Genomic DNA, 115,343 nt, shown 5'->3' with positions numbered 1-115,343 from the left:
CTTGTTTAACCCAACGCTTTGCGATGGGAATAATTATAATTTTTTGTATTCCGGAGAGATTTTTATGTCTACTATTACTGGCAAGGTTAAATGGTTTGATGAGAAGAAAGGGTTTGGTTTTATTGAGCGCGAAGGCGGCAGCGATGTATTCGTTCACTTTCGCGCCATCGTCGGCGACGGATTTAAAACGCTAGCTGACGGCCAGACGGTTGAGTTTGAAGTTGAAGATGGGCAGAAAGGACCTCAAGCAGTCAACGTGAAACCGCTTTGATCAACAGCCATTCCGCTTAAACAGTATAAAGGGCTCCCCGCGGAGCCCTTTTTGAATATTCCCAAAACCGTTTTTATTACTCTACTTTTTCCAATATCCGGCGTTCTTCAATACTGGCATTCGCTACGGTTGGATAGAGTTGCTCAAGCGTCAGAGAACGGCAGGTCTCTGTGACCATACGAGAGTGCAATCGACGCAACTGCCTCGGTTCAGCAACACCACAGGAGTGGGCAATCATCTCCACATCCTTGGTAATGTTGGCAACATAGTTTGCTACCCTTTCGGACTTATTGGCAGGGTTCAACCCCCGTTGCAGTTTTTTGTCATGCGTTGTAATGCCTGTCGGGCAGGTATTTTTATTGCACTGCAGAGCCTGTATGCAACCGATCGAAAACATGAAGCCCCGCGCCGACACAACAAAATCGGCCCCTATAGACAAAGCCCAGGCAACACCTGATGGCACAATTAGCTTGCCAGAGCAGACAACCTTGATTCTGTCTCTCAGACCATACTGACAAAGTAAATCAACCAGAATAGGCAGACTTTCCTGCAAGGGTAACCCCATATAGTCCATTAATGGCTGGGGCGCGGCACCTGTTCCCCCATCAGCGCTATCCAGGGTGATAAAGTCCGGCGCTGAATCAACACCTCGCTGCAGCACCTTTTCAAAAAATTCCGCAAATCGTTCAGCGCCTCCCATAACCGCCTTAAACCCTGTTGGTTTCCCGGTGACACTCCTGACTCGCTCAATCATGTCCAGTAACTCATCAGCATTGCTGATATCTCTGTGGCGGTTTGGGCTTATAGCGGGTTCACCTTCAGGTATCCCTCTGATCCGAGCAACCTCTTCACTGACTTTAACCGCAGGAAGTATTCCACCTTTACCCGGCTTGGCTCCCTGACTGAGTTTAATTTCAAACATTTTGACGGCATCGTGGCTGGCCACCTCTCGAAGTTTTTCATCGCTGAGTCTACCCAGCGCATCGCGCACACCAAATTTCGCCGTACCAATTTGAAAGACGATATCGCAGCCCCCTTCCAGATGATAAGGCGACAGTCCACCCTCTCCAGTATTCATCCATACACCAGCCTTTGCCGCACCTCTTGAAAGAGCACGAATAGCCGGCTTTGACAAAGCACCATAACTCATACCCGAAATGTTAATCAGTGCTGAAGTGGTATAGGGCTGCTGACAGCCTGGGCCTATGGTAACGAGTGCAGGAGGCTCAACAGCATCTTCAAGGGTTGGATAGGCGCAATTAACAAAATAGATGGATCCGGGTGCCAGAATGTTACGCGTCGATCCAAAGGCAATTGTTCGATCCACGTTCTTTGCCGCCCGATACACCCAGGAACGTTCGGCACGGTTGAACGGCATCTCCTCCCGATCCATAGAGAAAAAGTATTGCCGAAAAAATTCGCCCATATGCTCGAACATATACCTGAACCGGCCCAGTACAGGGTAATTACGGCGAATGGTCTGCTTACTCTGGGTAACGTCCGTTATATACAAAATAATAACGGTAATAACGAGCAACCCTAAAAGTACTACCAACGAGGCAGCAAACAACTGTAAGACATCGAACATCCAGGTATCCGTTAAATCCATTGAGTCCCCCAAACAACGCAATTGAACAATATACAAACTGAACACCTAATTTACTGGATTTGATCCTAATCGGCTATAGACAATATTGTTGCCACTAACGCTAGTCGATACCACTAAAACTAGGCATAATTGGGCAGCCCCCATGAGCAGTATTAGAAATGCCCCGAAAGCTCTTCAGACGATTATTACCCGATCCGCACAAGATCACTCAATACAAGGCACTTCAGTGGCTGGGCCCCGCGATCAACGATCCCAATTTGTTCCACATTAACCGCAACTCTGTTTCCGAATCTTTTTTTATAGGTATTTTCTGCGCTTTCCTGCCACTCCCCGGACAAACTTTTATCGCCGGACTGCTGGCCCTCTGGTTCCGCACCAACCTGCCCCTTGCTGTAGCTCTGATATGGATCAGTAATCCGGTCACCATTCCACCCATGTTTTACCTAACCTACTTGCTGGGCACCTGGGTTCTTGGCGAACCGGGAGCCAGTCATGTTGCTGTAGAATTAAGCTGGGACTGGATGATGGCACAAGGTGCCGCTATATGGGCCCCATTATTGGTTGGCAGCCTTATCACCGGACTGGTTGGTGGCGCATGCGCCTACTTTCTTATTCTGGGACTCTGGCGCTGGAAAGTGATCAAAAACTGGGAATATCGAAAACAGATACGGAAACGAAAACTGGCGTTAAACAATTTGCCAAAGTAGACATCACTCAGAACGCAACACTTCTGCCGGCCCGGTTTTCGCGGCCCGCCATGCCGGGTAAATTGTCGCCAGAAAGTTCAATAACAGTGCTACCACAATCACAATCATCACATCCTGCCATAACAAATGTGCTGGCAAATAGTCGATAGGATAAATCTCCGAATTAATAAACCTTACGCCCAACAAGGATTCGAGCCATTGGGCTATATTGGTAACATTCAGAGACAACAGAACACCCAGCACGGCCCCCGACAATGAACCAAACACGCCAATACAAGCACCCTGAAAAAGAAATATTCTGACGATCATCGAATTGCTGGCTCCCAGCGTTTTCAGGATGGCAACGGCTCCGCGTTTTTCGACTACGGTCATAACCAGCATGGAAACGACATTAAAAACGGCAATACCTATAATCAGAAACACCAGTAGAGAAACCATGCTGCGAGACATTCTGATTGCCTGATACAGGTTGCCATGGGTTTGCAGCCAGTCGCTAAAACTATAACCCGAAGGCAACATTCGCAGAAGCTGATAGCCGGTCTCCCGTGCGTTAAACAAATCATGAACCTGAAGCTGCAAAGACTGGGGATAGTCTGCTGGCATACCCAGTATTGCATTGACACTGGATATACTGGTGACAACCAGTAATTGATCCAGTGTTGTCTGGGTGGCAAAAAAACCTTTTACTGAAAATACTTGAACCACAGGGGCTGACAACCTGCCCGGCTCCTTGTCAGCGTTAGGCATCATCAAAGTTACTCTGTCACCTTTCTCAAGGCCGATTTTTCCCGCCACGCTCTGACTCACCAACAACTCCCCGGAACCGAGAGACCGCAGTAGCTCCGGGCTGATAAAACGACTGATAACATGATCATCAGCCGGACTGATACCTCGTACTGTTATTGGCCGTACTCTGCCACGAAAATTGAGCATACCGTCCAGCTCGCTTATCGGACTGACGGAAACGATGTTCGGGTGCCGAGTCAGCTTCTGTTGGACAGATTGCCAATCTGGTATCCCCTCTTGAGCAATCAACCGAATATGGGGTACTGATGCGAGAATCCGGGTTTTCATTTCGTTATCGAACCCGTTCATGATTGAGAGAACAACGATAAGCAGGGTAATACCGAGTGTCAGGCCCGCAATAGCCAAAAGAGAAATAAAAGAACCGAGCCGGGAACGACTTCCCGCAGAGAAATAGCGCCAGCCAATAAAAACAGGTAACGACTTAACCAAGCCCGTTATTCTCTTTAAGCGTGCCATTTTCGAGCAGCAGGACCCGATCCATACGAGCCGCAATGTCATGATCGTGGGTCACTACGACAAAACTGATTTCCAGTGTCCGGTTAAGCTCAAGCAGCAATTGTAAAACTGTTTCCGCGGTAGCTGGATCCAGATTACCCGTCGGCTCATCCATCAAAACGCAATCCGGGCGGGTAACCAGTGCTCTGGCAATAGCCACTCGTTGCCGCTCACCACCTGAAAGCTCTGCAGGTTTATGTTGATATCGATGGGACAATGAAACCCGATCCAAAATCTCTGCCGCAATTTGCCTGGCCTGATTCGCCGGGTATCTGCCTATAAGCAGCGGCATGGCAACATTTTCAAGTGCGCTGAATTCGGCAAGAAGGTGGTGAAACTGATACACAAAACCAAGGTGTTGATTGCGCCAGGTCGCTCTTTGCGATTCATTCAGCAAGGCCATATCCTGGCCTTTAACACGAACCAGACCAGCTGTCGGGTCATCCAGACCACCAAGCAGGTTCAGCAAGGTGGTTTTACCGGAGCCGGAAGTGCCGACAATAGCAACGCGCTCCCCTTTGACGATATTCAATTGCAGGTTGTCCAAAACATGTACCTGATCCGACCCCTGATCATAAACCATTTTGAGGTTTTCGCATTCCAGCACGGAGTCACGCAAAACAACGGCATCAGGGTTCATATCGCAACGCCTCCGCCGGTAGAATCTTCCCAGCCCTGAATGATGGATACAAGGTAGCCATAACACTGAAAAGAATACCCAGCGTACTCACGACAACAACATCCTGCCACAACAAATGGGAAGGCAGTTTGCTAATAAAATAAACATTCGGATCAAACACATAAAAACCCATCAATTGTTCAAACCAGTGCAAAATGTCGCCAATAAAATATGCCGTCAGACAACCAGCAACCACGCCAACAAACACACCGGCAATACCGACAGCACAACCCTGCACCACAAATATTTTTGACACCAGAGAGGAGCTGGCCCCCAGCGTGCGTAACACTGCTATATCTGCCCGCTTTTCGCCGACCATCAGAACAAGACTCGCAATAATATTAAACGCCGCCACGGCAATAATAGCGGCCAGCAATGTACCAACCACTGCCTTTTCCATTTTGATGGCCTGAAACAGTTCCCCCATGCTCTGAGCCCAGCTGGTTAATTCAGCCTCATAGTGCTGAGGCAATTTATTCAGCAAGGCATGATCAATAGCAAAAGCATCAGCTGTCAGCAGGCGTACACCGTGAACCTTTTCACCCAGTCGATAAAGCTTTTGAGCATCCCGGTAATGAATCAAAGCCAGGCCATTATCGACCTGAGCGCCAACCTGAAAGATACCTTCAACATAAAACCGCTTGTAACGAGGGAAAGCCCCGGCAGGCGTGACAGATAATTCGGGCACCGACAAAATGACCGAATCACCTATAAAAACCCCCAGAGATCGAGCCAGTAAGCTGCCCAAGACTATACCAAAGCTGCCGGGTTCCAGTGATGAAATATTTCCCGCAACGGTAAAATCAGCTATTTCTGTCACTCGGCTCTCTGCTTTCGGCTCGATTCCCTGCACCAGTACGCCTTTGTTGATACCAGCAGCCGATAACATGCCGTAGCCTTCCACATAGGGAGCGTACGCCAAAACTGAATTGTGACCGCTCACCTGTTCACCAAGAACCCGCCAGTCCGAGACACCTTCCTTCACACGTACTACAGCATGAGGAACCACATTCAACACGCGAGTTTTAATTTCCCTGTCAAAACCGTTCATAACGGATAACACAACGATCAGCGCCATGACACCTAGCGCCATAGCGATAAACGAAAGCAGTGACACGAAGGACAAAAAGCCATTGCGATGCTTGCCACGCACATAGCGCAAACCGATAAACAGGGGGAGTACGGAATTCATGAAGAAGCATTAAATAGAAAACATTACCGTCAAACAAGCGCGAATTTATGTGAAAAGGCGCTGATTTTTCCCGTAAAGTCGCCATTTATGAGTTGCACTTATCGCTGTTGGGCATACTATATTCAGTATCAGAGAGTTTGGACCACACCGACTCAAAAGCTAAGGTCAAGGCAAGCACAAGGAAACACTTGATGTATAAAGCAAACTTTAAAATTATTTTTGTGACAATCACCTTCTTACTCGGTGCTGCAACATCGGCATTGGCCGAGCAAATTATCGTTCCTGTCGGACAGCAGGCTTCGGATAAGCAAGCCATGGACAGGCCTGCAAACGGCACTTTGAAAGATCAGGTGGAAGAAAAGTTCGGCACTCCCGAAGTGAAAAATGCAGCTGTTGGCGACCCCCCCATATCTTCCTGGGAATACCCGGACTTTGTTGTTTATTTTGAATACGAGCGGGTATTACACAGCGTGTTGAAAAGGGATACTGGCTCGTCGGATAGTCATGATTAACCATTCGGCCGTATTAATTGAAACCGAACTGTTTTGTTTAATGTTGTTTGCGCGTTAAGGCGCTGCGTTGTACCCAAGCGAAGCCGTAGACGTGGCGTTTTTTGTTTTAACCACTTTATTCGAATCACTATCTGATTCATCGCACTTGTTCGGGTCACCTCCACATATCTCACAGGTATAGTTTTCTTCACCCAATGCCGCCGCAACACCGCCGCAGGAACCCTTTAAAGGCTTGCGGCCCATCATCACCCCGATAGCCATACCAGCCATCACCAACGCCATCACAACAATCGCTGAAACCAGTAGCAACATCTGAATATTAACCTCAGTTCTTTATCTTTTCGTTCACATTATCCAACAGTACGTTAAAGGCGTTACTATGGCGTTCACTGAAACTCTTGTCATCTTTGACAATAAAGTATGCCGCAATATTCTCACTTTCAGCATATTGCATGGCCTTGGACTCTCCCATCACCATAAATGCAGTGGCCAGGGCATCTGCAGAAGCAGCATTCGGGTGAATCACCGTTACCGAGGCAAGTCTGTTTATTACCGGTTTCCCCGTAAGCGGATCGATGGTATGGGAATAACGAACCCCATCCCGGTCTATATAATTGCGATAATCGCCTGAAGTGGCAAGTCCAGTATCAGATAATGACATAATTTCCTGGGCCGCCCCCCGCTCCAGCGCTGGCCGTTCGATGCCAATACGCCAAGGCTCATTCTGCTGATTCAAGCCGGATAAGCGCAGCTCTCCGCCGATCTCGACGAGATAATCATGAAAATGCTTTGCTTCCAGCAATTCCGCCACCTGATCAACCGCATAGCCCTTAGCTACAGCAGACAAATCGATTTGCAGGGGTCTTTGCTTTATTGCGACTGATTCATTCTCGCCAATAACCAGTTGCGAGAAGTCGACCATGAGTAACCTCTCAGTTATCTGATCATCATCAGGTAACTGTTCGCCAGCAGGCATAGGGCCAAACCCCCATAAATCAACCAGTGGCCCAATAGCCGGGTTAAAAGCTTCGCTGGTCGCCTGATAAAGCTCCTGTGAAAGAGACAGCACGTCAAGCATCTCGGGGCTTAAAGAAAATGGCTGCCCCACTTCGGTACTATTCAGTCGACTCAACTCGGACTGAGGCTTATAAGTGGAAAATATATTGTCCAATTGATCAAGCCGTCGCTGAACCTGATCAGAAAGAGAAGAAACATTCACACCAGAGCCAGACACAACTGTAATGTGGTAGCTGGTGCCCATCGTTGAACCGCTGAAACTGTATTTCTCAGAATCAGAACTACAGCCCGAAAGCCCCATCAGAACCAAAAACAAAAGCGAGGCTACTAACCCCGCTTTTGATCGCTTTTGCCACGGCAAAATGATATTACCCACCAAAATCATCGAGGAATATGTGGTCTCTTTCAACGCCCAGGTCCAGTAGCATATTGACTACGGCAGCATTCATCATGGGCGGTCCGCACATGTAGTACTCACAGTCCTCTGGTGCAGGGTGGTCCTTCAGATACTGATCATAAAGCACTTGGTGAATAAAGCCTGTCAATCCATCCCAATTATCTTCAGGCTGAGGATCAGACAGCGCCAGATGCCAGTCAAAATTGTCGTTTTCCTCTGCCAGCAGATCATACTCTTCATTGTAGAAACACTCACGCAATGAGCGAGCACCATACCAGAAGGAAATCTTGCGCTTTGAATTCAATCGTTTCAACTGATCAAAAATATGCGAACGCATCGGGGCCATACCAGCACCACCACCGATAAAAATCATCTCGTTATCTGTGTCCTTGGCAAAAAACTCACCAAACGGACCATAAACAGTGACTTTGTCGCCAGGTTTCAGATTGAACACCCAGGAAGACATGATTCCCGGCGGGATACCCTGAGATCCTGGCGGCGGTGTTGCACAACGGATATTGAATTTCACAATACCCTTTTCTTCAGGGTAGTTCGCCATCGAGTAAGCACGAATAACTGGCTCAGTGACAATGGACTCGTATTTGAAGAAATCAAACCGCTCCCAATCGCCACGGTATTCCTTCTGAATATCAAAATCACTGTATTTGACATGATGAGGTGGGCACTCAAGCTGAACATATCCACCCGCACGGAAGTCAACATTTTCACCTTCTGGTAAACGCAACGTCAGCTCTTTGATGAAAGTTGCCACATTGGGATTTGACTCAACAGTACACTCCCATTGTTTAACTCCGAATACTTCTTCGGGTACTTCTACCTTCATATCCTGCTTGACGGGTGTCTGGCAGGAAAGGCGCCAACCTTCCTTCGCCTCACGCCGAGTAAAGTGGGGCTCTTCAGTGGGCAGCATAGCTCCACCACCTTCGGTCACAATACACTTGCACTGGGCGCAACTACCACCGCCGCCACAGGCGGAGGGCAAAAACAGACCACTTGCTGACAACGTCTGTAACAATTTGTCACCAGCAGGAACGGTGATTGTTTTTTCGCCATTAATTTCGATTACCACGTCACCGGAACTAACCAGTTTTGCACGGGCAGCGAGAATGACCACCACCAGAGCCAAAACCACTGCAGTGAACATGAAAACGCCGAGAATAATTTCCTGATTCATAACTGCCTCTTTGGCGCTTTAAAGATCAATACCGCCGAAGGACATGAAGCCCAACGACATCAAACCAACAGTGATAAAAGCAATGCCCAGGCCACGAAGCCCTTCCGGCACATCACTGTATTTCAACTTTTCACGGATACCGGCCAAAGCAGTAATCGCCAAAGCCCAGCCGACACCCGAACCGAGGCCAAATACAGCACTTTCCGCGAGATTGTAGTTCCTCTCAACCATAAATAGTGAAGCCCCCATAATGGCGCAGTTCACCGTAATCAAAGGCAGGAAAACACCAAGAGCGTTATAGAGGTTAGGCACATACCGATCGAGAAACATTTCCATGATCTGAACAATAGCTGCAATAACACCAATGTAACTCAGAAGGCCCAGGAAACTCAGGTCAACAGTTTCCATCCCCTCGATACCAGTCCAGGTTAGCGCACCCTCAGCCAGCAGGTTGGTATAGATAAAATTATTAGCCGGTACAGTAATTGCCAGCACCACGATAACAGCAATACCCAGCCCAACCGCTGCTTCAATTTTTTTCGAGATGGCCAGAAAAGTACACATCCCGAGAAAAAATGCCAGCGCCATATTCTCAATAAAGATCGACCGAATAAACAGACTTAAATAATGTTCCATCAGACAAGCTCCCCTTTAGGTGAATTGGGAGCCATCTTGTACTCGGGTGCTTCCACCTGCTTTTTCTTCCACGAGCGCAGTGCCCAAATAATCAGGCCGATCAGGAAGAAAGCACTGGGGGGCAACAACAGCATGCCGTTGGGCACATACCAGCCACCTGTACTCGCAAGAGGCAGTATTTCAAAGCCGAACAACTTGCCTGAGCCAAACAGTTCGCGAATGAACGCCAGTACCAGCAGAATCACACTATAACCAAGACCGTTACCCAAACCGTCAATAAAGCTGGGGATGGGCGGATTCTTCATGGCGTAGGCTTCCGCACGGCCCATCACGATGCAGTTGGTAATAATCAAACCAACAAATACCGAGAGCTGCTTACTGATGCTGTAAGCATAAGCCTTCAAAACCTGATCCACGACAATCACCAGCGAAGCAATAATAGTCATCTGTACAATAATACGGATGCTACCGGGGATATGGTGCCGAATCAGGGATACAAAAAAATTCGAAAATGCCGTTACCGCAGTCAATGCAATGCACATCACTACCGAAACCTGCAGGCTGGATGTCACAGCCAGTGCAGAACAGATTCCAAGAATCTGAAGCGCTATCGGATTGTTATCAAATACCGGATTTACCAGTACATCTTTCATCTTATCAGACACTGTCAGGCCTCCCCTGCACGCAAGTTAGCCAGGAAGGGGGCAAAACCCTGCTCACCCATCCAGAACTTCACAAGATTATCAACACCACGGCTTGTCAACGTTGCACCCGACAAACCATCTATTTGATGGACAGCTTCCGGGCGAGATGTGTCAACAGTGCCTTTAATTACGTGGATGGCGCTTTCACCCTCATCGGTATAAATCTTTTTACCTACCCACTTGGCCTTCCACAAAGGGTTATCAACTTCACCACCAAGCCCGGGTGTTTCTGCATGCTCATAGAAACCGATACCGGCTACGGTATTCAGATCCGCTTCAAGCGCAACAAAACCATAGAGTGTCGACCAGAGACCGTACCCCTTGATTGGCAGTATTACCTTATCAATACCCTGCTGGTTCTCAACGATGTAAACAAGCGCATAGTTTTCCTGACTGCCTATTTTGGCAAGATCATTTTCAGCACTGAGTTTCGTCGACAACGCTGGATCTTTTGCTGCCTTGCGCTGATCATAAACAGCGGGGTCTACTGCGTCGCTGAACTTTCCTGAATTTATATCAACAACACGAGTTGATACTGCTTCAAACTGCTCTTCAATAGAAACGTCTGTATTAAGCAGACCCGCAGCGGCAAGAATATTTGTCTTTTTATCCAGCGCCTTGTTCGCCTGCTGTGCGGGCCTTAGCATAACCGCCGCAGTTGCAACAAGAATGGAGCAGACCAGACAAAGTACCAGAGCAACCAGGATAGTTTTTTGAGTGCTATCGTTACCGGACACGTGCCATCCTCCGTTTAATATTTGCTTGTACCACAAAGTGGTCAATCAATGGCGCAAAAAGGTTTGCAAAGAGAATCGCCAACATCATGCCTTCCGGAAAGGCCGGGTTAACCACCCGGATAAGGATTACCATCACGCCTATCAGCGCGCCAAACCACCATTTACCGGTATTGGTCATGGAAGCTGAAACGGGATCTGTCGCCATGAAAATCATGCCGAAAGCAAAACCGCCCATCACCAGATGCCAGTACCAGGGCACTGCAAACATGGGATTGCTATCCGAGCCAATCAGATTCAGCACTGTGGACAACCCGATCATGCCAATCATGACGCCCAGCACAATCCGCCAGGCAGCAATACGGTTAATTAACAACAAAGCGCCACCGATAAAAATTGCCAATGTGGATGTCTCACCTACAGAACCGTGCATATTCCCCAGAAAAGCGTTCATCAGGCCGATTTTCTCGTTCAGCATATCAACGCCTTCACTGGCAGCTATCGAAAGTGCCGTAGCGCCGGTATAGCCATCAACCGCCGTCCAGACAGCATCGCCAGATAATTGTGCAGGGTAAGCAAAAAACAGAAAGGCACGCCCGGTCAAAGCAGGATTGAGAAAGTTTTTACCCGTTCCGCCAAAAACCTCTTTGCCAATCACCACGCCGAAGCTGATGCCCAGAGCCACCTGCCACAGTGGTATATCGGGCGGACAGATCAAGGCAAATAAAATGGAGGTTACAAAGAACCCCTCATTCACTTCATGGCCACGAATCATGGCAAACAGTACTTCCCAGAAGCCGCCAACCACAAATGTGACAACATAAATAGGCACAAAGTAGGTCGCACCAAAGATCATGCAATCCCAAATACTGTTAGGGTCAAACCCAGCCAGAGCCGCTATAAAAGCCCCATGGAAACCATCAATCTGGGTTACACCTGTAGCTTCCAGGATGGTGTTCGCCTGAAAACCCAGGTTATACATACCGTAAAACATGGCTGGAAATGCCGCCAGCCAGACAGTGATCATCACCCGCTTAAGGTCAACGCCATCACGTACGTGAGATCCGGTTTTAGTTACCGAACCCGGTGCATAAAAAATGGTATCTGCGGCTTCATACAGCGCATACCATTTTTCCCAGCGGCCACCTTTGTGAAAATGATGCTCAATATCATCAAGAAATTTACGCAACCCCATTAATCAGCCCTCCATTTCAATACGGGCAAGGTTATCGCGAAGAATCGGGCCGTATTCATATTTCCCGACACACACATAAGTACAAAGAGCAAGATCCTCTTCGTCCAGTTCAAGGCAGCCCAGTTTTTGAGCAGTTTCCGTATCACCGACTATCAAAGCCCGCAGCAACTGGGTAGGTAAAATATCCATGGGCATCACCTGTTCATACTGCCCCAGAGGCACCATAGCCCTCTCGCTGCCATTAGTATTAGTCGTCATATCAAACTGTTTGTCTCCGGACATGCTCGAGAGATAAATCGGCAATACCGAATGCTGAGAAGCACCCAGTGACATGTAACGCATGAACTGGCGATTGCGACCCTCCTGCAAAACTGAAACCTGAACATGGTAACGGCCCAGATAGGCAAGAGGACCAGCGGCACGCCGACCAGAAAGGATCGAACCGGAAACAATCCTGTTTTCAGCATCTTTTAGTTGGCCAGCGGTCAAATCATCCAGAGAGGCGCCAACAACTGTGCGAACTAACCTGGGTTTTTCAACTTGGGGGCCAGCGAGAGCGATCACTCGGCGGTTATCAATGCGTCCGGAGGTAAACAGTGCGCCAATGGCCAACACATCTTGATAACCAATGCTCCAGACTGTTTTTCCGGCGCTGACTGGATCAATAAAATGGATTTGTGTACCGACCAATCCTGCGGGGTGAACACCTTCTACAGCATGCCGTTGCACACCGCCAATTTCCGGCAGGTCGGCAGAGGAAGCCGCACTTAAGTGCACACTTCCTTCCGTTAATCGGGTTAACAACTTCAGACCACTGACGAAATCTTCGCGGCGCTCGTTAATGATCAGCATCGGATCAGCGGCGAGTGGGTTGGTATCCAGAGCAGACACAAAGATGGAACTGGGCACAGACTCTACTGCTGGAACCTTTGAATATGGCCTGGTGCGCAGAGTTGTCCAGAGACCGGAGTCAACCAGTTGGTTAACCACCTGCTCACGAGGCAGCGAAGCCAGATCAGAAGCACCGAAGGCCTGAAACGTTTCAGCCTCATCGCCATCTACGTCAATCACCAACGATTGAAAAACGCGGCGTTCACCACGATTAATCGCCTTAACAACCCCTGCAGCAGGTGCTGTGTATTTAACGCCCGGTGTTTTTTTATCAGTAAATAACAATTGCCCCTGTGCTACCCGGTCACCTTCCTGGACGGCCATGGTTGGCTTCATACCAACATAGTCGTAACCAACAATGGCAACAGAATTAACAGTGGGGCCATCGTGAATGACTTGCTCAGGCGCTCCTGAGATAGGCAAGTCCAATCCGCGACGGATTTTAATCATAATTATCGCCTGTTTTAAAGAGAGTTAGAGAGTGCTAAACGCCTAATGGCCAGCATTTGTTGCAAACATTCAAAACGCTGCGAATTATAGAGATCCAGCGCCATGATTACCAGATTTTAGGTGACTGGGCAGACATAAATCGACAAACTTCTTGATCTGAGTCCGGTATTTTTCTGCAACAGCCATGTATAAAAAAACCCCGAATTAACGAGGCTTTTTATACACACGTACCGGTGCAGACTCAGTTCCGAGGATACATAGGCCAGGAAACACCGGCCATTTGCTCAAGACAGCGAACTACCTGACAGCTATAGCCGAACTCATTGTCATACCAGCAGTACAAAACCACGTTATTGCCGCTGACAATAGTGGCTTCTGAATCGTATATGCAGGCGTGTCGTGAGCCAACAAAATCCGTTGAAACCGCTTCAGACGAAATGGTGTAGTCAATCTGCTGCTGCAACGGTGAGTGAAGAGACATTTTCCGCACGTACTCGTTCAACTCTTCAACATTGGTTTCACGGCCAAGGCGCAAATTCAGTATCGCCATTGAAACGTTCGGTGTTGGCACCCGGATAGCGTTACCCGTCAGCTTTCCAGCGAGTTCGGGCAGCGCTTTTGATACGGCCTTGGCAGCACCCGTCTCGGTTAACACCATATTCAATGGCGCACTTCGACCGCGGCGCGACCCTTTGTGATAGTTATCAATCAGATTTTGATCATTGGTATAGGCGTGAACAGTTTCCACATGCCCTGAATCAATTCCATATTCATCAAGCAGCGCTTTGAGTATCGGCACAATAGCATTGGTGGTACAGGAAGCCGCAGAGACGATCTTTTTGTCTGCCGTAATTTCCCTGTGATTAATACCATAAACAATATTGGGAATATCACCCTTGCCTGGGGCCGTCAACACAACTTTGGCTGCGCCTGGACATTTCAGGTGCTGACCGAGACCGTCCTCGTCGCGCCAAACCCCAGTATTGTCAACAACAATAGCGTTATCGATACCATATTTTGTATAGTCCACCTCTGCCGGTGAGCTGGCGTAGATAACCTTGACTTCATTACCGTTGCAGATCAGCGTATTGCTGTCTTTCAGCACACGAATCGTGCCATTAAACGGACCATGCACGGAATCGCGCCGCAACAGGCTGGCGCGCTTTTCAAGGTCATCCTCGGCACTGCCTTTACGAACCACAATGGCTCGCAGTCTCATCTGGTCGCCGCCGCCAGCCTTTTCCAGTAAAAGTCTCGCAATCAATCGCCCAATTCGACCAAACCCGTAAAGCACAACATCCTGAGGCTGAGGTAAAGGTTTGCGTTTGCTACCGATATCATCACCAACTTCTTTCTGCAGAAAAGCAGTCAGGTCGCCACCGTTACCATTTTGCTGATATTTGACTGACAGCTTGCCCACATCAATGTGTGCCGGACCAAGATCCATTTCCGAAAGCGCTTTCACCAAAGGGAACGTCTCATATTCGGAAAGCTCGTTCTTTTCAATCTGGCGCACAAAGCGGTGATCTTTCATTAATTCGATGACCGAGCGATTCACCATGCTCTTGCCATACATATAAAGAGACACGTTGTTCTCCCTGTACAGCTTTCCTATCAGAGGGATCATGCCCTCGGCAAGCGCTTCACGCTCTTTCCAGTCAGCAAAAAAATCAGCGGGTAAAGGACGGTTTTCTTCGATCATCGATGCACCTTTTATCGTGGTCTGGAATCAGGCCGCCATTATCCTGATTAACGGTTAGACAGGCAACCGCAGCGAATAATTACAGAGGAAAAAATGCCATAGTGGCGACATTCTGAGCCACTTTGTTAATAAACCGCTGATTCTTTTGTGCCATCACATCAGCCAGCAGGTCTTGCGTCGCAATCAGCTTCCCAAACAATCGTTCATAACTCAGATTTTGCAGTTTTCCCGAGATGCTGTTACTCAACAGTAATGGACGCCCATCATCACCCAACCCTTGAGACAGGCGCCAGGCTGCTATCTCCACATTCCGGGCACTGTAATATAGCTGCTGCTCATTGAGCTCGGTAAAGATATAAAATTGCGAATGAAACCCATAAGACTGCCTGATCATGTGATTCAGGCCGGCGATAAAGGCAAACACGCGATCACCGTCAAAACCGGGATCAAGGGCCAGCTCAATCGCTCCAGTACCACTGACGCCAGCCAGCTCAACGAATTGCAGCGGACCTGACTGGGCAAATAATTCCGCCACCCGTTTTTCCGGGCTCACACCACTTTTACGCCATTCCCGCGGGTTGCGCTTGTACAGTTTGAGAGCCAGCTCCCTCAGTAACCGCTGAGACTCCTGATAATGCGCCTCTACCACCATATCAGTATCTGTTTTGGCGAGATCACGAAATTTGAAATCGCTTCCTGCGCACGCAGACAACAAAAGCACCACCGCAAACAGCGATGCGAAACGAAAAAACCGTATTGCCTTCAGCATCCGTCAGTCTTCCTGTAAACAAACACGGCAAGTCCTCGTATCAATAGCGAACCAGTGCCGCTAAAATACCACACCTTTTGGGTAGTACGAATTCACCATGTCTATATTGCAATTCCCCTCGCCTCTCATCGTCGGCAACAAGGACTCTTGGAGCGGTTTACTTGATGCCGGTTTATCACTGGCCATTGCCGAGGCTGCACAACAGTTCGACGGACTCACAGTGTTACTCACTGATTCCGCCAAAAACGCTGCCCAGCTGGAAACCGAGCTGAGATTTTTCTGCAAAACAGGGTTGCCCGTACTTCACTTTGCTGACTGGGAAACACTGCCCTACGATTTATTCTCTCCCCACCAGGATATTATTTCAGAACGACTCGCCACTCTCTCAAGACTGCCTACAACCCGACAAGGCATTATTGTGGTTCCCGTTAACTGCCTGATGCAGCGTTTGCCACCGTTATCCTACATTGGCGGCAGATCCTTCAACTATCAGGTGGGCGACAAACTGGATGTCAAACAGTTACGTGACCAACTGGAACGCGCAGGATACCACTGTGTTGATACTGTGTTCGAACACGGTGAATTTGCTGTTCGTGGGGCTCTGATTGACATCTACCCAATGGGGGCAACAACCCCTTTCCGCATTGATCTGTTTGACGACGAAATTGAAACCCTGCGCAGCTTCGACCCGGAGAGTCAGCGTACGCTTGAAAAAACTGACGCCATATCACTACTGCCTGCACGTGAAATCCCACTGGACAAAGACGCCACCACCCTGTTTCAAAACAACTGGCACGAGCACTTTGATGTTGATCATCGCAATTGCCCTGCCTATCAGGATGTAAGTGCCGGTATCGCACCACAGGGAATCGAATATTACCTGCCCTTGTTTTTTGAACACACCACCTCGCTGCTTGAATATCTGCCGCAGCATTGCCAGGTATTCAGCTCAGGAGACATACAGAGTTCAGCCAGCCGCTTCTGGAGCGAAATCAGAGAGCGTTATCAGGAATACGGTGTTGACCCAACACGCCCCCTGTTACCGCCCACTGAAGTATTTATTCCTGTTGAGCGGCTGTTTTCCGAGCTCAAACGCTACCCGCACTGCACCCTTCAGACCAATCATACTGAGACAACCGGGCGACAGTTTGATTTTCTGGCCATACCTGATATTGCCATCGACGCGAAGGCTGCGGAACCTCTTACCGCATTGCAAAAATTTCTCGACAACAATGACCAGCGCGTGCTGTTTTGCGCCGAGACTGCGGGACGCAGGGAAACGCTGCTGGAACTGCTGGGGAGAATCAATCGTCAACCCCATGCTGTAAAAAACTGGCACGAATTTACCAACAGTTCTCATCCCTTATCGATCACAGTCTATCCGGTAGATCGTGGCCTGCTCTTGAAGAACCCGTCAATCTGCGTTATTTCCGAAGCCGATCTATTTGGCCGGCAAGTCATGCAAAAACGGCGGCGTGACAAACAGCAGCAGGATTCCGACTTCATTGTCAAGAATCTCACCGAGCTTCGAATAGGCGCACCGGTGGTGCATATTGATCACGGAGTGGGACGCTATCAAGGCCTGGAAATGATTACCGCTGGCGGAGAAACCCAGGAATTTCTTACGCTTCACTATGCCAACGATGCCAAACTCTACGTTCCTGTAGCATCACTGCATCTGATTAGTCGCTACAGTGGCGCCGAAGAGGAACTGGCGCCACTGCACAGGCTCGGCAGTGAACAGTGGCAAAGAGCCAAGGAAAAGGCACTAAAACAAATCCGCGACAGCGCTGCAGAGTTGCTGGATATTTATGCACAACGGGAAGCCAAACAAGGTTTTGCCTGCAAGCTATCGGAGGATGATTACCGCTCCTTCTGCGCCGATTTTCCCTTCGAGGAAACCCCTGATCAACTGGACACAATTACCGCAGTAAAACGTGACATGTTATCCATCAGACCCATGGACAGGTTAGTTTGCGGTGATGTCGGCTTTGGTAAAACAGAAGTCGCCATGCGCGCAGCATTTATCGCTGTGTCCAGTGGCAAGCAGGTTATCATGCTGGTTCCGACCACTCTTCTGGCCCACCAGCATGCTGAAAACTTTCGCGACCGGTTTGCCAACTGGCCGGTTCGCATCGAAGAGCTATCGCGTTTTCGCTCAGGAAAAGAACAAAACCAGATTCTTCAGGACGCCGCCAGCGGCAAGGTCGACATCCTGATAGGCACACACAAGCTCCTGCACAGCGATATTGATTATGAAAACCTTGGATTGCTCATCATTGATGAGGAACACCGCTTTGGCGTTCGTCAGAAAGACAAGGTAAAGGCGTTGCGCGCCGAAGTGGATATCCTGACGCTTACCGCAACACCCATCCCCAGGACACTGAATCTATCCATGTCCGGGGTTCGAGACCTGTCCATTATTGCCACTCCCCCCGCAAAGCGCCTGTCTGTCAAGACCTTCGTTCGTCAGCATGATGACAGAGTCGTACGCGAAGCCATCCTGCGGGAAATTCTGCGCGGCGGACAAGTATATTTCCTCCACAATGAAGTCAGCAATATCGAAAAAGTGGCCCGCGAACTGGCGGAACTGGTTCCTGAAGCCCGAATAGACATCGGCCACGGACAAATGAGAGAGCGCCAACTTGAAAAAGTGATGTCAGATTTCTATCACCAGCGCTTTAATACTTTGGTATGTACCACCATTATTGAAACCGGTATTGATATCCCCAGCGCCAATACCATCATTATCAATCGCGCAGACAAATTTGGTCTGGCGCAGCTGCATCAATTACGGGGAAGGGTTGGTCGCTCCCACCATCAGGCCTATGCCTATTTGCTGACACCCGATGCCAAAACCATGACGGCAGACGCTGTAAAACGCCTGGAAGCTATCAAAGCGGCCGATCATCTGGGTTCCGGTTTTACCCTTGCCACTCACGATATGGAAATCCGCGGAGCTGGTGAATTATTGGGGGAGAACCAAAGCGGCCACATTCAATCCATCGGCTTTACGCTTTATATGGAATTACTTGAAAAAGCGGTGGAAGCTATTCGAACTGGCAAATCCATCGACCTGAAAACTTCATTGCAGGAAGATATTGATATTAATCTGAATCTGCCAGCCCTGATACCGGAAGATTATCTACCCGACGTCAATATGCGCTTAATGATTTACAAGCGCATAGCCAACGCTGCCAGGCCCGATCAGCTTCGAGAACTACAAGTAGAAATGATCGATCGTTTTGGCTTGCTTCCGGAATATGTTAAAAATCTGTTCCGGATAACAGAGTTGAAATTGCACGCCCGCCGACTGGGGATCAAAAAACTGGAAGCGGGCCCTGTCGGGGGGCGCATTGAATTCAGCAATGAAACCATTGTCGAACCGATAACACTGATTGAGTTAATACAGAGACAGCCTGAGCACTATCGCTTGCAGGGTGCTTCCGGGCTAAGATTTACTGCCACAATGGATACCGTCGAAGAACGACTGCAAACAACGCAAGTATTACTGGAAACTTTATCGCCATGAGAATCATCACAGCAGCCTTATTCTGGTTATTTACATTCGTCTTTATGCCTGCAACTTCAATCGCCCAGTCTGAGTTTGATGAAACAACCTGGTATCAGGTTGAAGTGATTGTTTTTTCACAACAGGATCTGTTTAACGCCGAACAGCCCCGCCGCGATATTAAACTGTCCTTTCCCGATAACTCCCTCTACCTGTACGACCCTAATCAGCCTGTAGCAGGAACCACTAAATCAGGAGACGTCAGCAGTGCTGAAAGCAATAAACCCGTTGATATTTCAGGGCTTCTGGCGCACGCTGTACTCGACGCCACGGCTAGTCCGGATCGGCTACCTGACAATCCAACCGAAGCGCCCTTTGTTATTCTCAGTAAAGATCTGCAACAACTGGGTCCTGACCATTACACACTCAATCGGGCTGCAGGTTACAGGGTTTTGTATCATCAAGCCTGGCGACAACCGGGCACAGATTTTGAAGCTGCGCCCTGGGTTATTGTCCGAGGTGGCGAACAGTATGATGACCATTTTGAGTTGGAAGGCGCTATCCGGCTGGTAAAATCCCGTCATATCCATGTTCAAGCTGACATATGGAAAGTTGATTTTGAACCTCGGAACTTATCTCACTCGACGACAAGCCCGCTGCAATCCTTAATGTCTCAGGCCGAAGCCATTAGCACTCAGCCCCTCTGGCCAGCATTACCCAAACTACCTGAACAACACTCATCTACAAGCAACGAAGAAGAGACCTCTCACGAAGCAGAAGATTCGCTGCAGGCATCCAGCGCCGTTCGGTCAATTTCCGAAGGTAATGCCTCTCAGGAACACACAGCACAGACAGTTTCTCCAAGGGAAAATCTGTCGCTGTATCAGGTGGGCCGTATTGTGCAGCTAAAACAATCATTAAAGCTGTCTCTCGGGAAAATGGGCTATCTCGATCACCCGAACCTGGGATTATTAGTTGTTGTGAAAAAATATCAGCCGGGTGCTGACGCGATCTTTAATTCAGCTGTAGGCACGGCAAACTGAGCAGCAAGCGCCAATAGTAAACGACGAACATTATTCATGGATCCCATCAGCACCTGCTCTATCTCTTGCATGGATATTGTCTGTTCCACCACTCCTGCTGCGGGATTCACCACTAAAGCCAGACACGCATAAGGAATTTCCAGCTCCCTGGCAAGGCATGCTTCGGGCATGCCCGTCATACCCACAATATCGCAGCCATCGATGGCCATGCGTCGAATCTCTGCGGCAGTTTCCAATCTTGGTCCCTGACAGACTCCGTAAGTACCGTGACTGTGTACAGTTAGCTGCAATTCAATAGCCTGCTGAATAATCTGTTCTCGCAAGGCATCACTGTAGGGGTTGGTAAAATCGATATGCTTAAGAGGGGCACATTCGCCATCAAAAAAACTTTGCTCACGCCCCCAGGTGTAATCAATCAACTGTTTGGGAACGACCAAATCTCCGGGCCGAATTTCCAGATCAATACCGCCCACAGCATTAACAGCAATAATAGCATCGACACCCACCTGTTTAAGCGCGGCGATATTGGCTCGGTAATTAATCCGATGGGGCGCAATACTGTGCTGCTCCCCGTGACGGGACAAGAATACCAGTTCGGTATTGGCAACCTGGGCTCTCTTTAACAATACCGGTGAGTCAGACCAAGGGGTTTTAATCGATACAGATAATTGTGGCTCCAGCTCGGCAAACTGCTCAAAACCGGTACCGCCGATAACACCAAGACAAGACATCAATCAGCCCTCCCCGGCTTCGGCCACCTGTGCGGAATCAGCGATATGCAATGTCCGGGTCGGGAAAGCAATCTCCGCGCCCTGTTGTTCAATAATGTCTGCCACCTTCAAAAGCACATCCTGTTTGATCTCATGGTAGCGAATCCACTCCGTGGTTTTAGTAAATGTGTAAATAAAGAAATCCACTGATGAGGCGGAAAAGGCATTGAAATTAACGATCAATGTCTGCTCCTGATCGATATCCGGGTGCTCTCGCAGCATCTGTTTGACTTGGTTTACGATCGCCTTCATATGGGAAATATCGCTGTAGCGAATACCCAACGTTTCTTTAATGCGTCGATTCAACATGCGCGAAGGATTTTCCAGAGAAATACTGGTAAACACTGAATTTGGCACATAAAGCGGTCGCTTATCGAAGGTACGAATGCGGGTAAGCCGCCAGCCAATATCTTCAACCGTACCTTCTATCTCCTTATCTGGCGAACGTACCCAGTCACCCACCTTAAATGGCCGATCCAGATAAATCATCAGGCCTCCAAAAAAATTGGCCAGTAGATCCTTGGCAGCAAAACCAACCGCAAGACCACCAACGCCACCAAAGGCCAGCACCCCGGAAATGCTGTATCCCATGATCTGCATGGCAACCAGCGCTGCCGACAGTACAACAGAAATTCTCAACAGCTTGCCAATAGCACTGACGGTTGTCGGATCCATAGGATCCCTGCTGTATTCAGGTAAAATCAGATTGCGTTCCGCCCGTTTAATCAAGTTGACAAGAAACAAGGCAACCAAAGCAATCACGGCCACTCGGTTTACTGTTTCAATAACGTCAAACCACTCGGATTGAGCCACCCTTGCCGCAATTGATACGGCAATATTGATACCCAGAATTCGGATTGTCCAAATGGCTGGCTGTCGAAATGCCTCTATCAGGGCATCATCCCAGACATTGGGCGTTCTGGCGGCCCGCACTTCCAGATGATCAATCAACTTGTTAATCAGATAGCCCAGTAACAACGCCGAAAAAATAATCAGAAATATTTCGATCACCCAGACGTAGCGATCGCCTGCTATTTCAATCAGCCAGTTTTCAAAACGATCTAACACTGAACTTCTCCAACCTCTTCAACATTAATAACAATTTCATTCAACACTTAACAGATTCCAATACTGGCCAACTTTTGAACCGTCAACTGCCAGCGTTGATCCTGCTTTAATGATGACCACTCAGGCTGTTGCCGACGCCTCATCGCCTCCAATTGGGTTGAAGGCCCAAAAAGACCACTTTCACGTTCACTCTCAAGAAAGGACAGCACCTCAAACGCCCCTTCCCGATGATTACAGACCAGCACCATATCACAGCCAGCTGAAAGTGCGCTGCGAGCTTTCTCTGCGTAACCACCCGCCACATCTGCACCTTTCATTGAGAGATCATCGCTGAAAATAACACCCTCAAAACCGATATCGGCTCGCAATATTTCTTGCAGCCAAAAACGGGAGAAACCCACAGCATCGCTATCAATGTTCGGGAACACAATATGTGCAGGCATCACCGCATCCAGAGAGCCTGACAGCGCAACAAAAGGCGCTAGGTCCCGACAACGGATTTCATCCAGAGACCGGTTGTCGTAGGGCGTTTCAAGATGACTGTCTGCGCGCACACCACCATGCCCCGGAAAATGTTTCCCCGTAGCGGCCATCCCGGCTTCATGCATACCCGCAACAAAATACCCTGCCGCTTCGGAAACAAACGCAGGATCATTCGCAAACGAACGATCAGCAATGACTTCGCACTGATCAAAATCCACATCTAGAACCGGAGCAAAGCTGAAATCGATACCACAGCTTAATATCTCCGAGGCCATCAGCCAGCCACAATCCTTTATCAGCTGCGCTGCATTGGGTTCTCCCGATAATAATCGTTCACCCAGTAACTGCATGGGGGGGATGCGGGTAAACCCTTCCCGGAAGCGCTGCACCCGGCCACCTTCCTGATCAACGCACAGCAACAATTGAGGCCGGATTAAACGAATTTCATCTACCAGGCTCTGTAACTGCTGGCGATCAGAAAAATTCCGGGCAAAGAAAATAATGCCTCCCACCAGCGGGTGCTGAATCAGTTTTTTTTCTTCTAAATTGAGAGCCAGCCCTTCCAGATCCAGCATTAAAGGTCCAATCAACAATTCGTTGTGATGCGGCATATGATAGAAACTCCAGGTTATGCGGGTGTCGCTACGAAAAAGCGTCCCTCTAGCCCGTCAACCTGGCTGAGATGAGCACCTTTCAGGGCAATAATTGCCGACGTTTTTAGACAATTTTGTCATTTCGACAGCTCTGTATATCATTATCCGCAATTATAAATAGTTTGCCAAAGCTAACAATATGGCAAGAAAAACCATATTTTTTAATCTATTAAAAATATTTGTTAATGCATTATATCCGGCTACTACTAATTCTCACCTCGTCAACCGCGGAAACAGTCCATAGAAGTTAATATCGCTTGGTGGTAGCTTGATCAGTCCATCCACAATAAAAGGGGTAACGTCGTGGCTACACAAGTTCCCAATGTTGGGCAATGGTATCAGGACGCAGCGGAAGATCAGATTTTTGAGGTCGTTGCCGTTGACGAGCACGCGGGTACCATCGAAATACAGTACCTGGAAGGCGAACTGAGCGAAGTTGATCTTGAAACGTGGCAACAGTTGGTGTTACTGCCAGCGCAGCCTCCCGAAGACTGGCGCGCCAGCTATGAAATGAGCCTGGAAGACTCTCTTAATTCGGACGATATTTATATTCCCGACTCAGCTGACGATCCGCTCTCGTTTATAGAGCCAGACAGTATGTACGGCATTGATGATTTTCTTTAATGCCCTGAGCTATCAACACTAAAAGTGTTCTGGCAATCAAGCCCGTTACTCGGCAAGGGCCTGAGCCTTTATCATTCGCACATGCCTGAGAAATATTTTTGCTGCCGCAGCGGCATCATCAACCACCGTAAACAGCCGCTTTTCTGAAGCTTCAATACAGCCTTGCGCCAGCATGGTTCCCTCAATCCACTCCACCAACCCTTTCCAGTAATCCTTACCGATCAGCACAATAGGGAATGGCCGGACCTTAGCAGTTTGCACCAGTGTCAGCGCTTCAAACAACTCATCCATCGTGCCATAACCACCAGGGAATATAGCAAAACCGACAGCGTGCTTTACAAACATGAATTTGCGAACAAAGAAGTATCTGAACTCCAGGCTGATATCCTGATAAGGATTGCTGGTCTGCTCCCTCGGCAACGTAATATTCAATCCTACGGTGTTGGTAGCCGTGCTAAAACAGCCCTTATTGGCGCCCTCCATAATACCCGGACCGCCACCGGTGATAACCGGTACACCCTCAATACCGAGCAACTCCCCAAGTCGCTGCGCCTCCTGATAATAAGGCGAAGTTTCAGTGAATCTGGCACCACCAAAAACGGTAACAGCCCTGCCTAGTTTGGCCAGTGTTTCAATTCCATCGACCAACTCCGACTGTATACGAAGCACACGCCATGCTTCCGGCACCTTGGTTTCATCCACAAAATATCTCCTCTTATTATGTTTGCTGACTACTTCGTTGAAACGGGTTAGCACCGAAAGTATCTCATATATCATCGGAAATTAGAGCTTGCCAATTATTTTATACTGGATACAATTACAGTGTATATTTTTACAGCTCTCAGCCAGCAGGTAGACGTTATGGACTCCGTAAAACTGACCAATCGACAGCAGCAAATCTATGACTTGATCAAACAACATATTAGCGACACCGGCTACCCGCCTACTCGCGCCGAAATCGCCGCTGAATTCGGCTTCAAATCACCCAATGCTGCCGAAGAGCATCTCCGAGCCCTTGCCCGAAAAGGCGTTATCGAAATGGTTTCAGGTGCGTCTCGCGGTATCAAACTGGTAGCCGAAGAAGAAACCGGCCTGCCACTGATTGGCCGGGTAGCTGCCGGAGAGCCTGTTCTCGCCATTGAAAATATCGAGGATTATCTTGATATCCCCCAACACCTCTTCCATCCCAAAGCCGACTACCTATTGAGGGTTCAGGGAATGAGCATGAAAAATATCGGTATCATGGACGGTGATTTACTGGCGGTACACAAAGCACAAACTGCAGAAAATGGTCAGGTTGTTGTTGCCCGTATCGATGACGAAGTGACCGTGAAACGCTTCCAGAAAGGCCTCAAACCATATCAGATAACCCTCTTACCGGAAAATGAGTCTCTCGAACCCATTCACATTGACTTGAGGGAACAGGCTTTCGCCATTGAAGGTTTAAGTGTGGGCGTTATCAGACAACATTGATAACCCTCTAAAATCTGAAAAGGGCTTGAAGCGGTAATCAAAAACCAACCTTGATTGGTGGATTAGTGGCGTTTATGCCATATCATCGACCTGCTTAAATCTGCAAGGGTGCTTTCAGTGAAGTACCCTTGAAGGATCCATCAGATCGACATCACTTTCCATCAGCTCAAAAGCCTCATCAAAAGAAAATTGCTGTGCAGCTTCAATGCCTGCATCAATCATAACGCGGGCAATATCCAGCCGCGCTTCCTGTAAATACTTGTTAGCCTGCTCCGAAAAGCTGATCGTCACAACAGGTTCTTCAGTGTGGTCTGCCCGCTGAAGAGCGATATCGCCATTAGGCAGCATTACAATTTTATATACAGAGTCAGGCATTGGAATCCACTATTGAAGGCTGCCGCCAATTATACTTCAGCCCGGCTATTTCACCAATTGCTGAAAAACATCCTGCCAGCAACAGATCCAGGTTGATGCGTCTCAGCACTCCACCATCAACTCCCGATGCCTGTTCACAAGCTCCTGAAGCGCATCAAGCCAAGAGGTCACCTGACTGATATTCAGCTCTGCGAGCACTCGCTGAGATGCTTCTGCAACCTGCATAACCGGAATCGGACTATTCGTGTCAGCTTCTGCCTCCAGCCGGGGTAATTGATGGAACGATTGCCAGACTGAGAGCATTTGTTGCAACCAGCTGCCGACATCCTGTTCGAGGTCCATCATTTCCTGGGCTTCAGCAGGATGTTTCCCAATACCTGTCAATTCCACAACCAGCCGCTCGACAGAATCAATCACTTCAGGAGCAGCGGATTTATAGGTGGCTGCCACCTCCCTAAGGTGGTGTCGATAGGCACATTCGAGTTGATAGACCACTGCTTGGCATAGAACCAGTTCGATATGCCCATGGCGATCTTCCTTCAAGCCGTACTGCTCAAGTAATACCCGAGCAAAAAACAGCTTCTGATTAACCTGCGACAACCAGGGATTCATGAGCGTTACTTTCTACCTGCACTTTTTTTTGGTGCCGGTTTGCGGTTATCTTCTACCTGCCAGGCACCATCACGAAAATACGCTCGCCAACCGGTCGGCTTACCCTCCACCTCGGACTGAACATATTGTTCCTGTGTTTTACGACTGAAACGGACGACTGTTTTTTCACCATCCGGATCTTCAGTGGGAGCATCCATCAGGTAGCCGTATTTTGGATCAATTTCGTCACGGTGTGACAATAACTCCGACACCTGCGGCGCGCGGGTTTCACGATGCTTGGGGAATTGGCTGGCAGCCAGAAACAGGCCGGAAGCGCCATCTCTGAGAATGTAGTGATCTTCAACTTTGTCGCAAATTAACTCCGGCATGGGTACCGGGTCCATCTTCGGCGGCGCAGGCTGACCACTTCTTAATAACTTTCTGGTATTTTTACAGCTTTCACTGGTGCAGCCGAAATATTTCCCAAAGCGGCCCGACTTCAACTGCATTTCGCTGCCGCATTTGTCGCAATCAATGACCGGGCCTTCATAACCTTTAAGTTTGAACGCTCCCCGCTCAACCTCAAAACCGCTACAGTCAGGATTATTGCCACAAATATGCAGCTTGCGATTCTCATCGATAAGATAGCTTTCCATTGCAGTGTTACAAATTTTACAGCGGTGCTTGTGTATTAACTGTCTGGACTCGGCTTCGTCATCTTCATCCACGTTCACCGCTTCGTCACCGGGAACGAGATTCAATGTGCCTTTACATTGCTCCTTCGCAGGCAAATTGTAACCGGAGCAACCTAAAAACACGCCGGTGCTGCCGGTGCGGATCATCATCGGCCTACCGCACTGCGCACAGGGAATATCGGTTTCTGTCGGATCATTGGCCCGCATTCCTGTATCACTTTGAGCTTTTTCAAGCCTGGCGCTGAAATCCCTGTAGAAGCGATCCAGAATATCAATCCAGTTAAGCTCACCCTCCGCTATTCGGTCAAGGTACCCTTCCATCGTTGCTGTAAAACCGTAATCCATCAGATCATTAAAGTTCTCTGACAGGCGATCTGTGACAATATCACCGATTTTTTCAGCATAAAATCGACGGTTTTCAACGCGAGCATAACCGCGGTCCTGAATTGTTGAAATTATCGCGGCATAAGTTGATGGCCGACCAATACCACGCTTTTCCAGCTCTTTTACTAAAGAGGCTTCAGAGTAGCGGGCTGCTGGCTTGGTAAAATGCTGTTGAGGCACCAACCCCAACAATGACAGGCTGTCGCCCACCTTCAAATCAGGCAGTTCCGCGTCATCATCCTTTTTCCTGATGGCAGGTAAAACCTTCAAAAAACCGTCAAACCGGATTACCCGGCCTCTTACTCGCAATTGATAGCCCGCAGTTTCAACGCTAACACTGGTGCTGGTAAATTGTGCGGGAGTCATCTGGCAGGCAACGAATTGCTGCCAGATCAAGCGGTACAGTTTCTTTGCGTCCTCATCAAGACCTGCAAGATCAGTTGGCGCTATATCGATATTCGAAGGGCGAATAGCTTCGTGCGCCTCCTGTGCCCCGGCCTTGTTTCCATAGGAATTTGGCGATTCAGGCAGATATTCACTGCCATATTTGCTCTGAATAAAGTCGCGACAGTTGGCCACCGCTTCGGCACTCAAACTGGTTGAATCTGTTCGCATGTAGGTTATATAACCCGCCTCGTATAACCGCTGGGCCAACATCATGGTCTTCTTGACCCCGAAGCCCATCCGGGTGCTAGCAGCCTGCTGCAGAGTAGAGGTAATAAAAGGTGCTGACGGTTTTGAACTGGTGGGCTTATCATCACGGTCTGTCACCTGATAACGGGCACTGTTTAAATCAACAACGGCCTTCTCAGTTTCAGTTTTGCTTGTGGGCCGAAAGGCATTGCCCTGATATTTCTTGACCTCAAAACGAACTTTGTCTTCGTCCGCTGTCTCCAGATCAGCATGCAATGTCCAGTATTCTTCCGGCTGAAAAGCTCGGATTTCTCTCTCTCGTTCAACCAGTAATTTAACCGCTACAGACTGAACCCGTCCCGCAGACAGGCCGCGAGCAACTTTTGCCCATAGCAATGGAGAAACCATGAAACCAACAACACGGTCGAGAAACCGGCGAGCCTGCTGTGCACTGACACGGTTTTCATCCAGTTCACCCGGATCGTCAAAAGCATCACGAATAGCCGATTTGGTAATTTCATTGAAAACAACGCGCTTGTAGCGATCATGCTCACCACCAATAGCTTCTCGCAAATGCCAAGCAATAGCCTCTCCTTCCCTGTCCAAATCTGTGGCGAGATAGATATGGTCGGCATCTTTTGCCAGTTTCTTCAGTTCGGCAACAACTTTTTCCTTGCCCGGCAGAATCTCGTAGCTGGCTTTCCAGCCATGCTCCGGATCAATCCCCATTCGGCTTATCAACTGTTGTCGGGCTTTTTTTGCCTTGTGCTTTATCTTCTGTTCCGGAGACAATTTCCGCGTTTCAGCGGCTGCTTTGGCGCGCGACTTGGGATCAACCGGCTTTCGAGAGGCACCCGTCGGCAAATCGCGAATGTGTCCTACACTCGACTTCACGATGTAGTCTTTACCCAGATATTTGTTGATGGTTTTCGCCTTCGCTGGCGACTCAACAATGACTAATGATTTGCCCATGTAATCCTGTTCTCTACGCTTGCTGACAGACTGACTGATACGAAAGTCACAGCAAATAATGTTGTTTCAGAGGGTGATGGTGGGCGAATATACACGGCCTGACCGTGGGTTGGTCAAGTCTATTTTTATTTACCCACTCACTCTCCACCCCAAAATACCGAAAACAAATCTTTATAAATCAGTCACGTATGTGTTTTCCAAGCCTGTCGAGAAGGCTGTAAATTAGTTTTACATCGGCAAGCTCACCCCGCTCTCTCCAGTAAATAGACAGACCATCCCGGCTTGAATCAATGGCAATCACATCAACAGGAAGCGCAGCAACAACCTCGCCCAGATCGGGCTGCAGCGATTCAGCAATAGGTAACGTTAACCAGCGCCAACCATTCCACGGGGAGGCATCACCTCTCAAGCTATGGCGTACCAGCTGCCACTGTTCTGCCCGCCGCAACTGAGAGGGTTTCGTCTCAAGTCCCCAACACAAACGATAACGTACTGTATCCAACTGCTTGTCTCCTTCTCTGGCAAGAGGCGACTGCACGAGCTTTATCTGCAAACCGCATTGGACAGCACACTGGCGGAGTGTTGTTATCAGCTTCTGCCGGGGAGACTGGCGAAGACTCAATAACGGAGAAAGAATAACGGCCAAAACTAACGCTATTAACAAATAGACCATTGTCTGCTACAACCTAAATGTGGTTATCTTATGGTAAGGTTCGCTTAATAAAGCAGGAGCACACACATGTCAAACTACCAGCACATTCTTGTAGGCCTTGATCTCTCGGAAGAATCACGGCAAGTCATCGATCGGGTCAAAAAGTTGTTCGACCTGGATAACGTCAAACTGAGTCTGATCCATGTTCAGGAGCCTATGTCCTTTGCCTATGGTGGCGATATCCCTATGGATCTGGGGGAAATTCAGAGCCAGATGGAAGAGCGAGCACAACAGAGCCTGAAAAGCATTGGCAAGGAATTAAAAGTCAGTGAAGACAACCAACATGTGATCATCGGACAGCCCGCAGCAGAAATGCACCGTTTTGCCAAAGAGCAGGATGTTGACCTTATCGTGGTTGGCACCCATGGACGGCACGGCTTCAGTCTGGTTTTGGGCTCTACAGCCAACGGTGTCCTGCATGGCTGTGTCTGCGATGTACTGGCAGTAAGGATCAAGTAAATGTTAGTCTGTGGTTGCCTGAAAACGCTACCCTGACTTTTGCCAAAACAGGATATTCACTGATTCACGGCCGTCGTCGTATCAAAATATAGAAGTGCTCAGTCGAGCCCAGAGTTCCGAACTAATGGTTCTTTTTTGCTTTCCCGTTCACCGTTGCCTGGCAGGGCTTTGTCTGCTCTTCTGGTTAAATATCACCTGCGCAGAGAATACCGATGACGCAGAAATACTGTCTCTCGACAGACAGCGGGCTAACTATGCTTTGGCAAAAGAAGCCCTGCGCAGTAATGATGCATTCAAGTTCAACCAATACAAAAAAAAGTTGCAGAATTACCCTCTTTATCAACACTTGGAATATGCGGACCTGGCGATTAACCTCAGGCGTGCACCAATTGAAAGAATCGATGCATTTCTCGCAGAAAACCAGGATTCCCCAATCGCCGACCGGCTTCGTTATAGCTGGTTGAAATATCAGATGAAGCGCGATAACTGGCGTCTCTTTCTGAAATACTACCAACCGACACGCAGCACTACTGGACTGCAGTGTTATTACCAGCTGGCCCGCTATCGCAACGGAGAAAAAAGCCTTGCTCTTGAAGCTGCGCTAAAACTCTGGAATGTGGGGAAATCACAACCGAAAGAGTGCGATAACATATTCGCCATTCTGGTAGAACAGGGCTATATCACCGAAGATATTGCCTGGCAGCGATATAGCTCTGCTGTTCTGCATCACAACTATCGACTGGCTCGTTATCTGGAGCGTTTTTTTGTCACGGAAGCACGACAAAAACTGGCCCACAACTTTTACTCCATTGACCGGCACCCGGAAACAGTTGGCAACTACCAGTTACTCGAAGAACAAACCCCAGAAGTCTCCGCTGTCATTGCTCACGGGCTCCGGCATTTGGCGCACGAAGATGCCCGTAAGGCTCTGGTTCACTGGAGCCACTACCAGCAAACGCATACGTTTGATGTGGCCACCCGAACAAAAGTGGTCAATGATCTGGTTAAAGGTCTGCATCAGCAGGATTACAAACATGTTGCTGACGGTTACCTGATTGATAACCGTGAACTTGTCACAACAGATCTATTGGAGTGGCGGGCTCGCAGAGCGCTGTTTAAGCTCGACTGGCATGACCTGCTCTCGTGGATTGGGCAGATGCCACCGGAACTTCAGAACGAAAACCGCTGGCGTTACTGGAAAAGGCGGGCAGAGCAGGAAATAGACCCGCTTACGCAACAAGGTGTTGACGATCAGGTGCTTCAGGAGCTCGCTCTGACCAGAAGTTTTTATGGCTTTCTTGCCGCCGAACAGCTCGGGAACGGTTACAGCATGGCTTATCAGCCCGCGATACAGGAAAAATCGCTGATTGAAGAACTGAGCAAGAACAGCGGTGTTATTCGCACAAGAGAGCTACTTCACCATAATGATCACTTCCTGGCGAGACTCGAATGGCAACACACTACCCGCAACTTTACTGAACAGCAATGGATTGCAGCGGCCCATGTCACGCGCGAATGGAACTGGTACAACGGCACTATTAACAGCATGATCAGAGCCGCATTCTGGGACGATATAAAGTTGAGATTCCCTCTGGGGTTTCGCGATATTTTTGACCGGTATGCCGCAGAAAGCAGCGTGCCTGCTTACCTGCTTTTGGCACTGGCACGACAGGAAAGCGCCATGTCGCATGATGTAACCTCACCAGCGGGTGCTAAAGGCCTTATGCAACTGATGCCTGCCACTGCCAGGCAAACTGCTCAGGAAAATGGTGTTGAGTACCGTAATAGTTCGGAACTCTTCAAGCCGGAGCTCAATATCAAATTGGGGAGTCGTTACTACCTGAAAATGCTCAAACGGTTTGATTACAATCGTATTCTGGCGACTGCTGCCTATAACGCTGGTCCTAACCGGGTTGAGCGCTGGCTGCAAGAATCGGCTGGCAAACTGCCTTTTGATGTATGGATAGAAAATATCCCATACCAGGAAACGAGGGGGTATGTGCAAAATGTGCTGGCCTTCTCCATGATTTACGCTCACCAAATGGATCTCAATGAACGCATGCTAAGTAAAGCTGAACTGGAACGGTTATTGTGAGTCTATCTGACAAGCATACCGTTAACGCAGATGATGGACAGATCAGCAGCCCCGCCGCGTTAATTGATATTGGCGTCAACCTCGGCAACAGTTGTTTCAATGATGACCTGATTGACGTTTTACAACGTGCTCAACAGGCTAATATTGGCCAATGTATTCTGACAGGAACCGATCTGGAAGAGAGTGAGAAAATTCTCGCACTCTGTGGCGATTATGCCAGTGAGTTCCCGGATATGTTGTTCTGCACAGCAGGAGTACATCCGCACTATGCGAAAAGCTTTAACAGTGAAACGCGCAATCAACTGCGGTTTCTCGCTGGCCATAAATCTGTTGTTGCCATTGGTGAAGCCGGTCTCGATTTCAATCGCAACTATTCACCCGTCGCCGCTCAGGAAAAGGCTTTTGAAGCCCAGCTTGAGCTGGCGAGCGAGTTGCAGCTACCCATCTTTATGCACGAAAGAGATGCTCATCAACGCCAGCTTGAAATCATCAAGGCCTACCGCGACAGCCTAAGTGATGGCGTCATTCATTGTTTTACCGGTGACAGAACCGCGCTCTTTAATTACCTCGATCTGGATTTACACATCGGCATTACAGGCTGGATTTGTGATGAGAGACGCGGCCTTGAATTACAGCGTCTGGTAAACAATATTCCATTACAGCGTTTGATGCTGGAAACCGATGCGCCTTACCTGTTGCCTCGCACAATGCTTCACAAACCTAAAAACCGGCGTAACGAACCCGCCTACCTACCTTGGGTTTTAAAAACTGTGGCCGAAAACCGTGACGAAACTGAAAACCGGATTGGCGAAGCAACGACTCAAACCACTCAGCAGTTTTTTAACCTGCCCCCACTCCCTCCGCGCTGAACCAAAACGGTTCTTCACTGCCTGATTTAAAAAAATCTGGCCCATGAAGCGGTATTAAAATACGTGCATACCTGGCCGGACAAACCATGATCAAACACGCAATCAGCGTACGAAAAAAAGCGGCATTCAGCCGCTCTTTTTTGTAGCCATGTGCCGGTGAGTTACTGATTAGTCAACCAGAAAACCACAGTAGAAATAATAATGGTAATCAGCAACACTGCAGCAAAGGCATCAACCTTGCCATCATCATCTGTAGCTGTCTGTACATCTTTCTGCATGATAAAGTCCCCGTAATGGTAGCAAAAAAGCGGCGCCATTCTACCAGCATCGTTCAGCGCTGTCCTCCACTGCATGCAATCTGTGGTTTTATGGCAAAAAAATAGGTTTCTATAACAAAAAACCCCTTCAGCTGACTTCTCTCAAGCTGTATGATGCAACGCCTTCGAATACACAGACTCTGTCTTTTTAGCCCCTGAAACATGTATATATACGACCAATACGATCAACAGCTTGTGAATGAACGAGCCGCCCAATTCAGAGATCAGACTGACCGCTACCTGGCAGGCAAGCTCAGTGATGACGAGTTTCTGCCTCTCAGATTGCAAAACGGCCTTTACATACAGCGGTTGGCCCCAATGCTTCGAATCGCCGTTCCTTACGGTTTGCTGAATTCAAAGCAACTACGCAAACTGGCGCAGATTGCCAGAGATTTTGACAAGGGCTACTGCCACTTCACTACCCGCCAGAATGTCCAGTTCAACTGGCCAAAGCTCGAAGAAGTACCCGATATTCTCGCCGAGTTGGCAACGGTGCAAATGCACGCTATTCAAACAAGCGGCAACTGTATCCGCAATGTCACCTCGGATGAATTTGCCGGTGTCGCAAAAGATGAGATCGAAGACTCACGCCCCTGGTGTGAGTTGATACGTCAGTGGTCAACATTTCACCCTGAATTTGCTTTTTTGCCCCGCAAATTCAAAATTGCGGTAAGTGGCTCGGAACAGGATCGCGCCGCTATCCAGGTTCACGATATTGGCATTCAGATCGTCAGGAATGATGCCGGTGAAACCGGGTTTCAGATTTTGGTTGGCGGAGGCCTTGGCCGCACCCCTGTTATTGGTAGTGTCATTCGGGAATTCCTGCCAAAGGAACACCTGTTAACCTATCTGGATGCTATTCTGAGGGTTTACAATCGCTTTGGCCGCCGCGACAACAAATACAAAGCCCGCATCAAAATACTGGTCAAAGCCTGGACACCCGAAGTCTTTGCCCGGAAAGTGGAAGCAGAATGGGCTAATTTCAAAGATGGTCCGGGCACCTTGACGGGTGATGAAATAACGCGGGCAAAGTCCTTTTTCACAGCGTTTGATTACGAAAATCTCAATGATGCCGAAGCTGAGGCTGATCTAGCCCGACTGTGTGACGAACATATCGCCTTCAAAAAGTGGTTAGAACGCAATACTTCGGAGCACAGACAGCCCGGTTACGCCTGCGTAACGTTATCACTCAAACCAACAGGTGTACCCCCGGGAGACGTTACCGATTCTCAACTGGAAGCAATTGCGGCACTTGCAGAGGAATACTCTTATGGTGAAGTAAGGGCCACTCACAGCCAGAATATTGTTCTGGCCGATGTCAGAAAAGTCGATCTCTTTGCCCTATGGCAAAAAGCCAGGACGCAGGGATTTGCCACACCGAACATCGGCACACTGACAGATATGATTTGCTGCCCCGGTGGTGATTTCTGCTCGCTAGCCAATGCCAAGTCCATTCCAGTGGCCGAAGCCATTCAAAGAAAATTCGACGACATGGATTATGTTTACGACCTTGGTGATCTGACGCTGAACATTTCCGGCTGCATGAATGCCTGTGGGCATCACCATGTAGGCAACATTGGGGTGCTCGGTGTAGATAAAAAAGGCGATGAGTTTTACCAGATTCAGCTCGGCGGCAGCGCCGACAGGAATTCTGCGCTGGCCAAAGTTCTGGGGCCCTCTTTTGGCCGTGAAGAAATGCCGGAAGTAATCGAAAAGATTCTCGATGTTTTTGTAGAACAGCGTCTTGAGTCTGAAGTCTTTATCGACACCTACAATCGCGTAGGTATAGAGCCATTCAAGAACCGCGTTTATGCAAAACAACACTGATCGAAAATTTGTCAACAGCCAGCTGATGGCTGAACAACCCTGGCAAGTCATTGAGCGAGACTTTTCCGGCAGCCTCTCAGAGCTACCGGAAAACCAGCTGCTGCTACCACTGGCTTTCTGGCAAGCTAACCGCGACGAACTCGCTGCACTAAATAGCAGGTTTGGCATCTGGGTAGACAGCGATGAAGAAATTGAGGCTGTTGCCAACGATATCAACCAGTTCGCTGCTATTGGTGTGAATTTCCCTGTCTTTACTGATGGACGGGGATTCTCCACCGGACGCCTGCTGCGAGAGCGTTACCAGTTTAACGGCCAACTGCTGGCCCTTGGAAATACCATTCAGGATCAATGGTTTTATCTGCGCCGCTGCGGCTTCGATGCTTACGAGGTAACCGCAAACGCCAATCAGCCGAGCAAACCGTTAAACGGATTTTCAATCACATATCAATGTGCCGTCGACCAGCCGGAGCCTCTGTTTAGGCGACGATAAGCGGCCCGCTATTCTGCACCTGAAACCCTATTTTCAGGTGCTTTCTGTTACCTTGTCACGCTGTTACCTGAACATTGACCCGAATAAGTTAGGATGAGAATCCGGTCGGACAGCACATTTACATTGAAAAACATTCACCCCATGACCACAATGGTGTTATCCGAATGTCTGCTGTATACAAATGACTGAAACCGTTTTCCACTCATTCTTTCTGATTTTTACTGGTGCGGCTATTATCGCTTCGCTGGCTATTTACGGTCGACAGCCTTTATTAGTAGCCTACATCGCTCTCGGAATTATTATCGGACCCTACGGTGCTGGCTGGGTTCAGGACGTTCATGTGCTGTCTGAAATGGCAGAAATCGGTATTATTTTCCTGCTGTTTTTGCTCGGCCTCGATATGCAGCCCCAATCACTGCTGAACGTGTTTAAAAAAGTGACGCTGACCACCTTGTTCAGCTCTATCATTTTCGCGGGTACCGGTTACTTCATTGCAGCAGCTTTTGGCTTCACCCAGACAGAGAGTCTTATCATTGGCCTGGCAATGATGTTCTCAAGCACCATTATCGGAATAAAGCTGTTGCCCACCACAGTGCTCCACCACAGGCATGCTGGCGACATGATGGTGGGACTGCTGCTCACTCAGGATTTTCTGGCCATCTTTGTATTGCTGGTACTGCTCAGCGGAACCGGCGGCGAAATTGACTTAATGCAGATTGCTAAAACCCTGCTGGCTCTACCAATACTGATCCTGATGGCTGTGGGCATTGTGAAACTGGTATTGCTGAAGCTGGTAGCCAGGTTTGATCGCATAGGGGAATACATCTTCCTGCTCTCGATTGGCTGGTGCATGGGGTTGGCAGCCGTTGCAGAAATGGTTGGACTGTCTCACGAAATTGGCGCTTTTCTCGCCGGCATTACTATTGCTACAAGCCCTATTTCCCAGCATATTGCCCTTAGCCTAAAACCGCTGCGAGACTTCTTTCTCATCATGTTTTTCTTTTCTCTCGGCGCCAGTTTCAATATTGGCCTGCTGCCTGAAATCGCGTTTGCCGCTTTGACTCTGGGGCTGTTGATGCTTGCCCTGAAACCGGTTACTTTCCGGCTGTTACTGGGAAGACAAAGCGAAACGACTCCGCTGGCGTGGGATATCGGTTTCCGTTTGGGACAAATCAGCGAATTTTCCCTGTTAATCGCCTACGTTGCATATAATGCATCACTGATTGGAAACCTGGCATCACATCTGATTCAGGCCGCCGCCATTCTCACCTTTCTATTGTCCAGTTATATCGTGGTATTCAACTTCCCTAACCCCATCGCACCCAGCGATAAATTGCGTCGCGACTAGCGATACTCGCAAATATTTTCAACTAATACCCGCTTCCAGCTACTTTGCCAAAGCCTGATCAGGAGTAGAAATTGATGCCCCGTAACCGACTCCACCACCGCATCAAAAGCCGGTCGGCGCTATTTTCAGCAGCAAGCCCCACTTTTTCCTGCAGACTTTTTTTGTGAACATAACTGACCTCGTAAATATCCGCGTCAGCCATTTTCTCCACCAAATATTCATCACTGGTTTTCAGGTCATCGACCAGCTTCATTTCCAGAGCTTTTGTGCCTAACCAGACTTCACCGGTAGCAATATTGTTAATATCCACTTCAGTACGATGCTGTTGAACAAAATCCTTAAACAGATCGTGAGTCTGCTCCAGATCCTCGATGAATTTTTCACGTCCTTTTTCAGTATTCTCGCCAAACATGGTCAGAGTTCTTTTGTACTCACCAGCTGTCAGCATTTCGTAGTCCACATCATGCTTCTTTAACAACCGGTGAAAATTGGGCATTTGCGCCACAACACCAATCGAACCGAGTATGGAAAATGGCGCAGCAATAATCTTATCTGCCACACAAGCCATCATATAGCCACCGCTAGCAGCCACTTTGTCTACACAGACCGTCAGGGGAATACCTTTTTTGACTATTCGATCAAGCTGGCTTGAGGCCAGGCCATAGCTGTGAACCATTCCCCCGGCACTTTCAAGACGAATCACTATTTCGTCATCTTGTGTCGCCTGACTCAACACCGCAGTAATCTCTTCTCTGAGGTTACTCACCGCAGCGGCACGCATATCGCCTTTGAAATTCAACAAAAATATCCGATTGGCCGTATTACCGGCTTTTGCCTTGAGTTTGGCATCTTTTGCTTTTTGTTTTTTGCGTTTTTTAAATTCGGCAGCAGGTACGATATTGCTTTCAAGCGCTTCGCTCATGGAATCAAACTCATCGTTAAGCCTCTCTACTTCTATATGCCCTTTTTCCTGCTTTTTCGAACGCTGGTTTAAACCCGCTAGACTACCAACGATAACCAGCAGGGCAATGACAATGGAGATCATCTTGGCCAGAAAAAGGCCAAATTCAGTTAAAAATTCCAAGTGCTACCTTCCCGTTTCAGCTTTGTGTTTTTGTGAGAACCGCGCAATCAGAAGCGCCGTTGAATATTGTAACCACTCTGTTTAACCCGCAAATCTAACCTGCACCCCAACCGCCAATTAAAACTGATCAACAAATCGCTTGATCAGTTGACCCGAAAGCGTATGAATCCCCGGATGTGGCGGCAACGCATCATAACGATACCAGCCTGCTTCGGCTATTTCAGTCTGATCGGGAATGATATGCCCACTTTCATACTCTGCATGGAAACCCAACATAAGTTGCCCCGGAAACGGCCAGGGTTGACTGCCGATATAAGTCAGTTCACCAACTCTGATACCCACTTCTTCAAGCGTTTCCCTGCGCACAGTCTGCTCAACCGTTTCCCCGGCCTCAACAAACCCAGCCAGCGCACTGAACCAGTTGCCCCAGCCAACGTTTCTGGCCAGCAGACAATACTCTCCCCTGGTTATCACCATAATGGCGCACGGTGATAAACGAGGGTAAAAGCTGAGATCACAGGAAGAACACGTGCTAGCATGCTCATTGACTACCGGCTGCGTTAAAGAACCACAGCGTCCGCAGAAGCGGTGATCACGATAGGCGCTGAGCACCTGCGTCGCCCGCCCTGCCCAGTTGAAATGATCGTCACTCAAGATACCCAACAATGAGCGCAGTGAGCGCCATTGGTAGCCTTCAGGCAGATTGTCGTCACGCTGTTTTACCGCCAGAGATTGCACATAACAGGGGGTTTGGCCGCAAAAACCAAGGAAAAACTTTTCTAACCCGACAGGCAAAAATCCCAGCTCCTTGTCATCGAAAATGATGCGTTCCCGGCCAGGGTTACTGAAACAGAGCACATCCTCGCCACAAACCAGTAATCGGTGATGCTGACCATCCGTAGCCGCGGGAGGTTGACTAATGTAACGAAACTCTGCCATCTGTAATTACTTTTCCAGCAACTGCAGCGCTTCCTCGGCAACCGCTAAAATCTGTTCATCCGCGTCTTCACTGCGACTGCGGCTTTCCAGGAAAAACTCCAAACTGACAATGGCATCAGCCACTGTTTCGAGCAATGCCTCTTTTGATATACCAATTGCACCAAAATCACTGGCAAACAGCTTCTTGCACTGTTCTGCAATAATCGATGCACGATTCAACTTCAACATTCGGGATGCACCAAAAACTACATCAAACTTTGCCGCCTGCTCCCCAATGATCGATTCATCAGCAGCACCATCACAGTAATCGGTAACTGCCTGCATCACACTTTCAAGCGCCAGAATCGCTTCACGTAGCACTTGTTTTTCTGCGTGCAACACAATATTCGCTTCGATCATCTCTTCTACACTACGACGGTTAATCCCCGCCAACTGTTGTTCGCTAGCCGCTTTGCCGGAGAACTCAAGAAGCACACACTCAAGATACATGACGGAGTCGGCAAGAGACAGAATCAAAGAGGGTTCTGAAAAATCTGAGGCCTCGGCAGCTGCCCGATGATCATCAAAGCGGCTTTGCGCAACAGACAGCCCCAAAGATCCCGCTAATTCGGCTACGTTGAGCAAAAGTTTGGGTAAGGGTGAATGGCTGATAGGAACACCATCATTTTGCCCTGAAAATTCGTCGAGAAGTAAACGTAGCTCGCCAGTATATCCTTCCAGAGCACGCAAGTTTTCGGCAGCATTTCCTTTCTCATCCGGACATATTTTTGAATACATCCCTTGCAGTTCGTGATCAGAAACAAGGTCGACGTCAATCCCGAGCCTGTCCGCCAACCGGCGTATGTTTTCACTCGCTATATCCGTCAGCATCAGGCAAGCGATCATGCCCTGCTCCAGAGAAACGGGATAACAGCGTTCAAGATCGGCTACACCTTTACCAAGAGCCGCGAGCTGCCGCTCAATCCCCATTAGCAACCTCAAACGCTGGGGTTGCACTGACAGCTGCCCTATTGCCATCGCACCGGTGATAGCCGACACAGTTTGCCAGTAGAGTTTCTCCTGCTTATTCAGTAGTGCATTCGCTAGCAGGGTTGCGCCATGAGACATTACTCTCAAAGCCGCAGAACGGGCCTGCCCCCGAATAAGGTGCAACAGGCCTTTCTGATACAGCTGGTGCGCTCTCTTCTGAATCTCTCGCTGCGCCTGCGTACGTTCTTCAGGATATTCAACAATTTTATTCTGCGGTAACGCACTGCCCAGTAAATCCGCATCCCCCCAGAGAGGCTTACCCATGCTTTTCCGTAGTGCATTCAGCTCTGTAATCAGCAACAACGGGTAATCTTTCCCGCTATCCACCACGCATTCAAAATAACAGGATAAAAACCTCGCCGCTCGTTGTAGCTGCTCGGCATTGGTGGCCGGATCGCTTTTACCATTCCCAGCAACTTCGGCCATCTCACCCGCCAGATTATCCGCGCCCGTCATACCGAGCATGGAGAACGCGCCTTTAATCCGGCAACAGCACTCCTGCAGTTCTTGAGCAAGCTCTTCGCTATAAATATGCCCAAAGTCATCGGACAATTTAACAACGGCATCCAACTCAACTGACAGCGGCTCCCTGACAGTATTAAGGACCTGAGTGTTAACTGACTGCATATTTCAAAACTCCGGAACCATCCAAATGAAATCTTGCAAAAAAAGGCCTTCCGTTATAAGTTTGGCGCTCATTTTTATAGCTGGCTATGATAGCACTGTCAGCCCAGACAATATAAGAAGGATAGCGAAGTAATGCCTCAATCGACGTTTCATTCTCTCGGCAAAAACTTTCTCGGCAACTCTCCCTCATGGTACAAATGGACAATTTTGGTTTTCCTGATTGCCAACCCGATTCTGGTTGCTGTTGCGGGCCCTTTTGTGACCGGCTGGTGCCTTATTCTGGAATTCATTTTTACCTTGGCAATGGCGTTAAAGTGCTACCCGCTGCAACCTGGTGGCTTACTGGCGATTGAAGCCGTTCTACTCGGGCTAACACACCCTCAGGCAGTCTATCAGGAGGCTCTGGCAAACTTTCAGGTTATCCTGTTATTGATTTTCATGGTTGCTGGCATTCACTTTATGAGGGATTTGCTGCTCTTCACTTTCACCAAGCTGCTGATCGGCATTCGTTCAAAGGCGTTACTCTCTCTACTGTTCTCAATAGCCGGTGCGTTCCTGTCCGCCTTCCTCGATGCTCTTACTGTAACCGCTGTGCTCATCAGTGTTGCCATTGGTTTCTATTCGGTTTATCACAAGGTGGCTTCCGGAAAGATTCTAAACCATAGCGGCCACGATCACAGCGACGACACCAATGTTCATGAATATCACCGCAGTGATCTTGATCAGTTTCGCTCATTTTTGCGCAGCTTGATCATGCACGGCGCCGTGGGTACCGCACTGGGTGGTGTTTGCACTCTGGTGGGCGAACCTCAAAACCTGTTGATTGCAGAAAAGGCCGGCTGGACCTTTGTCCAGTTCTACCTGCAAATGGCCCCCGTTACTATGCCCGTTCTTGCTTGCGGACTCCTCACCTGCCTGTTGCTGGAAAAGCTGGGCTGGTTTGGTTACGGAGCCAAAATTCCTGAAGAGGTTCGGTCAGTGCTTGTTGATTTCAGTAATGAACAGAGTAAGCAACGCTCTGATCGTGAAAAGGCAGCGCTCATTGTACAGGCCATCGTCGGCATCATTCTGGTTCTGGGATTGGCATTTCACCTCGCAGAGGTGGGCATCATTGGCCTGACTGTAATTGTACTGTTAACCGCCTTTAATGGTGTCATTGAAGAGCATCAAATAGGTCATGCCTTTGAAGAAGCATTACCCTTCACAGCGCTGTTAGTGGTCTTTTTTGCCATCGTGGCAGTGATTCATGAACAGCATTTATTTGCCCCGGTCACCCATGCCGTGCTGGCAATGGACATCGGCGTACAGCCTGTTATGTTCTTTATTGCTAACGGGGTGCTTTCCATGATCAGTGACAACGTCTTTGTTGCCACGGTTTACATTAACGAAGTAGCCAATGCTCTGGCAAATGGTGATATTTCGCGAGAGCATTTTGACAAGCTGGCCATTGCAATTAACACCGGAACCAATCTGCCCAGTGTCGCCACACCCAACGGTCAGGCGGCTTTTCTATTTTTGCTGACTTCGGCGCTGGCACCGCTGATTCGCTTATCGTACGGAAAAATGGTTGTTATGGCTTTCCCCTACACCATAGTGTTATCAGGCGTCGGGGTTTTATGCGTCGCTTTTATGCTGTAGGTCATCTACTCAGCAATGCCAACATCAAAAAGCCCCACACCTGACGGCCTGGGGCTTTTTACATTTAACTCGAAAACTTGCTCCGCACTACTGTACTTCAGGGCCAGCTCTGAGCCATACACAGTTGCCATTACTGGCCTGATCTATTGACGCGAGTTTCTGCTGATGAATGGCCAGCTCCGCTTCAGATGCACGAATTACTCGAAGGGGGCTTCGGTTTTCGGACAACCGTCTTATTTCCGCCTCGGCTTTGCCTGACTCTGACTGATTTGCATTCAGCATCAAATCAACCTGCCCTCCTGTCATCAACAGGTAGACATCGGCAAGAATCTCGGCATCAAGCAAAGCACCGTGCAGATCACGCTGTGAATTATCTACAAAATAGCGTTTACAGAGCGCATCAAGATTATTCTTTTGTCCCGGATGCTTCTGGCGAGCCATTACCAAGGTATCAATCACCGGGCAAAGTGATTCAACCGGATCAAAACCCTGTAACTTTGAAAACTCGTGATTGATAAAACCAGTATCGAACGGGGCGTTATGAATCACCAGCTCCGCCCCTTGAATAAACTCAAGGAACTCCTGTGCGATCTTTGAAAAAACCGGTTTGTCTTCAAGGAACTCATTGGATATACCGTGGACCTCTATTGCGCCCTCGTCGATATCACGCTCAGGGTTAATATACTGGTGGTAGTGCCGACCGGTCAGCTTACGATCGATCAGCTCAACACACCCAATTTCAATAATCCGGTGATCCTGACTGACTTCCAGGCCGGTGGTCTCAGTGTCCAGAACAATCTGTCTCATATTGTGCTCTTCGTAACTGCATGGATAATCATGACTAAAGAGAATCAATTCCCCTGTTTGCCAGCTGATCTGCTATTTCATTTTCCCGATGGCCGCTGTGCCCTTTCACCCAATGCCAATTGATCTTATGGCGACCAGACTCCTGATCCAGCCGCTGCCATAAATCGACGTTTTTTACCGGCTTCTTCGCAGCAGTTTTCCACCCTCGCTTTTTCCAGTTTTGCAACCAGCTGCTTATACCCTGCCGCACATACTCTGAGTCTGTCGTCAGTTCGACCATACAGGGTTTCTTTAGCGCAGCGAGAGCTTCTATTGCAGCGGTCAACTCCATACGGTTATTAGTCGTGTGTTCTTCTCCGCCATAAAGCGTTTTTTCTTCATCGCCGTAGCGAAGCAGTACTCCCCAACCACCGGGTCCCGGATTTCCACGGCAGGCGCCATCAGTAAAAATTTCAACCTGTTTTAACTCGGACATCAATACATTACCGTCATTCGCATTTTTTTTCACAAACCGTCTTTTTGATGGGTGAGACTTTCATTGACGGTACTAGCGGAGCTCCCAGGGATCTCCAGAAAGGTTTGCCCGTCGGTGTTAATGGCGCAACCTGTTTGCGGGCGATAATGACATAATAATTACCGCCTGGGCAGGCATTCCTTTTATCCAGTCGCCGTAACACAGCTGTTTTTTTCAGCCATCCCTGCCAGGAAAAAGGTAGCTGATGGCAGCCATGAGCGGTATCTGTATGCTGAAAGCCCAGTAATTTTAACCAATCCATTAAGCGGCCATAACGAAGATTATTAGCCCTCCATACAGGGTTGCAAGAGAAAAACCGTGCCATCGCTTTAATCAGCCCGAAGCAGCTGTAGGGGTTAAAAACCACAAGTACAATATGTCCGCCAGGCGCTATCACCCGGGCAGCTTCGTTGAGAACCTGGTGCGGATTGGCTGAAAATTCCAGTGCGTGGTGAAGGATGGCCGTATCAATCGTTTCATATGGAAGAGGTAATGCTTCAAAATCAGCAATACTGCCAACGTTACCGTTGAGCTTGAAGGGCGCAATAGAAAAACCGTGAGAATGTCCCAGACTGACATCTATCAATGGTTTTCCGGTGCCAGCAAGCTGCATCAAATGATAACCGCGCAGCCGACTCATACTTTTCTCAAGTGCATGACGCTCAGAGGCCAGCAAATAAGAGCCAAAAGGAGAAGCAAACCAACTGGCCAGCTGATCCCTTGCACTTTCCCCCGATTTTTCAGACAACAGAGATTACACCCTTAATCGAAAACTATATGATAGAGGCCGTTATTATGTGTTTATCGCAGCATAAAAACTAGCAGTCATGACTCACATCTTTCATAACCGACATCAGGACCACAATATGCTTGTTGTTCACACTATTCCAGCTTTCTCAGACAATTACATCTGGCTTTTTCATCACCAGAGTGAACGTCAAGCCTATGTGGTAGACCCGGGAGATGCAGCCCCTGTCTTAAAGGCGCTGCAGGAACATCAATTGGAGCTGGCGGGCATTCTGGTTACCCACCAGCACCCTGACCATATCGGCGGCATCACCGAGCTGCTGAACAGGCATGATATTCCTGTCTATGGTCCTGCTGATATTAATCTGGTCAGTCATCCACTTGGGAACGGCGACAAATTGTGGCTGGCTGACGTAGATTTCTCAGTACTGGCCGTACCCGGTCACACACTTAACCACCTCGCCTATTTCGGTAATACCGGGTCTGACCAACCCCCTGTGCTGTTCTGTGGAGACACCTTGTTTGCAGCAGGTTGTGGCCGACTATTCGAAGGCAGCCCGCAGCAGATGTACGATTCCCTGCAAAGCATTGCTGATCTCCCGGCTCACACGCTGGTGTACTGCGCACACGAATACACCTTGTCAAATTTGAAATTTGCTCTTGCCGTAGACCCGGACAACCAGGACCTCCAGCAGCGCAATGCAAGCTGCATGAAGCTCCGGGAAAAAGACATTTCTACCGTTCCTTTTACGCTTGCTGAGGACCTGAAAACCAACCCCTTTCTTCGTAGCCAGAGCCCTGCCATCATTGCCGCTGCAAAAAATCGTGCCTCAACCGAAGACCCAGTGAGTGTTTTTGCAGCGATTCGTGCCTGGAAAGACAACTTTTGAAGCACTTTGTGATCAATATCACCGTAAAATGCTCGACTCTGAGCAAAATTGTTGAGTCAAAATACAGTACAGACTAGACTCATGAGCGGTTTTTAAGGATTAAAAATGCAGAAACATAAAAAACTAACATCGGCATGGCTCGGAACGCTGGCACTGACAGGCATACTGGTTGGCTGTACTCAGCAGCAACCGACACCCGCTGCATTTGAGCCCGTCACATCTGAATTAGGTGATAATGTTATCAGCCCGGACGATCTGTCAACTTCCCCGGTCAATACCAATGTTATTTTCAGCGACACATTAGAAACAGAAAAAACCGAAGATCTCTGGGCACGTATTCGGGAAGGAATGGCGCTCAGTGAACATTCCCACCCAAAACTGGATAAACAGATTAAGTGGTACGCCAACAATCAAAGCTACATTGACCGCGTCACAGAGCGGGGCCAGCGATATTTGTTTCACATTGTTAACGAACTGGAAAACAATGATATGCCGTTGGAGCTTGCGTTGTTGCCAGTAGTAGAAAGTGCATTCGACCCGTTCGCCTATTCCCACAGTCACGCCGCAGGACTCTGGCAATTTATTCCAGACACAGGGGAGCGATTCGGCCTTGACCGGAATTGGTGGTATGACGGGCGACGCGATCCGGTCGCCTCCACGGAAGCGGCAATCAAGTACCTGTCTTATTTGCATCAATATTTTGACGGCGACTGGCTACTGGCTCTCGCCGCCTATAACAGTGGTGAAGGCAACGTTAAGCGCGCCATCGCCCGCAATGAACGCAATGGTAAACCAACGGATTTCTGGTCTCTCAACCTGCCCAAGGAGACCAAGGCCTATGTACCTCAGTTGCTTGCCGTATCTGCAATCATACGACAACCGGAAGAATATGAGATAAAATTGCCAGCACTGGCAAATGAGCCCTATTTTGATACTGTTTCACTTAATGATCAGGCAGATCTTTCCCAGATTGCAAAAATGGCCCAAATAGACACCAGCGAAATTTATCAATTAAACGCTGGCTACAATCGCTGGGTAACACAACCGGACGGCCCGCAGCAGTTACTGCTACCCGTCGGTGCTATAGACACTTTCAACGATGCATTGACAAGCACCCCGAAATCAGAATGGGTGCCGATCAAGGAGTACCTGGTTAAAAAGGGTGACAACCTCTCTACTATTGCCCACCAGCACAATGTCAGTGTCCGCCAACTGAAATCTTCCAACCAGCTTGACAGCGATTTCCTCAAAATCGGCCAGCGTTTGAAAATACCCGGCACTGGCCTGGATCACCCGATTGGAAGTCTCGCAACAACGTACACCGTTAAAAGTGGTGACTCGCTTTGGAAAATAGCCCGGCAACACAAGGTTAAAATTACTGACATTACACGCTGGAACAATTTGAGTACCCGTACCCCCCTGCAGCAGGGTCAGATTTTAAAACTGAATCCAACCCCGGCAACACCCCATATGGCGGGCACAAAAAAAGTACGTTACAAAGTTCGCAGGGGAGATTCCCTATCCCGTATAGCGAGCAAATTCGACCTCAAAATCAATCAAATCATAAACTGGAACAAGTTAAATCCGGGAAGCTATCTTCAGCCTGGACAACGCCTGACCCTGTTTGTTGATATTCGCAATATTTAACCCTGCGCAAGTCATGGATCGCCTTCAAGCGGCGCTACTAACACATTAGCTAAAACACAACAGCGTCAAATTCTGTCGTGTGCACCACCTGAAAAGAATTTTTTTCGAAATGGGTAGCAGGTAGGCCCGGTTGCGGCCCATCATAAAAAGCCGCCACCAGACAAGCCTGTCAGCGACTTAAAAACTACTGCACAAGCAGAGACACCTCGGCTTCGTCGAGGAGAGCCTTCTGATACGACTGAAATTCCCTGCCAGCCGAGGCCATTGCTGAAGAAGCTTTGAGACCGTTACGCTGATCCCTGGATAACTTTGAAATATCACCCTGCTCAACCTTGCTCAACGAAACAAGCACATAATCATTGTTTTCCAGAAACAAGCCACCATTGCTGGGTGTCTTGTCAGGCTGCTGCATGGCGAAAACATAGCCCAGTAACGACCCATCCATATTGCCTCCCACCCGGCGTGTATCAAGGCTTACCTGCCAGTCGAGTTTTTCTGCCTTGGCTATATCTTCAATTGTTTCACCGCTGTTCAGGCGCTGAAGGTATTGCTCTGCAGTAGTCAGCAATTGCTCTTTGACGACTTTCTGCCGGAGCTCCGCTTCAATATCAGCCCTGACTATCGACAGCGGTTTAACAGCGGCAGGAAGACGCTCATGCAGTGACAGCACCACAACCCTGCTATCGGAAAGCTCAATAACTTCACTGGTATACCCGTTTTCCAGTACATCCTCTCCAAAGGCGGCTTTCACTACCGCAGGGTACTGGGCAATGCCCGCTCCACCTTGACGACTGAATGCTTCAGAGCGTTCGACATCAAGTCCCAGTTCAGCCGCTGTGCCCTGCAAGGAATCAGCGTTATAGGAAAGGTCTCTCAACTTATCGATACGTCCTAGCAGCAACTCCGTCGCCAGTTGCTGTCTGATCGTTTGTTCAAGCGCATCGCGGCGCTCTTCAAAAGCAATAACTGCGGCTTCTTTAACGTCCAGCAATTTCAAAATATGGGTGCCAGCTTCACTGGCAACCGGGCCTGAAATCTGACCGACTTCAAGTGCATCAAGTGCAACCTCCAGTTTTGCAGGCAGGTCTCCAGGGCGAGAAAATCCGAGATCACCACCTATTTCCGAGGTGCCATAATCCATCGAATATTGGCTTGCGAGCTTGGCAAAATCTTCACCCGCTTTCAGTTTTGCGACAAGCTCATTCAGGAGGCTCTGTTGATTATTACCAGGTTCTATCAGAATGTGGGCAACTCTTCTCGACGCCGCAGCATTGGAATTAGCGACTTCCTGCTCGTATTGCTCACGCAGAACAGCTTCATCGACCGTGACCTCCTGAAGGAGCATGTCGGTAGAAAGCTCCAGATAATTGACGATCACCTGCTCGTCCGTCATAAACCGTGTCTGATTCTCCTCGTAAAATGCGACAAGGGCTTCTTCTGGGATTTCAGTCTGCTCAAGCACATCTTTGGCCGGAATCGTCAGGTAATAAAAACTTCTTTTTTGCTCTGCCAATCCCGCCAACAATGCGACTTCCTGTGCTGTCGCAAAACCGGTCCCCGTGATGCCTCTTATAAGCTGATTGACGGCCATCTCCTCACTGAGAAGCGCGTTGTAGGAATTCGGCGTGTAACCCTGCTGACGCAGCAGAAAGTCATACTTTTCGGCATCAAAAGCACCCTCTGTTTGAAATGCTTCTGTGTCGAGCAAGGCCTGATAGACACGTTTTTGCGGAATCACAATGTCGTGTGATTTCGCTTCAATTTGCAAGGCTTTCTGACGCACCAGTTCATTCAATACGGGTCCCTGTAGTTGCTGGTCATCAATCAATTCGGGAGAGATATCCTGAAACCGATTCAGAATCTGCTGCTTCCTTATTGCTACCGCCTGTTGCAGGCGCAACTTGGAAATAGGCTCGCCATTCACCGTAGCAGCCTTCTCTACAGAACTGCCACTTAAAAAAATGGAGTCCACACCAAACAGTGCAAACGGAATGATAATTATGCCCACTAAAAGAAACGCTGTAACGCCTTTCATATTATCGCGAAAATTCTGCAGCATGGTTGTCCCTGGAGGTGTCTTAGGTAGATAAAAAAATTATTAGTAGCCCGGTTTACTCAGGTCAGCAACATTCTTTTTCAGTTGTTACTGATATGAAAAAAGGCGCATCGCTGATGCGCCTTTTAACAGCCCCGGCACAATTATCAGCCAGAACTCTATAACTAAAGAATCTTAGTTAACGGCGTCTTTCAGCGCCTTACCTGCTTTAAAGCTGGGCACATTAGCCGCAGAAATCTGGATAGTTGCACCAGTCTGTGGATTGCGACCCTGGCGAGCGGCACGATGTTTCACAGAGAAGGTACCAAAACCAACCAAAGAAACAGCATCACCCTTTTTCAGCGAACCAGTAATAGCATCAATAGCAGCATCCAGTGCACGACCTGCAGAAGCTTTGGAAATATCCGCCTCTTCGGCGATCGCATCAACGAGTTCAGATTTATTCACAGTAATCCCCTTATGAGAGTTTGTTTAGATTCTTTTGTCCCCTGCATACTCGTGTATCCGTAGAGTTCAATACAGGAAGTACAGTAATTCGAGACCGCAACTTTATACCAATACTGCGCCCTATGGGTCAAGCATGTTTCTTAAATTTAATGAGTATTTGCGCGCCTTTCAGCGGTTTTGTCTGATTTCTGATCATCTGGCTCGACATATTTGTACTCTTCATCGGATAACGCCTCAGGCATATGCTGCAAGGCAATTTGCAAAACCTCATCGATCCACTGCACCGGACGAATATCCAAGTCTGCTTTAATATTATCCGGTATCTCTTTGAGATCTCTCTCATTTTCTTTCGGAATAATTACTGTTTTAACACCGCCGCGGTGGGCAGCCAGTAATTTCTCCTTAAGACCACCAATTTTCAGAACCTGCCCACGCAGGGTTATTTCGCCGGTCATGGCAACATTTGCCTTGACCGGTATATTAGTTAGCACGGAAACGATCGCTGTACACATGCCAATACCGGCACTGGGCCCATCTTTGGGTGTTGCACCTTCTGGAACATGAATGTGCAAATCATTTTTCTGATGAAAATCACGACGAATACCGAGCATCTGACTGCGACTACGCACAACAGTAAGGGCTGCTTGAATAGACTCTTGCATGACATCACCCAACGAACCGGTTTTCACAACCTGGCCCTTTCCTGGCACCGCCGAGGTTTCGATTGTCAGTAATTCTCCGCCTACCTGAGTCCAGGCCAATCCCGTTACTTGTCCTACCTGACTTTCCTCCTCGGCCTTACCATAGTCAAACTTGCGAACACCCAACAATTCTTCCAGGGCAGCCGAATCAACTACACGCTTGTCGGTAGACTGCTCACGAACCAGACCGGTCAACACCTTCCGGCAAATTTTCGCAATTTCCCGATCAAGCCCACGAACACCGGCCTCACGTGTGTAATAACGAACAATGTCACGAATGGCAGCATCTTCGAGAACAATTTCTCCTGCTTTCAGGCCGTTGGCCTTGATTTGCTTAGGCAACAGATATTTCATTGCAATATTAACTTTCTCATCTTCGGTATAACCGGGGATGCGAATCACCTCCATTCGATCCAGCAGAGGGCCAGGGATATTCATTGAATTGGCGGTGCAGATAAACAACACTTCAGAGAGGTCATAGTCCACCTCCAGATAGTGGTCATTAAACGTATTGTTTTGCTCGGGATCGAGAACTTCCAGCAGCGCTGAGGCGGGGTCTCCACGATGATCCATTCCCATCTTGTCAATTTCATCAAGCAGGAAAAGCGGATTTTTGACTTTTGTTTTCGATATTTTCTGAATCAGCTTGCCAGGAAGCGAACCAATATAGGTGCGGCGATGACCACGTATTTCAGCTTCATCCCGCACACCGCCCAGCGACATGCGAACAAATTTGCGCCCGGTTGCACGAGCGACAGACTCGCCTAACGAGGTTTTACCCACACCAGGAGGGCCTACCAGACACAAGACCGGTCCTTTAAGTTTTTTCACACGCTGCTGAACTGCCAGGAACTCAAGAATACGCTCCTTTACCTCATCCAGCCCATAGTGGTCCTCGTTCAGAATTTTTTCTGCTCTCTCCAAGTCATGACGCACCCGGGAGCGCTTCTTCCAGGGCACCCCCACCATCCAATCAAGATAACCGCGTAGAACTGAAGCTTCTGCTGACATGGGAGCCATCATTTTCAGCTTGTTCAATTCGGATTCACACTTTTCCACTGCGGCTTTGTGCATACCGGAATCATGGATTTTCTTTTCCAGAGCATCGATATCACTGACACCTTCTTCCACCTCACCCAGCTCTTTTTGAATAGCTTTCATCTGCTCGTTGAGGTAATACTCTCGCTGACTTTTTTCCATCTGCTTTTTTACACGCCCGCGGATTTTCTGTTCAACCTCGAACAGCTCAAGCTCGGAACCCATGATAGTCAGCAGATGTTCAACCCTTTCCCGCAAGTCAACAATTTCAAGAATTTCCTGCTTGTGCTCCAAACTTAACGCCATATGGGTCGCCAAAGTATCAGCCAACCTGTCCAGATCTTCGATGCCGGCTACAGTACTGACTACTTCGGAAGGGATCTTCTTGCTCAGACCAACATATTGTTCGAACTGGGCAATAGCCGAACGACTCAACAAATCTGCATCACCGGGCTCAAGAGGCTCAGAAACAATCACTTCATAATTGGCAACAAAGTAACCCTCTGATTCGGTAATATTTTCAAGCAACACACGCTCGGCACCTTCAACCAGAATTTTTACGGTACCATCAGGCAGCTTTAACATCTGCAAAACTGAAGCCAGGGTGCCTATCGCATAGAGATCATCGAGTTTTGGATCATCAATTGACGGATCACGTTGAGCGACCAGAAGAATCTGCTTCTGTTGCTCCATAGCCTCATCAAGTGCCAGTATTGATTTCTCACGACCAACAAACAGAGGAATGACCATATGAGGGTATACAACCACATCACGCAGTGGCAGCACAGGCAGCTCCGTATGAACTGGGCTCTCTGACGGATCGCGGTGGTGCTTTTTTTGACCTTTATGCTCTTGACCCATAGGTTTCTCTTCCAAATCGTTGTATTAAAGCGGTTAATCAAAGCTTAGAGCAAATATGGGGCTTAGACGAATAATTACAACCCGGATAATAAAAAAAAGGCCCCTGCATCAGGAGCCTCTTATTTCTGTCGGACCAGCACTTAATGTACGCCCCTTTTTAATCACTGGCAGCTTTCTGAGGCTGTTCCGACTGATAGACCAATATGGGGTCCGACTCCCCGCGAATAACCGCAGCATCAATCACCACTTTGCTGACATCTTCTCGGGAAGGGATGCTGTACATCGTTTCTAAGAGTACATTTTCAATAATTGACCGCAAGCCGCGAGCACCGGTTTTTCTCTCTAACGCCTTGCCTGCAATTTCCTCAAGAGCATCATCACGAATATCGAGCTCCACATCTTCCATTTTAAAGAGTGCGGTATACTGCTTGATCAGGGAATTTTTCGGCTCGACCAAAATATTTACCAGCGCACCACGATCCAACTCTTCCAGCGTAGCAATGACGGGCAGGCGCCCGACAAATTCAGGTATCAACCCGTAACGAACCAGATCTTCGGGTTCCAGCTCTGTCAGTGTTTCGCCAACATTCTTAGAACGGTCTTTGCTCTTGACTTGCGCACTGAAGCCAATACCACCCTTCTCTGAACGATCCTGAATAACCTTCTCAAGCCCGGCAAATGCACCACCGCAAATAAACAGTATATTGGACGTATCTACCTGTAAAAATTCCTGCTGAGGGTGTTTACGGCCACCTTGCGGGGGCACCGAAGCAATCGAACCTTCGATCAACTTCAATAAAGCTTGCTGCACACCTTCGCCCGAAACATCACGAGTGATAGATGGGTTGTCTGATTTTCTGGAAATTTTGTCAATTTCATCAATATAGACGATACCACGCTGTGCCTTTTCAACATCATAGTCACATTTCTGCAACAACTTCTGAATGATATTCTCGACATCCTCACCAACATAACCAGCTTCAGTCAGGGTAGTGGCATCAGCGATGGTAAAGGGCACGTCAAGCAAACGAGCCAGCGTTTCCGCCAAAAGGGTCTTTCCACTTCCGGTTGGGCCAACCATCAAAATATTACTTTTACCCAGCTCTACCTCGGAACCAATAGCGCGATCATCACCCTGTAACCGCTTGTAATGGTTATAAACGGCGACAGAAAGAATCTTTTTTGCTCTTTCCTGACCAATAACATACTGGTCAAGGATCGCATTGATTTCTACCGGCTTTGGCAGGCTATCCCGAGGTTGCTCCTCGGTGGTTTCCTGAATTTCCTCGGTAATAATGTCGTTACAGAGATCGACACATTCATCACAGATAAAGACCGAAGGCCCTGCAATCAGCTTACGAACTTCATGTTGGCTTTTACCGCAAAAAGAGCAATAAAGCAGCTTGCTGTCTTCACCGTGTCCGGTAGTTTCGTCACTCATCTAATAATCCCTCTAACAATTGAATTTATTATTTTTATATTTTTCAATTGATTACAGTTTTTTCCTAACAAATACCCTGAAAAGACTACCTGTTCTATTGGCGCTTGTCCAGAACCTCATCAATCAAACCATATTTCTTGGACTCATTCGCGTCCATAAAGTTATCACGTTCGGTATCGAGCGCTATCTTTTCAGCGGACTGCCCGGTATGAAAGGCAAGACGCTCATTGAGGCGCTCTCTTATTTTGAGAATTTCCTGAGCCTGAATATGAATATCACTCGCTTGCCCCTGTGCACCGCCACTGGGTTGGTGGATCATGGTGCGGGAGTTAGGCAGACAATAACGTTTACCCGCAGCCCCTGCCGCTAACAGGAATGAGCCCATGCTGGCCGCCTGACCAATACACATCGTACTCACATCAGGCTTAATAAATTGCATGGTGTCATAAATGGACATGCCGGCCGTTACCGAACCACCCGGAGAGTTAATGTAGAGATGAATATCTTTATCCGGATTCTCTGATTCCAGAAACAGCAACTGTGCAACCACCAGATTAGCCATGTAATCTTCAACCGGGCCCACCAGAAAGATAACCCGCTCTTTCAGCAGGCGTGAGTAAATATCGTAGGAGCGCTCACCACGAGCCGATTGCTCTACAACAATTGGCACCAAACCACCGGCATTCTGCACTTCCAGCCCCGGCACAGTCAGATCAACAGACATAGACATGTTCTCAAAGAGTTTATTTTTGAAATTTACAGTTATAAAACCATTACAGAAAACATTGTAACGGCGAAAGAAAAGAAGGCAAGCCAGGTTATCGGCTTGCCTTCAAAACAGTTAAACCGTTTTCAACCGGTTACTCGCTTTCAGCGTCGGACGCTTCCTGCTGATCAGGTTTAAGCGCCTCTTCGTAGCTTTGTTGTTCCACTTCCAGCTTCGCCGATGCCAGTAGATGTTCGACAACCTGTTCTTCAAGTACAGCAGCTTCAAGACCGGCCATCATTTGCTGGTTGCTGCGGTAATACTGCACAACTTCTTCCGGCTGCTCATAGGTCGCCGCAATCTCATCAATTTTGTTCTTAACCTTATCCGCATCCACTTTGATCTCGGCACTTTTCACAATCTCGGAAATCAGCAAGCCCAGAGACACCCTGCGCTCGGCTTGATCTCTGAACATATCATCCGGCAGGATTGACAGATCAAACTGCTGCCCACCACCATATTGCTGCACCATCTGTTGTTTAAGGTTCTGTATTTCAGACGTAATCAGCGCTGATGGCAGCGCAACCGTGTGAAGTTTCAACAATTGATCCATCACACGGTTTTTAAGCTTCGACTCCAGCGCATTTTTCAGTTCACGCTCCATGTTGTTGCGCACTTCTTCACGAAATTTCTCTTCACCACCCTCTGTAACACCATATTTGGCGAAAAACTCGTCATCCATTTCCGGAAGGGTTTTTTCACTGACGGAACGCACCGTGATAGTGAATTCGACTGATGCACCTTTTAGCTCTTCAGACTGATAGTCTTCCGGGAAAGTTAAGGACGCTACTTTCTGCTCACCGGCAGACATACCAATGATTGCATCCTCAAAACCGGGGATCATTTTGTTTGAGCCCAGCTCCAGGGGTTGATCTTCCGCCTTGCCCCCGTCAAATTCTTCACCATCTTTAGTACCGACGTAATCGATCTTAACCGTGTCGCCCTGCTGTGCAGGACGGTCAACTTCAGACCAGGAAGCTTGCTGTTGCTGAAGCACATCAATCATTTTGTCGAGATCGGCATCCCCGATTTCTGCAACCGGTTTTTTTACCTCGATGGCGGCAAAGTCTGCCAGTTCAATCTCGGGATAAACTTCAAAGGTGGCAACGTACTCCAGATCCTGGCCATCTTCGTTCTTAACAGACTCAATTGAAGGCTGGCCTGCAGGCTGAATACTTTCTTTCACAATCGCTTCCTGGAAAGAGCTGCTTATCAATTCACCCACAACTTCCTGACGAATGCCTCCTCCGAAACGTTGCTTGACCACTTTCACAGGCACTTTGCCTTTACGGAAACCATCAATACGCACAGTTTTTGCGGCCTTAGCCAAGCGTGCGCCAACTTCGCCCTCAATACGATCAGCGGGGATACCCACTGTCAGTTTACGCTCAAGTCCTGTAGTTGTTTCAATGGAAACCTGCATATCAGCCCTCTAAAATTTCCTGAATTTATGCTATATAAATGGTGCGGACGGAGAGACTCGAACTCTCACACCTTGCGGCACCAGAACCTAAATCTGGCGCGTCTACCAATTCCGCCACGTCCGCTAAAAATTTGTATTTCCTAGAAGCCAGTGAATTCCCGCTGGCAACATTTGAATTGGCTGGAGCAGCCTGTTTCAAGGGGTGGGGATTTTGCCACAGCAACCATCCGGGAGCAATAAGCAATACGGTTGCTTTACAGAATACCGGCATTCCACCTGACAGTAGGCAACGGAAGCCCTGGTCGGTTCATACAAAGGAGCATTAACAAGGTTCTGCGAGCAACAGAACGGCATCCCCTAAAGCCATTGTAGAAACGCTGATATCTCCCCGACAAGCAGGCAGAAATAACGCTTGCTCCACCGCCAGATTTTGTTGCCCACAAGCCACTGCTCCGGAAACACTCATCAGTAAGGCATACTCTCCAGTGGCCGGCACAGACCAGTTTGCACCTTCCTTCAAGGTAAGCCTGAAGACCTGAAAGTCATCAAAACTGACAACTCGTTCAAGACAGTGATTCTCAGTGGCATCGACGACCTCCAGAGCATTACTTTTGGGCTCATCCAGAGTCATCAGGTTCAGGGATTCAACAGTATCCCAGTTGGGTTGAGTTAATACTTTCTGAGCAAAGGACAATATCTTCCGCTCATAAACCGGCGTTTGAAATTCAACCGTTCGAACACCGTGTTGCAGCGCATGAGGTGTAAAACAGGGAACCTTGACCACATCACCAACCCTCAGCGGCTTGAGGGCCATAAAACGATTCATGGCATGACGCTGCACAAGCTCACGTCGTTGAAGCTCTTCGGGTAACTCGGCATGCCAGATTTTCAACTGGGCAGCACTTAATGGCGCATCCAGTCTGATATTTTTCTGTTCACGTTTGCGGTCAAAAATGCTGTCTATCTCACGTCGCACAGCCTCATAGCCCTGGACAGCCGACAGGTAAGCCGCACGAAACGATTCATCATCACTGTGCTGGGCTCGTATCTTCTGGTCAAAACCAAAACAAATACCCCCCACACCGTCAGGCCAGGCATCTCTATCGACATGGGTGACCACATAAACTTCCTGCTTTTGCTCATGCAACTCAAAGTACAGGTCGCCGTAAACTGCTTCCGGCAACGGATCAAGAATTTTTAAAAGATTTATCGATTGTTGTTTATCCGCTGCCTGATGCTGACCGGCAACAGAGAGCCACCACGAAAGGGGCGTGCAAAAAGAGCCATCGGTAACACTGGACTGCCCCCGTTCCTCGATACCGGTATACCAGATCTCCTGCCCCCACGGCTTCGCTATCGACAGTGGACTCAACAGTATGGGACCGGACAGATTCAGCATCGGAAATTGCAGTTGCTCCGACAGCACACCCACGCTTTTACCGTCTTTAATGAGTGTTTTAGCCCTGCCAACCTGGTCGGAAACACCGGCGAAAATCGTGACGCCTCCACAGCCATTATCGACCAGTCTAAAAATGGCCAACAATACTATTTCAGGTTTGTTGTGAAGAAAGTACTGCTGAAACCTGTACTCTACTGCAAAAGTGTATTCCCCGGCCGGGTTATCAGCAAACCGTCCAAGCTGATCAATCAGAACTTGTTCCGGCGTGTTATGTGAAATCACTTCTATCATCGGTTCCTCTCCATGCTGCGGAAGTCTACCAAAACTGTTACTTCTTGGGGCAGGGAATAAAAAAATAACAATTTTTGACTGATCATTCTTGACGAAGCCGCCCGATACACCTTAAATGACGCCTCTTACTTTAAAGATATTCTTAAATGGAGCCGGAAATGAAACTATCAAAAAAAGCACTAGGGCTGTCTGCTTTAATCGCAGTATTGGGGTTCGGACTTGTTGGTTGTGGTGGTGAAGAGCAATCTGCGGCTCCGGCCTCAGAAGAGACTTCTTCCAGCATGGAGAGTTCTGTAAGTGACATGGCAACTGATGCAGGCAAAGCTATCGAGGACGCAGCAGAGGACGCCATGGATTCCGCAGAAGAAGCTATCGATGACGCCGAAGAAGCTATCGACGACGCAATGGATGATGCTGAAGACGCAGCGGAAGACATGATGGATGACGCCGAAGATATGATGGACGATGCAAAAGCTGCAGCAAAAGACGCCATGTCCAACATGGGTCAGTAATTGCAAAGACCTTAAAGACAAAGGCCGATCAGCAAAACTGATCGGCCTTTCTGTTTCAACCCCCAGCTATTTACAAAAACCTCCCGCTTTCCGATTTATCCCCCTGCATACTGTATCTGTCGCGGTCACACCAATGAAACGATGTTAATCCAGTCGCTCCAACACTGTACTGACACCCTGCCCCAAACCTATACACATAGTCGCAATACCGAATGTGGCATCCCGCTGTTTCAGAACATTAATTAGAGTACCGGTAATTCTCGCACCTGATGCACCCAGTGGATGGCCCAGGGCTATTGCTCCGCCATTCAGGTTCACTTTCTCATCCATTACGTCGAGCAAGTCCAGATCTTTCAAAACCGGCAATGCCTGCGCAGCAAACGCTTCATTTAATTCAACAGCACCGATATCAGCCATCGTCAAGCCCGCGACTTTAAGCGCCTTGCGGGTAGCAGGCACTGGCCCATACCCCATTATCGATGGGTCTACACCCACTGCAGCCATAGCCATCACTTTTGCCTTTGGTTGCAAGCCAAGCAAACCGGCTCGTTCAGCGGACATCAACAGCATTGCAGCTGCACCATCAGTGATCTGAGATGAAGTGCCAGCGGTGACTGTGCCATTTACAGGATCAAACACCGGGCGCAATCCGTTGAGCACATCAACCGTGGTATCCGGACGAATAGTCTCATCTTCCCGCATCAGATACATTCCGCCCTGATCATTGTGAGCCTGGATCGGATGAATTTCATTGCTGAATTTACCTGAAGATCTCGCTGTATCAGCCAACCGGTGTGAACGAGCAGCGAACTCGTCCTGCTGCTGACGATTAAACCCGTTGATACGAGCAAGATATTCAGCAGTAATACCCATCATTCCACTTGCCTTTGCAACTTTCAGACTCAGGGCTGGATTAGGGTCCAGATCGTGTGACATAGGTACGTGTCCCAAATGCTCAACACCACCTATCAGATAAACGTCACCCAGGCCTGCCATGATTTGGGCCGCTGCAAGATGCAAGGCAGACATGGAAGATCCACAAAGCCGGTTTACCGTCATTGCCGGAACACTGTGTGGAATACGAGTGCGCAACTCAATCATGCGGGCAACATTAAAACCCTGCTCCGCACTCTGCATGACACAACCCCAGATAACATCATCAATAGTATCCAGCGGCAGTTGCGGGTTGCGCGCCAACAACCCTTCAACCAGATCTGCCGACATTTCCTCAGCTCGCCGAAATCGAAAGGAACCGTTTTTGGAACGTCCCATAGGGGTTCTCACACAGTCGACAATCACAACATCTCTGGGCTTTAAACTCACACTGACTCTCCTTTTAATTACTTGACTGCAACAGTAAGCAGCGGCCAAAACAATATTCAACAAGTCCCCGGCAATTATCAGCCGTAATAAGTTTCGTCGGCTCTCGCCATGGCACGCATTTTTTCGGTGGGAGAATACAGGGCGCCCAGAACAGCATACTGGTCCGCCAGCCGACAAACTTCACCTAGCCCGATTTCATCCATCCAGCGGAATACGCCCCCTCTGAATGGCGGGAAACCAAGACCATAGACAAGAGCCATATCCGCTTCTGCCGGGGAGCTGACAATCCCCTCCTCCAGGCACCTGGCCAGTTCGGTACAAAGCGGAATCATAAATCGAGCCACTATCTCTTTATCATCAGCCGACCTCCGATTCGCTACATGAGGCTTCAGCAATTGATGAACCGATGGATCAACCTGTTTTTTCGGCTTGCCGCGGCTATCCGCTTGATATGAATAAAATCCTTTGCCATTTTTCTGCCCGTAACGACTGTTCTCAAACATCAGCTCTGTCGCCGATTTGCGCTCAGCACCGACGTTCATCCTCTCGGGAAAGCCTTGAGCCATAATCTTCATGCAGTGCACAGCTGTATCAATACCAACGACATCCATCAAATAGGCAGGCCCCATCGGCCAACCCCACTTTTCCATCACGTTATCAATCTGCTGTAAATCGATACCGTCAGCAACCATTTGATCAAAGCCGAAAACTGTTGGAAACAGCACGCGATTCACCAAAAAGCCGGGGCAATTGTTAACCACAATGGGCTTCTTTCCCATTGCCAGTGCGTGGCCCACAACCGCGGCTATACTCTCATCCGATGTCTTGCTGCCCCGAATCACCTCCACCAGAGGCATGGCATGAACCGGATTAAAGAAGTGCATACCGCAGAAATTCTCCGGCCGCCGCAAGTTCTCGGCCAGTAAATCAATAGAAATAGTCGACGTGTTGGAGACCAAAATAGCATCGGGGCTGATCAAACTTTCAACCTCAGAAAGAACGGCCCCTTTAATCTTCGGATTCTCGACCACTGCTTCGATAATAATATTGTTATGCTCAATACCGGTATAACTCAGTGAAGGGGTAATTTTTGTCAGGATTCCACCCGCTTCCTGAGCCGTCATTCTGCCTTTGTCCACACGCCTGGATAACAGTTTGTTAGCTTCTGCCATACCCAGGTCAAGTGAATCGCTACTGATATCTTTCATTAGCACAGGGAAACCTTTCAGAGCGTTCTGGTAGGCGATTCCTCCCCCCATAATACCGGCACCCAGCACGCCGACCCTGCTTACTGTCATTGAGGCTTTCTTGGCGTATTTTTTTGCGACCGAACTCACCCACTGGTCGTTCAGGAATATGCCAGAGAGCGCTCGAAACTCAGGGGTTCGGATCACTTTGCAGAAACCCTGAAACTCGGTTTCCAAAGCTTCATCAAACGTCTGGCCGGCAGCTTCAATCATGCAATCTACTGCCACTAATGGGGCCGGGTAATGGCGACCGGCCTGCGCGGCAACTACCGCCCGACAGGATGTGGCGGCCAGTGTCATTTCCTTTTCACCCAGCTGCAGTGGCGCCAATTTTTGACTGCGGCGGGACTGATAGTCAAAATCACCCTTTATTGCCGCCACCAGTACTGCTAAGGCTTCCTCTCTCAAGTGTTCCGGATCGACAACCGCATCAACAGCCCCCACTTTTAATGCAGCATCTGCGCGCTGATGAGCACCGCTGGCAATCCATTCCACAGCGTTATCGAACCCTATCACTCTTGGCAGGCGAACAGTACCCGCCCAGCCCGGAATGATACCCAGCTTGACTTCAGGTAATCCGACCTGCGCAGCATTCGACATAACCCGGAAGTCACAGGCCAGACAGATTTCGAAACCACCACCCAGTGCAAAACCATTAATGGCGGCAACCGACGGGAAGGGCAAGGATGCCAGTCGGTTAAAGCTGTCGTTAGCTGCCGTCAGAAACACTCGAATCTGGTCGTTATCGACATCGGATTTAAACTTGAATTCAGTAATGTCCGCTCCCGCCACAAACACGCTTTTACTGCTACTCAACAACAGCCCCTTAACGGCACTTTTTTCCAGTATTGAAACTACCTGGGCCAATTCATTCAACGTGCTTGCATTAAAGACATTAACTGAGCCAGGGGCATTAAAGTTGAGTTCAGCGAACCCGCTGTCCAGTAACGCTAAGGAAAGATTTTCACCCTGAAACATGCATACTCCCGTTTAATATGTAGTGGTACCAAATGATAATAACGCCAGTCTGTATATCGCCGTCCTAAAAAGCACGCCGATGTCTTCTCGTAACGCGACTAAAACACAATCGATCCGTATTTTTTCAACATTGGCTCTTTAACAATAATAGCGGAATAAACCACTTTTTTATCAACAACCCATTGCTGTTATGCTGCTTTTCTCATCAACACGACATCCGGAGCCATCAAATACAGCTCTGCTCCCAGTTCATCAGCCAGCCAGCAAAAGGTTGCATTCGAATAAAAGGCAATATGGGTCGGATCATTCTTGTAATGCCAGTGTGCAAAAGCTGCTCTGTTCTGAACCCGCTTCGTCATAATCCCCAACCATCCGCCTGGTTTAAGGATACCCCATAACCGAGTAAAGATATCTGCAGGCCTGGCCAGATGTTCGACGACCTCCGTTGCCGTAATAAAATCATAGCAGCGCGTCAATACCGTTTTATCCTGTGCGTAGAAAATATCAAAAAGAGCCATCCTGTGACCTGCTTCCTCAAACATAATAGAAAGCGTAGGGCCTGGCCCTGAACCAAAATCCAGTCCAAGACTGTTTTTCGGCAACAGCTCCAACATTGGCAGATAAAGGCGTGACAAAAACGCTCGGTACGCATTGTCATCAGGACTGTTCTCATGAAGATCGTATTGGGCTTTTTCCTCCTCAGCCGTCAGATGAAACGCTTCAGGCACAAATACCAGCTTGCAATTCCGGCATTGTTGGTACTCACGAGTGTCATCCTGACAAAACCTTTGGCTTTCACAAAAACAAAGAGGACATGAATGCATGGCAGAAAACACTTCCGAATCAATAATTACTGTAGTTTAAGCCCTTGCGACAGTGATTATCTATCCCGGACTTGCCAGGACCGATTCAGCAACAAATATAATTTGACAAATTTTATAAAAAATATATAAATACCTGTACAAATAAATATTAATTGTATAGGTATTTATGATCAGAATTGGCATCAGCGCTTGCGTACTGGGCAACCCAGTCCGGTTTGACGGTGGTCATAAACGTTCCGACTTCGTCAGCAATGAGTTGTCACGGCATTTCAACTTTCTGCCAATATGCCCGGAACAGGCAATTGGGATGGGGATTCCAAGACCCACTATTCGTCTCGTTGGCGACCCCGACTCCCCTTCCGTGGTTGGCAGCAAGGATTCCTCTATCAATGTGACAGAGCAACTCTCGCTATACAGCAAGACAACCGTCAGCAATCTGCCCGATATTGCCGGTTACCTGCTTTGCGCAAAGTCTCCTACCTGTGGAATGGAACGAGTACCGGTTTATGGTGAAAACGGTTTGAGCAAGGGCAAGCTTGGCGTGGGTGTGTTTGCAAGAATTCTGATGACAGCGCACCCCAATCTGCCAATCGAAGAGGACGGTCGACTGAATGATCCTCTCTTGCGAGAGAACTTTGTTATGCGCGTGATTGCCTATCACCAGTGGCTAACATTGAGCGCAGCACAAATCACGGCACAAACACTGCAACAATTCCACCGCCAGCATAAATTTTTATTGCTGGCCCACGAGCCCAAAACTTATCGAGATCTGGGCCCCGTTGTCGCCGCTGTTACCGCCGACAATATTAACGAGACCTCAGAACATTATATCCGCCAGTTTATGGCGGGCTTGAAAAAGCCTGCCAGCAGAAAAAATCATACCAATGTGTTAATGCATATTCAGGGCTTCTTCAAAAAACACCTGGTATCCAAAGAAAGACAGGAACTGGCTGACCTTATTGAGCAATATCGCAAGGGTTATGCGCCACTCATGGCACCACTAACCCTGATCAATCATTTTCTGCAACGCTACCCTGACAGCTACCTGCAGGAACAGAGCTACCTATCACCCTACCCGCATGATCTCAAACTCCGTTATGGCCTCTGAGCATCACCAAAATACAGGTAAAAAGAATTTGCTGAAGATTGGCGACCTGGCCCAATTAACAGGCGTGCTGCCGGTAACGCTCAGAGCATGGGAGAGGCGTTACGGACTATTGCGGCCTCACAGGACAGTAAAAGGGCATCGTTTATACCATCAAAGTGACGTAAAGCGCGTTCGACAAATCTGCAAATGGATTGAGTCTGGTATTTCCCTTTCCAATATCAGACGACTGATTGACGGCGGCCAACCGAATCAACCGCCAGCCGAATATCAGTCGCAATTAATCGCTTTGGCACAAGGGCTAAGATATGTGTCACTGCGACAGCAAATGAACAGCCTTTTTAAGGAACGGCCACTAATCGGACTACTTGATGAACTTTGGCCTCTGGTAATGGAATGGCCCGATTCCGCCATGAAGCGCGCCAGCCACGCCCTTTTCATCCAGGAGCTGGCTCGCCAGCTAACCCGATATCACTGGTCCAGACACATACCAAAGAAGCAGCTGATTCTTGTCGGCAGTTTGCCTTTACTGTTCCGACAGGCACTCATCGCAATACTGGCACAACATTATCTGGTCATGGATCTCGGTGAAAACATTACCGCCAGTGAAATCCATCTCGCCAGCCAGGTACTGGATGGAATACCGGTGTTATGTGGCGAACTGGAATCACGTCGCAAAGAATGGCACCACATTGGTCCGTTTATGCGCTTTTCAGAGATTGAGGAGTACCTTCGCTCTGAGGCTGCCGCAATATGAATCAGCTAATCTGGTTTCGCAACGACCTGCGCCCTTACGATAACACTGCATTATGCAGGGCATTTGACGCTGCCAGCCACAAAGGCTCGGTTGTAAAAGCCCTGTTTATTGCCACTCCCGGGCAGTGGCAACGACATCATATGGCGCCCATCAAACAGAACCTGATTCAACGGGCAGTCTCTGAACTGTCATCCAGCCTCCGCGCCATTGGTGTCCAGCTGGATGTATTGACAGTTAACTATTACGAACAAATCCCCGAACACCTTGTCAGTTATTGCAGGCAACAGGCTATCAGCGGTATTCATGCCAACCGTGAATATCTGATCAATGAGATTGACAGAGATCAGGCCGTATCCACTACCGGTATTCCCTGCCATTTTTACAACGATGCTTTACTGGTTCCGCCTGAAAACATCTGCAATCAGTCCGGCCAGCCCTATAAAGTTTTTACAGCCTTCTCCAAAGCCTGGCTTTCTCGAATAATCCATGACCTGCCGACAATTCAGTTATTGCCGGAACAAACTGCTATCGCCGGAAACAACCCAATCCCCAGTTTTGCACCAGAGATTTCCGAACAACTTCAATACCAGCTGGCACTCTGGCCCAGCAGCGCAGACCGGGCACTGCAAGCACTCACCCGATTTACCGACAGCGACAGCCAATCATCCGTGTATGACTATCACAAGAGCCGCGATTATCCCAACCTGGATGCCACATCGCGGCTTTCATCGGCTATATCGATAGGGTTAATCTCGGTTCGGCAGTGCCTGCAGCAACTACTCAGCAAACATGGCGACGCCTGCTGGGACAAAAGTACCGGACCTGGCTGCTGGTTAAATGAACTGATATGGCGGGAGTTTTACCAGCATATTGCCTACCACTTTCCAAGAGTGGTCCGAGGTCAGGCTTTCAAGGAAGAAACTGATAACATTCCCTGGCTATATGATGATGACAGGCTCAAGGCCTGGAAGCACGGATTGACAGGCTATCCAATCATTGATGCCGGCATGCGTCAACTCTCACAGACCGGCTGGATGCATAACCGGTTAAGAATGCTGACAGCATCATTTCTGGTAAAAGACCTGCATCTGGACTGGCGTTTGGGCGAGCAGCATTTCATGGAAAACCTGATAGATGGCGACTTCGCAGCCAATAACGGTGGCTGGCAGTGGGCGGCCTCAACAGGCACTGATGCGGCCCCCTACTTCCGGGTGTTCAACCCCACCACGCAAAGTCGGCGATTTGATCCACAGGGGCGCTTTATTCGCAGCTTTGTACCTGAACTGAGCCAATGCGACTCAAACGAAATTTATGAGCCTGTACGGAGAGACAACTATCCACCACCGGTTGTGAATCACAATCAGGCAAGAGCCGAATTTATTTCAGTATTTCAAAATATCCAGGAACAGAAGAACAAACAAGAATAAGAGTTGTTATCAAGGAAAAGCAGGTAACCAGAACAATGGGGCTGACGGGGATTGAATCTTTTTCTGTAAACCAGAAAATAAAGGGTTTAATTGCCATAAAAAATAAAAGATACCCCCAGAAGTACCCCCATATTTTAATCTACCCCTATTTTTCCATGTTAATCAAGCCATCATCCAAAGCAACATTTGGCCAACATGCATAGACTTCAGACCAACTTGCACAGCTCTCAAGGTAAATCATACAAATTGAGTCATCCAGCTCTTTAGGCTCCCATTCCCTGTTCTTATAAGCAACAGCATCGCGGTATAGCAATGGAAAGGCAGCTTCAATATCCGCCTCAGTTGATGGCTCTGCGTACTTCCACGCCCAAGCATCATCCCACTGAAGTTCTTCCCACTTTTTTCAGCAACATAATCAGCAGCCTTTAAGCGAATTTCGGCCAATAACGTATCGCTTAACAAATCAGTGCTTGAACTCATTCTTCCATCACTCGCATTTCATGGATTGGTTTTTCATTTCACGAGCTACGGCCATTGCAATCTCTTTAGTGTTTAACGCTGCACCCACTTCACTACGGGGTTTATCTAATTGCTTAATCAACTCTGCCTGCCTTGTTGGCTGTACATCACCATATTCAAGGAAGGTGGTCAAAACCTTCGTGTGCCCAAGGTTCTGACTCCACGCTTTAAATTGCTCTGGACTTTGGCAGTTTTTCTCACCCAAGCTTACCAAGGTATCCCGGAAACTATGTGGGTTAAAGTAAGGCAAATCCGCAGCTTCAAAAGCACTTTTAAAAATCGTCCTTATCGGTGAAGCATTACTCCAATGCTCTTTTTTAATGTCGGTAGCTTGAAAGGTCATATTGTCACTCTGCCCTACTAACGTCTTTGGGAATAATGGATCGTCGTTACCCCACAAGCGATCATTACGAAGATAGCTTACCCAATCATGAATAATCTTAATAACCTCATCACCAACGGGAAAGAAGGTGGTTGTAAATGTTTTACTAAACTTAGTTTTCACTTCTCTGGCATCTTGGAAAACACTACCTGCTATCAAGTCGATATGTTTTAACTTAAAAGATGCAATAGCACTATCCCTTGCACCAGTTGCTAAAGTGAAAGCCACAATTGCGCGATTACGTTTTTCTAGTGCAGAACCATTCGGCATAGAGTCGAGCACATGTTTAACTTGCTCAATAGTTGGGGCTACCTTCAAACGCTTAGCAGTGGCAACTCGAACATCCTTCTCCGACAAATTAAAGTATTCAGCATCATGCCAGTTTATATGTGACTTATACCCGGCCTGCATTGATAGCCACTGGAATAATGCCTTTAAATGTCTGACTGTTGTATTCATGGTTGCCTTGCTCAGCTTCTTTCCTGATTGCTGTCCATTCTGTTGAGATAAGTATTTTTTAAACCCCACTGCCTGCTGGTGGTGAAATGCTTTAAAATTCTTAAAATGCGTGTAGATTTCAAAACGGTTTAAAGCCTTAGCAATAGCATCAATGGATTCCTCATCCTGCCCCTTTGCTTCCTTCATAAAAATAAAGTATTTACGTTTAATTCTTTCGTTATCGGGATTGTGTTTAATCATCATTTAACCTCATTGCTTTAAGTCACAGTTTAGGAAGGGTTTATCTAGCTCGTTTATGTGTTTTAGAGCCTTCGGTAAACCAACATCAAGTTTTCCGATAATCCCTTCTAACTTGGCCAAACTGAAAAACTTATAAATAGGGCTTTCACAGCAGGGACATAAGCCAACTATGCTTCCCTTTGATGAAGTGCGCGGCTGATAATCAACCATTCCACCATACGGCTCTTTCGGCTCTCGACAACGGACACAGTAAATTTCCCAAAGCTTGCATTTTTGCTTACCCTGATTGTTTTTTGTCTTCAAAAATTCACGCAAGTCACAACCTAAAATCAACAAGGGCTTCCTATCGTTACAGGCCTTCAAACCGTTTTTTAGCCAAGCACGAACTGTGTTTTTATGCACCCCATATAAGATAGCCACTTCCTCAACGGTATAGTTCCGATGAATTTTAGCTAAGTTAGGGTTTAATCGGCGTTTGGCCATAAAGCTATACCCCTATTCCGAGATGGGCTGCTGAACAAGGGTTTTAAAACTGCTTGACTGCTTCCAGTCTTTTCGCCCTAACTCTAGGCTTTTAACCAGCACACGAATTTCATCTTCACAAAGGCCTGCAATTCTGGCGGCATTGATTGTGTCAACTTCATTTTCGGGCCAGCCAACAGCGCGTCGGCCAATTGAAACAGGCTTAGTAAATAAGCCCTGCTGAATATCTAAATAATGAGATGAACGCGAACTACCACGTTTATTTAAGACTTGATGTAATCGAAGAATATTGCTGGACATATACGGTCTCCTTAAAGACTTCTGGGATATATGCCCACCTTTATATATGGCAGAAAACGCTAAACAATGTTAAATAGTTTTCTGCCAACCAATTTAATGAAATTGGTTTTTTGTTCCCCCTTTATTTGCCTTACCGGCCTTTGAACGCTTTGCTTTTAAATCCTTATCTTTAGCTACCCAAATGGCCAATTCCGCCTTGAGCTGGTCGTTCTCCTGTTGTAAAACCGCCACCTCCTGTTCAAGCCTATGCGCTTTTGACATAGCCCAAATATGTTCTCTCTTCAATTCGTCGAGGTCTAAAGGTGTGGCCACCGCGTAACTACTTAAAGTAGCGCTCTGTAAAATGCCATTCACTGCCATTGTGATTGGTGTTAGTGGTAAGTTTTTTACTTGAGAAAGCCCTTGTCGCCACTTTTTCTTAGTAACGGCCCAAGTAAAGAACTCCATCGCATCAACATACTCTTCACCCTGCTTATTGAAACGAACGAACTGTTTGCCTTCACTTCTTACCGCTGTTCGGACACGTTTTTTGGCTATGGCGCGGTCAATATTTGGGTAAGCACAGACAGCTATGAAGGCGATTGCTTCTTTAAGTAAAATTCTCTCGCTTTTAAATAGATATTCCATATTAGTAGCAATATAAGCTTCATAGCTAAGTTATTAGTTCGGTTAACAAAGCAAAGGAACCTGCCATTTTCAAAGAGGTAGATGATCGCCTTGCAGCTTCCGCTACCTTATCTACAGATATTTCACCAGACCTTACAGCCCCACCTATACTGATTGCCATGGTTACAAAGGCCGCTGTTAGACCAGCCCCAAGGCTCTCCTCAGCAACCGATGCAACTCTGGACTCAGCAGTTAAATCGTCAACTGTGGAGCGCAGATCTTCGTTAATTTCTTGATTCGTAATGCCTGTCCCCGTAACAGAATCATTTTTTACAGCAACATCATCGGGAGCGTAAACGTCTGCATCATATTTTTTTTGATGGGTATAAATATCTCTGGAGTTAGTCTTTAGCTGAACATCTTTTACTTCTCCTGTACGTAAATTAGTCAGCCGAACATCAACAGCTTCATGACTCACACTTCCCATGATCTCCGCGCCCCAATCATCACCATCAGAATTTTCAAGCTCAACATAGTAAAGTTCGTGATAAATACCCTTCACATTTGCCAACACTCCTGGCAGGCTCTCATCACTATATGACCTTAAATAATCAGCAATTTCATCAGGTGAAGCTCCCGCTAGCTTTGGTGTTGACCGCCTAAAAGCATCCAATACCAAAAGCTGGTCGCTTGAGAATTCTGAATACCCACTCATTAATTGCATAACCACCACACTAAATGTGCTAACTGGCACACTCATTTCAGTGGCTAATCGGCCTTGAGCTTTATTACGCAACTTTTTCAACTTTTTGAGGCCTATCCTTATTCGCCTCTTAGCGAGAGCAGGCCACGACGAATACCGTATATCATAGAGCGATTCAAGCTTATCAATAATGGGAGTTAAAGCATGTAACCATAAAGCATGATAAGCATAGGACTCTCGATCATTTTCCGGGAACTTGCGCAAGCCTATTAAAATGCTATCAATGCTCAGCTGAATAACGCTTTCCTCTTCAGTCAAGTCAGAGTCTTCACGAGGTTTACCCGACAAATATTTCTGCCATGCCCACTTAGCTCCAAAAAAAGAACCCACACCCACAGCTATACCAGCACCAGAAACAATCGCACCACCAGTAGCGACAGTGCCTCCTATCCATGCCAGTGCTGAGCTCGTAAATGCGGCCCCTGATAACGTTCCTATTGCGGTGCCTGTTGAAGCCGAACCAAATAGTCCTGCCAAGCCCATCATTACACTGGAGGTAGCTGTACCAGCACCGACCTTTGCAGCTAACTGTGTAGTCCGCCTTGCAGCTGTCCCGCTCTCTTTTCTAGTTATGGCATCTTGCAGCTCTTCAAGCGTTTCTATTAATTGATCATGGTGCTGATTAAGGTTTAGCGGTGTTAATTTACACCAAGCTCTTTTAATGTGTTTTTTTACCCATTCACCCAGAGAAAGCTTACGACACTCCTTATCCATATTAGAACTCCTTGTCGTGTTCAAGCTAGATCAGCAACATAAATTTGTTTTAATGGCAACAACGCTCTGTACTTAGGTGATAGTTTGTCGTAGTTCTCTAATATCAAATCGACTAGCTCATCACCATCAATTAACCGCAATTTTGCTTTATTGCGTTCTAGCAACCTCGCAGGCCGTGAATATGACCCTAAATTCACAAATAAACCATACTCGCCATCACCTAAAGCCCCCAATAGTTGATTCACTTCAGGCTCGCCATTCGAGGTTATTGATTTTTTACACTGTACTTTGATAATCGGTGGCTCAAAACCTAATTCATCTTTATGGGCAATGACATCAACACCCCCATCACCAGATTTTGTAGACACGCGCGCCTTATAACCCATGCACTCTAAAATATGGGCTACAAAATATTCGAATTCGTAACCATCTAATTTGGCATGTAGCTGTTTAATAATAAAGTCTTCAGTAGTTTGTTGTGCTTGGTGAGAAATGCTTTCCGTTACACTGTCATCATCAATAACGTCTGCTTCATCTTCCACGCTCTCACTACTCACAGTAGAAAGGTTAACCTTACTTAAAAATTCGTTGGGGTGGCTTTTGACTGAAAACAGCGTCAATGCTGAACCAATTTCATTCAATGCCGACTGACTAAATTCATTTCTTGAAAAATGACCCAGCCATTCAATGGCTCTATGGTTAGAGTAAGCATGCTCATCGCCTTTAACATAGCTATATTTACCCTTTACACGACCAATATTAACGACCCTGTCTTTCGATGGGTAAACAACAATATCGCCTTGTTTTATTTCACTAACAAAACGATATAGCACCCCCGCATTCTGTGGAATTGCTCCCTTTTTTATATCAGGGTAAGTATTATTCAATGCTTCTTTAAGTTTTTCGCGGGAACCGGCATATTGATTTAAATCGCCCAATTTAGCCCAACCAATAGCCACATAATTATTATCGATGGGTGAGGAACCGACCTTTTCACCCATATGTATTCCCCAAACGCTCATGGCTTTTTTCTGGCTCATTTTTTCAACTCGCTAATTGCCCTTGAAACTATCGCGACCGAATTAGGATCATATATAAATTCACTAATCGTCCCGTCCTTTATTCTCTCCACAACCTCATCAACGATAAACAGCGGCACTAAAAACCATTCTCTAGGAATAACAGGGTTGCCAAAACGATCATTAATTTGGATATCGAGCTTCGCGGAATCAAAAAATCGATGAAGGATGTTTTCGAGTTTGGTACGGCTTATATTATACAACTCATAGGTTGCTACGATTTCAACATCAGCCATTAGATAGGTAGGGTCTAGTTTGGCGTTTGCTATGCGTGTTTTAACGCTGCCACCGGTTACGCCTATCTTGTGAATTAAATTGCGATTTTCAGCGATTGTGGGATGTTCTGATTTGCTGCGTAGAACATAAATTGTTCCACTGGCTGTATCTTCATCTTCCGCATTACCATCAAATAGTGGGCCAGCAGACAATGAAACGATTCTTCTGCTAGCGTCATCTACGTAAAGCGCTTTTTGCATGGACCGAAGAAGCAGGTCGCTCTCTGTTTTGTTATCAAAGATAACTCGAAGCCTATAGTCATTTTTATCAAAACCGTGAGTGCGCTCTTTGCTAATTTCAGCGATATAGGCTTTTTGCCCATTGACGATAAACCAATCACGCTCGTTAATTTCGGCCATGATTGTTTGGCCTTTTGATTCTTGAGTATCTTGGCTTCGAGTAAACCACGAGTGAGATGATCTTGCACTTGATCGAATAATGGTTTGAATTTATCAAAGTCGGCGCAAGGTGTTCGGGTAGCGATTTCTTCGGCAGCCCTTACCTCTGCGCGGGGTTTAACATGCTTCAGGAAGGTGACATCATTTTCTTTCGGAGCTTCTACTCCCAACTCTGCCAGAAGCTCCGCATCGCTGTTATATTCCTTTGGCGGTTCAGCAATGCAATGCTCGGCTGTAAGTAAGCCTTGATAATCTAAATCGGCTACCAAATTTCTACATTCTTCCTGTGATCGAATACGATCTAGGCGAGTAGCATACAGGCGCTCAAAGATGTCTTTATCTTCGCCGTGTTGAGGTTGGTGGCCATGCTCTTCAATGAAACGTTGAATTTCCTCAAAGCCTGCAATAATGCGCTCTTCTTTTGGCGAGTGAGCAACTTTCTTGGCGGGAGTTATGTCAACTCCCAACTCTTCAAGCAGCGCCTTATTGGATTTTTTTCTTTCAAATCAGTCATTCTTTTTCTCTTCCACCCTCTTCAGCGACTTTGCGCGCAAGGAAGGCAATGCCTTCTGCCATACGCTTTTCCCACGGATCAGCGGCAGTGAGTTCGGGCAATCGACCACGCTCATTTTTGAACTTAATCGCCCGCATCGCCAGCTCTCGCGCTTCCTCTTCAGAGAGAGTCACTTTTTTGCAGATATAACGGCGGCCACCTGTTTTAGACTGTCTTCAGTCATTGATTTAGCAAGAATGGCATAGGCTTCGCTGAAAGGGTTGATATGATCGATCAAATCAATATCCAGATCAGTCACATCCATTGCAAATTTTCGTACACCATCGACAAACGCGGTGCTGCCACCGCGCTCGGTGCTATTGCCTTGGTTCACAATCTCTTTCGCTTTTTGGGTAAGGTTTAACGCGGCAATGGCATGTTGACGAATGGCTTCTTGGTCTTCGTCTTCCAGCTCAGGATATTTTTCTTTTACAATCTTGCCCATGCGTACCTGTGTTAACTCTTCAGGGATCATTTCCTCATCAAAGAGGCCGCGTTCCAGCGCGGTTTTATCCTGCACAAAAGCGGTAATGACTTCATTCAAATCTTCCTGACAAATACGTTGTGCATCTTTGCTCTTGGGTTCGGCAAGCCCTTTAATCTCAATCTGGAATTGTCCTGTGGATTCATTGAAGCCCACGTTATTGCCATTAGGGTCGTAACCTTTCTCGCCATAATCAAAACCTTCCACTGGGGCGTTTTGGCTATTTTTCGGGGTGAAGTTAAATTTAGGGGCAAGTACCTGCTCCATCAGCAAACTAGCGGCTATGGCTTTTAAGGTGTCGTTAACGGCATCGGTAACGGCTTCTTCAGAGGCATCCGGCTCGGCGATCAGGTTGGTAAAGCGCGCATGGGTTTTACCTTCCGCATCGCGGGTGGCGCGGCCAATGATCTGAATAATTTCCGTCAGGCTGGAGCGATAGCCTACAGTTAAAGCATGTTCGCACCATATCCAGTCAAAGCCTTCCTTCGCCATACCAAGTGCGATAATGATGTCTACATAATCGCGATTATTTTTGGCTTCAGGCACTTTGAGTGCGGCAGATACTTTATCGCGCTTAGTAGCGTCATCATCGACTAAATCGGCAATTTTAATGATTTTGCCGTTTGCAGCCTCTACCAAGTGGAAGCCTGTCGTTGGGTCTGTGCCACGCCATTCGCCCAACTCTTCGATAATATGCTCAACTTCCTTGATTTTATCTTTGGTGCTTTCGCGGGAATTGACATTGGGGATATGAATGATGGTTTTTTCGTTTGAATCTAATACATTCAAAATGTCATCGGCGTAAGAGCCAGAATAAAAGTAATAACCAATATCCAGCGTTTTTAAATAGTCATAGCCATTGAGTTGTTCGTAGTAGGTATAAGTGACGGTATCAAAATTCGCTTCATCCTGCGGCGATAGCACCGCTTCTGCATCGCCTCGAAAATATGAACCCGTCATAGCAACAAGATGCACTTTGTCGCGGGCAATTAACTGCCCAAGATGTGCGCCCAATTTGTTATCGGGGTTGGCACTGACATGGTGAAACTCGTCAACGGCAATCAAGCAATTGTCAAAGGTGGGTATGCCAAATTTATCGACGGCGAATCTAAATGTGGCGTGCGTACATACTAATATTTGATCGTCGCTCTCCATAAAGGCTTTTACGGAATTGACCTTGCCGCCATCTTCACCGGGCGCGTTACATAAATTCCATTTGGGGGCGACCTCCCAATCCCAATAAAAACCGTATTGGCTTAAGGGTTCATTGTTGAAGCTAGCCCCAATGGATTTTTCAGGCACGATGATAATGGCTTTTTTAACGTTTTGATTGTGGAGTTTATCTAACGTGATAAACATCAAAGCGCGGCTTTTACCGGAGGCAGGCGGTGATTTAATCAGAAGATATTGTTCGCCACGTTTCTCAAAGGCTCGCTCCTGCATGACGCGCATACCCAGCTCATTGGATTTTTTCGAGCTGCCATTACAGGCATACTTTACTGAAACAGAGGGGATGGATTTATGTTCCGTCATTTTCAGGATACCTTCTTCTTAGTGTTACTTGTCATTTTCGTATAGAGATCGAAGAGCTTTTCTAGGCGCTCCGTATCATTTTTGAAGCGGCGACCAATATAAATACGCTCCAGCACTTCATCATTGCGCTCGTGAGCATGGCGCAAATCTTCTGGCATTTGTTCGGGCTTATAGAGATCAGCAATGGTGGCTGGAAAATGTGCTTCTCGTGCTAGAAGAATATCCTCAGCACTCCGAGTTAGGTCTTCTTTGTTTTTTTCGGTGAGCTTAGGCACAGGAAATGTATTCCATCCTAACGTGTTGGAGTAAGAAAAATCTGTTCTCATTCGAACGCAAACAGTGCCGACCCATACCCAGTGTAAGCGTGAAGCTATTAATGCCATATTCCAAAGTGGGGCATCGTAAAGCGCAAAATTACGGTCGCCAATTACCGCATGATTACTCATAACACCTACAGGCAAATACGGCCTGTTTTCAGAGCTGACCCTTGGTGTAACGATTACAGATTTTTTGGCTATTCGGGGGGTTTTAAATTGATGGGGACGTTGTGCTAAGCTTCTAGCATACGCATCTTTGCTTTTTAGCCGCGACTCTCTTACTAAGTCAATTTGCCTTATTAGAGAGTCGTGTTTTTTGGCTTCTTCAAGCTCTTTATTAGTTATCCAAATACAAAACCGTGTTTCTCCATTAATAAACTCTTTAGAGCCGTAAAACTGTTTAATAAATTTCCTTTTCCCATGTTCTTCTATATTCATTTCGTATAGTTGACTTGATGACAGAGTCAAATGTCCTCCATCATCTGCCTTATTTCCGAAATCCATTGCAGATACTTCAGTTAACGGTTTCATTGCTTTCTCTACAATAATATTTGACCCTGAAACCAAATAGGCATTTATACTATCTACAACTTTTTCTGTTGTTTCTCCGTCATCAGATATAGAAAATATCCTTCTGTTTTTCTTTGGGTTATTGGAAATTCCAACTATTACAACTGTTACGCCAGCATTGTGACTTGCTAAATTTGCCCATTTTAATGAGGTATGAGCGAACGATATTTCATTTCCAGTTGAGAAAATTAACGGCCAAAGGAAAGATACTTGTTGTCCTTGGCAAAGTGAATTTGTTGTTACAAAGGCGGAAGAAGTATTTGTATGTCTTCCAAACTCTGCCGCTTTCATTAGCCAGCCAGCAACATAGTCCAAAGATTTCCAAGTTTTTGTTTTACTCTTAAAAATCTTCTCTAAATCAGCCTTTTGTTCTTTGGATTGCCATGTGCTTCCTAAATAAGGAGGGTTTCCGCAAATGTAGGTTTCACCACCTTCATTTTCAAAATCTACTTCGGCTTGATTTGTTGGTGTGCTAAAAAGATCATCTCCAATCAACTTCACCGTTTTGCCTGTAGATGGACAAACTGAAAGCCAGTCAATTTCCAACGCGTTGCCCGTAGTAATCCAGTTTTCAGTGTCTAATGGAAGAAACTCTGCAAGAGCAAGTTTTTGTCCTCTATACAATAAGTCACACTGATACTCGGCAATGATTAATGCGAGCCGCGCAATTTCAGCCGGAAAATCCCTTAACTCTATTCCGCGAAAACTCCTAAGTGAAATATCACTTGGCCTGCCTTTTTCTCCACGGTGTTCGTTGATTGCAGCCTCTATTTCACGCATTTGCTTATAAGCAATAACCAGAAAATTTCCTGAGCCGCAGGCAGGATCAAACACGCGAATATTGGACATGCGTTTGCGCAGGTTTAGCAGCTTGCGAGGATTATTTTCGACTTGCTCTAATTGCTCGCGTAGCTCATCCAAGAATAATGGGTTTAATACCTTGAGAATATTCGGCACGCTGGTGTAGTGCATCCCCAATGCGCCGCGTTCTTCATCATCGGCTACGGCCTGAATCATTGAACCGAAAATATCGGGGTTGATTTGTTTCCAGTCCAAATTACCTACATGCAGTAAATAGGAACGGGCAATCTTGGTGAAGTGCGGTACTTCGGTGCTACCGGAAAATAAGCCTCCGTTTACATAGGGGAAGCTATCTGCCCATGAACGGATTTTCTCTATTTTGCGGTCTGAGGGTTTGGTGTTCATCGAACGAAAGATTTCGCTAATCACTTCATGGGTGTTGGAGGAATCTCTCGCACTCATTTGCTCAATGGTGGCAGTAAACAGGTTCTCGCCATTAAAAATATCAGTGTCTTCCGCAAAGAAACAGAAAATCAAACGCGCCATAAAGTGGTTCATATCGTGGCGGCGTTCTGACGTACCCCATTCGGCGTTGTTTTTAAGTAGCTCTACATACAGGCGGTTTAAGCGGCTGGTTGCCCGTATATCAAAGGTGTTGTCACGAATTTGTTTAACGGTGGTGATGCCTGCCAATGGCAGGAAAAAGCCAAAGTGATTGGGGAAGTCTTTATAGTCGCAGGCGACGGTTTCGTTTGTGTTGAGGTCTTCTGCTTCAAGGGTAATGCCATCGGTTGCCAGCGTAAATTTTGCTTTAGCCTTTGCGGTTGCTGGGCTGGCTTTGAGTGTATTTAGCGTGGCAGTGACTTCACCTTCGGCGCATACAGCGATATGGATGTTGTTAGTTTGCAGGACGCCACCAATATCAGACTTATTGGATGAGCCGCTTTGCAGGCGCTTGATGGTGGTTGCCTTGTTGCCAAACGCTTCAAGAAAGGCATAGGGGAAGCTGGCCGCGTCAAATGCTTGCTCGGCTAAATTACTAATGGCTTCTTCTATTTCTACTGCGTTCAACGGTAATCCTATATGCAATATTCTTTTGGGCGTAAGAATACACTACATTAAGTTATAACTAGTTAACTAAGGTGGTTTTTGTGGGACGTCTTTGTAACACTCACATTGGCTGTCATGAAAATGTATATCTTAGTTTCTAGGTGACTATTGACTTTAGTAGTCCTGACAGGAAAGTAATATATAAAATCGATAATAAACAACAGCTTAACATACAGAATCAGGCCTCCCCGGCTCCACTGTTATATTATTATCGATAGTCGACAACAAACCTGCCAACGCCTTCGGATGATCCATGACATAGCTTTTAGGGAGCGACAATAACGTCAGCTGTACCGGGAGAGCCTAACCGCCACTCTAATAGCTAGCGTTTTTATTGCTTTACTTCCTGTCAGCAAGTTTTTTCAGGTGGCATTAACACCCATGGCATAGGCTTCGCCGCCTCTACAACAAAAGACTAAGCCAATCCTTTTCTAAAGCTAGCTGTAATCACATTACCTGCCAATGCTTGTTGTTTAAGGCTATCAAGATAATCTGCCCAGCGCTGCATCATTTCAATGCGTTCTGGAAGGTGCTTGGTGCGATTGTAGGCACGGCCTAATGGATCTTTAACCGTATGCGCTAGTTGTTGCTCAATCCATTCTAGACGTATGTGTAGCTGCTCATCGAGCATGGTTCGGGCTGAGGCTCTAAAGCCATGGGTGCAATGTTGGTTTTTTGTATCAAAACCCATTATTCGTAATGCTTTATTTAAAGCCTCTGTGCCGATGGGTCGAGAATGGTCACGCTGGTTAGGGAATACTCGGCTACCATGGCCTGTTAAGCATTGAATATCTTTCAATAGGGCTACGGCTTGGGTACATAGTGGCACAGCATGATCCCCTTCAATTTGGTTGCGTTCCTTTTTCTTTTGTTGAGGAATCGTCCATATTGCGGCATCTAAGTCTAACTCTGACCACTCCATGCCACACAGCTCTCCTGGGCGCTGAAAAAGCATGGGGGCAAGGGCTAAGGCCGTTCTAACAATATGAGTGCCCTTGTAGTCGTCTATGGCCACTAGCAACTCACCAAATTCAGCAGGCTTGGTAATAGCTGGCATGTGGCTTTTATTCAGTGGCGGTATGGAGCCTTCCATATCATTGGCAGGGTTAAACTTAATGCGCCCTGTTTGCTTGGCATACTTACAAATTTGATTAATGGCTTGCCTAGCTTTATGGGCTGTTGTTAACGCGCCTCTATCCACAATGCGATTTAAACAGCCTACTAGCTCAAAGGTTTCCAATTCTTTAATGGGTCGTCTGCCAAGGTAAGGCAAAATATCGTTATCCAGCAAGTCACGCTGACGATTGGCTGTTGTGGCGGCAAGCGATTGTGATTTTTTGATATGCCATTCGTTGGCAATTACAGCAAAGCTGTTTTCTTGGTTATCGTAAAACTGCGCTTTAAGTTGTTGCTTGGCTAATGAAGGGTCAACACCTTTTGATAATTGCTCTTTGGCCTCATCACGTTTCTTTCTGGCGTTTTTTAGCGACACATCTGCTCCAGCATCACCATAGACGCCTAAAGCTAGTAACTTCTCTTTACCGGCATGGCGATATTTAAGCCGCCAATATTTTCTACCATTAGGCTTTACAAGAAGGTGCAGGCCACCGCTATCGCCTATTTTATAGGGTTTATCGCGTATCTCAGCGTTTTTTATTTTGGCATCTGTAAGCATGGAATAGCACCCCTTTTTGGCCATATTAGCCTAATTTGGGGGTACCTAATACTGCAATAGCTAGAAGTACCCCCAAAAGTACCACCATTTTTTGTGGATATGGGGGTATCTCTTAGAACCTTTCTGGACACCAAGGAAATAAAAAAGCTCTTAAAAATAAGAGCTTATGGATGCTTTTGGATGATACTGGATATTAAAGTGGGGTGGCTGACGGGGATCGAACCCGCGACCACCGGAATCACAATCCGGGGCTCTACCAACTGAGCTACAGCCACCACTGCCGGTCATTCGGGCATGACCATACTTGCTTACATGCATACTACGATTAAAGAATAGCCCGTGATTGGCGCGCCCGGCAGGATTCGAACCTGCGACCCACGGCTTAGAAGGCCGTTGCTCTATCCAGCTGAGCTACGGGCGCACAGCACTCGCCGTCAAAACCACCGAAACACTGCCTTTTGAGGCCTTTACTAGATGATAAAGGTCACGGCACTACTCGCTCGAATGAAGTGGTCGGGGATGAGGGATTTGAACCCCCGACATCCTGCTCCCAAAGCAGGCGCGCTACCAGACTGCGCTAATCCCCGACTTGTTACATCGACCTCATTTCGAGTGGTGGGCATGATACTGGCGAGGATACGGATCGTCAATCGAAAATCCGGTAACCGGTTATTTAATTACCCCGAAAAAGCATTGCGGTAGATGATGAATACAACAATTAATCTTTTTCAACCGTTGGCTTTGTTGTACAGTCAAAGAGCCGCCCGGCAAAGTATTCAGTCCCCGGAGTTCGCCATGTATAAAATTGCTATTAACGGGTTTGGCAGGATTGGCAGATGTATACTTCGAGCCTACTGCGAACGCAAGTTAAACGACACATTGCAGATCGTTGCCATCAATGACACCGCTGATGCCTCGATACTTGCCCATCTTACCCGAAACGACTCAACCCATGGCCACTTCAACGGAACGGTTGAACTACAGGATGGTTACCTGGTTATCAACGGGCAAGCCATACAACTATTGAACACCCTCCAACCGGCGTCTCTGCCCTGGTCGGAACTGTCAGTTGACATGCTGCTCGAGTGTTCAGGGGCTTCACGCACAAGAAACGATATTAGCCCGCATCTGGAAGCCGGTGCCGACCGTGTTCTGGTGAGCCACCCGGTACCTGACGCGGATATCACCGTGGTATACGGCGTTAACCACCATCAGCTGGCAGAGCAACACCGGATTATTTCCAATGCATCATGCACAACCAACTGTATAGCACCCCTGCTGCAGGTGCTGAACGACAACATTGGTATTGCCACTGGCGCATTTACCACAGTCCACTCCTACACAAATGATCAGCATCTACTGGACCAGCCGCACGGAGACCCCTACCGCAGCCGGGCAGCCGCACTGTCAATGATACCCACAAAAACCGGTGCTGCAGCTGCGCTGGAACAGGTACTGCCAGAGCTGGCAGGCAGGGTCACCGGTATAGCTGTGCGTGTGCCAACACCCAATGTTTCGCTGACAGACTTTCACTTTGTGCCTGAACAAAAGACGTCAAAAGAAGCCATAAACCATTACCTCAAGCTGGCTTCAGAGCAACACCTGAAAGGTATTCTGAACTATTCTGAAGAGCCTTTGGTTTCCGCTGACTACAATCATGACCCCGCTTCGTGTACCGTTGATGGTGTGCAAACCAGTTACCAGAACATCAACACCGGCATACCGGATAAACAGCACTGCGGGCAGGCCCGGGTGATGGCCTGGTACGATAATGAATGGGGGTTTGCCAATCGCATGCTTGATATAGCGATGCACCTCGCCCAAACAACCCGTTAAATAAACACCCGATTTTGCTTATTTGAAAGAGGACAGTTCAATGCTACAAGACCGGCTGGTAGCCCACCGGGGTTTTCAAAAATGCTACCCGGAAAATACGCTTCTGGCGCATCGGAAGGCAATTGAAGCTGGCGCTCACTTTATAGAAACAGACATTCTGTTCAGCGCAGACTGCCAACCCGTGCTGTATCATGACCTAACCTTACAGCGTGTCAGTGGCGCAGAGGGCTTTCTCCATAGCCTGACACTGTCCGAGTTAATCGCTCTGCCAGCCTATGAACCCAAAAGGTTGGGGCAGCAATTCATCGATAATTCCATCACGCCCCTGAAGACGCTGGTGGCGCTATTGGCGGACCATCCCCACGTCAGCGCATTCATCGAACTAAAACAGGCAGGCGTTGCAATGCTGGGTATGGAAAAGGCTTATGAAGTGGTAATGTCCTGCCTTGAGCCCGTTATCGACCAATGTGTCCTGATCAGTTTTGATGACGCATTTGTACAATACGCCAGCCATCAGCAATACCCTCGCCTTGGCCTGGTACTCAAGGAATGGTCACAGCTCGACAGTGGTTATATTAGCGAGATAAAACCACCATTCATTTTTATCGACACAGATAAAATACCGCAAGGTGCCTCACTGGATGATATTGAAAGCACAACTGTCATTTACGAAATTGAAGACCCTGTACATGCCATTCAATGGTTTGAGCGCGGCGCTGACATGATAGAGACTTTCGATATCGGCGGCATGATCGACAATCTGGCTCATCGGGCCTTATAGCATTCATTACGAGGGATAAAACCGTCTCTCAGCTTCTGAACAAGCCGTCGTCGTCGATCCTCTCTGCAATTGCCGTACGCCAGTGGCGATAACGCTCTTCCAGCCCCCGATCTGAGCGGGGCTCAAATTTTTGCCCTCGCTGCTGATGCCAGCCTTCAGGTTGACCCGCCAGCAGATAGGCAGCGCCTCGGGAAGTCAGCTCGACCTCTTTTGGCCTGAATACCGGGAGCCCTGATAATGAAGACAGTTTCTGGCAAAAATAACTTGAGCTGCCAACCCCGCCACCGAGTACAATATGTGTGAGCTCAGTGTCACCCGAATGCAATAGATCCAGATTGATTTTCAGTAAAAACACAATACTCTCAAGCACCGCAACCATTCGCGAGGCCGCTGATACACCGCCAATAAACTCGGAGCGAAACTGGGAACGCCAAAACGGTGCGCCGAGACCGCCCACCCCGTTCAAAAACAACGGTGGCGACATCTCACTCTGACACCAGTTGTCCAGCTCACCCAGACCATTCAGTTGCAGCTGTTTGGCCGCCCAATCCAGAGCGCTGCCTGCCCCATTGACAGTACCTTCCGCCACAAAACTGCGGGTATTACCGTCATCAAGCACCAGGGTTTTCAGTAAATTCGAGGGAGGAAACTTGTCTTCAGGCCAGGGGGTTGCGATAAAAGCGCCTGTTCCGGCATTGATATAGACCGTACCTTCTTGCATACCACCCCGTCCATAGAATGCAGCGCACTGATCGCCATTCAGCAATTGAATCGGTACTTTAATCTCACCAATATCCAGCTCGCCGTAATCGGACAACGACGGTTTCAGCGGCGGTAAAACCTGGGCAGGAATGCCAAAATGCTCCAGCAGTTTACTGTCCCAGTCTCCAAGGCGAATATTCCACAACAACGTGCGAGAAGCGTTGGCCGGATCTACCGCAAGCTGCTGGCCACCATTGAGATGATAAAGCAGAAAACAGGCCATTGGCCCACACACCAATCTCTCTTCCAACAGTGCTTGTTGAACCTCGGGCACATTATCAAGGCACCAGCGGATTTTACTGGCGCCATAATGTGGACTGGGACGCAAACCAGTAGTAATGGTCAGCTCTTCGGCTTCCAGAGCAGCAAGCTCTTGAGAGTCCTCGGCCCGCACATCCTGCCAACTCAACACCGGTGTAAGCGCCTCGCCACTGGTTTTATCCCAGCAAACCAGACTTGATCGTTGTGTAACCAGTGCAGCAGAAACAATCTTGCTGACATCGTTACCCAACTGGCGGGCAATACCGTCACAAACTGTCCGCAGAGAAGTCACCATTTCCGCAGGGTCTTGTTCGACAAAGCCATCAGCAGGGCATTGAGTGGCCACATCACAACGGGCATCTGCTACCGCCTCACCGGCAGCGTTAAAAACCAGCGCACGGGTATTGTGGCCACCCTGATCAACAATTAAATAATAATTAGACATCCTCACAGGCTAGCACATTCGATGAAATTTGCGATAGCCCTTTTGTCAAGACTCCGACTACCCTACCGACTCAGCCCTATTCCGGCTATTCCCTGCGCCAGCTGGTGCCCTCGCGGGAGTCTTCAAGAATAACCCCTTGTGCAGCCAAATCATCACGAATTTGATCTGCGCGGGAAAAATCCCTGCCTTTTTTGGCGGCAATCCGCTCAACAATCAGTGCTTCAATTCGCTCCGCACTAAGACCCGACTCTCCCCGTGCCTGTAAAAATGCTTCCGGGTTGTCACCGAGAATACCGAAGATACCAGCCATACCCTTCAGCTGGGCAGCTAGCAAGCTGGCTGCCGTTATATCGATTTTCGCCACGGTATTCAGCTCACGCACAAGGTTGTACATGACAGCCAGCGCTTCCGGTGTGTTGAAATCATCATTCATGGCCGCTACGAAACGCTGGTAATAATCGGACTTGAGCAGGCTATCCAGACCGGCTGCAGGCACATCCACAAAAGGCCGCAATGCGGAATAGAAGCGATCCAGCCCCCCTCGAGCCTCTACCAGACTGCTCTCCGAATAATTGATCGGGCTGCGATAATGACTCGAAAGCAGGAAGTAACGCACCACTTCCGGATGGTACTTCTTAAGCACCTCGCGAATAGTGAAAAAGTTACCCAGCGATTTGGACATTTTTTCGTTATCCACACGCACCGCACCTGCGTGCATCCAGGTATTAACATATTTCTTACCGGTAGCGGCCTCGCTTTGGGCAATTTCGTTCTCATGGTGAGGAAACGGTAAATCCGGCCCGCCACCGTGAATATCAAAGGTGTCACCCAGACAGCAGGTGGACATGGCTGAACATTCAATATGCCAACCTGGCCGCCCTTTACCCCAGGGAGACTGCCAGCTGACTTCATCATCTCCGACACCTTTCCAGAGAGCAAAATCACGCGGGTCTTCCTTGTGTTCATCAATTTCAACCCGCGCACCGGCTAGCAGGTCGTCAGGGTTGCGGTTACTGAGCCTGCCGTATTCGGCAAATCGGCTAACGCGGTAGTAAACATCACCATTTTCAGCAGGGTAAGCGTAATGGTTATCGACCAGAATCCGGATCATGTCGAGAATAGCGTCCATGTGCGCTGTCGCCCGCGGCTCCTGGTCCGGTGGCAAAATACCCAACTCGGCCTCATCTTCATGCATCGCGGCAATCATGCGCTCAGTCAGCTCCGTGTAAGGCTCTGCATTTTCACGCGCCCGGTTGAGAATCTTGTCGTCAATGTCGGTAATATTGCGAATGTAGTTGACATCCCAGCCCTGTGAACGCAGAAATCGGGTTATCACATCAAACGCCACCAGCACGCGGGCATGCCCGATGTGACAATAATCATATACCGTAATCCCGCACACATAGATGCCAATCCTGCCCGGTTTGATGGGTGAAAACGGTTCTTTGCTACGTGTTAGCGTGTTGTAGATTTGCAGTGTCGTCATCATTCGTGGCTGCTTTCTGTTTGTTTAAAATCAGTTAATTTGCAGTCAGTGGCTGTTAACCGTCATTCTGCTTTCCAACTGTCTCTCAGGCCAATCGTACGATTGAATATCGGCTTTCCCGAAGCATCCCTATTATCGAGACAAAAGTAGCCTTCCCGCTCGAACTGAAATGTTTCGCCCACCGTCGCCGACAGCAATGCTGGCTCGGCAATACAGCCGGTGAGCACCTGGAGTGATTGCGGGTTAATCGCATCAAGAAAGTTTTTATCCCCTGCATCCGGAGCAGGGTCAGTGAACAATCGGTCATACAGTCGCACGTCGCATGCCACCCCAGATACGGCTGATACCCAGTGCACAACACCTTTGGGCTTGATGTCATCCGCCGGATCCTTACCCAGGGTGTCCGCTATCAGGCTGGCGTTGATCTGCACGATTTCCCCCTGCTCGTTTTTCAAATAATCGTCGGCTTCAATCACGTAACCATTGCGCAATCTGATGCGCTTGCCGGGGCTGAGTTTTTTGCGAAACTGTTTGCTGTATTCTTCTTTGAAATCATCGGCATCAATAAAAATTTCCCGACTGAACACCAGCTCGCGACTCCCCATATCACGATCCGGATGCAGCGGTGCCGCAATTGTTTCGTGTGTATTTTCCGGTACATTACCAATAATCACCTTGACCGGATTGAGCACAACCATGGCACGCGGCGCATGCTGGTTCAGCTCGTCACGAATAAAGTGCTCAAGTTGGGCCATATCCACCACACCGTCAGTCTTGGCTACCGCCAGGCTATCGCAGAAGTGGCGGATCGCCGCAGCGGGAACACCTCTGCGCCGCAAACCGGATATGGTCGGCAGGCGCGGATCGTTCCAGCCTTCAACGTAGCCCTCGTCTACCAGCTGCTTGAGTTTGCGCTTGCTGGTAACCCAGTAATTGATATTCAAACGGCCAAACTCATACTGTCGTGGCCGGTGCGGCACAGGCAGGTTTTCAATAAACCAGTCATAAAGGGGCCGGTGATCCGCAAATTCCAGTGTGCAAATGGAGTGTGTTACACCCTCAATCGCGTCTTCCTGACCATGTGCGAAATCATAGGAAGGGTAAATATTCCACTGATTTCCGGTTCGATGATGGGATTTCTTGCGCACCCGATACAAAACGGGATCACGCATATTGATGTTTGCCGAGGACATATCGACTTTTGCCCGCAAGGTCATCAGGCCTTCATCAACTTCACCACAGCGCATCTTTTCAAGCAGGCCGAGGCTCTCTTCCACAGGCCTATCACGCCAGGGGCTGTTTCGGCCCGGCTCTTTCAGGGTGCCGCGGTATTCACGCATCTGCTCTGCACTTAATTCGCAAACATAAGCCTTCCCTTCGCGAATCAAATACTGCGCCCAGTCATACAATTGAGCAAAATAATCAGAGGCATAGCGAACTTCCCCCGCCCATTGAAAGCCGAGCCATTTTACGTCGTCAATGATCGCCCGAACATACTCATCCTCTTCTTTTTCAGGATTGGTATCATCAAATCGCAAGTTGCATTCACCACCGTACTGCTCTGCCAGGCCAAAATTCAGGCAGATAGATTTGGCATGCCCGATATGCAGATAACCATTGGGTTCCGGAGGAAAGCGCGTGACAACCTTGCTGACATTTCCGTCAGACAAATCCTGCTTGATAACCTGCTGAATAAAATTCAGAGGTGTTGTTTCATCGGTCATAGAATTCTTCTGCCGTTGCTGGCGCTTATGGCGCTTATTTTGTTGCGAAGTAAAAGGATGGGGATTATAGCCTTCAGCTGCAGCGGTATAAATAGCGTTTTATGAAAACACACCCAATCGCTTAAAACCCTGACTGACAGTTCAAATTAGTCACCGAAACCCGTACCATTACGCTTTCTTTGACTCCAACCTAAACTGACGGACAGCGTTATTCATGATTACATTAAAAACAAACTTTGGTGACATTAATGTCGAACTCGATTTTGAAAAGGCCCCTGTTTCAGCGGCTAACTTCCTCCAATACTGCCGTGACGGTTTTTACAACAACACGATTTTCCATCGCGTGATTGATGGGTTTATGGTTCAGGGTGGCGGTTTTACTGCCAACATGGAGCAGAAAAACACCAAAGAGCCTATCATTAACGAAGCCGACAACGGTCTGAGCAACGACACCGGCACTCTTGCCATGGCACGCACTAACGATCCGCATTCCGCCAGTTCACAGTTTTTCATTAACGTTTCCAACAACGGCTTTCTGAACCACAGTGGTAAAACCCCACAGGGCTGGGGCTACGCCGTGTTCGGCAAAGTGGCGGAAGGAATGGACGTGGTTGAAAAAATAAAACAGGTTCAAACAGGCAACAGCGGTTTTCATCAGGATGTTCCCGTTGAACCGGTTGAAATTCTCGATGTAACTATCAGCGAAAGCTATGCCGGGAAATAAGTGCTTGTGTACAAACCGGTTAGCGGTGCTTGCATAAGCTCATGAGAGCGCTGCTTATTTCGGACTTGCATCTATCCCCTGAGCGCCCGGATATCACCCGGGCGTTCTTTCAATTTCTGCAAACACAAGCCAGCACAGCCGCTGCGCTTTACATTCTCGGTGATCTTTTTGAGGCATGGATAGGCGATGACGATCCATCCCCGCTTTCCAGAGACGTTATCGAAAAACTGAAAATACTCAGCGACACCGGCACCCGCCTGTATTTTCAGCACGGCAACCGGGATTTCATGGTTGGCAAACAGTTTGCGCGCGAAACGGGGGCCACTTTACTGCCGGAACATGCTGTCGTCACCCTTAATGAAAAGCGAGTGCTGCTGCTTCACGGCGACACCCTGTGTCTGGACGATGTAGACTATCAGAAGTTCCGTCGCAAGGCCCGCAACCCTCTGTTCAAGTGGTTTGTCCGACGCCTGCCGCTGAAAAAAAGACAACAAATGGCCGCCGACTGGCGCGCCAAAAGCATGGCAGCCAACACCAACAAGGCAGATAACATCATGGACGTAACACCCGCCGAAGTGGAACGCATGTTCGCGCAATATCATGTGAATACCATGATCCACGGGCATACCCACCGCCCTGCCCGACACCAGCATAGCAATGGCGAACGCATTGCGCTGGGTGACTGGCATAAAACAGGCTGGCTGGTCGATACAGCCAACAGCGATCTGCAGTTACTTGAATTTGATCTCTGACGCATAACGACTCCCTGTTATGTACTCAAAATTAATTATTCATCCTTTTCATCTACTCGCAAAATCATCTAGTATTGATTGCCACAGCATTCTGGCTATCGGGCCATCGCCCATTTATAAATAACAACTACCGGGCTTTTCGATTGCATTGCCCTCCCCGTTAACCACTCAAGAGGTCATCCGCATGGATAAACTCCCCAACCTTCATCAGCCAACAGCCGACATCTGCACGGCTGGGCAACCGACTACCGATCAGATTTCCCAGATCGCTGATGCCGGATTTAGCGCCGTTATCAACCTGGCCATGCATAATTCCGAAAATGCGATTGCTGATGAGGGAAGTATCGTTTGCTCCAGGGGGATGTCCTATTTTCATATCCCGGTTCCTTTTAATGCACCTACTGCAAAACAGGTAAAGCAGTTTTTTGGCGTCATGGACGGCCTTAAAGGGGAAAAGGTATTCATTCACTGTGTCGTCAACGCCAGAGCCTCAGCCTTCACTTACAAGTATCTGACATTAAAAAACCACATGGACAGCAAACAGGCCACCTCACCTTTACTCGAGCAATGGCAATCGACTATGAGCGACGCCTGGAAAGAACTTATGTGCCTCAGCCTCGACGAAATTGAACATGCCAATGACTAACAACCCGTCATCTCGCTCCAGAACCGGAAACCGGCAACTTTCATGGCGTCCAAGCTGACTGAATATTTCAGGCTAATGCTTTTCAGTGCCTGCTTGCTTGCCGGGCTGCAGGTGCCAGCATTCGTCGATCAGTACCATAAGAGCCTGATTGCCCACCTCAGCGAGTCTGAATTAAGTCTTAACGCGTTTCAAAATGATGCCGACAAATACTTCAGCGGCAGCCTGGAAGAACTGATCACACATTACCTGAATAGCCCGGACCCGGTATTCAATGCCGGCGGCCACAATATCCAGCAGCTCTATCAACGCCGCGCGACATTGGTACAAGCACTGGCGCGCTTTAATCAGACGGCTTACAGCCCCTATTATTATGCTCTGATCGAACCGCTTGCCGACATACAGCAAGAAGTCTGGACACACTTTACCCACACCGTCGTGTTAAACCAGGTATCCATCATTCTCGGCATGGCCTGCGGTATCGTGCCATTGCTGTTTTTGACTATCTGCGCCCAGCTGTTCAAAGCCATTCGCCGATTAATCGGCGCTGCAAAACTGCTATCGCGTCAACGTCATTCACACAGCACCAGATCGTAAGCTGATCGCCCAGCCAAACTCATACTGCGACAGACAAGGACCCTACTATGCCCGTCATTAACCTTTACCCCATATTAGCCGCAGCCGTAGCCAGCTTTGTCTTTGGCGCTCTCTGGTATTCACCCCTACTGTTTAGGAAACGCTGGTGCCGTGAAGTGGAAATCAACCCCATTCAGGCTTCTGCCACCTCATTCAGAGTTTACACTTTGACATTTTCCATCACCCTGTTTACCGCTTTTGCCTTCGCCCATGTGATGGGGCCAAATCCGGCTCCAGGTCTGTCCATACCACTGGCATTGCTGATTAGCGTAGCTTTCGTATCCGCCTCAATGGGTATCAACTATCAGTTTGCCAACAGAAGTCTGGCACTCTGGTTGATTGACTGCGGCTTTCATGTTGGCCGCTTTCTGATTATGGCACTGGTAATCAGCTATTGGCCGGTTTAAGGGCCGGTAGCCCAATCTCTTTGGTATGGTTTTGCCCTTGGAGCGAGCCCGCTCGCAGTCTCTTTAATTCAACACCACAGGTGCTGACCAATGATAAGAGGCACTACTGCAACGCAAAACACCTGCATCGCTGTTCCCTTCCCGACCCAACGACATAATTTGCTACTTTTCTGATGCGGCCCTGACCTGCAGTTTTTGACTGACTCGTGACCGATGGTTATGTATTCAGACCCTGAAAGACTGTCATAAAAAGCATTTCGGTGGTGATAACACAGGCCAAAATAGCGGAGGCATAACCTGCAGATTTAGACCAGCTAAACTCGAACTGATATTTCAACATAAAGAGAGGAACACCAAAGAAAAAAACCGACCCTATATAAGTAAACCACTCCGGGAGGTCGAAAATAGCTACCGCAAGCCCTATCAGAAACATAATCATGTAGGGAACAATGACAAATACAAACGAAATAAAACCGTCTATGTGGCTTTCTTCCGTTTTTCGTTCCAGAAGTTTAATAAGCATAAATACAACAAAAGCCGACAATCCTGCGCTTAACATTTTTCTTCCTTTTTATAATTGATTCCTGAGAGCATGTTTATAACACCTTTGGCGTTATCAAAAAATAAAAACGAAAGAGATGTTCCGCTGTTATCTTCGACACTCTTTCATTCTGATTGTCTTGCTCGCTTCTACCACAAACAGAATCAATCACAATGCTAAAATTCAACTAACTGACCAAAACGAAACAGCCTCGCCTCACCCTCCTGCATTTTCTGCCAGGCCTCGTCATCTGTTAGTGGTTGGGTGGCAATGACAGTAACAATGTCATTAGGCGTGGTCTCCTGGTAAAAATCCACACGCATCTCTTCGTCAATCAGTCTGGCTTCGCCAAAGGGCGCGCAGCGTGTAATCCAGTGAAGGTTGTTTGAGCAATAGGCAAAAACGTACTCGCCGTCGGTTAACAGAATATTGAACACGCCCATTCCACGCAGGCGGTGGCAGCTATCGACCAGCGTGTCAAAAATATTCCTGAAATTATCCGGCGCCTGCGGGTATTGCTCGTGGAGCTGTTTCAGCAACCAGCAGAACGCGCGTTCACTGTCGGTATCACCCACGGGTTGGAAGAATCGGAATTCCAGACCCTCACTACCTTCCAGCTGGCCGTTATGCGCAAAAGTCCATTCCCTGCCCCACAGCTCCCTGGTAAAAGGGTGGGTGTTTTCCAGCGCCACACTGCCGACGTTGGCTTGACGGATATGACTGATAACAGCACAACTTTTAATGGGGTAATTCTGAATAAATTTCGCGATCGTTGATTCACTGGCAGGTAATGTATCCTTAAAACTTCTACAGCCTTTACCATCGTAGAAAGTAATCCCCCAGCCATCCACATGAGGCCCCGTTTTTCCGGCGCGGCGCGTGAGCCCGGTAAAACTGAAGCAAATATCAGTTGGCACATTGGCGCTCATACCAAGTAATTCACACATGAGGAAATCCTGTTTTCATCCTTATATTAATAGCTAACGTTTATCCAGAGGGCACCATAGCTCTTTCCTCAGGCAAGATGCTATTGCACAAGCGGCCCGGAATGGAACCGGAATTCGGTATCGGGTGATTCTATCAACGCTCGCTCCTGCTCTCTAAAAATCTGAATGCGTGCGTCGACATCTTCTTTCGAGTTATTTTTCTGTGCAGCTTTGCGGGCCAACCCCAGGTAATCCTGATAATGTCGGCTCTCTGATTTTAGTAACGACAGGTAAAATTTCTGCAATTCATCATCAAGATATGGCGCCAATTTGGCAAAGCGTTCGCAAGAACGGGCTTCAATAAACGCACCGACAATCAGGGTATCAATTAACTTCGCCGGTTCATGGGTTCTCACCAGTGTCCGCATTCCTGCAGCGTATCGGGAAGCACTGAGCGCACGGTACGCGACCTTGCGTTTCTTCATGATCGCAATAACCTGCTCAAAATGACGTAACTCTTCTCTCGCCAACTTCGACATTTTATTCAGCAGCTCCAGATTATCGATATAGCGATAAATCAGATTCAATGCGGTACTTGCGGCTTTCTTTTCGCAGTTAGCATGATCGATCAGCAGCTCTTCCGGGTACTGCAAAGCCTGATCGATCCATTCCCGAGGTGTCTCGCAACCCAAAAACTGTAAAATCTTATCCATAATAAAATATAAATAACAATAGGTTATATAAAAAACTTAAATTGACTTATTAGGTTTTGGCGAGTTTGCTTCTAGCTTCCGCTGCAGCAGCATCAACTTTGCGGGTTAATGGTCTTGCGGCAATCTTATCTCTCCATTGCGTCAAGCCGGGCATGCTGCTGTAGATATCCTGCTCAAATATATGTTGAGCAACAACCTGGGCAAGATCCAGGGTGTAATAGCCATAAATATCAGCCGCACTAAATTCACGCCCCAGTAAATAGGGCTCAAAACAGGTCATACGTTCGACTGCCGCCAACCCTTGCTCAAGCAGTGCCCTGCTTGCAGGCACGCGGCTTTCATCGAGTTCATGCCAACCAAAAACTGCACCAATATGTGGCCGAATAGCGAGATCGATATACAGCTCAAACACCTTCATCAGCTCTCTGACTTTACTGCGAGCGTAGTGATCTTCAGGCAGTAACGGGATTTCGTGGTTAATTTCTTCCAGAAACTCCAAAATAGCGGATGTTTCAGAAAGAAAACCTTCTCGGGCTTCAAGAACAGGGATTTTGCCCATAGGGCTTATTGCCAGAAAACTCTCTTCTTGCGAAGGTGCTGCATGTACCTCTTCAAAGTCGAATCCTTTCTCCAGTAAAGCGAGTTTAACGATATTGTAATAGTTACTAATCACCAAACCATGGAGTTTTAACATACTGTCTGCCTTAAAATAATTGTTATTGGTTAAATTACGTTGTTGTTATAGATCGGCCAGTTTACCAAATAATCCACGGGATAAATGTTCAATATTTCCGAAACACCCATGCGAAATAAGGGTATTTGTAGTAAAATGCCGCGCTTCCTGAAGTAGTCAACAATTTTCTGATTTGCAGATTTTGCTGACCCCTTTTATTCGACCGATAGTATGAGGATTCAATTGTGCTCGAAGCCTACCGTAAACACGTAGCAGAACGCGCTGCAGAGGGCGTTGTACCCAAACCTCTGGACCCGGAGCAAACCGCAGCTCTGGTGGAACTTCTCAAAAATCCACCGGCTGGTGAAGAGGAATTTCTGGTTGACCTGATCAGCAACAGAGTTCCACCCGGTGTTGATGAGGCTGCGTATGTCAAAGCCGGTTTTCTGAGTGCCATTGTTAAAAACGAAGCCTCCTCGCCACTGATCAGCCGCAGCCAGGCAGTCACTCTGCTGGGCAACATGCACGGCGGATACAACGTAGCAACACTGGTTGAACTGCTGGATGACGCAGAGCTTGCTGCCCAGGCCGCAGAAGAACTGAAAGGCACGTTGCTGGTATTTGATGCCTTCCACGATGTGGCAGAAAAAGCTGATGCCGGTAACGAGCACGCCAAAGCTGTATTGCAATCCTGGGCCGACGGTGAATGGTTTACTGAAAACGATGCCGTACCCGAAAGCATCAAGGCTGTAGTATTCAAGGTGACTGGTGAAACCAACACTGATGACCTTTCCCCGGCACAGGATGCCTGGTCGCGACCGGATATTCCGCTGCATGCCAAAGCCATGTACAAAATGACCCGCGACGGCCTGACGCCTGAAGAGCATGGTGTTGTCGGACCAATGAAACAAATTGAAGAGCTTCAAGCAACCGGGATGCCAGTTGCTTTTGTTGGCGATGTTGTCGGCACAGGTTCTTCACGAAAGTCTGCCACTAACTCCGTTCTTTGGTTCTTTGGTGAGGACATGCCTGGTGTTCCAAACAAACGCTCCGGCGGTATCTGTATCGGTAGCAAGGTAGCACCTATTTTCTTCAACACCATGGAAGATGCTGGTGCGCTGGTATTCGAAGCACCGGTAGACAATATCAATTATGGTGACGTAATTGAAATTCGTCCTTATGATGGCAAAATCCTGAACGAAGCTGGCGAAGTCATCTCTGAATTCGAATTCAAATCCGACGTTATTCTCGATGAAGTGCAGGCTGATGGCCGTATTAATTTGATTATTGGTCGCGGCCTGACCCAGCGCGCCCGTGAGCACCTGGGCCTGCCTGCTTCGGACTTGTTCCGCAAGCCTCACCAACCAGAAGATACTGGTAAAGGTTACACCCTGGCCCAGAAAATGGTGGGTAAAGCCTGCGGTGTTGAAGGTATTCGCCCCGGCACCTACTGTGAGCCTAAAATGACTACAGTTGGCTCTCAGGACACTACAGGGCCAATGACCCGTGATGAGCTTAAAGACTTGGCTTGTCTGGGCTTCTCTGCTGATCTTGTCATGCAATCGTTCTGTCATACTGCGGCTTACCCGAAACCCGTGGATATTGGCACTCAACACACCTTGCCTGACTTTATCAGGAATCGTGGCGGCGTTTCTCTGCGTCCTGGCGATGGCATTATTCACAGCTGGTTGAACCGCATGTTATTGCCGGACACTGTGGGTACCGGCGGTGACTCACACACTCGCTTCCCAATGGGTATTTCATTCCCTGGTGGTTCCGGTCTGGTTGCTTTTGCCGCCGCTACAGGTGTAATGCCGCTGGACATGCCTGAATCTGTGCTGGTTCGCTTCAAAGGTGAAATGCAGCCCGGTATCACCTTGCGCGATCTTGTGCATGCAATACCGTACTACGGTATCAAGGAAGGCCTGCTAACTGTTGAGAAGAAAGGCAAAAAGAATTTCTTCTCTGGCCGCATCCTTGAAATTGAAGGTCTGGATAGCCTCACTGTTGAACAAGCCTTTGAACTATCTGACGCTTCAGCAGAACGCTCTGCAGCGGGTTGCACCATTAAATTGAGCGAAGACTCCGTATCGGAGTACCTGCGCTCTAACGTCACGCTGCTGCGCTGGATGATTGCCGAAGGTTACGGCGATGTGCGTACCCTTGAACGTCGCGTTCGCAAAATGGAAGAATGGCTGGCCAACCCCAGCCTGATGTCTGCCGATGCCGATGCCGAGTACGCAGCAGTTATCGAGATCGATCTGGCTGAAGTGACGGAGCCTGTGGTTTGCTGCCCGAATGATCCGGATGATGCCAAACTGCTATCTGAAGTGGCTGGCGACAAGGTTGATGAAGTTTTTATTGGCTCCTGCATGACCAATATCGGCCACTTCCGCGCTGCCGGAAAACTGTTGGATAATGCTGATTCCATTAATACCCGCTTCTGGATCTGCCCTCCCACCCGGATGGATGCACATACGCTAATGGAAGAAGGTTATTACAACATTTATGGCAAAGTGGGTGCACGCACCGAAATGCCGGGTTGTTCTCTGTGCATGGGCAACCAGGCACGCGTAAAAGCAGGGACTACGGTACTGTCGACCTCCACCCGTAACTTCCCAAACCGCCTCGGTGACGGAGCCAATGTTTACCTGACATCAGCAGAGCTCGCCTCGGTTGGCGGTATTCTTGGCCGTCTTCCAACGCCAGCGGAGTATATGGAGTACGCGAAAAATCTCGATTCAATGTCTGCGGAAATCTACCGCTACATGAACTTCGACCAGATTGCGTCATTCCAGAAATCTGCGGAAGAAGGCAAACGAATTGCTGCAGAACAAATTGTTGAAGTGGCCTAACGGCTAACCAGCCGTTGTGCGAAAAGCCCCACACCAGTGGGGCTTTTTTCTTGCACACAAAACAGTTTTTACAGTGCATAATCACTCAAAGAGCAATCGATACCGAGACTATTACTCATCATGTCCAGACTCATCATCATACTGGCCGTAGGCATACTGGGTTATTTATTCTGGCTGGAATATAAAAAGCGGAACCCCCAACAGAAACAGGAGTTTTTGTTGAATTCCGGTTTCTGGGCACTGTTTTGCATTGTGCTATTGCTCGTTGCAACAGGACGCGTTCATTGGATTGCAGCCGCAGTAACAGCCGCTCTCCCCTTACTCAAAGGTGTGCTGGGGCTGGCACTGAGAAACCTGCCTATCTTGCTGCCCTGGTTGCGAAAAAAACACCAGCAGACAAGAGATACACAACCTCCACCCAGCAGTGGCAATATGACAGAGGAAGAGGCTTGGCAACTGCTCGGATTGGCGCCCGGAGCCAGCCGGGAAGAGATTATCCATGCACACAAAAAATTGATGCAAAAACTTCATCCCGACAGGGGCGGTAACGACTATCTGGCATCCAAACTGAATACTGCCAGAGATTTTCTACTCCACCAGTAGTTAACCTTCAATAGAGGTTATCCAGAAAAACCAAGCCCTGAGATGGGCTAACTCTACACCCCGGACAATTCCAGAAGCTTGTCTTTCAAGGCGTGAATACCCGGCTTTCGCGCTATGATTTCTGTGGCGTTTAACCCACTCAACTCATGCGGAAACACCAGCCACTGGTCAGTCTCGTGCAGGTAATAATCGGGCACCCGTTCGGACTGATTATTGGCAGGCTTGAAATAAGGCGTCGCAACACGGATTTCGTGTGTATCGACCCCAAGCGCTACCTCGAAGTCGTGAATAATTTGATGAATACTCAGCCCGGTATCATAGACATCATCAACAATCAGCAAACTATCACCAGGACGGATATTTTCTGTCACGTAGCCCAATCCGTGCACACGGACATGCCCTGCCCGCTGATCAATACCGGTATACAGAGAAGTGCGAATGGCAATATGGTTTGTACTGACACCACAATATTCCAGCAATTCCTGCACAGCAATGCCCACTGGCGTTCCTCCACGCCAGACGCCCACAATAAAATCAGGCCGAAAACCACTCTCCAGAACCTGTAGCCCTAGCGAGAAAGAGTCATCCAGTAATTGCTGGGCATCGATAAACTGCTTGTCTGGCACTTTCTGTCCTCGCTGTTAACTATATAGCCTTAATATCATGGGTGGAAATATTACCACTCCCTGTTGATCGAGTCTGGCAACCCCGGCAGAAAGTAACAAACCACTATTGAATATACGAAAAAACATATATATGATTTTTCATATATGAATATCACGCCTCTTCAATTCTACAAATGCCTGGCTGACGAGACCAGACTGCAGTCTATCTTGTTAATCCAGCAGGAAGGCGAGCTGTGCGTCTGTGAATTAACAACCGCTCTTGACGAAAGCCAGCCAAAAATATCTCGCCACCTGGCACAGCTCAGAGAATGCGAGCTGTTAAAAGACCGGCGTGAAGGACAATGGGTTTTTTATCAAATAAACCCCGAACTACCCCCGTGGGCAAAAGACGTACTTGTGCAAACCTGTGCCCAAAATAAAGATTACCTGAAATCTGCTGATCAGCGATTAAAGCAAATGGGCAATCGTCCTCAGCGCAAAGAACAATGTTGTTAACCTATGAAAATACTATTTATTTGTACGCATAACCGCTGCCGAAGCATCCTCGCTGAAGCGGTATTTAATCACGTCTGTAAAGGCACTATTGTCGCAAGGTCAGCCGGCAGTCAACCGGTAGGAGAGGTACATCCCCTCTCCCTTAAAACACTGCGTGACAAGGGTATTCCCACTGGCAACTTGTCGAGCCAGTCCTGGGATCAACACGAAAACTGGAAACCCGACGTGGTCATTACTGTCTGCGATTCAGCAGCCGGCGAACAGTGTCCTATCTGGTTTGGCGATAGCATCAAGGTTCACTGGGGTTTGAAAGATCCTTCAGCCATGTCCGGCTCAGACGAAGACATCATCAACGGATTTTATCGACTGATCGACCTGTTAGCTGCTCGTGCAACAACCTTATGTGAGGCCAAAATCAATGATTTATCACCAGCAGAACAACAAAACCTGCTAAATAACCTGGGAAATTAAGATGGGTATATTCGAGCGTTATCTAAGTCTTTGGGTTGCTCTATCAATTACGCTGGGAGTCATACTCGGCAATGGTTCCCCCGCATTATTCTCAGCTATATCTACACTGGAATATGCACACGTTAATTTTGTTATCGCGGTGCTGATCTGGGTAATGATTTACCCGATGATGATTCAGGTCGATTTTTCTTCTCTGGCAAATGTCGGCAAGAAGCCGAAAGGGTTGGCGCTAACACTGGTCGTCAACTGGCTGATAAAACCTTTTACTATGGTTGGTCTGGGTTGGCTGTTCTTCCACTACCTGTTTAGCGGCCTTGTTAACCCGGAGGATGCCAATGAATACATCGCCGGCATGATACTGCTCGGGGTGGCGCCTTGCACCGCAATGGTATTTGTGTGGAGCAAACTGACTGATGGCGACCCGAATTACACACTTGTTCAGGTATCGGTTAACGACATTATCATGGTGTTTACCTTCGCTCCTCTCGCCGCCTTTTTGTTGGGAGTTTCAGACATCACGGTACCCTGGAAAACCCTCACGTTGTCGGTAATTCTGTACGTTGTAATTCCTCTACTGGCAGGCCTGTTAACCAGAAAGTTGCTACATAACCACATTTCAGGGTTCGTTCACAAACTGAAACCCCTATCCGTGATTGGTCTATTAGCAACCGTTGTTCTGCTTTTCGGGTTTCAGGCAAAAACTATTCTTAGCAGCCCGCAGGTGATTCTGTTAATTGCAATACCGCTAATCCTGCAAAGCTACGGTATTTTTTTTCTGGCTTATTTTTCCGCAAAAAAATTGAATCTAGCCCACAATATAGCAGCACCCGCAGCTCTGATCGGCACCAGCAACTTCTTCGAACTTGCCGTCGCGGTAGCGATTTCATTATTTGGTCTTCACTCTGGTGCTGCACTGGCCACAGTGGTTGGCGTTCTTGTGGAGGTGCCCGTGATGTTGTCGCTGGTAGCCTACGCCAATAAAACCAGAGGGGCATTCTCGCGCCATGAATGACTTACTGAATATCGAAAAACAGTTTCTAAAAACACAAACAGATTTTAAAAACTCAACGCGTTCGGTAAATCCACCAAAAATCTTATTGCTATACGGCTCTCTGCGCGAACGCTCTTTTAGCCGACTGGTGATCGAAGAGTGTGCACGCCTGCTAACCACATTTGGCTGTGAAACAAGAATATACAACCCTTCCGGCTTGCCATTACCAGATGATGCAGATGAATCTCATATCAAGGTTCAGGAACTTCGTAGCCTAATGGAATGGTCGGAAGGCCAGGTGTGGTGCTCACCTGAACGTCACGGAGCTATTACCGGCATCATGAAAACCCAGATTGACTGGATACCGTTAAAGGTAGGCGCTGTCCGCCCTACTCAAGGAAAAACCCTTGCCGTCATGCAGGTTTCAGGAGGTTCTCAATCCTTCAATGCCGTTAACCAGCTGCGTCTTCTTGGCCGGTGGATGCGGATGCTGACCATCCCGAACCAGTCTTCAGTTGCTAAAGCCTGGTCCGAATTCGACGATAATAACAGAATGAAACCGTCCGGATTCTATGACCGCATTGTTGATGTCATGGAAGAACTGGTGAAGTTCACTTTATTAACTCGTGATCACAAAGACTATCTGGTAGATCGGTATTCCGAACGCAAAGAAACCGGCGAAGAGTTAATCGCAAGAGTAAACAGCGTCTAGAGAGCGTCTTAGACTATCGATGCTCCTGTATTCCATAAACAGGTAACCAAACATTCCCATATAGACCAGCACAAAATGTGCTGGTTATTTTCCGCAAATCAACCCAAGGCAATTCAACTTGATTGTCTCTACTGTTAGAATGCCTGCGCGCGTAACTTACGTCCCCGTGGCACAGCTGGATAGCGCAGCCCCCTCCTAAGGGGCAGGTCAGAGGTTCGAATCCTCTCGGGGACGCCATATTCCTTTCAAATGCCCTCTTATGTTCAACTTATGAATCTGGTTATTCTCGAAGATAGCGACTTCACAGACGGAGACAACGCCAGATTGACTGGGCGTCGCCTGCAACATCTTCGAGATGTACAGAAGATACAAACCGGCGACACTATCAGGGCAGGTCGTATCAACGGTGCTATGGGAACAGCGACAGTGATCGCTATTAATGACGATAGCCTTGAGCTTCACACCGATCTGGCATTCTCTCCGCCTCCCCCTCTGCCGCTGACTATGATCCTGGCTCTACCGCGGCCAAAAATGCTTCGTCGAATATTGCAAACGATCGCCTCAATGGGCGTGAAAAAACTGTATTTGATCAACAGCTATCGGGTAGAGAAAAGTTATTGGCAGACACCCTGGCTTGCGGATGACATGATTCGTGCGCAGCTTGTTTTGGGGCTGGAGCAAAGTATGGATACCCGGCTACCGGAAGTGATCCTGAAAAAGCGCTTCAAACCATTTGTTGAAGATGAGCTCACCGGGATTTGCCGGAACACAACAGGTTTGGTAGCGCACCCTAAAGGGCAAGAGCGGTGCCCTGTGGATCTTCCAGCCCAAACAGCCGTCACCCTGGCAATAGGCCCTGAGGGTGGATTTATCAATTACGAAGTCGAAAAGCTGTCAGCAGCGGGGTTAAAGCCCGTGACTCTGGGAAACCGCATCTTGCGCGTAGAAACCGCTGTTCCTGCCATTCTCGGTCGCCTTTACCCTTCCTGCTAAAATCACATGACCTTTCGTTGTATCAGCCACTTTTATGGCAGAATAATTCCATCAACATAAAAGCCTGATTTCAACGCCCGATTTATCAAGGATATTCCGATGACGGATTCCCCTTTCGACCAAATTATCGATCGCCGCAGTAACCACGCTATGAAGTGGGTGAAATACGACGAAAGCAAATTGCCCATGTGGGTGGCCGACGCAGACTTCAGATGTCCACAACCGGTGCTGGACAGGGTTCAACAGCAGCTGGATCACGGTATTCTGGGATACCACAAGCCCGAGATGAATACTGAGCTCTACGACGCAGTGATTGGTTGGCTGGCGCGTAAACATCACTGGGATATTGAACCAGAATGGTTAGTCTGGGTATCGGGCATGGTCAGCAGCTTTCACGTTGCCTGCAAAGCCTTTTGCTCGCCCGGGGACAAGGTTCTGGTCCAGACACCTAACTACCCGCCCATGTTGGGGGCTGCCGCCATGAACCGATTAAAAACCATGACGGTTGGCACACGCCTGGCGAATAATCGCTGGGCACTGGATATGGATGAACTCGCAGAAAAAGCAGCGGATCCCAAGTGCAAGCTGTTTCTGTTCTGCAATCCCATGAACCCTTGCGGGGCTGTTTATACTGCGGAAGAACTCGCACAAATCGAAGAAATCTGCCTAAGACACAACGTCGTGCTCTGTTCTGATGAGATTCACTGCGACCTGATTCTGGATGAAAAAGCTCGGCATATTCCTGCGGGGACTCTGCCCAATATCGGCGAGCAGGCCATCACGCTAATGGCTCCTAGCAAAACATTCAACATTGCAGGCCTCGGCAGTGCTTTTGCTGTTATTCGCGACCCGGAGATACGCAAACAATTTCACCGGGCTTCGCTCGGTATTCTTCCCTGGATCACGGTTTTGGGCCAATCTGCAACGGTCGCGGCTTTTACGCAATGTGACGATTGGCTAACAGAGCAAATTGAATATCTACGTGGCAACCGCGATTTGTTAATGACGGGTATCAACAAGCTAAACGGCTTTGTCTATACACCCGGGCAAGCGACCTACCTGGCGTGGATTGACGCATCAGGGCTTGGCGTGAATGATGTACAGCAGTACATGCTTGATAAAGGCATAGCGCCTTCTCCGGGCGCAGACTTTGGTAACAACAAATTTACGCGCCTGAATTTTGCTTGTCCACGCAGCTATATTGAACAGGCACTGGATCGATTGCGCTGACACCAAGAAACGGATGTTAAAAGTGGTAATCAACATTCAGCTCGACAAACGTGTCTCGCCGTAACGAATACAGAGGGTCATTTTTTGCATGCGCTGAAAAATGATAAACATCGAGGCTAACACGGGTTGCATTACCCAATCGGGTGCTGGCCTCAAGAAAACTCGTTGCTGAATCGGAGTGCTCCAGATCCTGAATCGTACCAAACAGAATTTCGCTGCTGGCTATATCGTTAAAACTCAGCCGAAATCCGACAAAAAAATCATTTTGATAAATGACTCCATCCTGAAACTGACGACTGTCGGCAGAGTATTCAGCCAGAACACCTAAATCCCAGCTGCGCCCCATAAACGACACATAGGTATATTCAAACCCGGCGGTAATCGCACTGTAATCGTCTGCGAGATTGTTATCACTGAAATCACGGTGAATACCTTCAGCTTTCCACAACCAGTCTCCCGATATGTATTGCAGCTCCGCACCGAACTGACGAATCTGCGGATAAAAAGGCCGCAATACGATCTTGTTATTCCGTTGAAAAGGTTCCAGTAGCGGTTCCCGGCTTGTACCGTTAAATCCTGACAGGGCAAAACTCCAATTATCGATATAGTGACTCCAGCGGGCGGCAAGATCGATATGCCGTTCAGCAGCCCCGCTTTCATAAATGGCATCTTCAACCGTTATTGGTTCACTGCGTAGTCGACCTTTATCACCGGGAAATGTGCGATCTCGAAATCCAGGTAACAACATTAAATCAACCGTGCCCCAATCCCGTAGCAAAGACAGGTGGATCATCGGTTGCCCGAGTTTTTCTTCTCCATCCGGCGCCTCAACCTGATCTGTCTGGTTAACAATATCCACTAGATGTTGTGACTCGGTTACTCCCCAAAAAATCTGATTAATGCCAGCAGTCAGCTCCCAATCGGCCCCTACATGTTGCCAATACATTTCCCGGATATCTCCGTGGCGCCTTTCTTTGTCTTCGTCATCATGCCGGTAAAACAGCTTGATATTGAAGCTATCATCGCCGTCGTTTAAAGACTGATACCACTCCGGAGCCAATACGCCGGAGACAACCGTATCGGCCTGGTTGTTATCAATCGCGTCACGGGGAAAGAGCCTTAGCTGGGCACCTATGTAACCCTGATATTCAGCATAAGAAACATCAGGAAATGATGCTGTCAGCAACACACACAGAGCCAGATAAAACGAACGGTTGAGCACGATTTATCGAGCCCTTTTTAAACTGTTTTGCGTAAAGTCGTTCTCGTCCAACCCTGTTTGAAACTGGTAATTCCCCATACGAATAACGGTTCTTCGTCCATTCAGATGATTATCCATCGTCTGCGTATGGGCTCGCCAAAATTGATGGAGATGTTGTTGATAGTCCCCAAGCACCAACGTTTTTTCGTGAACCCCTTTGCGGTTGTAATAGTCAACTTTCTGTGCGCGATAATGCTGCTGGTCGATCCACACCACCTGCTTGCTGTAACCGGAATATTCGTCAAACGGAGTCATTTCAAGTACAAAGCAGAGCTGATTGTCGTAGTTTTCATCTTTGAGCCATACATAACTATATCGCTCAACCTCAAACGAGTTGAGATCTTCATAAGAGAATTCACTGCCCATAAACGGACTGGTTTTATTTTTTGAGGAAATACGTTTAACCCGCTTCAATGCTGGCAGATATAACCACTGATCATCCGGCTTTTGAATGTGAGTGAAACTGAGGAAAGCAGTGCCTTGAACATCACGAGGGTTATCGAAAATTGTCAGCGATTTATCGCCGTCCCCTATCATCTCCAGGCTCAAAATACGCATTTCCCGCAATGCAGGTTCATCCCCGCCTTTTCTGTACAGGTACATTTGCAGATTAGCCGAGCTGTCTTTCCAACCTCGATCCCTGACTTTACTCTCAATCGCTATTTGCAGCCCTTTTTGAACTGCGTCAGCAAAAGCAAGATTGCAAGCCAACACAAAGCAAATAAAGGGCAACATTATTAGCCTGATCGTTAAAAAAATTGTTTTCTGCATGCTCCGGCTCCGAAAGCTCTGACACTCTGTTAATGTAATTAGCAGAGTGTACTAAAAATGGTTGTTTACTACTCTAGAGAACAAAGGTCAGTACGCAAAGATTTAGCCATGCCACAGACAACAACTTAAATGTCAGCATTGACGGTGCTATAGTCCTAGTCAGACGCGCCATCAAATTACTAACTCTAAACAATAAAAAGTAATAACAATAATAAAGGATACCCTCATGTCCAAACGCACGCCAAAACTGGTTGATCTGGTCGATGACTTTTTCCACTTCTTTTCCGGCTGGGCTATAGCACACCGGCTCATCGTCGTAACCTTTAGCTTGTTGTTGCTCGCAATTGGTGTGTACTTCGCCGGGCAGGTACGCAGTGATAATAGCCTCGATTCCTTTTTCAACCGGGCTGACCCGGCCTATATAGCCTACAAGGAATATCTGGATCAATTCTATTCAGACGAAGTCACGTATATTCTCTATCGGGTTCCCGAAAGCGAACATGGTCCATTTGACTACGAAGCGATGCAGAAAATAGCGGCGCTAACCGAGGCCCTGGAGAGTGAAGTCCCTTTTGTTCGAGAAGTGACCAGTCTGACCAATGTCGAGTTTATCCGCGCAGATGGTGACTCGATCCTTATCGACGAATTAATGATCGATTTCCCGGATACACAGCAAGAACTGTTGAAACTGCGAGAGGTAGTGCTCGACAAGCCCATTTATGTCGACAGCCTGATTAACCAGGATGCCACCTATGCAGCGATCATTCTGGAGATGACGCTTAGCAGTATTGATAGTCAGGAAAACATTATTTTTGACCCGGAGAAAGGCGCGACGCTGGACAACGTTTACCCGCAAGTATCAAACAGCAAAGTAAAAGAAATACTTGATCGCAAGGAATATCAGGGCATTGAGTTTTACCTGACCGGCGATGTACCCATGAACAGCGCCTACAACATCATATTTACCAACGATTCTGCTGTTGGCACGTTGATGACCCTTGCGCTGCTGGCTCTTTTGTCACTGTTATTATTCAGAATAAGCTTGGTGGGGTTGTTCGGCCCACTGACAGTAGTGGTGTTGAGTATTATTTTGGTACTGGGCCTAATGGGTGCCGTAGGCTGGCCTATCACGCTATTTTTTGGCATTACGCCCACCCTTCTGTGTGCCGTCGGGGTTGCCCAGTCAGTACATATCATTATTGAGTATCAGCGTCATTATGCAACTAGTGGCTCCCGCCAAAAAGCCGTTCAGTCCGCGATTAGCAAGGTGGGCGGAGCCTGCCTGATGGCCGCGCTAACCACCGCATTTGGCTTTTTAGTCATGTATGTTTCAGAGCTAAAATCCCTCAGCCAAATGGCTTTGTATTCAGCTGTCGGCGTTATGCTAACGCTGGTGTTCTCTGTTTCGTTACTCGTCGTATTTCTTGCCGGTGGAAAATCAAAGGACGAGGCAAACACAGACAAAAGCACAACACAAAACAGCGGTGTCAACAAAACGGTAGAACGAGCCGTAGAATTTTGCATCAATCTTAACCTCAATCACGGTAAAACCCTCATCACAACGGGAATCGTTTTATTGGCAATAAGCATTGTCGGCCTAACGCAGCTAAAAATTGATTTTAACTTTTTAACTGAGTTTAAAGAGCACGTTGACTGGCGAATAGATACGGAAAAAGCCGAAGAAGAAATGGGCGGCATTCTGAATGTGGCCTATATTATCGATACTGGCAAAACCGACGGCGTTAAAGATCCCGAGTTGCTTAAGGCTATCGACCAACTACAAACCTATGCCTCATCTCTTCCATTCGTAAAAAAGACCTTTTCGGTTGTTGATATTCAAAAAGATCTTAACCGCAGCTTTCACGGCGATGACAAAGAGTGGTATCAGGTTCCACTACAGCAGGACCTGGTCGCTCAGTATTTTCTGGTCTACGAAATATCCGGAGGAGACGAACTGGAAGATTATGTGACACCAGATTTTTCAAGCACCGTACTGGAACTACGAGTAGAAATTACCGAATCATCCAATGTACTCGCACTGATGCAAAGCATAAGGGAGTACGCACAGAAAAACCCTTTACCTGGTGCAGAAATTAGAGAAACCGGTATCGGCTTAATGTGGATAAAAATAGCTGACTATATTGGTGACACTCAGATTTATGGCTACAGCCTGATATTTATCGGTATCGCCGTATTTCTTTGCATCGCCTTTGGCTCAATCCGGGTTGGGTTACTAACGATGATACCGAACGTTGCACCCGTTGTTGTCGTGCTGGGGTATATGGGGCTGACCGGTATGTATCTTGATTACATGAAACTACTACTGGCAACTATCGCCATAGGCATCGCTGTTGACGATAGCATTCACCTGGTGACTCGCTTTCGGCGACAGTTCTTCCTTACCGGCAATTACCAAAAGGCGATGACACTGGCGATGCGAGATGTGGGACCAGCGCTTATTATCACAACCTTGATTCTGATTGGCGCGTTCTCCTGCTATATGCTTTCGGACATGCAGGTCATTACCAGCTTTGGTTTACTGTTAAGCCTGTCAATTGCCGTTGCCCTGATAGCAGACCTGCTGTTTATGCCCGCCTTATTAATGGCTGTTAAACCATTTGGAAAAGAAAGCGATCCTGACACGCACAAGGAGATATAACTAACAAAGTAAAATAAAAAGGGGCTGAAAAATCAGCCCCTTTTTTTAAGCGAATCTTAGAGCTACTCAATATCAGCTCTCTTGACGACCAGCCTTGAACAGGAAATAGGTCATCACAATCATCCAGATAAAGAAGTCTGTCAAGGGCACCCAGAAAGACAACATGCCATCCCAGGCAAACGGCCCTGCTTTAAAGAAGATGATAAGCCCCGCTGGCAAAAATAGAGTTGTCACAGCCAAGTTATAAAACCCAACCCATCTCGGGAATACGGGCTTTGCACTCTTATCCGAAAGAATCGCCAGTGCAATCGCGATGTTCTGAGCCAGAAACGGTGCCAGCGTTGTTGTGAATAACAGCCAGCCAAAATCGTTCATTAACAATAATGCATCCGGATCCCGGTCTGTCCGAAAAGACACCACCATCCAAATCAACATTGGAAGATAGATAATGAATGCACCTGTAGCACCACCTACCAACTGGGTCCAGGTATACACCGGGTTTACACCCTCAATGCGCTTCATCTGGGCGGAAATAGCAGCTACCCAGGGGTAGTAAAAAGTACAGCTGACAGCCGCAAGCAACAGACCGGCGCGAATACCCCAGGTATTCGACTGGTAAAATTCAGCGATCTGTTCACCGGTTGCGGTGGGGTCAGGCGGCGGTAAAAACCCGGCAACAGGCCACCAGCCTATACTGAATAAAATAATAAAAATTACACCGGACCAGGCGCCGATTTTTTCAAAATGAGGGTTTGGAGTAGACATCGCAGGACCTTCTTCTAGTTATTTTCAAGAACACGCAAAAATGTGAATTATTTTAACTTTATACCATAAAAATAATATGAATTGAGAAAATTGTAACAAAGTCTACTAATGTTTACTTTTTCCCGTTAACGCCTAACCTTACACAAGCGACAGCACATATTGAAAAATAATCAAAATAACAAATGGATCTCGATATATGCGGCAGTTTATCCGCCATCCATCCAATATACCGATTGAGGTTCGCATCTCTCCGGGCAGTAGTTACAAAACATCCCCGGCAAAAGATGTGAGTCACGGTGGTATTGCTTTTGTTTCAGATGTAGCTGTTGAGCCGGGCACTACTGTAGAACTGCGAATCCCTTGTTTAAAGCCTATGATAGAACTGTCAGCGGCACGGGTGGAGTGGTGTCGAAAACAGGCTAACCGATTTATCATCGGCGTTCGGTTTACCGACCTGATGGAAACCTACCGGATCAGAATGGTAGAACAGATATGCCACATCGAAAGCTACCGAAAATACATTCAAGAACGTCACGGTCGGCACTTAACTGTTGAAGATGCGGCCAAGGAGTGGATAAACCGGTATGCTTCATCCTTTCCCACCTTTCAGGAAACGGATAAAAAGGGGGAAATAGAGAATAATGAGGGAAAATCGTAAGGCGCCCTCACACGGCAGGGCTTTACCACATCGGTGTTTTCCCCCACTTATCCTTTTGCTCTGCTGATACCTGATTGATATCCAAAGGAAAGCCCAACGCCTGATGATACCTGAAACAACATGTCTCCAGGCATTATCAAGGTGCCGCACGGTAAACTTTATTCCTTACCAAACCATGAAATTTTGTACAGATCCCGTCGGCGATCGAGGTAGTTCCTAACCGAACCTTCATTCTGCAATTTGTTCAGTATGTCGAGGTCAAGATCAACAATTAATGTCATTTCAGTATTCGGCGTTGTTTCCGCCATAATCGCATCGTGCGGGAAAGAAAAGTCTGACGGGGAAAACACTGCCGACTGGGCATATTGAATATCGGCACCGTCCACTTTCGGTAAATTGCCAACACTTCCGGTTATCACCGCATAACACTCATTTTCTATCGCTCTGGCCTGAGCACAGCAACGCACTCGCAAGTAGGCATTTTTTGTGTCCGTCCAAAAAGGCACAAACAATATTTGCATGCCATGCTCTGACTGCAAGCGGGCCAATTCGGGGAACTCCACGTCATAGCAGATCAGGATACCTATTTTGCCAAAATCGGTATCAAACACTCTTAACGCATCCCCGCCCTGCATAATCCAGGCCCTCTTTTCATGAGGTGTGGGGTGAATTTTATACTGGGTTTCCAGGGTCCCATCACGCCGACAGAAATAGGCTACATTGTAGAGCTCGTCATCTTCAATAACAGGCATTGACCCGGCGATAATATTGATATTGTAGCTAACCGCCAGTTTTGAAATCGCCTCAACAATTTCTTCTGTAAATTCAGCCAGCGCCTTAATGGAATTAATAGAATTAACATGGTTCTCAAGCCCCATTAAAGGTGCATTAAAAAATTCCGGTAACAATGCCAGGTCACACTGATAGTCAGACAGTGCGTCGATGAAAAACTCTACCTGCTGGATCAAATCATCAACCGACTTCATCGGCCGCATTTGCCACTGCACACAACCTATTCTGGCTGAACTGCGCGGTGCACCGATCAAAGGTGTTTTTGACTTGTCATAATAGAGGTTATTCCACTCAAGTAAGGTGGCATAACCTTTGGACTCTTCATCCTCTGGCAAATAGTCTTTCAGAACCCGCTTTACTTCAAAGTCGTTGGACAGCTGAAACGTAAGAATAGGGTCGTAGATTTCCTTTTTCTTGACCTTCTCAATGTATTTTTGCGGTGACATTTCATTTGCATACCCCTGATAATTGGGAATGCGACCACCAGCCACTATCGATTTAAGGTTCAGGCTCTGACACAACTCTTTCCTTGCCTCATACAAGCGCCGTCCCAGACGCATACCGTGATATGCCGGCGAGACGAACACATCAACACCGTAAAGTACATCTCCCTGCGGATCGTGGGTCGTCAAATAAGCATCACCGGTAATTTCATCATAGGTGTGATGATCACCAAACTTTTCGTAATCAACAATGACAGAGAAGGCTGCAGCAATAATTTTGCCATGATCTTCAATGCCTATCTGTCCTTCGGGAAATACTGCCAGCTGTGCGCGGTATTTCTTCTCAGGCCAGGCGCCTCCCAAGCCTGGATACACCTGATCCATCACTTCTTTCAGATCAGCATAATCCTTTAGCTCAAGATGACGCAGATTTAACTTATGTTCCGACTCGTCAGCATTCAGATGATCATTCATATCATGGTTTCCTCTATGCCTTTACTGCGCAGCACGCTGAGGCAGTATTTCTAAAAATTGCTTGTTATCAATAAATCTCAATGCCAGACAATCGCTGTCTTTATTAATGATCATCGAGTTATCGACCCTGACACCGCTGCCAGCATAAACACCTGCTGCCGTATAGGTACTGACCTGGGTGTAATAACCATCGACCCGAGGCAATGGGAATAATGCCTGATAAATCGTATTCTGCGCGTCAAAATTCCCGCCAGTGCTTTCAAGAAAGTTATCTTCACTGTCAAGCAGGGAGATGTTAGCCCCGCAACGGCCAACGATGGGTTTAATCACATACCCTGAGGCCTTCAGCTCTTCCGTCAACTCAAACGCGGTATTTAACAATAGCGGATGATTTGGAAAGAGCGACCATAACACCGGAAGTATGGCTTTGTTACTGGGAATGAGAGACCAGAGCGGCTCGTAAACCATAATATTGTCTTTTAACAACACATCCGACAGGCAAATATTACCCTGCCTATTCTCAACTTCACTCTCGTCACGAATCTGATCAAGAGCGGTTTCCCAGGCCCATGTTTTCCAGACCCACCTTACCTGCTCACCCTCAGCATCAACAATATCACCGCTGGTATCGCGCACCAGGCCTTCCAAGCCCGTAATAATCTTGCTTTTTAACCCGGCCGCCTGAAGCGCCTGCTGCATAAAAAACGCGTGATATTTCTCTTCCGGTTCATCATCCCGAAGGATATGCACCAATTTTTTGGCATGGCTTTTTCGCCACGCATGCACCAAAGCATTGAACAGCTCTGCACCGGCATCATCGCCATCGTCAACCCGATAATGCTTTGCCCATTTACCCTGCACCTTGCCGGTTTCCATATAGCATGACGCCGAATCACAGTTATATTCGTAGACCTTCAGCCCTTGCCGCGTCATCGCAAAATCAAAGCGACTGGTAATCAGCTCATTGAGCCGGTTATCCCAAGACCTTCTGATCTTTGGCAATACTGCAGCGGGCAAGTTAAACCTGGCGAGCAGATCATCATTAGCCAACACGTAGTCTGTGGCATGCATAAACAAATTGTGTAATTCATTGGTGGCATGCTCCAGCAGGTCCCTGGCGCTTTTTGACAAAACAAAATAACGTGACTGATCAGCCTCTACCGTGGTGAGACAGTGCCCTCCCATCATATCCACAAATGCGGCTTCATCGTGATTGGCAATGTTCAACCAGGCTTTTCTGGCAATGCCTGACGTATTGGCATGAAGACTTTTAATCTCAAAAAGCTTTTCATTTCTGGTTAGTGAAGGTTCGCCATGAGTATCGTTATCCGTCTGAATCATCCAGCCAAGAATCTCTGCATCCCCGTACGAGCACGTGATCCAGTATTCACCATCATCACCTACTCTAGCCTCCAGTTCTCGCGCATAATCCTGTCCCTCGGGCCATTTCTGCTGACTAACATTTTGCTCAGCTATGCGAATACGGTCATCAAAAATCTCTGTGACAACGGCTACGTGCCCGGTTTTTTCAAATTCGCCACCTTCTTTCCAGATCAGCAGACTGCCAGGCACAGGATGTTCCTTGCTGCCATTACTGAATGCCATCAGCGGCAGCAGACTACTGGATTTCACATCGCGGACCGATCTTAATTCAAAGATATCGTACGCCATGGCGACATCATCAAAAATGTAACCGTAGTTCATATACATCCAGCGCCGGGCAAATTCAACACATTGCCACTTATAGCCCATGTATATGCCATCGTAATAACTGCGAAATGCACTGCGTTTGGGGTAATCCCTATTGGAGGCTGTCTCGTAGTCAGAAGAATAGGCTGCAACACCTCCAGGCGCGTAGCCAAGTAACGCACCAAACCGTTCTTTGCTCATTATTGAAATAATACCTCTGAACAGAAATCAGTTTGACTGCTGGTCAATATTAGTCATTGAATCCGGCTGAAACTGGGGCTGTCCCTGTGGCTGTTCCGCCGCCTGTTGTTGCATGCCAGACACCATACCCTGGGTCGGCTGTAATGTGCGCTGTTCCCACTCAAAGCGGGGTAATGATGAAAAGCCCGCCTTTAATATTTCATCCCAGGCCCGCTTTATCTCACGCAAATAATCATCTTCCACTTCCATTTTGATGTAGTGGTTGGTTTCAAATGTATCCTTCTCGTAAATCAGCACTTCAACGGGTGGCCCGACTGTCGCATTGGCCTTGATAGTGGAGTCCATAGAAACAATCACGCAACGCGCGGCGTCTTCCAGAGACGTCTCCGGTGTCAATATACGGTCAAGAATAGGCTTGCCATACTTGCTCTCTCCGATTTGTAGATAAGGGGTTTCATCGGTAGCTGCAATAAAATTGCCCGCGGAGTAAATGAGATAAATACCGTGTTCACTCCCGCGTATCTGACCACCGAGAATCAGTGAGGCCGACACATCAACACTGGTGCCACTGGCGACCTTTTCTGCAAGCAGATGCTCTTGACGGTTAACCGCGGACAAATACCGGGCCGCTTCTATCATCTTATTGCAATTGAGCAGGCTATTTTTATCCGCGTCCTCAAGGTCCTGTTCAATATGACTGATGACGGCTTGTGTCGTCGCCAGGTTACCAGCTGTCAATACACAGAAGACCCTATCGTTATCAGGTTGGAACACATGCATCTTGCTGAAAGAGGACAACATGTCCGGTCCGGCGTTAGTGCGGGAGTCAGAGCAAAATACCAGGCCATCGTTTGTTGTCACAGCTGCACAGTAAGTCATTGTATTATCTCGATAATTTCTATTTCAGCACTTATAACCCCTACTAGAGCAGGGGACACAGGCACAAGAAACCGGACTCTACTCTATTTGATGGCTGAGAGGGAAGCAGAACGGCCTTCTTTATCTGCCAGTATCCACGGAATTTACCAAACCATCGCTTTTTTTGTCAGATACCCCGTAAAAGCGTCACGACTCATGAGCACAACACCACCCTTTTCCTCTTAGCCGCCTTTACTTTACCCAATTGCGGGGTTATGTTTTCAGTATTATCATGCGCTCCCCGCAGACATCAAGTGTTAAGCGCAACTCCAGACTTCAGCTACTCTGGAACAAAGTGACCGTTCCCAAAAGCTCTGCCATTCTTATACCGGGTCCCCCCATGAAAAAACACTTATTACTCTGTTGCTCAATACTGATATGCACGTTCACTATTCTCAGCAATAGCGCATTTGCCGACAATCAGTTACTCAGAACTTATATGGAGCAATCCATTGCCAATCAGGAAACAGGCATAGCCAACATTGACAGCATTAACCGGCTTTACATAGAAAACCACTATCAACCTTTGTGGAGCGAAGCGGGTGTATTCGCGCCCCAGTTACCGACCCTGCTAACAGAAATAGAAGAGTCGGCCAAACACGGGTTTCAGCTTTCACGTTACCACTACACTGAAGTAACGGATACAACCCTGCCCCGGGAAATCAGGGATGTACTGCTGACCGATGCACTGTTCTCTCAGATACAGCACAGGACCTCGGGCATTGTTAACCGCAAAACCATTGATAACGATCAGGCTAACTGGTTTATTGAGCCGCAGAACCAGACACCAGAAACCCTGGTGCGCACCTTGCTTGCGCAGCCCGAAATGATGGGCACGACCTTGCAAAATCTTTGGCCAGAGCATCCCGACTATTGGGCGCTGATTAAAAAGCGTAGCGAATTAGTCGCACAACAACCTAATGAACGTCCACCATTGGTATTTGAGAAGCTGTTAAAACCAGGATCAGACAGCGACGATATCCGGATACTGAAAAACCGGCTATGGGGGGAAGGCGATCACAGCACCCGGTTTGATCAACAACTGGAAGCCGAAATCAGAGCTCTTCAACGGCACGCTGGGCTTGAACCCGATGGCGTGATCGGACCCGCTACTCTAGCGGTCCTGAATGTCTCGCCCCGGGCACAAATTGCCCAGATTGATGCCAATCTCGAGCGTTGGCGATGGCTGCCACGAGACATCCCCGGGGCCCATATCCGTGTCAATATCGCCTCATTTCGTCTCAGGGTATTTGAGCAACAAACACAGATATTAGAAATGGATGTCATTGTTGGCCGCCCTTACCGGCAAACGCCTGTATTCACAGAAAGACTTAAATACCTTGTGCTTAACCCGTACTGGAACGTACCCCCCAGTATTGCCAGAAAGGACAAGCTACCTTTGTTAAGATCTGATGCCATATCCCTGTCATCACTGGGTTACGAAGCCCGAACAAACGAGACACCTGATTTTGTCAGTGTCGACAAACTTGATTGGACGCAGATCAAACCCGGTCAATTTGTCTTAAGACAGAGGCCCGGTAACCACAACGCTCTGGGCAAAATCAAATTCATGTTGCCGAACGTGCATGATGTATACTTGCACGACACACCTGACAAAGTACTTTTTTCGAAAACGGAAAGACTGTTTTCCTCCGGCTGTATCCGATTATCCGATCCGGAATTACTAGCCAGATGGTTGCTTGAGAGAGAACAAAACCCGGCCTCTACCCGCCTGGGCGAACTGTTTTCAGCCAATGAAACAACAACGCTATACCTGACAAAACCTATACCGGTGTATATGGTCTATCTGACCGTATTCATCGGAGACGACGGTGAAGTTGTCTTCCGAAGAGACATTTATGGCAGAGACCAGGCTATTATCGACGCACTAAACAATACAACCCCACTTCAACAACATATGACTTCTCCATGATTAGAAAACTCATGCTCCTTACCGGCTTCTGTTGTATGGCACTCACTGGTTTTGCCTACGATAGTACGCTGTTAAAAGAACCCGTCAGCATCGATGGTCTTGAAATTGCCTACCCGGAATTTGCCCTATTCAAGCTGCCGGGTACAAAAATCACTATACGCGCAAAAAGCCCTGTATCAATTACTGGACCACAGGACACCACAGTCAATGGCGCGTTCGTCGTACCTCGGAAACAGGGCTGGTATCACTATCAACTGACTAACACAGTAACCGGCGAAATATTGAAATTACACGTTTTTTCGCTGGTTCCTGCTTCACAGTTGGACGCCAAAGGCAATCTTGGCCACTTCAGGGTTGGCCACTACCCTAAAACCCGACTCAAGGGCCAGGCCATTTACGACCCGCCGACGGGGTTTATACGGGTAAGCGAAGCCGAGACAGGCATAAAAGTGAGCCCCAACTTTACTGTAGGGCAATTCCTCTCGAAGCAGAGTGACGGTTTTCCGAAATACCTGGTACTCCAACCGGAACTGATGATCAAGCTGGAACGGATACTTCGCGCGCTAAATAATGCCGGACACAAAACTGACAGCCTCCATATCATGAGCGGTTATCGCACACCGTTTTACAATCACGCCATCGGCAACGTCCTTTACAGCCGACATCAATGGGGCGGCGCTGCCGATATATTCGTTGACCAGAAGCCTAAAAACAATTTTATGGATGATATGAACCGTGACGGTAAAATCGATAAGAATGACGCGATCTGGTTGTCAAAATTTATTGACAACATGTCACGCCGTGGCGATTTCAGAAGTGTGGGTGGATTGGGCATTTACGGCAGCACACCTTCACATGGCCCATTTGTGCATATAGACGTACGTGGCTACCGTGCACGCTGGTAGCCAAACAGAGTGCCGAGCTTGATCACAACAGATATAGAGGGGAAACCTATGATTGTCGAACCGGGCGAAAAAATACATGTCATGTACAGGGCAACCTACGAGAACTCTACCAGACGCCATTTTCTGGGCGAAGTAATGGCCGTGGAAGGCGCCATATGCCGTATTGAAGGCTACGTGTTTGTCTATGACAAAAGAGCAACCGAGTTTGTCAAAAAGCCGGAAAAGCGCACCACGGTTATTGATATTTCCGAAAGCGGTTATATTGCCAATATCATCGACAAGAACGTGATCCTTGATAATGTGCGTTACAAATACGCACAAGGAACCGGGCTGATCGCCACCGAAGAAAAATATTTTTCTTTAAATATCAATGAGTTTGGAATAAAAAGCTGAATTTCCAATCAATCCTGACAACAACTGCTGTCCGCACTTTGCCATACTCCAAAATAGCATT

At 47.9% G+C, this 115,343-nt stretch carries 100 protein-coding genes, 5 tRNA genes and 2 pseudogenes; 41 read left to right on the top strand and 66 right to left on the bottom strand.

The annotated features are described in order from the left end of the window. Positions 1 to 64 precede the first annotated feature (64 nt). Entirely contained in the window at positions 65 to 271 is a 207-nt protein-coding gene (locus H7A02_04765) for a cold-shock protein (GenBank protein MCP5171562.1), read from the top strand. A 76-nt stretch (positions 272 to 347) separates the two neighbouring features. On the opposite strand, the gene H7A02_04760 is transcribed toward H7A02_04765, so the two are convergent. Continuing rightward, complete coding sequence (locus H7A02_04760; GenBank protein MCP5171561.1) at positions 348 to 1,859, bottom strand: FMN-binding glutamate synthase family protein; 1,512 nt, start codon at positions 1,857 to 1,859, stop codon at positions 348 to 350. A 179-nt stretch (positions 1,860 to 2,038) separates the two neighbouring features. Here H7A02_04760 and H7A02_04755 point away from each other — a divergent pair, with 179 nt between their 5' ends. Continuing rightward, the gene (locus H7A02_04755) at positions 2,039 to 2,587 is read left to right on the top strand and encodes a DUF2062 domain-containing protein (GenBank protein MCP5171560.1); all 549 of its coding nucleotides are present in this window, start codon (positions 2,039 to 2,041) and stop codon (positions 2,585 to 2,587) included. A 3-nt stretch (positions 2,588 to 2,590) separates the two neighbouring features. Here H7A02_04755 and H7A02_04750 read toward each other — a convergent pair whose 3' ends face one another. Genes H7A02_04750 through H7A02_04740 form a run of 3 tightly spaced genes read right to left on the bottom strand, consistent with a single transcriptional unit; the run spans position 2,591 to position 5,760 of the window. Further along, a complete protein-coding gene (locus H7A02_04750; protein MCP5171559.1) occupies positions 2,591 to 3,850 on the bottom strand; it encodes a lipoprotein-releasing ABC transporter permease subunit in 1,260 nt (419 codons plus the stop codon). Then, on the bottom strand, positions 3,816 to 4,529 hold the full coding sequence (gene lolD, locus H7A02_04745) for a lipoprotein-releasing ABC transporter ATP-binding protein LolD (protein ID MCP5171558.1): 714 nt from the start codon (positions 4,527 to 4,529) through the stop codon (positions 3,816 to 3,818). Before lolD ends, H7A02_04750 begins: the two co-directional genes overlap by 35 nt. After that, positions 4,519 to 5,760 carry a lipoprotein-releasing ABC transporter permease subunit gene (locus H7A02_04740; GenBank protein ID MCP5171557.1) on the bottom strand — a complete coding sequence of 414 codons (1,242 nt, stop codon included), beginning with the start codon at positions 5,758 to 5,760 and terminating at the stop codon, positions 4,519 to 4,521. The genes lolD and H7A02_04740 overlap by 11 nt, the downstream gene beginning before the upstream one ends. A gap of 191 nt (positions 5,761 to 5,951) precedes the next feature. Between H7A02_04740 and H7A02_04735 the strand changes: the two genes are divergently transcribed. Continuing rightward, on the top strand, positions 5,952 to 6,272 hold the full coding sequence (locus tag H7A02_04735) for a hypothetical protein (protein ID MCP5171556.1): 321 nt from the start codon (positions 5,952 to 5,954) through the stop codon (positions 6,270 to 6,272). 54 nt (positions 6,273 to 6,326) lie between these two features. On the opposite strand, the gene nqrM is transcribed toward H7A02_04735, so the two are convergent. From nqrM to H7A02_04685, 10 genes are all read right to left on the bottom strand, one after another. Then, positions 6,327 to 6,584, bottom strand: coding sequence for a (Na+)-NQR maturation NqrM (gene nqrM, locus H7A02_04730; protein ID MCP5171555.1), 258 nt, complete (start codon positions 6,582 to 6,584; stop codon positions 6,327 to 6,329). A gap of 13 nt (positions 6,585 to 6,597) precedes the next feature. Continuing rightward, a complete protein-coding gene (locus tag H7A02_04725; GenBank protein ID MCP5171554.1) occupies positions 6,598 to 7,665 on the bottom strand; it encodes an FAD:protein FMN transferase in 1,068 nt (355 codons plus the stop codon). Further along, positions 7,658 to 8,881: an NADH:ubiquinone reductase (Na(+)-transporting) subunit F gene (gene nqrF, locus H7A02_04720; protein ID MCP5171553.1), complete on the bottom strand. Its 1,224-nt coding sequence runs from the start codon at positions 8,879 to 8,881 to the stop codon at positions 7,658 to 7,660. The genes H7A02_04725 and nqrF overlap by 8 nt, the downstream gene beginning before the upstream one ends. Before the next feature lie 18 nt (positions 8,882 to 8,899). Then, positions 8,900 to 9,517, bottom strand: coding sequence for an NADH:ubiquinone reductase (Na(+)-transporting) subunit E (nqrE, locus tag H7A02_04715; GenBank protein MCP5171552.1), 618 nt, complete (start codon positions 9,515 to 9,517; stop codon positions 8,900 to 8,902). Continuing rightward, on the bottom strand, positions 9,517 to 10,170 hold the full coding sequence (locus H7A02_04710) for an NADH:ubiquinone reductase (Na(+)-transporting) subunit D (protein ID MCP5171551.1): 654 nt from the start codon (positions 10,168 to 10,170) through the stop codon (positions 9,517 to 9,519). The genes nqrE and H7A02_04710 overlap by 1 nt, the downstream gene beginning before the upstream one ends. Before the next feature lie 14 nt (positions 10,171 to 10,184). Beyond that, a complete protein-coding gene (locus tag H7A02_04705) occupies positions 10,185 to 10,958 on the bottom strand; it encodes a Na(+)-translocating NADH-quinone reductase subunit C (GenBank protein ID MCP5171550.1) in 774 nt (257 codons plus the stop codon). Further along, the gene (locus tag H7A02_04700; GenBank protein ID MCP5171549.1) at positions 10,948 to 12,150 is read right to left on the bottom strand and encodes an NADH:ubiquinone reductase (Na(+)-transporting) subunit B; all 1,203 of its coding nucleotides are present in this window, start codon (positions 12,148 to 12,150) and stop codon (positions 10,948 to 10,950) included. The genes H7A02_04705 and H7A02_04700 overlap by 11 nt, the downstream gene beginning before the upstream one ends. Positions 12,151 to 12,153: 3 nt before the next feature. After that, complete coding sequence (locus H7A02_04695) at positions 12,154 to 13,491, bottom strand: Na(+)-translocating NADH-quinone reductase subunit A (GenBank protein MCP5171548.1); 1,338 nt, start codon at positions 13,489 to 13,491, stop codon at positions 12,154 to 12,156. 241 nt (positions 13,492 to 13,732) lie between these two features. Next, positions 13,733 to 15,193 (bottom strand): glyceraldehyde-3-phosphate dehydrogenase, encoded by a 1,461-nt coding sequence (locus tag H7A02_04690; protein ID MCP5171547.1) that lies wholly within the window; start codon positions 15,191 to 15,193, stop codon positions 13,733 to 13,735. Between the two features lie 79 nt (positions 15,194 to 15,272). Continuing rightward, positions 15,273 to 15,962, bottom strand: coding sequence for a hypothetical protein (locus H7A02_04685; GenBank protein ID MCP5171546.1), 690 nt, complete (start codon positions 15,960 to 15,962; stop codon positions 15,273 to 15,275). Between the two features lie 97 nt (positions 15,963 to 16,059). Here H7A02_04685 and mfd point away from each other — a divergent pair, with 97 nt between their 5' ends. Together mfd and H7A02_04675 are read left to right on the top strand one after the other, a co-directional pair. Next, on the top strand, positions 16,060 to 19,494 hold the full coding sequence (gene mfd, locus H7A02_04680; GenBank protein ID MCP5171545.1) for a transcription-repair coupling factor: 3,435 nt from the start codon (positions 16,060 to 16,062) through the stop codon (positions 19,492 to 19,494). Continuing rightward, entirely contained in the window at positions 19,491 to 20,516 is a 1,026-nt protein-coding gene (locus tag H7A02_04675) for a hypothetical protein (protein MCP5171544.1), read from the top strand. The genes mfd and H7A02_04675 overlap by 4 nt, the downstream gene beginning before the upstream one ends. On the opposite strand, the gene H7A02_04670 is transcribed toward H7A02_04675, so the two are convergent. The 3 genes from H7A02_04670 to nagZ are packed head-to-tail and all read right to left on the bottom strand — an operon-like array spanning position 20,465 to position 23,412. Next, positions 20,465 to 21,247, bottom strand: a complete 783-nt coding sequence (locus H7A02_04670; protein ID MCP5171543.1) for an S-methyl-5'-thioinosine phosphorylase — start codon at positions 21,245 to 21,247, stop codon at positions 20,465 to 20,467. The two genes, H7A02_04675 and H7A02_04670, sit on opposite strands and share 52 nt — an antisense overlap. A gap of 3 nt (positions 21,248 to 21,250) precedes the next feature. Continuing rightward, a complete protein-coding gene (locus H7A02_04665) occupies positions 21,251 to 22,354 on the bottom strand; it encodes a mechanosensitive ion channel family protein (GenBank protein MCP5171542.1) in 1,104 nt (367 codons plus the stop codon). A 47-nt stretch (positions 22,355 to 22,401) separates the two neighbouring features. Then, positions 22,402 to 23,412 (bottom strand): beta-N-acetylhexosaminidase, encoded by a 1,011-nt coding sequence (nagZ, locus tag H7A02_04660; GenBank protein MCP5171541.1) that lies wholly within the window; start codon positions 23,410 to 23,412, stop codon positions 22,402 to 22,404. A 381-nt stretch (positions 23,413 to 23,793) separates the two neighbouring features. Between nagZ and H7A02_04655 the strand changes: the two genes are divergently transcribed. Then, positions 23,794 to 24,114, top strand: coding sequence for a hypothetical protein (locus H7A02_04655; protein MCP5171540.1), 321 nt, complete (start codon positions 23,794 to 23,796; stop codon positions 24,112 to 24,114). Between the two features lie 45 nt (positions 24,115 to 24,159). Here the strand turns inward: H7A02_04655 and H7A02_04650 are convergent, their stop codons facing one another. Beyond that, a complete protein-coding gene (locus tag H7A02_04650) occupies positions 24,160 to 24,816 on the bottom strand; it encodes a TIGR00730 family Rossman fold protein (GenBank protein MCP5171539.1) in 657 nt (218 codons plus the stop codon). Between the two features lie 159 nt (positions 24,817 to 24,975). Between H7A02_04650 and lexA the strand changes: the two genes are divergently transcribed. Beyond that, a complete protein-coding gene (gene lexA, locus H7A02_04645; GenBank protein ID MCP5171538.1) occupies positions 24,976 to 25,587 on the top strand; it encodes a transcriptional repressor LexA in 612 nt (203 codons plus the stop codon). A gap of 114 nt (positions 25,588 to 25,701) precedes the next feature. Here lexA and H7A02_04640 read toward each other — a convergent pair whose 3' ends face one another. From H7A02_04640 to H7A02_04625, 4 genes are all read right to left on the bottom strand, one after another. Further along, positions 25,702 to 25,962 (bottom strand): hypothetical protein, encoded by a 261-nt coding sequence (locus H7A02_04640; protein ID MCP5171537.1) that lies wholly within the window; start codon positions 25,960 to 25,962, stop codon positions 25,702 to 25,704. A gap of 102 nt (positions 25,963 to 26,064) precedes the next feature. Continuing rightward, a complete protein-coding gene (locus H7A02_04635; protein MCP5171536.1) occupies positions 26,065 to 26,574 on the bottom strand; it encodes a hypothetical protein in 510 nt (169 codons plus the stop codon). A gap of 5 nt (positions 26,575 to 26,579) precedes the next feature. Continuing rightward, positions 26,580 to 29,237 (bottom strand): type I DNA topoisomerase, encoded by a 2,658-nt coding sequence (topA, locus tag H7A02_04630; protein ID MCP5171535.1) that lies wholly within the window; start codon positions 29,235 to 29,237, stop codon positions 26,580 to 26,582. Between the two features lie 178 nt (positions 29,238 to 29,415). Next, on the bottom strand, positions 29,416 to 29,910 hold the full coding sequence (locus tag H7A02_04625) for a hypothetical protein (GenBank protein ID MCP5171534.1): 495 nt from the start codon (positions 29,908 to 29,910) through the stop codon (positions 29,416 to 29,418). A 66-nt stretch (positions 29,911 to 29,976) separates the two neighbouring features. On the opposite strand from H7A02_04625, the gene H7A02_04620 reads away from it, so the two are divergent. From H7A02_04620 to H7A02_04595, 6 genes are all read left to right on the top strand, one after another. Continuing rightward, complete coding sequence (locus H7A02_04620; protein ID MCP5171533.1) at positions 29,977 to 30,408, top strand: universal stress protein; 432 nt, start codon at positions 29,977 to 29,979, stop codon at positions 30,406 to 30,408. Between the two features lie 124 nt (positions 30,409 to 30,532). Continuing rightward, entirely contained in the window at positions 30,533 to 32,503 is a 1,971-nt protein-coding gene (locus H7A02_04615; protein MCP5171532.1) for a transglycosylase SLT domain-containing protein, read from the top strand. Between the two features lie 41 nt (positions 32,504 to 32,544). Next, positions 32,545 to 33,372, top strand: coding sequence for a TatD family hydrolase (locus H7A02_04610; protein ID MCP5171531.1), 828 nt, complete (start codon positions 32,545 to 32,547; stop codon positions 33,370 to 33,372). Between the two features lie 479 nt (positions 33,373 to 33,851). Next, positions 33,852 to 35,516, top strand: coding sequence for a nitrite/sulfite reductase (locus H7A02_04605; GenBank protein MCP5171530.1), 1,665 nt, complete (start codon positions 33,852 to 33,854; stop codon positions 35,514 to 35,516). Positions 35,517 to 35,541: 25 nt separating this feature from the next. Continuing rightward, entirely contained in the window at positions 35,542 to 36,006 is a 465-nt protein-coding gene (locus H7A02_04600) for a DUF934 domain-containing protein (GenBank protein ID MCP5171529.1), read from the top strand. 181 nt (positions 36,007 to 36,187) lie between these two features. Continuing rightward, a complete protein-coding gene (locus H7A02_04595) occupies positions 36,188 to 37,354 on the top strand; it encodes a cation:proton antiporter (protein MCP5171528.1) in 1,167 nt (388 codons plus the stop codon). A 58-nt stretch (positions 37,355 to 37,412) separates the two neighbouring features. Here the strand turns inward: H7A02_04595 and sohB are convergent, their stop codons facing one another. From sohB to H7A02_04580, 3 genes are all read right to left on the bottom strand, one after another. Then, complete coding sequence (sohB, locus tag H7A02_04590) at positions 37,413 to 38,438, bottom strand: protease SohB (GenBank protein ID MCP5171527.1); 1,026 nt, start codon at positions 38,436 to 38,438, stop codon at positions 37,413 to 37,415. A 117-nt stretch (positions 38,439 to 38,555) separates the two neighbouring features. Next, on the bottom strand, positions 38,556 to 39,377 hold the full coding sequence (gene nudC, locus H7A02_04585; GenBank protein ID MCP5171526.1) for an NAD(+) diphosphatase: 822 nt from the start codon (positions 39,375 to 39,377) through the stop codon (positions 38,556 to 38,558). A gap of 6 nt (positions 39,378 to 39,383) precedes the next feature. Continuing rightward, positions 39,384 to 41,033, bottom strand: a complete 1,650-nt coding sequence (locus H7A02_04580; protein ID MCP5171525.1) for a hypothetical protein — start codon at positions 41,031 to 41,033, stop codon at positions 39,384 to 39,386. Between the two features lie 132 nt (positions 41,034 to 41,165). Here H7A02_04580 and nhaB point away from each other — a divergent pair, with 132 nt between their 5' ends. Beyond that, positions 41,166 to 42,671, top strand: a complete 1,506-nt coding sequence (gene nhaB / locus H7A02_04575; GenBank protein ID MCP5171524.1) for a sodium/proton antiporter NhaB — start codon at positions 41,166 to 41,168, stop codon at positions 42,669 to 42,671. 87 nt (positions 42,672 to 42,758) lie between these two features. Here the strand turns inward: nhaB and dnaQ are convergent, their stop codons facing one another. The 3 genes from dnaQ to H7A02_04560 are packed head-to-tail and all read right to left on the bottom strand — an operon-like array spanning position 42,759 to position 44,740. Continuing rightward, a complete protein-coding gene (gene dnaQ, locus H7A02_04570) occupies positions 42,759 to 43,478 on the bottom strand; it encodes a DNA polymerase III subunit epsilon (protein ID MCP5171523.1) in 720 nt (239 codons plus the stop codon). Positions 43,479 to 43,512: 34 nt separating this feature from the next. After that, positions 43,513 to 43,953 (bottom strand): ribonuclease HI, encoded by a 441-nt coding sequence (gene rnhA, locus H7A02_04565; GenBank protein ID MCP5171522.1) that lies wholly within the window; start codon positions 43,951 to 43,953, stop codon positions 43,513 to 43,515. 13 nt (positions 43,954 to 43,966) lie between these two features. Beyond that, entirely contained in the window at positions 43,967 to 44,740 is a 774-nt protein-coding gene (locus H7A02_04560) for a class I SAM-dependent methyltransferase (GenBank protein MCP5171521.1), read from the bottom strand. 118 nt (positions 44,741 to 44,858) lie between these two features. Between H7A02_04560 and gloB the strand changes: the two genes are divergently transcribed. Together gloB and H7A02_04550 are read left to right on the top strand one after the other, a co-directional pair. Then, complete coding sequence (gene gloB / locus H7A02_04555) at positions 44,859 to 45,629, top strand: hydroxyacylglutathione hydrolase (protein MCP5171520.1); 771 nt, start codon at positions 44,859 to 44,861, stop codon at positions 45,627 to 45,629. 105 nt (positions 45,630 to 45,734) lie between these two features. Continuing rightward, positions 45,735 to 47,276, top strand: a complete 1,542-nt coding sequence (locus H7A02_04550) for a LysM peptidoglycan-binding domain-containing protein (GenBank protein MCP5171519.1) — start codon at positions 45,735 to 45,737, stop codon at positions 47,274 to 47,276. A 184-nt stretch (positions 47,277 to 47,460) separates the two neighbouring features. Here the strand turns inward: H7A02_04550 and H7A02_04545 are convergent, their stop codons facing one another. From H7A02_04545 to H7A02_04510, 8 genes are all read right to left on the bottom strand, one after another. After that, positions 47,461 to 49,335 (bottom strand): SurA N-terminal domain-containing protein, encoded by a 1,875-nt coding sequence (locus H7A02_04545; GenBank protein MCP5171518.1) that lies wholly within the window; start codon positions 49,333 to 49,335, stop codon positions 47,461 to 47,463. Positions 49,336 to 49,506: 171 nt separating this feature from the next. Beyond that, a complete protein-coding gene (locus tag H7A02_04540) occupies positions 49,507 to 49,779 on the bottom strand; it encodes an HU family DNA-binding protein (protein MCP5171517.1) in 273 nt (90 codons plus the stop codon). A 146-nt stretch (positions 49,780 to 49,925) separates the two neighbouring features. Then, positions 49,926 to 52,379 (bottom strand): endopeptidase La, encoded by a 2,454-nt coding sequence (gene lon / locus H7A02_04535; GenBank protein MCP5171516.1) that lies wholly within the window; start codon positions 52,377 to 52,379, stop codon positions 49,926 to 49,928. Between the two features lie 157 nt (positions 52,380 to 52,536). Continuing rightward, positions 52,537 to 53,820 carry an ATP-dependent Clp protease ATP-binding subunit ClpX gene (gene clpX, locus H7A02_04530; protein ID MCP5171515.1) on the bottom strand — a complete coding sequence of 428 codons (1,284 nt, stop codon included), beginning with the start codon at positions 53,818 to 53,820 and terminating at the stop codon, positions 52,537 to 52,539. A 94-nt stretch (positions 53,821 to 53,914) separates the two neighbouring features. Next, positions 53,915 to 54,544 carry an ATP-dependent Clp endopeptidase proteolytic subunit ClpP gene (gene clpP / locus H7A02_04525; protein ID MCP5171514.1) on the bottom strand — a complete coding sequence of 210 codons (630 nt, stop codon included), beginning with the start codon at positions 54,542 to 54,544 and terminating at the stop codon, positions 53,915 to 53,917. Positions 54,545 to 54,680: 136 nt separating this feature from the next. Beyond that, a complete protein-coding gene (gene tig / locus H7A02_04520; GenBank protein MCP5171513.1) occupies positions 54,681 to 56,009 on the bottom strand; it encodes a trigger factor in 1,329 nt (442 codons plus the stop codon). 39 nt (positions 56,010 to 56,048) lie between these two features. Further along, positions 56,049 to 56,133 (bottom strand) — tRNA-Leu (locus tag H7A02_04515). A gap of 198 nt (positions 56,134 to 56,331) precedes the next feature. Next, positions 56,332 to 57,699 carry a hypothetical protein gene (locus H7A02_04510; GenBank protein ID MCP5171512.1) on the bottom strand — a complete coding sequence of 456 codons (1,368 nt, stop codon included), beginning with the start codon at positions 57,697 to 57,699 and terminating at the stop codon, positions 56,332 to 56,334. Positions 57,700 to 57,857: 158 nt separating this feature from the next. On the opposite strand from H7A02_04510, the gene H7A02_04505 reads away from it, so the two are divergent. Continuing rightward, complete coding sequence (locus tag H7A02_04505) at positions 57,858 to 58,211, top strand: hypothetical protein (protein ID MCP5171511.1); 354 nt, start codon at positions 57,858 to 57,860, stop codon at positions 58,209 to 58,211. A 144-nt stretch (positions 58,212 to 58,355) separates the two neighbouring features. Here H7A02_04505 and fadA read toward each other — a convergent pair whose 3' ends face one another. From fadA to H7A02_04490, 3 genes are all read right to left on the bottom strand, one after another. Further along, positions 58,356 to 59,534, bottom strand: coding sequence for an acetyl-CoA C-acyltransferase FadA (gene fadA, locus H7A02_04500; GenBank protein MCP5171510.1), 1,179 nt, complete (start codon positions 59,532 to 59,534; stop codon positions 58,356 to 58,358). Between the two features lie 77 nt (positions 59,535 to 59,611). Next, positions 59,612 to 61,759: a fatty acid oxidation complex subunit alpha FadB gene (fadB, locus tag H7A02_04495; GenBank protein MCP5171509.1), complete on the bottom strand. Its 2,148-nt coding sequence runs from the start codon at positions 61,757 to 61,759 to the stop codon at positions 59,612 to 59,614. A gap of 188 nt (positions 61,760 to 61,947) precedes the next feature. Further along, positions 61,948 to 62,583, bottom strand: a complete 636-nt coding sequence (locus tag H7A02_04490) for a class I SAM-dependent methyltransferase (protein MCP5171508.1) — start codon at positions 62,581 to 62,583, stop codon at positions 61,948 to 61,950. A gap of 166 nt (positions 62,584 to 62,749) precedes the next feature. Here H7A02_04490 and H7A02_04485 point away from each other — a divergent pair, with 166 nt between their 5' ends. Genes H7A02_04485 through phrB form a run of 3 tightly spaced genes read left to right on the top strand, consistent with a single transcriptional unit; the run spans position 62,750 to position 65,872 of the window. Further along, positions 62,750 to 63,691, top strand: a complete 942-nt coding sequence (locus H7A02_04485) for a DUF1722 domain-containing protein (protein ID MCP5171507.1) — start codon at positions 62,750 to 62,752, stop codon at positions 63,689 to 63,691. Next, entirely contained in the window at positions 63,681 to 64,445 is a 765-nt protein-coding gene (locus H7A02_04480; protein MCP5171506.1) for a MerR family transcriptional regulator, read from the top strand. The genes H7A02_04485 and H7A02_04480 overlap by 11 nt, the downstream gene beginning before the upstream one ends. After that, positions 64,442 to 65,872, top strand: a complete 1,431-nt coding sequence (phrB, locus tag H7A02_04475; GenBank protein ID MCP5171505.1) for a deoxyribodipyrimidine photo-lyase — start codon at positions 64,442 to 64,444, stop codon at positions 65,870 to 65,872. Before H7A02_04480 ends, phrB begins: the two co-directional genes overlap by 4 nt. A 487-nt stretch (positions 65,873 to 66,359) precedes the next feature. Here the strand turns inward: phrB and H7A02_04470 are convergent, their stop codons facing one another. The 13 genes and pseudogenes from H7A02_04470 to H7A02_04410 form a co-directional block, all read right to left on the bottom strand. Next, positions 66,360 to 67,472, bottom strand: a complete 1,113-nt coding sequence (locus H7A02_04470) for a site-specific integrase (protein MCP5171504.1) — start codon at positions 67,470 to 67,472, stop codon at positions 66,360 to 66,362. A 9-nt stretch (positions 67,473 to 67,481) separates the two neighbouring features. After that, a complete protein-coding gene (locus tag H7A02_04465) occupies positions 67,482 to 67,955 on the bottom strand; it encodes a helix-turn-helix domain-containing protein (protein MCP5171503.1) in 474 nt (157 codons plus the stop codon). 12 nt (positions 67,956 to 67,967) lie between these two features. After that, complete coding sequence (locus H7A02_04460; GenBank protein ID MCP5171502.1) at positions 67,968 to 68,255, bottom strand: AlpA family phage regulatory protein; 288 nt, start codon at positions 68,253 to 68,255, stop codon at positions 67,968 to 67,970. Between the two features lie 93 nt (positions 68,256 to 68,348). Then, positions 68,349 to 68,882 (bottom strand): hypothetical protein, encoded by a 534-nt coding sequence (locus H7A02_04455; GenBank protein MCP5171501.1) that lies wholly within the window; start codon positions 68,880 to 68,882, stop codon positions 68,349 to 68,351. A gap of 25 nt (positions 68,883 to 68,907) precedes the next feature. Further along, a complete protein-coding gene (locus H7A02_04450; GenBank protein ID MCP5171500.1) occupies positions 68,908 to 70,338 on the bottom strand; it encodes a hypothetical protein in 1,431 nt (476 codons plus the stop codon). A gap of 20 nt (positions 70,339 to 70,358) precedes the next feature. Then, entirely contained in the window at positions 70,359 to 71,360 is a 1,002-nt protein-coding gene (locus H7A02_04445; protein MCP5171499.1) for a restriction endonuclease, read from the bottom strand. Between the two features lie 14 nt (positions 71,361 to 71,374). Continuing rightward, positions 71,375 to 72,570, bottom strand: a pseudogene (locus H7A02_04440) (GIY-YIG nuclease family protein). A gap of 31 nt (positions 72,571 to 72,601) precedes the next feature. Next, positions 72,602 to 74,661 (bottom strand): annotated as a pseudogene (locus H7A02_04435) (DEAD/DEAH box helicase). A gap of 2 nt (positions 74,662 to 74,663) precedes the next feature. After that, complete coding sequence (locus H7A02_04430) at positions 74,664 to 77,420, bottom strand: class I SAM-dependent DNA methyltransferase (protein MCP5171498.1); 2,757 nt, start codon at positions 77,418 to 77,420, stop codon at positions 74,664 to 74,666. A gap of 454 nt (positions 77,421 to 77,874) precedes the next feature. Then, the gene (locus tag H7A02_04425) at positions 77,875 to 79,134 is read right to left on the bottom strand and encodes an integrase arm-type DNA-binding domain-containing protein (GenBank protein ID MCP5171497.1); all 1,260 of its coding nucleotides are present in this window, start codon (positions 79,132 to 79,134) and stop codon (positions 77,875 to 77,877) included. A 199-nt stretch (positions 79,135 to 79,333) separates the two neighbouring features. Further along, positions 79,334 to 79,409, bottom strand: a tRNA-His gene (locus H7A02_04420). Between the two features lie 69 nt (positions 79,410 to 79,478). Then, positions 79,479 to 79,555 (bottom strand) — tRNA-Arg (locus H7A02_04415). 89 nt (positions 79,556 to 79,644) lie between these two features. After that, positions 79,645 to 79,721 (bottom strand) — tRNA-Pro (locus H7A02_04410). Between the two features lie 208 nt (positions 79,722 to 79,929). Here H7A02_04410 and gap point away from each other — a divergent pair. Together gap and H7A02_04400 are read left to right on the top strand one after the other, a co-directional pair. Next, entirely contained in the window at positions 79,930 to 80,970 is a 1,041-nt protein-coding gene (gene gap / locus H7A02_04405; GenBank protein ID MCP5171496.1) for a type I glyceraldehyde-3-phosphate dehydrogenase, read from the top strand. Between the two features lie 40 nt (positions 80,971 to 81,010). Continuing rightward, the gene (locus H7A02_04400; protein MCP5171495.1) at positions 81,011 to 81,751 is read left to right on the top strand and encodes a hypothetical protein; all 741 of its coding nucleotides are present in this window, start codon (positions 81,011 to 81,013) and stop codon (positions 81,749 to 81,751) included. A gap of 28 nt (positions 81,752 to 81,779) precedes the next feature. Here the strand turns inward: H7A02_04400 and H7A02_04395 are convergent, their stop codons facing one another. The 3 genes from H7A02_04395 to H7A02_04385 form a co-directional block, all read right to left on the bottom strand. After that, the gene (locus H7A02_04395) at positions 81,780 to 83,219 is read right to left on the bottom strand and encodes a hypothetical protein (GenBank protein ID MCP5171494.1); all 1,440 of its coding nucleotides are present in this window, start codon (positions 83,217 to 83,219) and stop codon (positions 81,780 to 81,782) included. 85 nt (positions 83,220 to 83,304) lie between these two features. Beyond that, on the bottom strand, positions 83,305 to 84,705 hold the full coding sequence (locus tag H7A02_04390; GenBank protein MCP5171493.1) for a cysteine--tRNA ligase: 1,401 nt from the start codon (positions 84,703 to 84,705) through the stop codon (positions 83,305 to 83,307). A 62-nt stretch (positions 84,706 to 84,767) separates the two neighbouring features. Beyond that, positions 84,768 to 86,429 carry a glutamine--tRNA ligase/YqeY domain fusion protein gene (locus H7A02_04385; protein MCP5171492.1) on the bottom strand — a complete coding sequence of 554 codons (1,662 nt, stop codon included), beginning with the start codon at positions 86,427 to 86,429 and terminating at the stop codon, positions 84,768 to 84,770. 214 nt (positions 86,430 to 86,643) lie between these two features. Between H7A02_04385 and H7A02_04380 the strand changes: the two genes are divergently transcribed. The 5 genes from H7A02_04380 (at position 86,644) to H7A02_04360 (ending at position 89,591) form a co-directional block, all read left to right on the top strand. Then, positions 86,644 to 87,153 carry a peptidyl-prolyl cis-trans isomerase gene (locus H7A02_04380; GenBank protein MCP5171491.1) on the top strand — a complete coding sequence of 170 codons (510 nt, stop codon included), beginning with the start codon at positions 86,644 to 86,646 and terminating at the stop codon, positions 87,151 to 87,153. A gap of 41 nt (positions 87,154 to 87,194) precedes the next feature. After that, a complete protein-coding gene (locus tag H7A02_04375) occupies positions 87,195 to 87,905 on the top strand; it encodes a UDP-2,3-diacylglucosamine diphosphatase (GenBank protein MCP5171490.1) in 711 nt (236 codons plus the stop codon). Positions 87,906 to 88,089: 184 nt separating this feature from the next. Beyond that, positions 88,090 to 88,551, top strand: coding sequence for a protein tyrosine phosphatase family protein (locus tag H7A02_04370; protein MCP5171489.1), 462 nt, complete (start codon positions 88,090 to 88,092; stop codon positions 88,549 to 88,551). 42 nt (positions 88,552 to 88,593) lie between these two features. After that, positions 88,594 to 89,145: a DUF2937 family protein gene (locus tag H7A02_04365; GenBank protein MCP5171488.1), complete on the top strand. Its 552-nt coding sequence runs from the start codon at positions 88,594 to 88,596 to the stop codon at positions 89,143 to 89,145. Positions 89,146 to 89,192: 47 nt separating this feature from the next. Then, positions 89,193 to 89,591: a DUF1761 domain-containing protein gene (locus H7A02_04360; GenBank protein MCP5171487.1), complete on the top strand. Its 399-nt coding sequence runs from the start codon at positions 89,193 to 89,195 to the stop codon at positions 89,589 to 89,591. Positions 89,592 to 89,808: 217 nt separating this feature from the next. On the opposite strand, the gene H7A02_04355 is transcribed toward H7A02_04360, so the two are convergent. The 4 genes from H7A02_04355 to H7A02_04340 all read right to left on the bottom strand — a co-directional run bounded on the left by H7A02_04355 (position 89,809) and on the right by H7A02_04340 (position 92,465). Further along, positions 89,809 to 90,150: a hypothetical protein gene (locus tag H7A02_04355; GenBank protein ID MCP5171486.1), complete on the bottom strand. Its 342-nt coding sequence runs from the start codon at positions 90,148 to 90,150 to the stop codon at positions 89,809 to 89,811. A gap of 158 nt (positions 90,151 to 90,308) precedes the next feature. Then, positions 90,309 to 91,079, bottom strand: coding sequence for a class II glutamine amidotransferase (locus H7A02_04350; GenBank protein MCP5171485.1), 771 nt, complete (start codon positions 91,077 to 91,079; stop codon positions 90,309 to 90,311). Between the two features lie 80 nt (positions 91,080 to 91,159). Continuing rightward, complete coding sequence (locus H7A02_04345) at positions 91,160 to 91,771, bottom strand: tRNA-(ms[2]io[6]A)-hydroxylase (GenBank protein MCP5171484.1); 612 nt, start codon at positions 91,769 to 91,771, stop codon at positions 91,160 to 91,162. Between the two features lie 49 nt (positions 91,772 to 91,820). Next, on the bottom strand, positions 91,821 to 92,465 hold the full coding sequence (locus H7A02_04340; protein ID MCP5171483.1) for a glutathione S-transferase family protein: 645 nt from the start codon (positions 92,463 to 92,465) through the stop codon (positions 91,821 to 91,823). Between the two features lie 224 nt (positions 92,466 to 92,689). Between H7A02_04340 and acnB the strand changes: the two genes are divergently transcribed. Both acnB and H7A02_04330 read left to right on the top strand, forming a co-directional pair. Then, positions 92,690 to 95,299 (top strand): bifunctional aconitate hydratase 2/2-methylisocitrate dehydratase, encoded by a 2,610-nt coding sequence (gene acnB, locus H7A02_04335; GenBank protein MCP5171482.1) that lies wholly within the window; start codon positions 92,690 to 92,692, stop codon positions 95,297 to 95,299. A 120-nt stretch (positions 95,300 to 95,419) separates the two neighbouring features. Continuing rightward, positions 95,420 to 95,902, top strand: a complete 483-nt coding sequence (locus H7A02_04330; protein MCP5171481.1) for a molecular chaperone DnaJ — start codon at positions 95,420 to 95,422, stop codon at positions 95,900 to 95,902. Between the two features lie 53 nt (positions 95,903 to 95,955). Here H7A02_04330 and H7A02_04325 read toward each other — a convergent pair whose 3' ends face one another. Then, the gene (locus tag H7A02_04325; protein MCP5171480.1) at positions 95,956 to 96,528 is read right to left on the bottom strand and encodes a hypoxanthine phosphoribosyltransferase; all 573 of its coding nucleotides are present in this window, start codon (positions 96,526 to 96,528) and stop codon (positions 95,956 to 95,958) included. Between the two features lie 144 nt (positions 96,529 to 96,672). Between H7A02_04325 and H7A02_04320 the strand changes: the two genes are divergently transcribed. The 7 genes from H7A02_04320 to H7A02_04290 all read left to right on the top strand — a co-directional run bounded on the left by H7A02_04320 (position 96,673) and on the right by H7A02_04290 (position 101,420). Continuing rightward, entirely contained in the window at positions 96,673 to 97,023 is a 351-nt protein-coding gene (locus H7A02_04320) for a metalloregulator ArsR/SmtB family transcription factor (protein MCP5171479.1), read from the top strand. A gap of 3 nt (positions 97,024 to 97,026) precedes the next feature. Then, complete coding sequence (locus tag H7A02_04315) at positions 97,027 to 97,494, top strand: arsenate reductase ArsC (GenBank protein ID MCP5171478.1); 468 nt, start codon at positions 97,027 to 97,029, stop codon at positions 97,492 to 97,494. A 1-nt stretch (position 97,495) separates the two neighbouring features. After that, a complete protein-coding gene (arsB, locus tag H7A02_04310; GenBank protein MCP5171477.1) occupies positions 97,496 to 98,506 on the top strand; it encodes an ACR3 family arsenite efflux transporter in 1,011 nt (336 codons plus the stop codon). Beyond that, complete coding sequence (arsH, locus tag H7A02_04305; protein ID MCP5171476.1) at positions 98,499 to 99,197, top strand: arsenical resistance protein ArsH; 699 nt, start codon at positions 98,499 to 98,501, stop codon at positions 99,195 to 99,197. The genes arsB and arsH overlap by 8 nt, the downstream gene beginning before the upstream one ends. 160 nt (positions 99,198 to 99,357) lie before the next feature. After that, a tRNA-Arg gene (locus H7A02_04300) sits at positions 99,358 to 99,434 on the top strand. A 33-nt stretch (positions 99,435 to 99,467) separates the two neighbouring features. After that, positions 99,468 to 100,190, top strand: a complete 723-nt coding sequence (locus H7A02_04295; protein MCP5171475.1) for a 16S rRNA (uracil(1498)-N(3))-methyltransferase — start codon at positions 99,468 to 99,470, stop codon at positions 100,188 to 100,190. Between the two features lie 99 nt (positions 100,191 to 100,289). Further along, entirely contained in the window at positions 100,290 to 101,420 is a 1,131-nt protein-coding gene (locus H7A02_04290) for a putative C-S lyase (GenBank protein MCP5171474.1), read from the top strand. 16 nt (positions 101,421 to 101,436) lie between these two features. Here H7A02_04290 and H7A02_04285 read toward each other — a convergent pair whose 3' ends face one another. Together H7A02_04285 and H7A02_04280 are read right to left on the bottom strand one after the other, a co-directional pair. Then, positions 101,437 to 102,642, bottom strand: a complete 1,206-nt coding sequence (locus tag H7A02_04285) for a hypothetical protein (GenBank protein MCP5171473.1) — start codon at positions 102,640 to 102,642, stop codon at positions 101,437 to 101,439. Between the two features lie 3 nt (positions 102,643 to 102,645). Then, positions 102,646 to 103,452, bottom strand: a complete 807-nt coding sequence (locus H7A02_04280) for an outer membrane lipoprotein-sorting protein (protein ID MCP5171472.1) — start codon at positions 103,450 to 103,452, stop codon at positions 102,646 to 102,648. Between the two features lie 226 nt (positions 103,453 to 103,678). Here H7A02_04280 and H7A02_04275 point away from each other — a divergent pair, with 226 nt between their 5' ends. Then, a complete protein-coding gene (locus H7A02_04275) occupies positions 103,679 to 106,111 on the top strand; it encodes an MMPL family transporter (protein MCP5171471.1) in 2,433 nt (810 codons plus the stop codon). A 72-nt stretch (positions 106,112 to 106,183) separates the two neighbouring features. Here the strand turns inward: H7A02_04275 and H7A02_04270 are convergent, their stop codons facing one another. Beyond that, the gene (locus H7A02_04270; GenBank protein ID MCP5171470.1) at positions 106,184 to 106,876 is read right to left on the bottom strand and encodes a hypothetical protein; all 693 of its coding nucleotides are present in this window, start codon (positions 106,874 to 106,876) and stop codon (positions 106,184 to 106,186) included. 196 nt (positions 106,877 to 107,072) lie between these two features. Here H7A02_04270 and H7A02_04265 point away from each other — a divergent pair, with 196 nt between their 5' ends. Beyond that, entirely contained in the window at positions 107,073 to 107,534 is a 462-nt protein-coding gene (locus H7A02_04265) for a PilZ domain-containing protein (protein MCP5171469.1), read from the top strand. 158 nt (positions 107,535 to 107,692) lie between these two features. On the opposite strand, the gene H7A02_04260 is transcribed toward H7A02_04265, so the two are convergent. Genes H7A02_04260 through H7A02_04250 form a run of 3 tightly spaced genes read right to left on the bottom strand, consistent with a single transcriptional unit; the run spans position 107,693 to position 112,012 of the window. Continuing rightward, positions 107,693 to 109,243 (bottom strand): GNAT family N-acetyltransferase, encoded by a 1,551-nt coding sequence (locus H7A02_04260; GenBank protein ID MCP5171468.1) that lies wholly within the window; start codon positions 109,241 to 109,243, stop codon positions 107,693 to 107,695. Between the two features lie 21 nt (positions 109,244 to 109,264). Further along, positions 109,265 to 111,133 carry a bifunctional glutathionylspermidine amidase/synthase gene (gene gss, locus H7A02_04255; protein MCP5171467.1) on the bottom strand — a complete coding sequence of 623 codons (1,869 nt, stop codon included), beginning with the start codon at positions 111,131 to 111,133 and terminating at the stop codon, positions 109,265 to 109,267. Between the two features lie 27 nt (positions 111,134 to 111,160). Next, positions 111,161 to 112,012 carry a peptidase gene (locus tag H7A02_04250; GenBank protein ID MCP5171466.1) on the bottom strand — a complete coding sequence of 284 codons (852 nt, stop codon included), beginning with the start codon at positions 112,010 to 112,012 and terminating at the stop codon, positions 111,161 to 111,163. A gap of 379 nt (positions 112,013 to 112,391) precedes the next feature. On the opposite strand from H7A02_04250, the gene H7A02_04245 reads away from it, so the two are divergent. From H7A02_04245 to H7A02_04235, 3 genes are read left to right on the top strand one after another with little or no spacing between them, the layout of a single operon-like run. Beyond that, positions 112,392 to 113,984, top strand: coding sequence for a L,D-transpeptidase family protein (locus tag H7A02_04245; protein MCP5171465.1), 1,593 nt, complete (start codon positions 112,392 to 112,394; stop codon positions 113,982 to 113,984). A 35-nt stretch (positions 113,985 to 114,019) separates the two neighbouring features. After that, positions 114,020 to 114,889 (top strand): hypothetical protein, encoded by an 870-nt coding sequence (locus H7A02_04240; GenBank protein ID MCP5171464.1) that lies wholly within the window; start codon positions 114,020 to 114,022, stop codon positions 114,887 to 114,889. Positions 114,890 to 114,937: 48 nt separating this feature from the next. Next, the gene (locus tag H7A02_04235; GenBank protein ID MCP5171463.1) at positions 114,938 to 115,282 is read left to right on the top strand and encodes a hypothetical protein; all 345 of its coding nucleotides are present in this window, start codon (positions 114,938 to 114,940) and stop codon (positions 115,280 to 115,282) included. Positions 115,283 to 115,343 lie beyond the last annotated feature (61 nt).

The organism is Pseudomonadales bacterium (assembly GCA_024234435.1).
Classification (GTDB): Bacteria; Pseudomonadota; Gammaproteobacteria; order Pseudomonadales; family Porticoccaceae; genus JACKOF01.
Note: the sequence above shows the minus strand (reverse complement) of the source record. Positions and strands in the feature narration are given on the sequence as shown.

Excerpts from the sequence above, each read along its gene's own strand:
- H7A02_04765 (MCP5171562.1), top strand. The coding sequence starts at position 65 with ATGTCTACTATTACTGGCAAGGTTAAATGGTTTGATGAGAAGAAAGGG.
- H7A02_04760 (MCP5171561.1), bottom strand. The coding sequence starts at position 1,859 with ATGTTCGATGTCTTACAGTTGTTTGCTGCCTCGTTGGTAGTACTTTTA.
- H7A02_04755 (MCP5171560.1), top strand. The coding sequence starts at position 2,039 with ATGCCCCGAAAGCTCTTCAGACGATTATTACCCGATCCGCACAAGATC.
- H7A02_04750 (MCP5171559.1), bottom strand. The coding sequence starts at position 3,850 with ATGGCACGCTTAAAGAGAATAACGGGCTTGGTTAAGTCGTTACCTGTT.
- lolD (MCP5171558.1), bottom strand. The coding sequence starts at position 4,529 with ATGAACCCTGATGCCGTTGTTTTGCGTGACTCCGTGCTGGAATGCGAA.
- H7A02_04740 (MCP5171557.1), bottom strand. The coding sequence starts at position 5,760 with ATGAATTCCGTACTCCCCCTGTTTATCGGTTTGCGCTATGTGCGTGGC.
- H7A02_04735 (MCP5171556.1), top strand. The coding sequence starts at position 5,952 with ATGTATAAAGCAAACTTTAAAATTATTTTTGTGACAATCACCTTCTTA.
- nqrM (MCP5171555.1), bottom strand. The coding sequence starts at position 6,584 with ATGTTGCTACTGGTTTCAGCGATTGTTGTGATGGCGTTGGTGATGGCT.
- nqrF (MCP5171553.1), bottom strand. The coding sequence starts at position 8,881 with ATGAATCAGGAAATTATTCTCGGCGTTTTCATGTTCACTGCAGTGGTT.
- nqrE (MCP5171552.1), bottom strand. The coding sequence starts at position 9,517 with ATGGAACATTATTTAAGTCTGTTTATTCGGTCGATCTTTATTGAGAAT.
- H7A02_04710 (MCP5171551.1), bottom strand. The coding sequence starts at position 10,170 with ATGAAAGATGTACTGGTAAATCCGGTATTTGATAACAATCCGATAGCG.
- H7A02_04700 (MCP5171549.1), bottom strand. The coding sequence starts at position 12,150 with ATGGGGTTGCGTAAATTTCTTGATGATATTGAGCATCATTTTCACAAA.
- H7A02_04695 (MCP5171548.1), bottom strand. The coding sequence starts at position 13,491 with ATGATTAAAATCCGTCGCGGATTGGACTTGCCTATCTCAGGAGCGCCT.
- H7A02_04690 (MCP5171547.1), bottom strand. The coding sequence starts at position 15,193 with ATGATCGAAGAAAACCGTCCTTTACCCGCTGATTTTTTTGCTGACTGG.
- H7A02_04685 (MCP5171546.1), bottom strand. The coding sequence starts at position 15,962 with ATGCTGAAGGCAATACGGTTTTTTCGTTTCGCATCGCTGTTTGCGGTG.
- mfd (MCP5171545.1), top strand. The coding sequence starts at position 16,060 with ATGTCTATATTGCAATTCCCCTCGCCTCTCATCGTCGGCAACAAGGAC.
- H7A02_04675 (MCP5171544.1), top strand. The coding sequence starts at position 19,491 with ATGAGAATCATCACAGCAGCCTTATTCTGGTTATTTACATTCGTCTTT.
- H7A02_04670 (MCP5171543.1), bottom strand. The coding sequence starts at position 21,247 with ATGTCTTGTCTTGGTGTTATCGGCGGTACCGGTTTTGAGCAGTTTGCC.
- nagZ (MCP5171541.1), bottom strand. The coding sequence starts at position 23,412 with ATGCTGGATCTGGAAGGGCTGGCTCTCAATTTAGAAGAAAAAAAACTG.
- lexA (MCP5171538.1), top strand. The coding sequence starts at position 24,976 with ATGGACTCCGTAAAACTGACCAATCGACAGCAGCAAATCTATGACTTG.
- H7A02_04640 (MCP5171537.1), bottom strand. The coding sequence starts at position 25,962 with ATGCCTGACTCTGTATATAAAATTGTAATGCTGCCTAATGGCGATATC.
- H7A02_04635 (MCP5171536.1), bottom strand. The coding sequence starts at position 26,574 with ATGAATCCCTGGTTGTCGCAGGTTAATCAGAAGCTGTTTTTTGCTCGG.
- topA (MCP5171535.1), bottom strand. The coding sequence starts at position 29,237 with ATGGGCAAATCATTAGTCATTGTTGAGTCGCCAGCGAAGGCGAAAACC.
- H7A02_04625 (MCP5171534.1), bottom strand. The coding sequence starts at position 29,910 with ATGGTCTATTTGTTAATAGCGTTAGTTTTGGCCGTTATTCTTTCTCCG.
- H7A02_04620 (MCP5171533.1), top strand. The coding sequence starts at position 29,977 with ATGTCAAACTACCAGCACATTCTTGTAGGCCTTGATCTCTCGGAAGAA.
- H7A02_04615 (MCP5171532.1), top strand. The coding sequence starts at position 30,533 with ATGGTTCTTTTTTGCTTTCCCGTTCACCGTTGCCTGGCAGGGCTTTGT.
- H7A02_04605 (MCP5171530.1), top strand. The coding sequence starts at position 33,852 with ATGTATATATACGACCAATACGATCAACAGCTTGTGAATGAACGAGCC.
- H7A02_04600 (MCP5171529.1), top strand. The coding sequence starts at position 35,542 with ATGGCTGAACAACCCTGGCAAGTCATTGAGCGAGACTTTTCCGGCAGC.
- H7A02_04595 (MCP5171528.1), top strand. The coding sequence starts at position 36,188 with ATGACTGAAACCGTTTTCCACTCATTCTTTCTGATTTTTACTGGTGCG.
- nudC (MCP5171526.1), bottom strand. The coding sequence starts at position 39,377 with ATGGCAGAGTTTCGTTACATTAGTCAACCTCCCGCGGCTACGGATGGT.
- H7A02_04580 (MCP5171525.1), bottom strand. The coding sequence starts at position 41,033 with ATGCAGTCAGTTAACACTCAGGTCCTTAATACTGTCAGGGAGCCGCTG.
- nhaB (MCP5171524.1), top strand. The coding sequence starts at position 41,166 with ATGCCTCAATCGACGTTTCATTCTCTCGGCAAAAACTTTCTCGGCAAC.
- dnaQ (MCP5171523.1), bottom strand. The coding sequence starts at position 43,478 with ATGAGACAGATTGTTCTGGACACTGAGACCACCGGCCTGGAAGTCAGT.
- rnhA (MCP5171522.1), bottom strand. The coding sequence starts at position 43,953 with ATGTCCGAGTTAAAACAGGTTGAAATTTTTACTGATGGCGCCTGCCGT.
- gloB (MCP5171520.1), top strand. The coding sequence starts at position 44,859 with ATGCTTGTTGTTCACACTATTCCAGCTTTCTCAGACAATTACATCTGG.
- H7A02_04550 (MCP5171519.1), top strand. The coding sequence starts at position 45,735 with ATGCAGAAACATAAAAAACTAACATCGGCATGGCTCGGAACGCTGGCA.
- H7A02_04545 (MCP5171518.1), bottom strand. The coding sequence starts at position 49,335 with ATGCTGCAGAATTTTCGCGATAATATGAAAGGCGTTACAGCGTTTCTT.
- lon (MCP5171516.1), bottom strand. The coding sequence starts at position 52,379 with ATGGGTCAAGAGCATAAAGGTCAAAAAAAGCACCACCGCGATCCGTCA.
- clpX (MCP5171515.1), bottom strand. The coding sequence starts at position 53,820 with ATGAGTGACGAAACTACCGGACACGGTGAAGACAGCAAGCTGCTTTAT.
- clpP (MCP5171514.1), bottom strand. The coding sequence starts at position 54,544 with ATGTCTGTTGATCTGACTGTGCCGGGGCTGGAAGTGCAGAATGCCGGT.
- tig (MCP5171513.1), bottom strand. The coding sequence starts at position 56,009 with ATGCAGGTTTCCATTGAAACAACTACAGGACTTGAGCGTAAACTGACA.
- H7A02_04510 (MCP5171512.1), bottom strand. The coding sequence starts at position 57,699 with ATGATAGAAGTGATTTCACATAACACGCCGGAACAAGTTCTGATTGAT.
- H7A02_04505 (MCP5171511.1), top strand. The coding sequence starts at position 57,858 with ATGAAACTATCAAAAAAAGCACTAGGGCTGTCTGCTTTAATCGCAGTA.
- fadB (MCP5171509.1), bottom strand. The coding sequence starts at position 61,759 with ATGTTTCAGGGTGAAAATCTTTCCTTAGCGTTACTGGACAGCGGGTTC.
- H7A02_04490 (MCP5171508.1), bottom strand. The coding sequence starts at position 62,583 with ATGCATTCATGTCCTCTTTGTTTTTGTGAAAGCCAAAGGTTTTGTCAG.
- H7A02_04485 (MCP5171507.1), top strand. The coding sequence starts at position 62,750 with ATGATCAGAATTGGCATCAGCGCTTGCGTACTGGGCAACCCAGTCCGG.
- H7A02_04480 (MCP5171506.1), top strand. The coding sequence starts at position 63,681 with ATGGCCTCTGAGCATCACCAAAATACAGGTAAAAAGAATTTGCTGAAG.
- phrB (MCP5171505.1), top strand. The coding sequence starts at position 64,442 with ATGAATCAGCTAATCTGGTTTCGCAACGACCTGCGCCCTTACGATAAC.
- H7A02_04470 (MCP5171504.1), bottom strand. The coding sequence starts at position 67,472 with ATGATTAAACACAATCCCGATAACGAAAGAATTAAACGTAAATACTTT.
- H7A02_04465 (MCP5171503.1), bottom strand. The coding sequence starts at position 67,955 with ATGGCCAAACGCCGATTAAACCCTAACTTAGCTAAAATTCATCGGAAC.
- H7A02_04460 (MCP5171502.1), bottom strand. The coding sequence starts at position 68,255 with ATGTCCAGCAATATTCTTCGATTACATCAAGTCTTAAATAAACGTGGT.
- H7A02_04455 (MCP5171501.1), bottom strand. The coding sequence starts at position 68,882 with ATGGAATATCTATTTAAAAGCGAGAGAATTTTACTTAAAGAAGCAATC.
- H7A02_04450 (MCP5171500.1), bottom strand. The coding sequence starts at position 70,338 with ATGGATAAGGAGTGTCGTAAGCTTTCTCTGGGTGAATGGGTAAAAAAA.
- H7A02_04445 (MCP5171499.1), bottom strand. The coding sequence starts at position 71,360 with ATGAGCGTTTGGGGAATACATATGGGTGAAAAGGTCGGTTCCTCACCC.
- H7A02_04425 (MCP5171497.1), bottom strand. The coding sequence starts at position 79,134 with ATGCTTACAGATGCCAAAATAAAAAACGCTGAGATACGCGATAAACCC.
- gap (MCP5171496.1), top strand. The coding sequence starts at position 79,930 with ATGTATAAAATTGCTATTAACGGGTTTGGCAGGATTGGCAGATGTATA.
- H7A02_04400 (MCP5171495.1), top strand. The coding sequence starts at position 81,011 with ATGCTACAAGACCGGCTGGTAGCCCACCGGGGTTTTCAAAAATGCTAC.
- H7A02_04395 (MCP5171494.1), bottom strand. The coding sequence starts at position 83,219 with ATGTCTAATTATTATTTAATTGTTGATCAGGGTGGCCACAATACCCGT.
- H7A02_04390 (MCP5171493.1), bottom strand. The coding sequence starts at position 84,705 with ATGACGACACTGCAAATCTACAACACGCTAACACGTAGCAAAGAACCG.
- H7A02_04385 (MCP5171492.1), bottom strand. The coding sequence starts at position 86,429 with ATGACCGATGAAACAACACCTCTGAATTTTATTCAGCAGGTTATCAAG.
- H7A02_04380 (MCP5171491.1), top strand. The coding sequence starts at position 86,644 with ATGATTACATTAAAAACAAACTTTGGTGACATTAATGTCGAACTCGAT.
- H7A02_04375 (MCP5171490.1), top strand. The coding sequence starts at position 87,195 with ATGAGAGCGCTGCTTATTTCGGACTTGCATCTATCCCCTGAGCGCCCG.
- H7A02_04370 (MCP5171489.1), top strand. The coding sequence starts at position 88,090 with ATGGATAAACTCCCCAACCTTCATCAGCCAACAGCCGACATCTGCACG.
- H7A02_04365 (MCP5171488.1), top strand. The coding sequence starts at position 88,594 with ATGGCGTCCAAGCTGACTGAATATTTCAGGCTAATGCTTTTCAGTGCC.
- H7A02_04360 (MCP5171487.1), top strand. The coding sequence starts at position 89,193 with ATGCCCGTCATTAACCTTTACCCCATATTAGCCGCAGCCGTAGCCAGC.
- H7A02_04355 (MCP5171486.1), bottom strand. The coding sequence starts at position 90,150 with ATGTTAAGCGCAGGATTGTCGGCTTTTGTTGTATTTATGCTTATTAAA.
- H7A02_04350 (MCP5171485.1), bottom strand. The coding sequence starts at position 91,079 with ATGTGTGAATTACTTGGTATGAGCGCCAATGTGCCAACTGATATTTGC.
- H7A02_04345 (MCP5171484.1), bottom strand. The coding sequence starts at position 91,771 with ATGGATAAGATTTTACAGTTTTTGGGTTGCGAGACACCTCGGGAATGG.
- H7A02_04340 (MCP5171483.1), bottom strand. The coding sequence starts at position 92,465 with ATGTTAAAACTCCATGGTTTGGTGATTAGTAACTATTACAATATCGTT.
- H7A02_04330 (MCP5171481.1), top strand. The coding sequence starts at position 95,420 with ATGTCCAGACTCATCATCATACTGGCCGTAGGCATACTGGGTTATTTA.
- H7A02_04320 (MCP5171479.1), top strand. The coding sequence starts at position 96,673 with ATGAATATCACGCCTCTTCAATTCTACAAATGCCTGGCTGACGAGACC.
- H7A02_04315 (MCP5171478.1), top strand. The coding sequence starts at position 97,027 with ATGAAAATACTATTTATTTGTACGCATAACCGCTGCCGAAGCATCCTC.
- arsB (MCP5171477.1), top strand. The coding sequence starts at position 97,496 with ATGGGTATATTCGAGCGTTATCTAAGTCTTTGGGTTGCTCTATCAATT.
- arsH (MCP5171476.1), top strand. The coding sequence starts at position 98,499 with ATGAATGACTTACTGAATATCGAAAAACAGTTTCTAAAAACACAAACA.
- H7A02_04295 (MCP5171475.1), top strand. The coding sequence starts at position 99,468 with ATGAATCTGGTTATTCTCGAAGATAGCGACTTCACAGACGGAGACAAC.
- H7A02_04290 (MCP5171474.1), top strand. The coding sequence starts at position 100,290 with ATGACGGATTCCCCTTTCGACCAAATTATCGATCGCCGCAGTAACCAC.
- H7A02_04280 (MCP5171472.1), bottom strand. The coding sequence starts at position 103,452 with ATGCAGAAAACAATTTTTTTAACGATCAGGCTAATAATGTTGCCCTTT.
- H7A02_04275 (MCP5171471.1), top strand. The coding sequence starts at position 103,679 with ATGTCCAAACGCACGCCAAAACTGGTTGATCTGGTCGATGACTTTTTC.
- H7A02_04270 (MCP5171470.1), bottom strand. The coding sequence starts at position 106,876 with ATGTCTACTCCAAACCCTCATTTTGAAAAAATCGGCGCCTGGTCCGGT.
- H7A02_04265 (MCP5171469.1), top strand. The coding sequence starts at position 107,073 with ATGCGGCAGTTTATCCGCCATCCATCCAATATACCGATTGAGGTTCGC.
- H7A02_04260 (MCP5171468.1), bottom strand. The coding sequence starts at position 109,243 with ATGAATGATCATCTGAATGCTGACGAGTCGGAACATAAGTTAAATCTG.
- gss (MCP5171467.1), bottom strand. The coding sequence starts at position 111,133 with ATGAGCAAAGAACGGTTTGGTGCGTTACTTGGCTACGCGCCTGGAGGT.
- H7A02_04250 (MCP5171466.1), bottom strand. The coding sequence starts at position 112,012 with ATGACTTACTGTGCAGCTGTGACAACAAACGATGGCCTGGTATTTTGC.
- H7A02_04245 (MCP5171465.1), top strand. The coding sequence starts at position 112,392 with ATGAAAAAACACTTATTACTCTGTTGCTCAATACTGATATGCACGTTC.
- H7A02_04240 (MCP5171464.1), top strand. The coding sequence starts at position 114,020 with ATGGCACTCACTGGTTTTGCCTACGATAGTACGCTGTTAAAAGAACCC.
- H7A02_04235 (MCP5171463.1), top strand. The coding sequence starts at position 114,938 with ATGATTGTCGAACCGGGCGAAAAAATACATGTCATGTACAGGGCAACC.